The sequence below is a fragment of the Micromonospora sp. NPDC049201 genome (genome assembly GCF_055586805.1).
Map to the genome: position 1 here is coordinate 57,090 of NZ_JBVJHM010000012.1, position 110,936 is coordinate 168,025.

At 73.7% G+C, this 110,936-nt stretch carries 107 protein-coding genes and 3 tRNA genes (1 of these 110 only partly in view); 54 read left to right on the forward strand and 56 right to left on the reverse strand.

The window, feature by feature from the left end; translation table 11 throughout:
- The 4 genes from ACZ6O5_RS24835 to ACZ6O5_RS24850 all read left to right on the forward strand — a co-directional run.
- Nucleotides 1-1,404: the final stretch of a UPF0182 family membrane protein gene (locus ACZ6O5_RS24835; protein ID WP_465980173.1), read on the forward strand. It extends 1,584 nt beyond the left edge of the window; only the last 1,404 of its 2,988 coding nucleotides appear in the window; its start codon lies off the left edge, out of view; it ends in the stop codon at nt 1,402-1,404.
- 126 nt (nt 1,405-1,530) lie between these two features.
- Nucleotides 1,531-1,604, forward strand: a tRNA-Met gene (locus ACZ6O5_RS24840).
- Between the two features lie 176 nt (nt 1,605-1,780).
- Nucleotides 1,781-1,854 (forward strand) — tRNA-Met (locus tag ACZ6O5_RS24845).
- Nucleotides 1,855-1,960: 106 nt separating this feature from the next.
- Nucleotides 1,961-2,212 carry a hypothetical protein gene (locus tag ACZ6O5_RS24850; protein WP_281937804.1) on the forward strand — a complete coding sequence of 84 codons (252 nt, stop codon included), beginning with the start codon at nt 1,961-1,963 and terminating at the stop codon, nt 2,210-2,212.
- Nucleotides 2,213-2,273: 61 nt separating this feature from the next.
- Here ACZ6O5_RS24850 and ACZ6O5_RS24855 read toward each other — a convergent pair whose 3' ends face one another.
- The gene (locus ACZ6O5_RS24855; RefSeq protein WP_465980174.1) at nt 2,274-3,611 is read right to left on the reverse strand and encodes an ABC transporter substrate-binding protein; all 1,338 of its coding nucleotides are present in this window, start codon (nt 3,609-3,611) and stop codon (nt 2,274-2,276) included.
- Nucleotides 3,612-3,731: 120 nt separating this feature from the next.
- On the opposite strand from ACZ6O5_RS24855, the gene ACZ6O5_RS24860 reads away from it, so the two are divergent.
- Nucleotides 3,732-4,565 (forward strand): phosphoribosylaminoimidazolesuccinocarboxamide synthase, encoded by an 834-nt coding sequence (locus ACZ6O5_RS24860; protein WP_465980175.1) that lies wholly within the window; start codon nt 3,732-3,734, stop codon nt 4,563-4,565.
- 70 nt (nt 4,566-4,635) lie between these two features.
- Complete coding sequence (locus ACZ6O5_RS24865) at nt 4,636-5,373, forward strand: VOC family protein (RefSeq protein ID WP_465980176.1); 738 nt, start codon at nt 4,636-4,638, stop codon at nt 5,371-5,373.
- Between the two features lie 104 nt (nt 5,374-5,477).
- On the opposite strand, the gene ACZ6O5_RS24870 is transcribed toward ACZ6O5_RS24865, so the two are convergent.
- Together ACZ6O5_RS24870 and glpK are read right to left on the reverse strand one after the other, a co-directional pair.
- Nucleotides 5,478-5,987 (reverse strand): GNAT family N-acetyltransferase, encoded by a 510-nt coding sequence (locus ACZ6O5_RS24870; RefSeq protein ID WP_465980177.1) that lies wholly within the window; start codon nt 5,985-5,987, stop codon nt 5,478-5,480.
- Nucleotides 5,988-7,472 carry a glycerol kinase GlpK gene (gene glpK / locus ACZ6O5_RS24875; RefSeq protein WP_465980178.1) on the reverse strand — a complete coding sequence of 495 codons (1,485 nt, stop codon included), beginning with the start codon at nt 7,470-7,472 and terminating at the stop codon, nt 5,988-5,990. It abuts the gene before it with no gap.
- Nucleotides 7,473-7,537: 65 nt separating this feature from the next.
- On the opposite strand from glpK, the gene ACZ6O5_RS24880 reads away from it, so the two are divergent.
- Nucleotides 7,538-8,476, forward strand: a complete 939-nt coding sequence (locus ACZ6O5_RS24880) for a ribose-phosphate diphosphokinase (protein WP_396777967.1) — start codon at nt 7,538-7,540, stop codon at nt 8,474-8,476.
- 80 nt (nt 8,477-8,556) lie between these two features.
- Here the strand turns inward: ACZ6O5_RS24880 and ACZ6O5_RS24885 are convergent, their stop codons facing one another.
- On the reverse strand, nt 8,557-9,024 hold the full coding sequence (locus ACZ6O5_RS24885) for an ATP-binding protein (protein ID WP_465980179.1): 468 nt from the start codon (nt 9,022-9,024) through the stop codon (nt 8,557-8,559).
- A 115-nt stretch (nt 9,025-9,139) separates the two neighbouring features.
- Here ACZ6O5_RS24885 and macS point away from each other — a divergent pair, with 115 nt between their 5' ends.
- Nucleotides 9,140-10,264: a MacS family sensor histidine kinase gene (gene macS, locus ACZ6O5_RS24890; protein WP_465980180.1), complete on the forward strand. Its 1,125-nt coding sequence runs from the start codon at nt 9,140-9,142 to the stop codon at nt 10,262-10,264.
- The gene (locus tag ACZ6O5_RS24895) at nt 10,261-10,908 is read left to right on the forward strand and encodes a response regulator (protein ID WP_107161025.1); all 648 of its coding nucleotides are present in this window, start codon (nt 10,261-10,263) and stop codon (nt 10,906-10,908) included. The genes macS and ACZ6O5_RS24895 overlap by 4 nt, the downstream gene beginning before the upstream one ends.
- Nucleotide 10,909: 1 nt before the next feature.
- On the opposite strand, the gene ACZ6O5_RS24900 is transcribed toward ACZ6O5_RS24895, so the two are convergent.
- The 3 genes from ACZ6O5_RS24900 to ACZ6O5_RS24910 form a co-directional block, all read right to left on the reverse strand.
- Nucleotides 10,910-11,482, reverse strand: a complete 573-nt coding sequence (locus ACZ6O5_RS24900) for a DUF5709 domain-containing protein (RefSeq protein WP_281937787.1) — start codon at nt 11,480-11,482, stop codon at nt 10,910-10,912.
- Between the two features lie 80 nt (nt 11,483-11,562).
- Nucleotides 11,563-12,294: an ATP-binding protein gene (locus ACZ6O5_RS24905; RefSeq protein ID WP_465980181.1), complete on the reverse strand. Its 732-nt coding sequence runs from the start codon at nt 12,292-12,294 to the stop codon at nt 11,563-11,565.
- A complete protein-coding gene (locus tag ACZ6O5_RS24910; protein ID WP_465980182.1) occupies nt 12,291-13,292 on the reverse strand; it encodes an SDR family oxidoreductase in 1,002 nt (333 codons plus the stop codon). The genes ACZ6O5_RS24905 and ACZ6O5_RS24910 overlap by 4 nt, the downstream gene beginning before the upstream one ends.
- Before the next feature lie 192 nt (nt 13,293-13,484).
- On the opposite strand from ACZ6O5_RS24910, the gene ACZ6O5_RS24915 reads away from it, so the two are divergent.
- Nucleotides 13,485-14,735: a glycosyltransferase gene (locus tag ACZ6O5_RS24915; RefSeq protein ID WP_107161016.1), complete on the forward strand. Its 1,251-nt coding sequence runs from the start codon at nt 13,485-13,487 to the stop codon at nt 14,733-14,735.
- Here the strand turns inward: ACZ6O5_RS24915 and ACZ6O5_RS24920 are convergent.
- From ACZ6O5_RS24920 to aroA, 4 genes are all read right to left on the reverse strand, one after another.
- Nucleotides 14,636-15,589, reverse strand: a complete 954-nt coding sequence (locus tag ACZ6O5_RS24920; protein ID WP_465980290.1) for a hypothetical protein — start codon at nt 15,587-15,589, stop codon at nt 14,636-14,638. The two genes, ACZ6O5_RS24915 and ACZ6O5_RS24920, sit on opposite strands and share 100 nt — an antisense overlap.
- A gap of 60 nt (nt 15,590-15,649) precedes the next feature.
- Nucleotides 15,650-16,468: a histidinol-phosphatase gene (gene hisN / locus ACZ6O5_RS24925; protein ID WP_281937779.1), complete on the reverse strand. Its 819-nt coding sequence runs from the start codon at nt 16,466-16,468 to the stop codon at nt 15,650-15,652.
- Nucleotides 16,469-16,528: 60 nt separating this feature from the next.
- Nucleotides 16,529-17,416 carry a ribosome small subunit-dependent GTPase A gene (rsgA, locus tag ACZ6O5_RS24930; protein WP_465980291.1) on the reverse strand — a complete coding sequence of 296 codons (888 nt, stop codon included), beginning with the start codon at nt 17,414-17,416 and terminating at the stop codon, nt 16,529-16,531.
- 204 nt (nt 17,417-17,620) lie between these two features.
- Nucleotides 17,621-18,922, reverse strand: a complete 1,302-nt coding sequence (aroA, locus tag ACZ6O5_RS24935) for a 3-phosphoshikimate 1-carboxyvinyltransferase (RefSeq protein WP_465980183.1) — start codon at nt 18,920-18,922, stop codon at nt 17,621-17,623.
- A 102-nt stretch (nt 18,923-19,024) separates the two neighbouring features.
- Between aroA and ACZ6O5_RS24940 the strand changes: the two genes are divergently transcribed.
- The 5 genes from ACZ6O5_RS24940 to rsrA all read left to right on the forward strand — a co-directional run bounded on the left by ACZ6O5_RS24940 (nt 19,025) and on the right by rsrA (nt 22,512).
- Nucleotides 19,025-19,732 carry an SOS response-associated peptidase gene (locus ACZ6O5_RS24940; RefSeq protein WP_465980184.1) on the forward strand — a complete coding sequence of 236 codons (708 nt, stop codon included), beginning with the start codon at nt 19,025-19,027 and terminating at the stop codon, nt 19,730-19,732.
- Between the two features lie 211 nt (nt 19,733-19,943).
- Nucleotides 19,944-20,336, forward strand: coding sequence for a WhiB family transcriptional regulator (locus tag ACZ6O5_RS24945; RefSeq protein ID WP_107161005.1), 393 nt, complete (start codon nt 19,944-19,946; stop codon nt 20,334-20,336).
- Between the two features lie 137 nt (nt 20,337-20,473).
- Complete coding sequence (locus tag ACZ6O5_RS24950) at nt 20,474-21,088, forward strand: alpha/beta hydrolase family protein (protein ID WP_465980185.1); 615 nt, start codon at nt 20,474-20,476, stop codon at nt 21,086-21,088.
- 327 nt (nt 21,089-21,415) lie between these two features.
- A complete protein-coding gene (locus tag ACZ6O5_RS24955; RefSeq protein ID WP_465980186.1) occupies nt 21,416-22,222 on the forward strand; it encodes a sigma-70 family RNA polymerase sigma factor in 807 nt (268 codons plus the stop codon).
- A gap of 2 nt (nt 22,223-22,224) precedes the next feature.
- Nucleotides 22,225-22,512 carry a mycothiol system anti-sigma-R factor gene (rsrA, locus tag ACZ6O5_RS24960; protein ID WP_107161067.1) on the forward strand — a complete coding sequence of 96 codons (288 nt, stop codon included), beginning with the start codon at nt 22,225-22,227 and terminating at the stop codon, nt 22,510-22,512.
- Between the two features lie 113 nt (nt 22,513-22,625).
- Here rsrA and ACZ6O5_RS24965 read toward each other — a convergent pair whose 3' ends face one another.
- Nucleotides 22,626-22,700 (reverse strand): 50S ribosomal protein bL37, encoded by a 75-nt coding sequence (locus tag ACZ6O5_RS24965; RefSeq protein WP_369752275.1) that lies wholly within the window; start codon nt 22,698-22,700, stop codon nt 22,626-22,628.
- Nucleotides 22,701-22,927: 227 nt separating this feature from the next.
- On the opposite strand from ACZ6O5_RS24965, the gene ACZ6O5_RS24970 reads away from it, so the two are divergent.
- Nucleotides 22,928-23,143 carry a biotin/lipoyl-binding carrier protein gene (locus ACZ6O5_RS24970; RefSeq protein ID WP_091068708.1) on the forward strand — a complete coding sequence of 72 codons (216 nt, stop codon included), beginning with the start codon at nt 22,928-22,930 and terminating at the stop codon, nt 23,141-23,143.
- A complete protein-coding gene (locus tag ACZ6O5_RS24975; RefSeq protein ID WP_465980187.1) occupies nt 23,140-23,679 on the forward strand; it encodes a GNAT family N-acetyltransferase in 540 nt (179 codons plus the stop codon). The genes ACZ6O5_RS24970 and ACZ6O5_RS24975 overlap by 4 nt, the downstream gene beginning before the upstream one ends.
- 17 nt (nt 23,680-23,696) lie before the next feature.
- Here ACZ6O5_RS24975 and ACZ6O5_RS24980 read toward each other — a convergent pair whose 3' ends face one another.
- Nucleotides 23,697-24,266, reverse strand: coding sequence for a TetR/AcrR family transcriptional regulator (locus tag ACZ6O5_RS24980; protein ID WP_357302710.1), 570 nt, complete (start codon nt 24,264-24,266; stop codon nt 23,697-23,699).
- Between the two features lie 119 nt (nt 24,267-24,385).
- On the opposite strand from ACZ6O5_RS24980, the gene ACZ6O5_RS24985 reads away from it, so the two are divergent.
- The gene (locus ACZ6O5_RS24985) at nt 24,386-25,975 is read left to right on the forward strand and encodes an MDR family MFS transporter (RefSeq protein WP_465980188.1); all 1,590 of its coding nucleotides are present in this window, start codon (nt 24,386-24,388) and stop codon (nt 25,973-25,975) included.
- Between the two features lie 44 nt (nt 25,976-26,019).
- Here ACZ6O5_RS24985 and ACZ6O5_RS24990 read toward each other — a convergent pair whose 3' ends face one another.
- Nucleotides 26,020-27,633, reverse strand: a complete 1,614-nt coding sequence (locus tag ACZ6O5_RS24990) for a tetratricopeptide repeat protein (RefSeq protein WP_465980189.1) — start codon at nt 27,631-27,633, stop codon at nt 26,020-26,022.
- Between the two features lie 183 nt (nt 27,634-27,816).
- Here ACZ6O5_RS24990 and ACZ6O5_RS24995 point away from each other — a divergent pair, with 183 nt between their 5' ends.
- Together ACZ6O5_RS24995 and ACZ6O5_RS25000 are read left to right on the forward strand one after the other, a co-directional pair.
- On the forward strand, nt 27,817-28,845 hold the full coding sequence (locus ACZ6O5_RS24995; RefSeq protein WP_465980292.1) for an SIS domain-containing protein: 1,029 nt from the start codon (nt 27,817-27,819) through the stop codon (nt 28,843-28,845).
- 24 nt (nt 28,846-28,869) lie between these two features.
- Entirely contained in the window at nt 28,870-30,432 is a 1,563-nt protein-coding gene (locus ACZ6O5_RS25000; protein ID WP_465980190.1) for a histidine kinase N-terminal domain-containing protein, read from the forward strand.
- 16 nt (nt 30,433-30,448) lie between these two features.
- Here ACZ6O5_RS25000 and ACZ6O5_RS25005 read toward each other — a convergent pair whose 3' ends face one another.
- Nucleotides 30,449-32,119, reverse strand: a complete 1,671-nt coding sequence (locus ACZ6O5_RS25005; RefSeq protein WP_465980191.1) for a glycosyltransferase family 39 protein — start codon at nt 32,117-32,119, stop codon at nt 30,449-30,451.
- Nucleotides 32,120-32,674: 555 nt separating this feature from the next.
- Between ACZ6O5_RS25005 and ACZ6O5_RS25010 the strand changes: the two genes are divergently transcribed.
- From ACZ6O5_RS25010 to ACZ6O5_RS25025, 4 genes are read left to right on the forward strand one after another with little or no spacing between them, the layout of a single operon-like run.
- On the forward strand, nt 32,675-34,384 hold the full coding sequence (locus ACZ6O5_RS25010) for a nitrite/sulfite reductase (RefSeq protein WP_465980192.1): 1,710 nt from the start codon (nt 32,675-32,677) through the stop codon (nt 34,382-34,384).
- A complete protein-coding gene (locus ACZ6O5_RS25015; RefSeq protein ID WP_174530537.1) occupies nt 34,381-34,539 on the forward strand; it encodes an IS1 family transposase in 159 nt (52 codons plus the stop codon). Before ACZ6O5_RS25010 ends, ACZ6O5_RS25015 begins: the two co-directional genes overlap by 4 nt.
- Nucleotides 34,536-35,294, forward strand: coding sequence for a phosphoadenylyl-sulfate reductase (locus ACZ6O5_RS25020; RefSeq protein ID WP_281937753.1), 759 nt, complete (start codon nt 34,536-34,538; stop codon nt 35,292-35,294). The genes ACZ6O5_RS25015 and ACZ6O5_RS25020 overlap by 4 nt, the downstream gene beginning before the upstream one ends.
- Entirely contained in the window at nt 35,276-36,013 is a 738-nt protein-coding gene (locus ACZ6O5_RS25025) for a sirohydrochlorin chelatase (protein WP_465980193.1), read from the forward strand. Before ACZ6O5_RS25020 ends, ACZ6O5_RS25025 begins: the two co-directional genes overlap by 19 nt.
- Before the next feature lie 139 nt (nt 36,014-36,152).
- Here ACZ6O5_RS25025 and ACZ6O5_RS25030 read toward each other — a convergent pair whose 3' ends face one another.
- Entirely contained in the window at nt 36,153-36,410 is a 258-nt protein-coding gene (locus ACZ6O5_RS25030) for a WhiB family transcriptional regulator (protein WP_013288358.1), read from the reverse strand.
- 441 nt (nt 36,411-36,851) lie between these two features.
- On the reverse strand, nt 36,852-37,802 hold the full coding sequence (locus ACZ6O5_RS25035; RefSeq protein ID WP_281937750.1) for a diacylglycerol/lipid kinase family protein: 951 nt from the start codon (nt 37,800-37,802) through the stop codon (nt 36,852-36,854).
- Between the two features lie 43 nt (nt 37,803-37,845).
- Here ACZ6O5_RS25035 and ACZ6O5_RS25040 point away from each other — a divergent pair, with 43 nt between their 5' ends.
- On the forward strand, nt 37,846-38,253 hold the full coding sequence (locus tag ACZ6O5_RS25040) for a hypothetical protein (protein WP_465980194.1): 408 nt from the start codon (nt 37,846-37,848) through the stop codon (nt 38,251-38,253).
- Here the strand turns inward: ACZ6O5_RS25040 and ACZ6O5_RS25045 are convergent.
- The 3 genes from ACZ6O5_RS25045 to sodN are packed head-to-tail and all read right to left on the reverse strand — an operon-like array spanning nt 38,247 to nt 39,612.
- Nucleotides 38,247-38,654, reverse strand: a complete 408-nt coding sequence (locus tag ACZ6O5_RS25045; protein ID WP_107160976.1) for an ATP-binding protein — start codon at nt 38,652-38,654, stop codon at nt 38,247-38,249. The genes ACZ6O5_RS25040 and ACZ6O5_RS25045 overlap by 7 nt on opposite strands.
- On the reverse strand, nt 38,651-39,211 hold the full coding sequence (locus tag ACZ6O5_RS25050) for a GNAT family N-acetyltransferase (RefSeq protein ID WP_465980195.1): 561 nt from the start codon (nt 39,209-39,211) through the stop codon (nt 38,651-38,653). The genes ACZ6O5_RS25045 and ACZ6O5_RS25050 overlap by 4 nt, the downstream gene beginning before the upstream one ends.
- The gene (gene sodN, locus ACZ6O5_RS25055) at nt 39,208-39,612 is read right to left on the reverse strand and encodes a superoxide dismutase, Ni (protein WP_107160972.1); all 405 of its coding nucleotides are present in this window, start codon (nt 39,610-39,612) and stop codon (nt 39,208-39,210) included. The genes ACZ6O5_RS25050 and sodN overlap by 4 nt, the downstream gene beginning before the upstream one ends.
- Before the next feature lie 53 nt (nt 39,613-39,665).
- Between sodN and ACZ6O5_RS25060 the strand changes: the two genes are divergently transcribed.
- The 3 genes from ACZ6O5_RS25060 to ACZ6O5_RS25070 all read left to right on the forward strand — a co-directional run bounded on the left by ACZ6O5_RS25060 (nt 39,666) and on the right by ACZ6O5_RS25070 (nt 42,367).
- Nucleotides 39,666-40,001, forward strand: a complete 336-nt coding sequence (locus ACZ6O5_RS25060; RefSeq protein ID WP_107160970.1) for a S24 family peptidase — start codon at nt 39,666-39,668, stop codon at nt 39,999-40,001.
- 151 nt (nt 40,002-40,152) lie between these two features.
- Nucleotides 40,153-41,328 (forward strand): NADP-dependent malic enzyme, encoded by a 1,176-nt coding sequence (locus ACZ6O5_RS25065; RefSeq protein ID WP_396777914.1) that lies wholly within the window; start codon nt 40,153-40,155, stop codon nt 41,326-41,328.
- A 76-nt stretch (nt 41,329-41,404) separates the two neighbouring features.
- On the forward strand, nt 41,405-42,367 hold the full coding sequence (locus tag ACZ6O5_RS25070) for a zinc-binding dehydrogenase (RefSeq protein ID WP_465980196.1): 963 nt from the start codon (nt 41,405-41,407) through the stop codon (nt 42,365-42,367).
- A gap of 59 nt (nt 42,368-42,426) precedes the next feature.
- Here ACZ6O5_RS25070 and ACZ6O5_RS25075 read toward each other — a convergent pair whose 3' ends face one another.
- The 3 genes from ACZ6O5_RS25075 to ACZ6O5_RS25085 form a co-directional block, all read right to left on the reverse strand.
- Nucleotides 42,427-43,392: an alpha/beta hydrolase family protein gene (locus ACZ6O5_RS25075; RefSeq protein WP_465980197.1), complete on the reverse strand. Its 966-nt coding sequence runs from the start codon at nt 43,390-43,392 to the stop codon at nt 42,427-42,429.
- A 124-nt stretch (nt 43,393-43,516) separates the two neighbouring features.
- Nucleotides 43,517-44,050, reverse strand: a complete 534-nt coding sequence (locus ACZ6O5_RS25080; protein ID WP_465980198.1) for a nucleotidyltransferase domain-containing protein — start codon at nt 44,048-44,050, stop codon at nt 43,517-43,519.
- 160 nt (nt 44,051-44,210) lie between these two features.
- Nucleotides 44,211-45,344, reverse strand: a complete 1,134-nt coding sequence (locus ACZ6O5_RS25085; RefSeq protein ID WP_465980199.1) for an alpha/beta hydrolase family protein — start codon at nt 45,342-45,344, stop codon at nt 44,211-44,213.
- A 228-nt stretch (nt 45,345-45,572) separates the two neighbouring features.
- On the opposite strand from ACZ6O5_RS25085, the gene ACZ6O5_RS25090 reads away from it, so the two are divergent.
- The gene (locus ACZ6O5_RS25090) at nt 45,573-45,746 is read left to right on the forward strand and encodes a hypothetical protein (RefSeq protein ID WP_357302680.1); all 174 of its coding nucleotides are present in this window, start codon (nt 45,573-45,575) and stop codon (nt 45,744-45,746) included.
- Nucleotides 45,747-45,936: 190 nt separating this feature from the next.
- Here ACZ6O5_RS25090 and ACZ6O5_RS25095 read toward each other — a convergent pair whose 3' ends face one another.
- The 8 genes from ACZ6O5_RS25095 to ACZ6O5_RS25130 all read right to left on the reverse strand — a co-directional run bounded on the left by ACZ6O5_RS25095 (nt 45,937) and on the right by ACZ6O5_RS25130 (nt 56,900).
- Nucleotides 45,937-47,049, reverse strand: coding sequence for an acetate/propionate family kinase (locus ACZ6O5_RS25095; RefSeq protein ID WP_465980200.1), 1,113 nt, complete (start codon nt 47,047-47,049; stop codon nt 45,937-45,939).
- The gene (pta, locus tag ACZ6O5_RS25100) at nt 47,046-49,115 is read right to left on the reverse strand and encodes a phosphate acetyltransferase (RefSeq protein ID WP_465980201.1); all 2,070 of its coding nucleotides are present in this window, start codon (nt 49,113-49,115) and stop codon (nt 47,046-47,048) included. The genes ACZ6O5_RS25095 and pta overlap by 4 nt, the downstream gene beginning before the upstream one ends.
- 180 nt (nt 49,116-49,295) lie before the next feature.
- The gene (locus tag ACZ6O5_RS25105; protein WP_465980202.1) at nt 49,296-50,030 is read right to left on the reverse strand and encodes a hypothetical protein; all 735 of its coding nucleotides are present in this window, start codon (nt 50,028-50,030) and stop codon (nt 49,296-49,298) included.
- A gap of 47 nt (nt 50,031-50,077) precedes the next feature.
- The gene (locus ACZ6O5_RS25110; RefSeq protein WP_091068787.1) at nt 50,078-50,257 is read right to left on the reverse strand and encodes a DUF6104 family protein; all 180 of its coding nucleotides are present in this window, start codon (nt 50,255-50,257) and stop codon (nt 50,078-50,080) included.
- A 64-nt stretch (nt 50,258-50,321) separates the two neighbouring features.
- On the reverse strand, nt 50,322-54,068 hold the full coding sequence (locus ACZ6O5_RS25115) for a multifunctional oxoglutarate decarboxylase/oxoglutarate dehydrogenase thiamine pyrophosphate-binding subunit/dihydrolipoyllysine-residue succinyltransferase subunit (protein WP_465980203.1): 3,747 nt from the start codon (nt 54,066-54,068) through the stop codon (nt 50,322-50,324).
- Nucleotides 54,069-54,341: 273 nt separating this feature from the next.
- Entirely contained in the window at nt 54,342-55,169 is an 828-nt protein-coding gene (locus ACZ6O5_RS25120) for an ABC transporter permease (protein WP_405091048.1), read from the reverse strand.
- Nucleotides 55,166-56,107 carry an ABC transporter ATP-binding protein gene (locus tag ACZ6O5_RS25125; protein WP_465980204.1) on the reverse strand — a complete coding sequence of 314 codons (942 nt, stop codon included), beginning with the start codon at nt 56,105-56,107 and terminating at the stop codon, nt 55,166-55,168. Before ACZ6O5_RS25125 ends, ACZ6O5_RS25120 begins: the two co-directional genes overlap by 4 nt.
- 136 nt (nt 56,108-56,243) lie before the next feature.
- The gene (locus tag ACZ6O5_RS25130; protein WP_107161053.1) at nt 56,244-56,900 is read right to left on the reverse strand and encodes a hypothetical protein; all 657 of its coding nucleotides are present in this window, start codon (nt 56,898-56,900) and stop codon (nt 56,244-56,246) included.
- Nucleotides 56,901-57,060: 160 nt separating this feature from the next.
- Here ACZ6O5_RS25130 and ACZ6O5_RS25135 point away from each other — a divergent pair, with 160 nt between their 5' ends.
- The 8 genes from ACZ6O5_RS25135 to ACZ6O5_RS25170 all read left to right on the forward strand — a co-directional run bounded on the left by ACZ6O5_RS25135 (nt 57,061) and on the right by ACZ6O5_RS25170 (nt 65,658).
- Nucleotides 57,061-57,840, forward strand: a complete 780-nt coding sequence (locus ACZ6O5_RS25135) for a GNAT family N-acetyltransferase (RefSeq protein ID WP_357302667.1) — start codon at nt 57,061-57,063, stop codon at nt 57,838-57,840.
- Entirely contained in the window at nt 57,837-58,712 is an 876-nt protein-coding gene (locus tag ACZ6O5_RS25140; protein ID WP_465980205.1) for a lysophospholipid acyltransferase family protein, read from the forward strand. Before ACZ6O5_RS25135 ends, ACZ6O5_RS25140 begins: the two co-directional genes overlap by 4 nt.
- A 127-nt stretch (nt 58,713-58,839) precedes the next feature.
- Entirely contained in the window at nt 58,840-59,679 is an 840-nt protein-coding gene (locus tag ACZ6O5_RS25145; RefSeq protein ID WP_465980206.1) for a DUF4097 family beta strand repeat-containing protein, read from the forward strand.
- Complete coding sequence (locus tag ACZ6O5_RS25150; protein ID WP_465980207.1) at nt 59,676-60,296, forward strand: PadR family transcriptional regulator; 621 nt, start codon at nt 59,676-59,678, stop codon at nt 60,294-60,296. Before ACZ6O5_RS25145 ends, ACZ6O5_RS25150 begins: the two co-directional genes overlap by 4 nt.
- A gap of 63 nt (nt 60,297-60,359) precedes the next feature.
- Nucleotides 60,360-61,061: a response regulator transcription factor gene (locus ACZ6O5_RS25155; protein ID WP_107160940.1), complete on the forward strand. Its 702-nt coding sequence runs from the start codon at nt 60,360-60,362 to the stop codon at nt 61,059-61,061.
- The gene (locus ACZ6O5_RS25160; RefSeq protein ID WP_465980208.1) at nt 61,058-62,602 is read left to right on the forward strand and encodes a sensor histidine kinase; all 1,545 of its coding nucleotides are present in this window, start codon (nt 61,058-61,060) and stop codon (nt 62,600-62,602) included. Before ACZ6O5_RS25155 ends, ACZ6O5_RS25160 begins: the two co-directional genes overlap by 4 nt.
- A 62-nt stretch (nt 62,603-62,664) precedes the next feature.
- On the forward strand, nt 62,665-64,329 hold the full coding sequence (locus ACZ6O5_RS25165) for a S1C family serine protease (protein ID WP_465980209.1): 1,665 nt from the start codon (nt 62,665-62,667) through the stop codon (nt 64,327-64,329).
- Between the two features lie 267 nt (nt 64,330-64,596).
- Nucleotides 64,597-65,658 carry a glycosyltransferase family 4 protein gene (locus tag ACZ6O5_RS25170; protein ID WP_465980293.1) on the forward strand — a complete coding sequence of 354 codons (1,062 nt, stop codon included), beginning with the start codon at nt 64,597-64,599 and terminating at the stop codon, nt 65,656-65,658.
- A gap of 4 nt (nt 65,659-65,662) precedes the next feature.
- On the opposite strand, the gene ACZ6O5_RS25175 is transcribed toward ACZ6O5_RS25170, so the two are convergent.
- Nucleotides 65,663-67,171 (reverse strand): serine/threonine-protein kinase, encoded by a 1,509-nt coding sequence (locus tag ACZ6O5_RS25175; protein ID WP_465980210.1) that lies wholly within the window; start codon nt 67,169-67,171, stop codon nt 65,663-65,665.
- 163 nt (nt 67,172-67,334) lie between these two features.
- Between ACZ6O5_RS25175 and ACZ6O5_RS25180 the strand changes: the two genes are divergently transcribed.
- From ACZ6O5_RS25180 to ACZ6O5_RS25205, 6 genes are all read left to right on the forward strand, one after another.
- The gene (locus ACZ6O5_RS25180) at nt 67,335-68,168 is read left to right on the forward strand and encodes a patatin-like phospholipase family protein (RefSeq protein WP_465980211.1); all 834 of its coding nucleotides are present in this window, start codon (nt 67,335-67,337) and stop codon (nt 68,166-68,168) included.
- Nucleotides 68,168-69,190 (forward strand): 1-acyl-sn-glycerol-3-phosphate acyltransferase, encoded by a 1,023-nt coding sequence (locus ACZ6O5_RS25185; protein WP_465980212.1) that lies wholly within the window; start codon nt 68,168-68,170, stop codon nt 69,188-69,190. Before ACZ6O5_RS25180 ends, ACZ6O5_RS25185 begins: the two co-directional genes overlap by 1 nt.
- A gap of 56 nt (nt 69,191-69,246) precedes the next feature.
- A complete protein-coding gene (gene cutA / locus ACZ6O5_RS25190) occupies nt 69,247-69,567 on the forward strand; it encodes a divalent-cation tolerance protein CutA (protein ID WP_107160928.1) in 321 nt (106 codons plus the stop codon).
- A 47-nt stretch (nt 69,568-69,614) separates the two neighbouring features.
- On the forward strand, nt 69,615-73,490 hold the full coding sequence (locus tag ACZ6O5_RS25195; RefSeq protein WP_465980213.1) for an SCO7613 C-terminal domain-containing membrane protein: 3,876 nt from the start codon (nt 69,615-69,617) through the stop codon (nt 73,488-73,490).
- A gap of 139 nt (nt 73,491-73,629) precedes the next feature.
- Complete coding sequence (locus tag ACZ6O5_RS25200) at nt 73,630-74,682, forward strand: fatty acid desaturase family protein (protein ID WP_465980214.1); 1,053 nt, start codon at nt 73,630-73,632, stop codon at nt 74,680-74,682.
- A 210-nt stretch (nt 74,683-74,892) separates the two neighbouring features.
- Nucleotides 74,893-76,044, forward strand: a complete 1,152-nt coding sequence (locus ACZ6O5_RS25205; RefSeq protein ID WP_465980215.1) for an FHA domain-containing protein — start codon at nt 74,893-74,895, stop codon at nt 76,042-76,044.
- Nucleotides 76,045-76,105: 61 nt separating this feature from the next.
- On the opposite strand, the gene rocD is transcribed toward ACZ6O5_RS25205, so the two are convergent.
- The 6 genes from rocD to ACZ6O5_RS25235 form a co-directional block, all read right to left on the reverse strand.
- The gene (rocD, locus tag ACZ6O5_RS25210; RefSeq protein ID WP_465980294.1) at nt 76,106-77,320 is read right to left on the reverse strand and encodes an ornithine--oxo-acid transaminase; all 1,215 of its coding nucleotides are present in this window, start codon (nt 77,318-77,320) and stop codon (nt 76,106-76,108) included.
- A complete protein-coding gene (ddaH, locus tag ACZ6O5_RS25215) occupies nt 77,320-78,135 on the reverse strand; it encodes a dimethylargininase (protein ID WP_281938580.1) in 816 nt (271 codons plus the stop codon). The genes rocD and ddaH overlap by 1 nt, the downstream gene beginning before the upstream one ends.
- 320 nt (nt 78,136-78,455) lie before the next feature.
- On the reverse strand, nt 78,456-79,328 hold the full coding sequence (locus ACZ6O5_RS25220) for a thrombospondin (protein ID WP_465980216.1): 873 nt from the start codon (nt 79,326-79,328) through the stop codon (nt 78,456-78,458).
- A gap of 195 nt (nt 79,329-79,523) precedes the next feature.
- A complete protein-coding gene (locus ACZ6O5_RS25225; RefSeq protein ID WP_465980217.1) occupies nt 79,524-80,975 on the reverse strand; it encodes an RICIN domain-containing protein in 1,452 nt (483 codons plus the stop codon).
- A gap of 5 nt (nt 80,976-80,980) precedes the next feature.
- Nucleotides 80,981-81,718 carry a cellulose binding domain-containing protein gene (locus tag ACZ6O5_RS25230; RefSeq protein ID WP_465980218.1) on the reverse strand — a complete coding sequence of 246 codons (738 nt, stop codon included), beginning with the start codon at nt 81,716-81,718 and terminating at the stop codon, nt 80,981-80,983.
- 267 nt (nt 81,719-81,985) lie between these two features.
- On the reverse strand, nt 81,986-82,276 hold the full coding sequence (locus tag ACZ6O5_RS25235; RefSeq protein WP_465980219.1) for a hypothetical protein: 291 nt from the start codon (nt 82,274-82,276) through the stop codon (nt 81,986-81,988).
- Nucleotides 82,277-82,379: 103 nt separating this feature from the next.
- On the opposite strand from ACZ6O5_RS25235, the gene ACZ6O5_RS25240 reads away from it, so the two are divergent.
- Together ACZ6O5_RS25240 and ACZ6O5_RS25245 are read left to right on the forward strand one after the other, a co-directional pair.
- The gene (locus ACZ6O5_RS25240) at nt 82,380-82,883 is read left to right on the forward strand and encodes a hypothetical protein (RefSeq protein WP_465980220.1); all 504 of its coding nucleotides are present in this window, start codon (nt 82,380-82,382) and stop codon (nt 82,881-82,883) included.
- A 25-nt stretch (nt 82,884-82,908) separates the two neighbouring features.
- Nucleotides 82,909-83,718 (forward strand): Fpg/Nei family DNA glycosylase, encoded by an 810-nt coding sequence (locus tag ACZ6O5_RS25245; protein ID WP_465980221.1) that lies wholly within the window; start codon nt 82,909-82,911, stop codon nt 83,716-83,718.
- Between the two features lie 91 nt (nt 83,719-83,809).
- On the opposite strand, the gene ACZ6O5_RS25250 is transcribed toward ACZ6O5_RS25245, so the two are convergent.
- From ACZ6O5_RS25250 to ACZ6O5_RS25265, 4 genes are all read right to left on the reverse strand, one after another.
- Nucleotides 83,810-84,757 (reverse strand): aminoglycoside phosphotransferase family protein, encoded by a 948-nt coding sequence (locus ACZ6O5_RS25250; RefSeq protein ID WP_465980222.1) that lies wholly within the window; start codon nt 84,755-84,757, stop codon nt 83,810-83,812.
- Nucleotides 84,754-86,175 carry a WGR domain-containing protein gene (locus ACZ6O5_RS25255; RefSeq protein WP_465980223.1) on the reverse strand — a complete coding sequence of 474 codons (1,422 nt, stop codon included), beginning with the start codon at nt 86,173-86,175 and terminating at the stop codon, nt 84,754-84,756. Before ACZ6O5_RS25255 ends, ACZ6O5_RS25250 begins: the two co-directional genes overlap by 4 nt.
- A gap of 120 nt (nt 86,176-86,295) precedes the next feature.
- Nucleotides 86,296-87,669, reverse strand: coding sequence for an FAD-dependent oxidoreductase (locus tag ACZ6O5_RS25260; RefSeq protein ID WP_465980224.1), 1,374 nt, complete (start codon nt 87,667-87,669; stop codon nt 86,296-86,298).
- Nucleotides 87,670-87,710: 41 nt separating this feature from the next.
- A complete protein-coding gene (locus tag ACZ6O5_RS25265; protein WP_465980225.1) occupies nt 87,711-88,859 on the reverse strand; it encodes a carboxylate-amine ligase in 1,149 nt (382 codons plus the stop codon).
- 208 nt (nt 88,860-89,067) lie between these two features.
- Between ACZ6O5_RS25265 and lysX the strand changes: the two genes are divergently transcribed.
- Entirely contained in the window at nt 89,068-92,382 is a 3,315-nt protein-coding gene (gene lysX, locus ACZ6O5_RS25270; RefSeq protein ID WP_465980226.1) for a bifunctional lysylphosphatidylglycerol synthetase/lysine--tRNA ligase LysX, read from the forward strand.
- Between the two features lie 111 nt (nt 92,383-92,493).
- Nucleotides 92,494-93,918, forward strand: a complete 1,425-nt coding sequence (locus tag ACZ6O5_RS25275) for a carbohydrate-binding protein (RefSeq protein WP_465980227.1) — start codon at nt 92,494-92,496, stop codon at nt 93,916-93,918.
- Nucleotides 93,919-93,930: 12 nt separating this feature from the next.
- On the opposite strand, the gene ACZ6O5_RS25280 is transcribed toward ACZ6O5_RS25275, so the two are convergent.
- Complete coding sequence (locus tag ACZ6O5_RS25280) at nt 93,931-94,593, reverse strand: DedA family protein (protein WP_465980228.1); 663 nt, start codon at nt 94,591-94,593, stop codon at nt 93,931-93,933.
- 78 nt (nt 94,594-94,671) lie between these two features.
- Nucleotides 94,672-95,319 (reverse strand): DUF1349 domain-containing protein, encoded by a 648-nt coding sequence (locus ACZ6O5_RS25285; RefSeq protein ID WP_465980229.1) that lies wholly within the window; start codon nt 95,317-95,319, stop codon nt 94,672-94,674.
- 53 nt (nt 95,320-95,372) lie between these two features.
- On the opposite strand from ACZ6O5_RS25285, the gene ACZ6O5_RS25290 reads away from it, so the two are divergent.
- Together ACZ6O5_RS25290 and fabG are read left to right on the forward strand one after the other, a co-directional pair.
- The gene (locus tag ACZ6O5_RS25290; RefSeq protein WP_465980230.1) at nt 95,373-97,025 is read left to right on the forward strand and encodes an alpha-amylase family protein; all 1,653 of its coding nucleotides are present in this window, start codon (nt 95,373-95,375) and stop codon (nt 97,023-97,025) included.
- A gap of 56 nt (nt 97,026-97,081) precedes the next feature.
- The gene (gene fabG / locus ACZ6O5_RS25295; RefSeq protein ID WP_465980231.1) at nt 97,082-97,840 is read left to right on the forward strand and encodes a 3-oxoacyl-ACP reductase FabG; all 759 of its coding nucleotides are present in this window, start codon (nt 97,082-97,084) and stop codon (nt 97,838-97,840) included.
- Nucleotides 97,841-97,931: 91 nt separating this feature from the next.
- Here the strand turns inward: fabG and ACZ6O5_RS25300 are convergent, their stop codons facing one another.
- The gene (locus ACZ6O5_RS25300) at nt 97,932-98,351 is read right to left on the reverse strand and encodes a hypothetical protein (protein ID WP_465980232.1); all 420 of its coding nucleotides are present in this window, start codon (nt 98,349-98,351) and stop codon (nt 97,932-97,934) included.
- On the reverse strand, nt 98,344-98,739 hold the full coding sequence (locus ACZ6O5_RS25305; RefSeq protein WP_465980295.1) for a hypothetical protein: 396 nt from the start codon (nt 98,737-98,739) through the stop codon (nt 98,344-98,346). The genes ACZ6O5_RS25300 and ACZ6O5_RS25305 overlap by 8 nt, the downstream gene beginning before the upstream one ends.
- Nucleotides 98,740-98,888: 149 nt before the next feature.
- On the opposite strand from ACZ6O5_RS25305, the gene ACZ6O5_RS25310 reads away from it, so the two are divergent.
- From ACZ6O5_RS25310 to erm, 3 genes are all read left to right on the forward strand, one after another.
- The gene (locus ACZ6O5_RS25310) at nt 98,889-99,785 is read left to right on the forward strand and encodes a Gfo/Idh/MocA family protein (protein ID WP_465980233.1); all 897 of its coding nucleotides are present in this window, start codon (nt 98,889-98,891) and stop codon (nt 99,783-99,785) included.
- Between the two features lie 45 nt (nt 99,786-99,830).
- Nucleotides 99,831-99,953 (forward strand): hypothetical protein, encoded by a 123-nt coding sequence (locus tag ACZ6O5_RS25315; RefSeq protein WP_281937667.1) that lies wholly within the window; start codon nt 99,831-99,833, stop codon nt 99,951-99,953.
- A 385-nt stretch (nt 99,954-100,338) separates the two neighbouring features.
- The gene (gene erm, locus ACZ6O5_RS25320) at nt 100,339-101,136 is read left to right on the forward strand and encodes an ErmE/ErmH/ErmO/ErmR family 23S rRNA (adenine(2058)-N(6))-methyltransferase (RefSeq protein ID WP_465980234.1); all 798 of its coding nucleotides are present in this window, start codon (nt 100,339-100,341) and stop codon (nt 101,134-101,136) included.
- 65 nt (nt 101,137-101,201) lie between these two features.
- Here the strand turns inward: erm and ACZ6O5_RS25325 are convergent, their stop codons facing one another.
- Nucleotides 101,202-101,396 carry a DUF2795 domain-containing protein gene (locus tag ACZ6O5_RS25325; protein WP_465980235.1) on the reverse strand — a complete coding sequence of 65 codons (195 nt, stop codon included), beginning with the start codon at nt 101,394-101,396 and terminating at the stop codon, nt 101,202-101,204.
- Nucleotides 101,397-101,477: 81 nt separating this feature from the next.
- Here ACZ6O5_RS25325 and ACZ6O5_RS25330 point away from each other — a divergent pair, with 81 nt between their 5' ends.
- Nucleotides 101,478-102,734 carry an erythromycin esterase family protein gene (locus ACZ6O5_RS25330; protein WP_465980236.1) on the forward strand — a complete coding sequence of 419 codons (1,257 nt, stop codon included), beginning with the start codon at nt 101,478-101,480 and terminating at the stop codon, nt 102,732-102,734.
- Nucleotides 102,735-102,794: 60 nt separating this feature from the next.
- Here the strand turns inward: ACZ6O5_RS25330 and ACZ6O5_RS25335 are convergent, their stop codons facing one another.
- Genes ACZ6O5_RS25335 through ACZ6O5_RS25345 form a run of 3 tightly spaced genes read right to left on the reverse strand, consistent with a single transcriptional unit; the run spans nt 102,795 to nt 106,016 of the window.
- Nucleotides 102,795-104,978 carry an MMPL family transporter gene (locus ACZ6O5_RS25335; RefSeq protein ID WP_465980237.1) on the reverse strand — a complete coding sequence of 728 codons (2,184 nt, stop codon included), beginning with the start codon at nt 104,976-104,978 and terminating at the stop codon, nt 102,795-102,797.
- 36 nt (nt 104,979-105,014) lie between these two features.
- Nucleotides 105,015-105,560 (reverse strand): TetR/AcrR family transcriptional regulator, encoded by a 546-nt coding sequence (locus tag ACZ6O5_RS25340; RefSeq protein ID WP_107157101.1) that lies wholly within the window; start codon nt 105,558-105,560, stop codon nt 105,015-105,017.
- Nucleotides 105,561-105,605: 45 nt separating this feature from the next.
- Nucleotides 105,606-106,016: a winged helix-turn-helix transcriptional regulator gene (locus tag ACZ6O5_RS25345; RefSeq protein ID WP_465980238.1), complete on the reverse strand. Its 411-nt coding sequence runs from the start codon at nt 106,014-106,016 to the stop codon at nt 105,606-105,608.
- A gap of 120 nt (nt 106,017-106,136) precedes the next feature.
- Here ACZ6O5_RS25345 and ligD point away from each other — a divergent pair, with 120 nt between their 5' ends.
- On the forward strand, nt 106,137-107,096 hold the full coding sequence (gene ligD, locus ACZ6O5_RS25350; RefSeq protein ID WP_465980239.1) for a non-homologous end-joining DNA ligase: 960 nt from the start codon (nt 106,137-106,139) through the stop codon (nt 107,094-107,096).
- Nucleotides 107,097-107,217: 121 nt separating this feature from the next.
- Here ligD and ACZ6O5_RS25355 read toward each other — a convergent pair whose 3' ends face one another.
- From ACZ6O5_RS25355 to ACZ6O5_RS25380, 6 genes are all read right to left on the reverse strand, one after another.
- Nucleotides 107,218-107,805, reverse strand: coding sequence for a hypothetical protein (locus ACZ6O5_RS25355; protein ID WP_465980240.1), 588 nt, complete (start codon nt 107,803-107,805; stop codon nt 107,218-107,220).
- On the reverse strand, nt 107,798-108,130 hold the full coding sequence (locus tag ACZ6O5_RS25360; protein WP_465980241.1) for a hypothetical protein: 333 nt from the start codon (nt 108,128-108,130) through the stop codon (nt 107,798-107,800). The genes ACZ6O5_RS25355 and ACZ6O5_RS25360 overlap by 8 nt, the downstream gene beginning before the upstream one ends.
- A gap of 224 nt (nt 108,131-108,354) precedes the next feature.
- Nucleotides 108,355-108,429: transfer RNA gene (locus ACZ6O5_RS25365), tRNA-Arg, on the reverse strand.
- A 76-nt stretch (nt 108,430-108,505) separates the two neighbouring features.
- Nucleotides 108,506-109,201, reverse strand: a complete 696-nt coding sequence (locus ACZ6O5_RS25370; RefSeq protein ID WP_465980242.1) for a winged helix-turn-helix domain-containing protein — start codon at nt 109,199-109,201, stop codon at nt 108,506-108,508.
- 154 nt (nt 109,202-109,355) lie between these two features.
- Nucleotides 109,356-110,030: a DUF305 domain-containing protein gene (locus ACZ6O5_RS25375; RefSeq protein ID WP_465980243.1), complete on the reverse strand. Its 675-nt coding sequence runs from the start codon at nt 110,028-110,030 to the stop codon at nt 109,356-109,358.
- 10 nt (nt 110,031-110,040) lie between these two features.
- On the reverse strand, nt 110,041-110,874 hold the full coding sequence (locus ACZ6O5_RS25380; RefSeq protein ID WP_396777818.1) for a DUF3105 domain-containing protein: 834 nt from the start codon (nt 110,872-110,874) through the stop codon (nt 110,041-110,043).
- Nucleotides 110,875-110,936 lie beyond the last annotated feature (62 nt).

The window sequence follows — 110,936 nt, forward strand, 5'->3', positions numbered from 1 at the left end:
ATCGGCTCGTTCCCCCGGCGGCTGCTCTACGCGATCAAGGAGCAGGAGTCGAACTTCCTGCTCTCCGAGGCGGTCAACGAGAACTCGAAGCTGCTCTACGTGCGTAACCCGCGCGACCGGGTGGAGAAGGTCGCGCCGTTCCTCACGCTCGACGGCGACCCGTACCCGGCCGTGGTCAACGGCCGCGTGCTGTGGATCATCGACGGCTACACCACGGCGGCGACCTATCCGTACGCCGAGCGGGTCAACCTCCAGTCGGAGACCGCCGACGAGCTGACCGGCCGGGGCACGTTCCAACTCGCCCGGGAGAACGTCAACTACATCCGCAACTCGGTGAAGGCGACCGTCGACGCGTACGACGGCACGGTCAAGCTCTACTCGTACGACGACACCGACCCGGTGCTGAAGGCGTGGAACAAGGCCTTCGGCGGCGACGTCGTGCTGCCGAAGGGTGACATCCCGCCGGAGCTGGCCGAGCACTTCCGCTACCCGGCCGACCTGTTCAAGGTGCAGCGCAACCTGCTCACCAAGTTCCACGTGACCGACCCGGGCGACTTCTACTCCGGCCAGGACTTCTGGCAGGTGCCGAACGTGCCGGACGCGCCGGACAGTGGGCAGAAGCAGCCGCCCTACTACCTGTTCACGCAGTTCCCCGGGCAGGACAGGCCACGGTTCCAGTTGACCTCCGCGGTCACCCCGAACGGGCGGCAGAACCTGGCCGCGCTGGTCTCCGGCTCGTACGTGGACGGGCAGCCGCGCCTGGAGGTGCTGGAGTTGCCGGACCAGACCCGGATCTCCGGGCCGACCCAGGTCCACCAACAGATGACCAACAACGGCGACATCCGTCAGCAGCTCAACCTGCTCTCCTCCAACCAGGCCCAGGTGCAGTACGGCAACCTGCTGTCGTTGCCGTTCGCCGACGGAATGCTCTACGTCGAGCCGGTCTACGTGAAGAGCAGCAGCCAGGACGCGTACCCGCTGTTGCAGAAGGTGCTGCTCTCGTACGGTGACGGCGGCTCGTACGTGGTGCTCGCCAACAACCTGAGCGACGGCATCAAACAGCTGGTCGAGCAGGGTAAGCGGGCCGGCTCGGGCACCCCGCCGCCGAGCGACGACGGCAACACCCCACCGCCGACCGGCGGCACCAACACCCCGCCGCCGCTCACCGGCGAACTGGCCGACGCGGCCGGCAAGGTGCAGACCGCCATCGCCGAGGTCAAGGCCGCGCAGACGTCGGGTGACTTCGAGCGGTACGGGCGGGCGCTGAAGGCGCTGGACGAGGCGATGACCGCGTTCCAGCAGGCCCAGGCGGCGGCGAAGGGATCCGGCAACCCGGCGCCCTCGGGCAGCGCCTCGCCGTCGGCACCGGCCTCGGCCTCGCCGTCGCCGTCGCCGAGCGGCTGACCTCGCGCGACGACACTCCGGGCCCGTGGTCCGGTGGCCCTGACGGTCACCGGAACCCGGGCCCGGGTCGTGTCGGGCACCCGTTTTGCGCCTCGTCGGGACGGTGCGCTAGGGTTAACGAGCCGACGCGGGGTGGAGCAGCTCGGTAGCTCGCTGGGCTCATAACCCAGAGGTCGCAGGTTCAAATCCTGTCCCCGCTACTCGCAACGAAGGGCCCCGGAGTTCGCTCCGGGGCCCTTCGCCGTTTCCCCGGTGCCGGTGCCGGTGCCGGTGCCGGTGCCGGTGCCCGGGCTCGGCGGTCCGGCGCGGGCTCCGGCGGGATCGGGGACCCGGCTGATCTCCGCGATCCGGATGCGATAGGCTGTACACATACCGACGCGGGGTGGAGCAGCTCGGTAGCTCGCTGGGCTCATAACCCAGAGGTCGCAGGTTCAAATCCTGTCCCCGCTACTCGCAACGCGAAGGCCCCGGAGTTCGCTCCGGGGCCTTCGCCGTATCCGGATCTTTCCGTCCCGTCCGGCGTGCCCCGGTTGCGCGCCTCGGCGAGGATGGGGGCATGGCTGGATGGAACAGATGGTGGGGCCGCCTGAGCGCGGTCATCGGTACGGTCGTGCTCTCGGTCTTCGTACCGGTTGCGGCCTGGGCGTCGACCGGGACCGGTGAGGTCGTGGTGGAGGCCGCACGACGGCGTTCCCGGGGCGGTGGCTTCGGCGTCCTCGGCCTGCTCTGCTGCCTGGTGGTGGTCGGCGGGATCGTGCTGCTGGTGTTCATGTTGATGCGGAACCGGCGGAACCGTCCGCCGCGCTGACGCCGCTCCCGGTGTCAGGCGGGGGCCCTCCTCTAGCGAATGCGTTGAGCGGGGCCCCGCCTTACCCTCCGGCGAGGGCGGCGTTCGCCCGGGCCATGAAGCGTGAGGTCGCGGTGCGGGCCCCGGCCCGCTTGCCCCGGATGCTCTCCGCCGCGTCGATCAGCAGGGTCCGCACCGTGGCGTGCCCCTTCGGCGGCGGCGCGGGCGCCGGGCCGGCCAGCCCGTCCAGCTCCACGCCCAGGGCGGCCACCCGCTTCTCGGCCCGGTCGGTCAGGTCGGCGGCGACGTACGCGCGGACCTGCGTGCCGGGGCTGAGGCCGCGTTCGAAGCCGAGGACCCGGCCGGCCGCCACGTTCGTGGTCAGGAAGTTGAGCACGTCCACCACCACGCCCGGGTGGCGGGTCCCGCGGAAGCCGGCCCAGTACATCGACGCGCGGGGCCACTGCGCGGCCGGCGTGCCGGGAAAGGCGACCGCGCCCAACTCGTCCTGGGTCAGCCGTTGCAGCTCCGGAAACTGGTGCGACCAGGCGAAGGACGCCGCGGCGTGGCCGGTGACCACGAGCTGCCGGGCCAGCTCGCCGCTGTCCGCCTGCTCGACCAGGGCGGCGCTCGGGGTGGCCCGGTCGAAGCGGGCGACCTCCCAGAACTCGAACCAGTCGAGCAGTTCGGCCGAGCTGAAGCCGAGCTGCCGGCCCTGGTACAGCTCGCTGCCCTGCCCGCGCAGCCAGAGCCAGAGCGCCCGGTAGTCGCCGGAGGGATCCATGGTGCCGGCGACCCGGTTGCCGGAGGCCCGGGTGACGCGGGCGGCCCAGCGGGCGTACTCCTCCCAGGACATGCGGGTGCGCGGCTCGGGCTCGTCCAGTCGGCGCAGCAGGTCCCGGTTGAACACCAGCGCCGCGTTGGTCTGCGCGGCGGGCACCGCCACGGTGCGCTCGTCCACCTGGCCGTACCGGGCCAACTGCTCCGGCAGGCCGCGCAGGTCGAGTCGATCGTCGGTGGTGTGGCGGGTGAGGTCGAGCAGGATGTCGCGGCGGTCGTACTCGGTGAGGAGCGTGTCGTCGATCTGGAACAGGTCCGGCACGTTGCCGCCGGTGGCCTGGGTGGCGAGCCGGTCGTAGTAGCCGTTCAGCCCCTGCCAGGTGATCCGGAAGCTGACCCGGGGATTCTGCTGGGTGTAGAGGCGTAACGCCTGCTCGGTGGCCTGGGCCCGGCGGTTGCCGCCCCACCAGAACACCGACAGCTCGATCGGGTCGTCGTCGGCCACCGCCTCGTCCTCCGCCGGGCTGCAACCAGCCAGCCCGCCGCTCAGCCCGCCGGCGAGCAGCGGCAGCCCGACGAGCGCGCCGAGGAACCGCCGCCGGTCGAGGCCGGGACGGGGTACGGACCACTGAGCGCGCACGGTCTCTCCGAAGGTGGGTGGACGGATCATTCCACCGGCCCTGGCCGGGGGTGTCAACGTCGGGCGGGACGGCCGGTGGGCACGCCGGTCGGCGCACTACGCCATGGTGTACTTAGCGCCGTGGAACTTCTGCACTCGGGCAAGGTCCGGGACGTCTACGCCGACGGCGCGGACCTGATCCTGGTCGCCTCCGACCGCGTCTCCATCTACGACGTGGTGCTGCCGACCCCGATCCCGGACAAGGGCCGCCTGCTCACCGCGCTCTCGCTGTGGTGGTTCGAGCAGCTGTCGGATCTGGTGCCGAACCATGTCGTCTCCGCCACCGAGGTGCCCGCGGAGTTCGCCGGCCGGGCGATCCGGTGCCGGCGGCTGGAGATGGTGCCGGTCGAGTGCGTGGCCCGGGGTTACCTGACCGGTGGCGGCCTCGCCGAGTACGAGCGCACCGGCGCGGTCTCCGGCGTGCCGCTGCCCCGAGGACTGGTGGAGGCGTCGATCCTGCCCGAGCCGATCTTCACGCCGTCGACCAAGGCGCCCAAGGGCGAGCACGACGAGCCGATCACCTACGACCAGGTGGTCGACAAGGTGGGACCGGAGACCGCGGAACGGCTGCGGGAGATCACCATCGACGTCTACCGGCGTGGTGCGGAGATCGCCGCCGACCGGGGCATCCTCATCGCGGACACCAAGCTGGAGCTGGGCTGGACGCCGGACGGCACGCTGATGCTCGGCGACGAGTTGCTCACCTCCGACTCGTCCCGGTTCTGGCCGGCCGAGTCCTACCAGCCGGGTCGGGTCCAGTTCTCCTTCGACAAGCAGTACGTGCGGGACTGGGCCGTCGAGAGCGGCTGGGACAAGCTCCCGCCGGCGCCGGAGGTGCCGGCGGAGGTGGTGGAGGCGACCCGCGCCCGTTACGTCGAGGCGTACGAGAAGCTCACCGGCAACCGCTGGGACTGACCGCGACACCGCCATTCGGCCGCCTGGCGGGCCTTCGTCGCCCAGGTGCGGGCGGTCTAGTCTCGTCGGCATGTCGACGAGGCTCGTGCAGATCACCATGAAGGCCCGGGACGACGCCGCGCTGGGCGCGTTCTGGGCGAAGGCGCTCGGCTGGGGGCTCGCCAGCGAAGGGCCGGGCGTGACCAACCTCGAACCCGAGGGCTTCGGCTATCCCGACCCGTCCGCCGTCTGCGTCGACCTCGTCGTCTCGTCCGAGCCCAAGACCGTGAAGAACCGGGTGCACGTCGACCTGGCCACCGCGTCGCCGGAGCATCAGGCGGAGCTGGTCGCGCGCCTGACGGAGCTGGGCGCGACGCCTGTCGACATCGGCCAGGGTGACGTCCCGTGGACGGTGCTGGCCGACCCGGACGGCAACGAGTTCTGCGTGCTGGAGCCGCGCACCGTCTACCGGGACACCGGCCCGATCGCGGCGGTGGTGGTCGACTGCGCCGACCCGCGGGAGATGGCCCGCTTCTGGGGCGAGGCGACGGACTGGACCGTGCGCGAGGTGACCGACCAGCACGCCTCACTGCGTTCGGCCGCAGGCGTCGGCCCCTACCTGGAGTTCGTCCGCAATCCCGACCCGAAGACCGGGTGGAACCGGGTGCACCTCGACGTCCGCCCCTACCCGGGCGCCGACCTGGCGGCCGAGGCGGCCCGCCTGGAGACGCTCGGCGCGACCCGCGTCGACCTCGGCCGTGCCGACATCCCGTGGACGGTCCTGACCGACCCCGAGGGCAACGAGTTCTGCCTCCTCACCCCGGCCTGACCCAGCCCGCCCCCGCCACCCCGCGATCTTGCACTTTCGGCCCGCGACCTGTCCGGAATGGCCGGAAAGTCGGGGCAGCAAGTGCAAGATCGCGGGGAGAAGGGCTAGGGCACGGTCTTGCCGAGGGAGAGGCCGGCGTCGGTGTAGCCGTGTTGGCGGTAGAAGCGCATTGCGGTGGCGTTGCGGTGGTGGATGCCGGCCGACAGGTACGTGACCCCCTGGCTGCGTGCCCACCGTTCGGCCGCCGCCACCAACGCCGTTCCCACCCCGAGCCCTCTGGCGTCGGGCAGCACGACGGTGTGTACCTGCGCCGAAGGTTCCGGACGCAGGATCTGGTGGTCCGGCGGATCGGCGCACCGCAGCACCTCGACCATTCCGACCACCCGGCGGTCGTGGGTCTCGGCGACGAGGACGGCGTCCCGTCCGGCCGCGTCGGCCAGCACGGCCGCGAAGTGGCGCACCACGGCGGCACGCCGTGGAACGCGGTAGGTGCCGGCGTCGAGAGCACGGTGCGCCCGAGCGTTGGCCAGGCGCAACTCCACCAGTGAGGCGACATCCGCCCCGCTCGCCGGCCTGACCGTCAGCCGTGCGCCCGACCTCTCCGGGGCGGACACCTAGTCTTCCCAGTCCAGGGTGCGTTGGACGGCCTTGTGCCACTGGCGCAGCTCGTGGCGGCGGTGGGCCGGGTCCATGGCGGGCTCCCACTGGGCGTCGGAGCGCCACTTGTCCCGCAGCGTGTCCAGGTCGGGCCAGAAGCCGACCGCCAGACCGGCCGCGTACGCGGCGCCGAGGCAGGTGGTCTCCGTGATCCGGGAGCGCACCACCGGCACGTCGAGCACGTCGGCGAGGAACTGCATCAGCAGTTCGTTGCCGGTCATCCCGCCGTCCACCCGCAGCCGGCGCAGCGCCACGTCGGAGTCGGCGTTCATGGCGTCCACCACCTCGCGGGTCTGGAAGGCGGAGGCCTCCAGCACCGCCCGGGCCAGGTGCCCCTTGGTGATGTAGCCGGTCAGGCCCGCGATCACGCCCCGCGCGTCGCTGCGCCAGTGCGGCGCGAACAGGCCGGAGAAGGCCGGCACCACGTAACAGCCGCCGTTGTCGTCGACGGTGCGGGCCAGCTCCTCGACCTCGGGCGCGGTGGAGATCAGGCCGAGGTTGTCGCGCAGCCACTGCACAAGCGAGCCGGTGACCGCGATGGCGCCCTCCAACGCGTACGCGGCCGGCTGGCCCTCGATCCGGTAGGCCACCGTGGTGAGCAGACCGTGCCGCGACGGCACCGGGCTGGCACCGGTGTTGAGCAGCAGGAAACTGCCGGTGCCGTAGGTGCACTTGGCCTCGCCGGGGCGGAAACAGGTCTGCCCGAACAACGCGGCCTGCTGGTCACCGAGCGCGCTGGCCACCGGCACCCCGGCGAGCACCCCCTCGGCGGTGCCGTAGACCTCGGCCGAGGAGCGGATCTCGGGCAGCATCGCGGCCGGGACGCGGAGCGCGTCGAGCAGCTCCGGGGCCCAGTCGAGCGTTTCCAGGTCCATCAGCAGGGTGCGGCTGGCGTTCGTCACGTCGGTGACGTGCCGCCCGGTCAGCTTCCAGATGAGCCAACTGTCCATGGTGCCGAACAGCACCTCGCCGCGTTCGGCCCGCTCGCGCAGCCCGTCGACGTGGTCGAGCAGCCACCGCAGCTTCGGGCCGGCGAAGTACGTGGCCAGCGTCAGGCCGGTGCGGGCGCGCAGTCGCTCCTCGGCGTACGCCTCGGCCAGCTCGCGCAGCAGCGGGCCGGTGCGGGTGTCCTGCCAGACGATGGCGTTGGCCACCGGCCGGCCGGTGGCCCGGTCCCAGACCACAGTGGTCTCCCGCTGGTTGGTGATGCCCACCGCGGCCAGGTGCTCGGGGCCGAGGTCGACGCCGGCCAGCGCCTCCCGGACCACGTGCTCCACGTTCGTCCAGATCTCCTCCGCGTCGTGCTCGACCCAGCCCGGTCGCGGGAAGATCTGCCGGTGTTCGCGCTGGGCCATGGCGACGATCTCGCCGTCGGCGTCGAAGACGATGCACCGCGAGGAGGTGGTGCCCTGGTCGATGGCGGCGACGAACTCTCCGGTCACGCAGGCACCGTACCCGCCGGGTACGTCCCCCGTCTCCCACCGGGCGGCCCGTACGATCACCAGACGTGCGTGACATTGCCGTGTTCAGCGGGACCGCCCACCCGGACCTCGCCGCCGAGATCTGCGCCCACCTCGCCGTTCCGCTGCACCCGGTGCGGGTGTCCCGGTTCGCCAACGACTGCCTTGAGGTGCAGTTGCAGGCGAACTGCCGGGAGCGGGACGTCTTCCTCATCCAGCCGCTGGTGCCGCCGGTGCAGGAGCACCTGGTCGAGCTGCTGCTCATGATCGACGCGGCGCGGGGCGCGTCGGCCGGCCGGATCACCGTGGTGCTGCCGCACTACGCGTACGCCCGGTCGGACAAGAAGGACGCGCCGCGCATCTCCATCGGCGGGCGGCTGGTCGCCGACCTGCTCACCTCGGCCGGCGCGCACCGGGTGCTGGCCATGACGCTGCACTCGCCGCAGGTGCACGGCTTCTTCAGCGTCCCGGTGGACCACCTGCACGCGCTGCGCGAGCTGGCCGCCCACTTCAAGGGGTACGACCTGAGCGACGCGGTGGTGGTCTCGCCGGACCTGGGCAACGCCAAGGAGGCGGCGGCGTTCGCCCGGATGCTCGGCACCCCGGTGGCGGCCGGCGCGAAGCAGCGGTTCAGCGACGACCGGGTGCAGATCAGCACCATCATCGGGGACGTGGCGGACCGGGACGTGATCGTGCTGGACGACGAGATCGCCAAGGGCAGCACCGTGATCGAACTGATCTCGCACCTGCGCGAGCGGCAGGTCCGCTCGATCCGCCTGGCCTGCACGCACGGCCTCTTCTCCAGCGGCGCGTTGGAGCGGCTGAGCGCGCAGGACGGCGTGCTGGAGATCGTCTGCACCAACACGGTGCCGATCCCGGCCGAGAAGCGGGTGCCGAAGCTGGAGGTGCTCTCGGTGGCGCCGGCGCTGGCCGAGGCGATGCGGCGGATCCACAACGGCGAGTCGGTGAGCGCGCTCTTCGGCTGACCGCGCTCTTCGGCTGACCGCGCCGCGGCCGGACGGTAGTCCACCGCCGCTGCGGCGGGCCGGGAAGATCAGCCGGCCGGTCAGCCGTCCAGCGGCCGGGTGGCGGGCTGCCGGGTGCTCAACGCGGCGGTGATCCGGACGACCGTGCCGGCGTCGCCGGTCTCCACCTCCATGGTGTCGCTCAGCTCCCGGGCCAGCCAGAGGCCCCAGCCGCCGGCGGTCTCCGGGGCCGGCCGGTCGCGGTCGTGCAACCGTCGTTCACTGATCCCGTGGCCGTGGTCGGCGACCTCGCAGACCAGGTCGCCGCCGCGACGCCACAGCCGCAGCCGGCCCCGCCCGCCGCCGTGCCGGACCGCGTTGGTGATCAGCTCGTTGACCGCCAGCACGAAGTCGTCCAGCCGCTGGCCGGCGAGCCCGGCGGCGTGCGCGCAGGAGGTGACCGAGTGCCGCAGCTCGGTCACCTGAGCCTGGTCGAAGGCTTCGGCGATCAGAAGGGAAGGTTCGATGGGCACAACCGTACGCGGTGCGGGGAGTTCTGCGTTTGTCATGACCCCGTCCCGGCAGTGCTCCTCGACAACTTTCGCGGCTTTTCCACCGTACGTCAGGGTTTCTCGGCCCGCACCCGGCGGCCCGCGCGTGACCGGCTGTGGCAGGGTGACGCGCATGCCGTCGTCCCCCGGCCTGGTCGGCCCGCTGTGGCGGTCCATCGCGGTGTTCCGCTTCGCCTCGCTGGCGTACGTCGGAGTGCTGGTGCTGCGCGACGGCAGCCAGTACGCGCACCCGGTGGCCGCCGGCGGCGTCCTGCTGGGCATGCTGGCCTGGAGCGGCGTGACCACGGCCGGCTACCGGCGTCCGGCCGGGCGGCGCTGGCCGCTGCTCCTGGCCGACCTCGGCGTGGTGCTGGGGATCATCCTGGCCACGCCGTGGGTGGTCGGCCGCCCGGCGCTCGCCGCCGGCGTGCCGGTCCTGACCTCCGCCTGGCTGGCCGGGCCGGTGCTGGCCTGGGCGGTCGCCGGCGGGCGGCGTCGGGGCACGGTGGCCGCGCTGGTGCTCGGCGGTGCGGACCTGGCCACCCGGGACCCGATCAACCCGTCCGCGTTCACCGGGGCGATCCTGCTGCTGCTGGCCGGCGTGGTGGTCGGGCACGTGGCCCGGCTGGCGGTCCAGGCGGAGGCCCGGTTGCAGCGGGCGGTGGAGCTGGAGGCGGCCACCCGCGAGCGGGAACGGCTGGCCCGCGACATCCACGACTCGGTGCTCCAGGTGCTGGCGCTGGTGCGGCGACGCGGCGCCGACCTGGACGGAGAGGCGGCCGAGCTGGCCCGGCTGGCCGGCGAGCAGGAGGCCGCGCTGCGGGCGCTGATCGGCCGGGTGGACGCGGTGCCGGAGCAGGCCGGCGCCGACCGTGACCTGCGTGACCTGCTCGACCGGTACGCCTCGACCGAGGTCCAGGTGGCCGCGCCGGCCACGCCGGTGCCGCTGCCGGCCCAGGCGGCCGGGGAACTGGCCGCGGCCGTCGGGGCGGCGTTGGACAACGTGACGCGGCACGCCGGCGGGCGGGCCTGGGTGCTGATCGAGGACGAGGAGGAGACGGTGACCGTCTCGGTACGCGACGAGGGGCCGGGGATCCCGGAGGGGCGGCTGGCGGAGGCCGCCGCGCAGGGCCGGCTCGGGGTGGCCCAGTCCATCCGGGGCCGGGTGGCGGACCTGGGCGGCGAGGTGCGGATCGTCTCCGCCCCGGGCACCGGGACCGAGATCGAGCTGACCGTGCCGAGGAGCCGTCGCCGATGAGCATCCGGGTGATGGTGGTGGACGACCACCCGATGTGGCGCGAGGGGGTGGCCCGCGATCTCACCGAGGCCGGCCTGGACGTGGTGGCGACCAGCGGCGAGGGGCGGCAGGCCGTCCGGGTGGCCGCGGCGGCCCGTCCCGACCTGGTCGTGCTCGACCTGCAACTGCCGGACGTCTCCGGGGTGGAGGTGGTCCGGGGGCTGCGCGCCGCGCTGCCCGAGGTGCGGGTGCTCATGCTGTCGGCAAGCGGCGAGCCGCAGAGCGTGCTGGACGCGGTCAAGGCCGGCGCGACCGGCTACCTGGTCAAGTCCGCCGCCCCGGCCGAGTTCCTCGACGCGGTGCGCCGCACCGCGGCCGGCGAGCCGGTGTTCACGCCTGGCCTGGCCGGGCTGGTGCTGGGCGAGTACCGCCGGCTGGCCGCCGCGCCGCCGGCCCCGCACGACGACGCACCCCGGCTCACCGATCGGGAGACCGAGGTGCTGCGGCTGGTCGCCAAGGGGTTGTCCTACAAGCAGATCGCCGAGCGGCTCCGGCTGTCCCACCGGACCGTGCAGAACCACGTGCAGAACACCCTCGGCAAGCTCCAACTGCACAACCGGGTCGAGCTGACCCGGTACGCCATCGAGCGGGGCCTGGACGAGTGACTCAGTGCGCGGGCGGCGGCTGCGTCTCGTGCACCGCCAGCTCCTCCGCGCTCGCCCCGCCGCCGGCCGCGCCGGCGTCGTAGGCGACGTTGTCGGTCTCCTGGTCGGTGTGTGCGCCCTCGTCCGGCTCGACCAGCCGGCCCACCTCGTGGTCGGCCACGGTGCCGAGCTGGCCGTGGTCGTAGACCGAGACCGGGGAGTGCGGGTCGGAGACCGGGCCCGGGTCGATCACGTCCGCGTCGAGCTGGGCCTGCGCGGCGGCCTCCTCGCTGTCCGCCTCGGCCGCGATGGCCGGGTCGACCGGGCCGGCGAGCGGGTCGTCGGCGGGACGCTCGTACTGCTCGCGGTCGAGTTTGTAGTCCAGCGACTCGCCGTCGAGCTGCTCCTCGGCCGTGGTGCCGAACCGGTCCACGGCGACCGGCGTGCGATCGCCGGGGATCTGGGCCGGCTCCGGGCCGTCCGCCTCGCGCCCGGTCAGCACGTCGTCGTTGGCTGTCGAGTCGTCGTCGGCGGTGTCGGGCAGGCCCTCCGCCTCGGGGTCGGAAACGGGGGTGGGGTACTCGTCGTCGCGCATGTCGGTGAACTACCCACTGCCCTTGCCGCATTAACCGCGAGCGGCGGGGTGGATCGGGAGGAACAGGTCGAAACCGCGCCTCAGTTGCGGAAGGCGGCCTCGTCCTCGGCGTACAGCACGCACCACACCACCTTGCCGTCGGGCAGCGCGGTGCTGCCCCAACGGCGGGCCACCGTGTCGATGAGCAGCAGCCCCCGGCCGCCGACGGAGTCGACCGGGGCCGACCCGGCGAACGCGGGGCGCCCGGCGGAGTGGTCGCGGACGGCCACGTGCAGCGCGCCGCCGCGCGGCGCCAGCCGGAGCGTCATCGGCGTCGCGGCGTGCGCGACCACGTTGTTGACCATCTCGGTGACCGCGATGCAGGCGGGCTCCGCCAGCTCCGGCAGGCCCCACCGGACACACCCGTCGGTGACCAGCGCCCGGGCCTGGCGGGCGGACTCCGCCACCGGCGGCAGGTCGGCGTCGAGCAGCTCGGGGGGCTCGGGGCTCGGCGGCCCGGTCGGATCGAGCAGCAGCTCGGCGGCCGGCCAGTCGGCGACCTCGGCGCGGACCCCGTCGAGCACGTCACGGACCCCCGGGTCGGGGATGCGGACCCCGGACAGGTCGACGCGCACCGGGCCCGGTCGCTGCCAGCACCGGGCGAGCAGCGCGCCGCGCACGGCCTCCACGCCGGCCCGGTCGAGCACGCCGGTCAGCCTGACTGTCGCGGAGGACTCGTCGGGCTCCACCAGGCAACGCGCGTCCGTCGGCATGATCGTCCCATTGTGCACGCCGGTCGCCGTACGCGCATCGGTCCGGTCGACGGGACTCATGATCGTTCCGTCCGGGACCGGCGACTGATCGCCGCGACGGTGCCGACCGCGGTGCCGGCGGCGGCCAGCCCGAAGGCTGCCGTCAGCCGCAGCAGTTGGCCGCGCCGGCCGGACCAGCCGTCGGTCCGGGCCCCCGTCGCGTCGGGCGTGAAGAGGTTGCCGTCGGCGTCCCGGCGTACGCCGGGGCCGAACTGGGTGCGCGCGGTGTACCAGCCGAGCGCGCGCTCGGCCAACGCCGGTGCGAGCCGCCACTGGAGGCCCATCAACCGCGCCGCGCCGCCCGCGTACGCCTCGCGTCGTGGCCGCCGCAGCAGCCGGACCACGGTCTCGGCCACCAGCTCCGGCGGGTAGACCGGCGGCGGCGGCGTCAGCTCCCGCCCGGTGTGGTTGGCCGCGTGCCGGAAGAACGGCGTGTCGATGGTGGCCGGCAGCACCGTGCAGAGCGAGATGTGCCCGCGTCCGGTCACCCGCAGCTCCTGCCGCACCGTGTCGGTCAGCCCGCGGATCGCGTGCTTGGTGGCGTTGTACGCGGACTGGTACGGCATGGCCACCTCGGCCAGCACCGACGCGTTGTTCACCAGCACCCCGCCGCCGGCCGCGGCGAGGTGGGGCAGCGCGGCGCGCGTGCCGTGCACGGTGCCGAGCAGGTTCACGTCGACCACCCGGCGGAACTCGGCCACCGGGATCTCGTCGAACAGCCCCACCGTGCCGACGGCCGCGTTGTTGATCCAGGCGTCGATCCGGCCGAACTCGGCCACCGCGCGGGCGGCCAGCCGTTCCACCGCCTCCGCGTCCGTCACGTCGGTGGGCACCACGAGCGCCCGCCCGCCCAGCTCCCGGCAGTGCGCGGCGACGCGCCGCAACGCGTCCTCGGAGCGGGCCGCCAGCACCACGGCGGCGCCCCGCCCGGCCAGCGCGTAGGCGGTGGCCGCGCCGATCCCGCTGGAGGCACCGGTGAGGACGACGGTGGCTTCGGCGAGACTGCGGGTCAACGGCATTCCCGAGCGGTACCCCGCAGCCGGCCGGTCATGCCGACCGGACCGCGCTGATCAGGTTCGGTCGGAACCGGTGTCCCGTCCACGCGACGCCGGCTCGCGGTGCCGATCTGCCAGGTTTGCGGGCACCGGGCCCGGGTTAATGGGACGCTCTGAACGGGAGACCCCGCCAGCTAGAACGCATGGAGGTGCACCATGCGCGTCGGCCTTGTCTGTGCGCACGCCGGCTCGTCCACCGACGGTCCCACCGTCGGGACTCAGGAGCACATTGCGCGCGTGGCGGCGGAACTCGCCGCCCGAGGCCATGAGGTCCGCGTGTACGAACGCCGCGACGCCGCCGCCCAACCGGCCCTGGCCGAGCTGGACGGCTACCGCCTGGAACGCGTCCCGGTCGGCCCGCCCGATCCGCTGCCCACCGTCGAGCTGGTGCCGTACGTGGCCGAGTTCGGCCGCTGGCTGGCCGGCGAGTGGTCCGGCGACTGGACGCCCGAGGTGGTGCACGGGCACTACTGGGTGGGTGGCCTGGCCGCCGCCCACGCGGTCCGCGCGACCGACATCCCGGTTGTGCAGACCTTCCACTCGCTCGGCGTCGAGCAGCTCCGCCACCTCGGCCGGGGCTACGCCGGGCCGGGCCAGCGGATCCCGCTGGAACGGGCGCTGACCCGGGCCGTGGACGTGGCGGTCGCCCAGTGCAACGACGAGGTCGACGAGCTGACCCGGATGGGCCTGCAACGCACCTCGGTGGCGATGGTGCCGACCGGCGTGGACACCGGGTACTTCCATCCGGACGGTGAGGCCGCGCCCCGGGACCAGCGGCCGAGGATCCTCTCCGTCGGCGGGCTCACGCCCGGCCACGGCCAGGACGACCTGATCCGGGCGATGCGGCTGGTCGGCGACGCGGAGCTGGTGATCGCCGGTGGGCCGCCGGCCGAGCGGCTGGCCGGGCACGCGGAGGCGCGCCGGCTACGCCAACTGGCCGAGCGGGCCGGCGTGGCGGAGCGGATCCACCTGGTCGGCGCCGTCCCGCACGACCAGATGGCCACCTGGTACCGCTCCGCGGACGTGGTGGCCTGCACGCCGCACTACTCGTCCGCCGGGCGGGTGTCGCTGGAGGCGATGGCCTGCGGCGTGCCGGTGGTCGGCTACGCCATGGGCGGCATCGCCGACGCGGTGGTCGACGAGGTGACCGGCAAGCTGGTGCCGCCGGGCGACATCCGCACGCTCGGGGTCACCCTGCGTCGGGTGCTCACCGACAACGCCGGGCGGTTCGCGTACGGGCACGCCGCGGTGGACCGGGTGCGGTGCAGCTACACCTGGGAGCGGACGGCGGCGGCGCTGGAGCGGCTCTACGAGCGGGTGATCGGGCGTCGCCGGCCGGCCACCCCGGTGGAGCCGACCCCGCCGGTCGAGGTGGTCGCCGAACGCGGGCCGGTCGAGGCGGCCTGAGCCGGCACCACCCCGACACCGATCATCGCCGGCCCCCGGTCCCGGACGGCCGGGTGGTGGTGCTGCGGCTGGGCGTACCGGGTCAGGCCGACCACGGCGGCCAAGGTGACCAGGAAGCCGAGCCCGGCCAGCCACTCCCGGCCGGGCCAGATCTTGTCGCCGAGCAGCAGCACCCCGATGATCGCCGCGGGCACCGCGCCGGCCGCGTCCATCGCGGCCACCGCCGCGGTGGTCGAACCACGCTGCATGGCCAGACCGAGCAGGAGCTGGCCGACCAGCGAGTGGGCGATCAGCAGGTAGAGCAGCGGATCACGGACGAACGCCTCGGTCGACTCGGCGGAGGCCAGCGGGCGGGCCGCCACCGCGGCGGCGGAGAACGCCATCCCGGCCAGTGACCCGAGCACCACCGACCCGGGCGCGCCGTGCAGCCGGGCGGCGAAGAAACCGGACGCGGCGATCGCGCCGAGCGCCGTCACCAGGCCGACCAGCCCGGCGGTGCCGAGCTGCCGGGACGGCGCCGGCTCGGCCGACAGCACCAGCGCGGTGATCCCGCCGAACAGCAGCACCAGCAGCCCGACCTCGGCGGCCGGCAGCCGCCACTTGAGCACCAGCACGCCGAGCACCGCGGTCACCCCCAGCCCGGCCGCCACACTGGCCTGGACCAGGAACAGCGGCAGGTCCCGGCGGGCCAGGAAGGCCAGCACGAAACCGACGATCTGGCAGGTCAACCCGATGAGGTACGTCCGGTGGCTGGCCAGCCGCAGCAGCAGCCCCGGGTCGAAGGTGTGGTGCACGGTGGTCCGCGCGGCGGCCACCGACTGGAGCAGGTTGGCGAAGCCGTACGCGACGATCATCGCCGCGAGGAAGCACCAACCGGAGGAGACCACCTGGCGAGGATAGAGGCTCGGGCCCGGTCAGCGCTCGGCTGGCCGGCCGAGCCGGTCCAGGATGTCGTCGTGCAGCGGGCCGTTGCTGGCCACGGCGCTGATGTCGGCCGAGTCCGCGCCGGCCGGCGCGGGGCGCCCGGCCAGGTCGGTGAACCGGCCACCGGCCTCGGTGACGATCGGCACCAACGCGGCGACGTCCCACAGCGACAGCTCCGGCTCCACCATCACGTCCAGTGCCCCCTCGGCCAACAGCATGTAGCCGTAGAAGTCGCCGTACGCCCGGCTGCGCCAGGTGTCCCGCATGAGTTGCAGCATCGCGTCCAGCCGCCCGGCCTGTTCCCAACCGGTCAGCGACGAGTAGCAGACGCTCGCGTCGGCCAGCGCCGTGACGCCGGAGACCCGGATCGGGGTGGCCTCCGCCGGGCCGGTACCGGCGAACGCGCCGGCGCCGAGCGCGCCCCACCAGCGCCGGCCCAGCGCCGGCGCGGAGACCAGACCGAGCACCGGCCGGTCGTGCTCCAGCAGCGCGATCAGCGTGGCCCAGACCGGGACCCCCCGGACGAAGTTCTTCGTCCCGTCGATCGGGTCGACCACCCAGCGTCGCCCGTCCGGGCCGGCGGCGGGCTGCTCGCCGTACTCCTCGCCGAGCAGGCCGTCGGCGGGTCGGTGGGCAGCCAGCAGGGCCCGGATCTCCCGCTCCACGGCGGTGTCCGCGTCGGAGACCGGGGTCAGGTCCGGCTTCGACTCCACCCGCAGGTCGAGCGCGCGGAACCGGGCCGCCGAGACGGCGTCCGCGGCGTCCGCGAGCAGGTGGGCGAGGGCGAGGTCGTCGGCGTACCCGGTCATGGTCGACACGGTAGTGCGGCGCGCGCGGCCGGTGCCGGCGGGTGGCCGCCGGCCCGCCGGTCAGGACCCGGCGAGCGGATCACCCGGGTTGCGCTCGGGCTCCCGCACGTCGCCCTCGCCGAGCCGCGAGGCCAGCAGCCGCCGGTACGACGCGAGCCGGCGCGGGTCTGCCTTGCCGGCGGCCACCCAGGCGTCCAGCGCGCAGTCCGCCTCGTCGGTGCCGTGCGGACAGTTGGCCGGGCAGTCCACGGTCGCCTCGACCAGGTCGGCGAAGCCGTGCAGCAGGCTCTCCGCGGACACGTGCGCCAGCCCGAAGCTGCGGACGCCGGGGGTGTCGACGATCCACCCCGGGCCCGCGTCGGGGCCCGCGGGCAGGCGCAGCGCCACCGCGCTGGTCGAGGTGTGCCGGCCCCGGCCGATCGCGCTGACCGTGCCGACCGCCCGTTCCGCCGCCGGGACCAGGCGGTTGACAAGCGTCGACTTGCCCACCCCGGAGTGCCCCACCAGGACCGAGACCCGGCCGGCGAGCAGCGTGCGCAGGTCGGCCAGGTCGGAGCCGGGCCGGATCAGCACGTACGGCAGCTCCAGCTCGGTGTAGTAGCCGACCACCGCCTCCGGGCCGGCCAGGTCGGCCTTGGTGAGGCAGAGCAGCGGCTCGATGCCGGCGTCGTACGCCGCCACCAGGCAGCGGTCGATGAACCCGGTGCGCGGCGGCGGGTCGGCCAGCGCGCTGACGATCACGAGCTGGTCGGCGTTCGCCACCACCACCCGCTCCAGCCGCCCCTCCGCGGTGGACTCGTCGTCGTCGGCGGTACGTCGCAGCACCGAGGTGCGTTCGGCGATGCGCACGATGCGGGCCAGCGCGCCGGGCGCGCCGGTGACGTCACCGACCAGCCACACCCGGTCGCCCACCACCACCGACTTGCGGCCCAGCTCGCGGGCGCGCATGGCGGTGACGACCGGGTCGTCCGGGCCGGCGTCCGGCCGGACGCAGGTGTAGCGCCCCCGGTCGACCGCGATCACGAACCCGTCGACCGCGTCGGCGTGCCGGGGCCGGGTGCGGGTGCGCGGGCGCGACGACCGGCCGGGGCGCACCCGCACGTCGTCCTCGTCGTACTCCCGCCGCTTGGTCGCCAGGGCGTCCCCCCACTGTCAGTTCTTGCCGGTCACCATCCCCGACCATAGTGCCGGGAACTCCGGCATGGTCTTCGAGGTGCACGTCACGTCGTCGACCTCGATGCCGGGGACGGCCAGCCCGGCCACCGCCGCGGCGTGCGCCATCCGGTGGTCGGCGTACGTCCGGAAGGTCCCGCCGCGCAGCGGGCGGGGCCGGATCTCCAGCCCGTCGCGGGTCTCGGTGATGTCGGCGCCGAGCGTGGTGAACTCTGTCGCCAGCGCGGTGACCCGGTCGGTCTCGTGGCCCCGGATGTGGCTGATCCCGGTCAGCCGGGACGGGCCGTCGGCCAGCAGGGTGAGCGCGGTCAGCACCGGGGTCAGCTCGCCGACGTCGGAGAGGTCGGCGTCCAGCCCGCGCACCGTGCCGGTGCCCCGCACGGTCAGCCCGCCGGTGCCCAGCGTCACCTCGGCGCCCATCCGCTGCAACAGCGCGCGCAGCCGCTCGACCGGTTGGAGGCTGCTGCGCGGCCAGCCCTGGAGGGTGACCTCGCCGCCGGTGATCAGCGCGGCGGCGAAGAACGGCGCGGCGCCGGAGAGGTCCGGCTCGATCTCCCAGCCACGGCCGGTGAGCGGGCCCGGCTCGACCACCCAGACGTCGGGGGTGGTGTCGTCCACGGCGGCCCCGGCGGCACGCAGCATCTGCACGGTCATCCGTACGTGTGGCGCGGACGGCACCGGCGGGCCCTGGTGCCGGACCACGACGCCCCGATCGAAGCGGGGCGCGGCCAGCAGCAGCCCGGAGACCAGCTGACTGGACGCGGAGGCGTCGATGACCACCTCGCCGCCGGTCACCCGGCCGGTGCCCAGGACGACGAGCGGCAGGCTGCCGGTCGGCGGCGTGTCGACGCGGACGCCGAGCGCCCGCAGCGCGCCGATCAGCGGCCCGAGCGGGCGGGTGCGGGCGTGCGGGTCGCCGTCGAACGTGACCCGTCCGGCGGCCAGCCCGGCCACCGGGGGCAGGAAGCGCATCACGGTGCCGGCCAGGCCGACGTCGACGTGCGCCGGACCGACCGGCTGGTGCGGCCGGACCAGCCAGCGGTCGTCGTCGGAGACCGACATGTGGGCGCCCAGCGCGCGCAGGCCGCCGGCCATCAGTTCGGTGTCCCGGGCGCGCAGCGGCCGGTCGAGCGTCGACGGCCCGCTGGCCAGCGCCGCGAGCACCAACGCCCGGGCGGTCATCGACTTGGAGCCGGGCAGGCGCAGCGTCGCGGCGACCGGGTCACTCGCGGTCGGCGCGGTCCACGGCTGCGGCGGACGCGTAGCGGTCAGATTCCCCACGCTCACATTCTGCCAAGCCGGCGGCCCGGTGGGACCGGCCCGCGGGCTGGCTCCCGTTGGGCGGGACAGCCGGAACGGCCGGGTGGGGCTAGCGTGGGCGCCATGTGCGGGAGGTACGCGACGACCCGGAGCGCGGGCGACCTGAGCGCGTTGTTCGAGTCCGTCGACTCGACCGGCGAGGTCGAGCCCGACTACAACGTCGCCCCGACCGACCGGGCGCCGCTGGTCCGGCTCGCGCCGGAGGGGCACCGGCTGCTCTCGCTGGGCCGGTGGGGGCTGCTCCCGTCCTGGGCCCGTAGCGCGTCCGGCGCCGCCCGCATGATCAACGCGCGGGCCGAGACGATCGCCACCAGCCGGGCGTACGCGCCGTCCTTCGCCCGCCGCCGCTGCCTGGTGCCGGCCGACGGGTGGTACGAGTGGGTCCGCCGTCCCGACGGCGGCCGGCAGCCCTACTTCATGACCCCGCGGGACGGCTCGGTGCTGGCCCTCGCCGGCATCTGGTCGGTGTGGGAGTCGGCCGGTTCGGCCCGGCTCACGTTCAGCGTGCTGACCACCGCGGCGCTCGGTGAGCTGGCCGAGGTGCACGACCGGATGCCGCTGTTGCTGCCGCGGGAGCGCTGGGCGGCCTGGCTCGGCCCGACCGACGAGCCGGCCGCGTTGCTCGTCCCGCCGGACGCCGGGCAACTCGCCGGGTTGGAGATCCGTCCGGTCTCCCCGGCGGTCGGCGACGTCCGCAACGACGGTCCCGAGCTGATCGCCCGGGTCGTTCCGGAGGGTGCGGAGGCGGACGCCGAGCCGACGCTGTTCTGACCGCGTCCAGCACATTGTCGAGTGCTGATTTGCCGGGGTTGCGCCTGAAACGTCGCCCGGCCGTTTAGTCATGTTTACCGAAGACCCTTGTCCCCGCGTGTACGAATGCGATAGAACACAGCGCCGGTGATGGGTGTCTGTTCGCACGGGGCGAATGACAACCATCGATCTCTGAAAGATCTTCGCCGGTCCCACGGGGGAGGTGGGTGTATTGACACGGGCACGCATGCCACGCCCGCACGAGGTGGCCGCCGCGCGGCGTGATCCGCGACTGCTGCGGGCCTTGCGCGAGCGACGACAGGATGAGGCGTGGCGCACCAGGGGCACCTGCCAGAGCGTCGATCCGGAGACGTTCTTTCCGGCCCCGAACGAACCAGCCGATGCGGCGGTCGCGCTCTGCCGCACCTGCGACGTCCAAGGTTCCTGCCTGGCCTGGGCGTTGGAGGTGGGCGACTGCCACGGCGTCTGGGGCGGCACCACGCCGCGTGAGCGACGAGCCATGCTGGTCGCCTGGCGCAGTGAGGTGCAGCCGGATCCGGACGCGGCCGACGAACCCGGGCCGCCGGTCCGGGACCGCCTGCTCACGCTGGTGCCGTTGAGCTGATGTCGACCGTCGCCCGCGGTCCGGTCCTCCCGGAGCGCGGGCGACGGCACGTGTGCGGCGCCCGCCGACACGCTGTCGTGTCGGCGTCTCGCCCGTCGGGCTCTCGCCGGGCGGACCGGTGTGCGCAGAATGGGCCGGTGCCGCACGACGACGAGATCGACACGCCCCGAGGGCCGGCCCGGGTCCGGCTCGACCCGCCGGCCAGGGTCGGCGGCACCGTGCTGGTGCTGGGCCACGGCGCGGGCGGCGACGTCGACGCGCCCGATCTGGTGGCGGTCCGCGACGCGGTCCGTGCCGCCGGAGCGGGTGTGGTCCTGGTCACCCAGCCGTACCGGGTCGCCGGCCGGCGCGCGCCGGCGCCGGCCGGGCACCTCGACGAGGCGTGGACCGCCGTGCTGACCGAGCTGCGCCGGCGACTGCCGGAAGCCGGCCGCTGGGCGGTGGGTGGTCGGTCCAGTGGCGCCCGGGTGGCCTGCCGGACCGCCCGCGCCGTCCGGGCGGTGGGCGTGGTGGCGTTGGCGTTCCCGTTGCACCCGCCCGGCCGGCCGGACCGGTCGCGGGCCGCCGAGCTGGGCACCGGCCTGCCCACGCTTGTGGTCAACGGCGACCGGGATCCGTTCGGCGTACCCGGTTCCGGGCCCGGCGTGGACGTGGTGATCCGGCCGGGGGAGCGGCACGACCTGCGGACCGACCCGGCCGGCACGGCTGCCGTGGTCCGGGACTGGCTCACCGCCCGGGGTTGGCTGTTCTGAGCGCCGGCCGTGGCGCGTGACCCGGCCCGGCGGTGATCGTTGCACCGGGTGGCGCCGGCCGCCCGACCCGGGCGGCCCGGGGCCACCTCCCAGGCCCTTCCTGGTCCCAGCTCCCGGTCGCGGCCGAAGCTGGGACCAGGAACGGCGACCCACCCCTGTCCCGCCCCCTGTCCCGCCGCGTCGATCATGAAGTTGGCGTGCGCTCAGCGGACGAATCGCCAGGTCAACTCCATGATCACCGCAGCGCTGGGACGGCGGCGGAATGTCGGGGGCGGTGGGTCGCGTTGAGCCCTTTGGAAGACATCGCCAGCGTGAGGGGGGTGACCGGTGCCGATCGAGACACGGAGCCGGAAGCGGGACGAACGGGACGAACGGCAGCTCAGGCGGCTGCTCGACGCGCCGGAGTGGCCCGCGTCGGTGTCGGCCGTGAGCACCGGCACACACTCGGGAAGTGAATCTGCCGCCAGGCGGGTACGCGTATCCTCGGCGGGAAAGCATCCGAGGCGAGGGGATGTGCGGTTGACCACCGAGAAGACGGACGAGCGGAGGGCCCGCTTCGAGCGGGACGCGATGCCCTTCGTCGACCAGCTCTACGCTGCCGGGCTGCGGATGACCCGCAACCCGGCGGATGCCGAGGATCTGGTCCAGGAGACGTACCTGAAGGCGTACGCCGCCTTCCACCAGTTCGAGCAGGGCACGAACCTGAAGGCCTGGTTGTACCGGATCCTGACCAACACCTACATCAACTCCTACCGGAAGCGGCAGCGCCAGCCCGTGCAGGCGCCGACCGACGAGATCACGGACTGGCAGCTCGCCGAGGCGGAGTCGCACACGTCCAGCGGTCTGCGCTCGGCGGAGACCGAGGCGCTCGACCGGCTGCCGGACAGCGACGTCAAGGAGGCCCTCCAGCAGTTGCCGGAGGAGTTCCGCCTGGCGGTCTACCTGACCGACGTCGAGGGCTTCTCCTACAAGGAGGTCGCCGACATCATGGGCACGCCGATCGGCACCGTGATGTCCCGCCTGCACCGTGGCCGACGCAATTTGCGGAAGCTGCTCGAGCGATACGCGGCGGAGCGCGGATTCAGTGCGTCGCCGTCGAAGGGTTCGACCGCTGCCGCCGGCCGGGAGGTGTGACCGTGAGCTGTGGACAACCGCATGAGACGGACTGCCACGAGGTGCTCGCCGAGGTCTACCTCTACCTCGACCTGGAGTGCGCCGAGGAGCGCCGGACGCTGATCCGGCACCACCTCGAGGAGTGCGGGCCGTGCCTGCGCGAGTACGGCATCGAGCAGGAGGTCAAGGCGCTCGTCGCCCGCTGCTGCGGCAACGAGGCCGCGCCGGAGAAGCTGCGCGAGCGGCTGCGGCTGCGGCTGACCGAGCTGGTGGTCTTCGAGACCACCGAGTCCCGCGAGCTGGCCGACTGAGGAGCACGACCGACCACACGCCGGTGGCCCGGGTCCGCACGGACCCGGGCCACCGGTGTGTCCGGCCCACGGGCCGGTTGAGAGCCGATGCGGCCCTCGCGCTGATCGGGTGATCAGGAGTTGGGACGCTTGCCGTGGTTGGCGCTGCTCTTCTTCCGGGCCTTCTTCTTCCGGGCCTTCTTCGCCATGCTCTGCCTCCTAGTGCTGGTCACGGTCCGGCCGCGGGCGAGCGCGGCGGAGGTCGCGTACGGTCCCCGGGTCACCCCGGGTGCCGACCCGGACGATGCTAGTGCCGCCGACCCTGCCCGGGACGGGGTGGGGCGAGTCGGAGCGCCGGTGGTCCGAGATTCGACGTGACCGGCGTCATGATTGGATGACCGTTCGCAGGACTGTCGGGGAGAGGGAGGGCCGGAAGATGGCCGAGGAGATCCGCGCCGAGATGGTGGCGAACGTCTGGAAGGTCGTCGCGTCGGCCGGGGACACCGTGTCCGAGGGCGACACGCTGGTGATCCTGGAGTCGATGAAGATGGAGATCCCGGTGGTGGCCGAGTCCGACGGCGTGGTGCAGCAGTTGGCGGTCAACGAGGGCGACGTGGTGCAGGACGGCGACCTGATCGCGGTGATCGGTTGACCCGCCCGCTCGTGCGCCGCGCCGAGCCGGCGGAGTTCCCGGCGGTGGCCCGCCTGACGGTGGCCGCGTACGAGGCGGACGGCCAGCTCAAGGGCGAGACCGGGTACGCGCCGGTGCTCGCCGACGTGGCCGGCCGGGCGGCGACCGGTGAGGTGCTGGTGGCCGTGGACGGCGGCACCGGCGTGGTGCTCGGCGCGGTGACGTTCGTGCTGCCGGGCACCCCGTACGCGGAACTCGCCGGGCCCGGTGAGGCGGAGTTCCGGATGCTCGCGGTGGATCCGGCCGCGCAGGGCCGGGGCGCCGGCGTGGCGCTGGTCGAGGCGTGCGTGGCGCGTGCCGCCGAGCTGGGCTGCTCGGCGGTGGTGATCTGCGTACGCGCCGGCATGGCGGCGACCGCGTGGCGCCTCTACGACCGGTTCGGGTTCGTCCGCGCGCCGGAGAAGGACTGGGCCCCGCAGCCCGGGATCGAGCTGCTCGGCCTGCGCCGAGTGCTGACCACCCCCGCCGACCGCCGCGCCCTCACCGACGCGCCCTGACCGCCGGGGCGGCGCCGTCAGCCCTTGTCGCCGATCTTGGCGAGCAGTTCCTCGGCCACCTCGAGGGCGATCTTTTTGCGTTCCTCGTCGGTGACGCCCGGTGCGCGCACCGCGAACCAGCTGCTGTGCACCGCGAACAGGGTGAGCGCGGCGCGTAGCTGGGCGGCCGGCGAGTCGTCGCCGCGGCTCAGCTCGCCGGCCAGCCGCATCATCCGGTCCCGCATCTGCTGACCGGCGGCGAGGCTCTTGAGCACGGTCTGGTTCTGTTCGAAGAACCGCATCACCTTGGGCAGCTCGCCGGCGAACATGGCGTCGGCGTACTGGGCGATGAGCGCGCGTCGGGTCGCCAGCGTGGCGGGCTGTTCCGCGGCCCAGGCGATCAGCTCGTCCATCCGGCGCAGCCGGTCGTCGACGAAGCTGGTGACGATCTCGTCCTTGCTCTTGAAGTGGTAGTAGAGCGCGGCCTTGGTCACGTTGAGCCGCTCGGCGATCTCCCGCAGCGAGGTCTTCTCGTAACCCTGCTCGGTGAAGAGCTCCAGCGCGACGGCTTGGATCCGTTGCCGCGTGCCGCCTGTGCTCTCGCTCACCCGACCGACACCTTCCTATCCGCTTGACGTTCGTCCGGTAGGCAGCTTACCGTGCGGCTAGTAAGTTAACTAGCCGGGCGGCAAGTAAGTCGACCACCGATCCGCGGGGGAGCCTACCGATGAGTCAACCAGCCCCGGACATCGCGAGACCCAATGTCCGCGTCGTCCTGTTCGGCCTGATGATCGCGATGATGCTCGCGATGCTCGACAACATGATCGTCAGCACCGCGCTGCCGCGCATCGTGTTCGAGTTCGGCGGCGCCGACCACTTCACCTGGGTGGTCACCGCGTACGTGCTGGGCACCACGGTCTCCACCCCGATCTGGGGCAAGCTCGGTGACCTCTACGGCCGCAAGGCGGTCTTCCTCACCGCGGTGGTCGTCTTCCTGATCGGCTCCGCGCTCTGCGGCATGTCCGGCTCCGGCGTCTTCGGCGGCACCGACAGCGGGATGATGGAGCTGATCGCCTTCCGGGCGGTCCAGGGCCTCGGCGCGGGCGGCCTGATGGTCGGCGTCATGGCGATCATCGGGGACCTGGTCCCGCCGCGTGAGCGGGGTCGCTACCAGGGCATGATCGCCGGCATCATGGCCATCGCCATGGTGGCCGGCCCGCTGGTCGGCGGTTTCATCACCGACCACCTCTCCTGGCGCTGGGCGTTCTACGTCAACCTGCCGCTGGGCGGCGTGGCGCTGCTGCTGCTCGCGACCACCATGCACCTGCCGAAGTACCGCACCGAGCACAAGATCGACTGGCTGGGCGCGGCGCTGCTCTCCGTCGGCATCACCGCGATCGTGCTGGTCACCACCTGGGGCGGCAACGAGTACGACTGGTCCTCGCCGCAGATCCTCGGGCTGGCCGCGCTGGCGGTGGTCGCGCTTGTCGCGTTCGCGCTCGTGGAACGGCGGGTGCCCGAGCCGATCCTGCCGCTGGGCCTGTTCGCCAACCGTAACTTCGCGCTCATCTCGGTGATCGGCTTCCTGCTCGGCTTCGCCATGTTCGGCGCGATGAACTTCCTGCCGCTCTACCAGCAGACCGTGCAGGGCGCCTCGGCCACCAACAGCGGCCTGCTGCTGCTCCCGCTGATGTTCGGCATGCTGGTGGTCTCGCTGGTGGTCGGCCGCACCATCACGAAGACCGGCCGCTACCGGGCCTTCCCGATCGTCGGCGGCGTGGTGATGGCCGTCGGCATGGGGCTGCTCAGCCTGCTCTCCCTGGACACCAGCAAGGCCCAGTCCTCGCTCTACATGGTCGTGCTCGGCGTCGGCATGGGTTTCCTGATGCAGACGTCGATGCTGATCGCGCAGAACAGCGTCGAGCAGAAGGACTTGGGCGCGGCGAGCGGCGCGGCCACGTTCTTCCGGTCCATCGGCGGCTCGTTCGGCGTCTCGCTCTTCGGCGCCGTCTTCGCCAACCGGCTGGCCGACTCGGCCGCCGGTCCGGCCTTCGCCGGTGGCGGCGGCGGTGAGGGCGGTGCGATGAACCTGGAGGCGCTGAAGAAGCTCACCGGCCCGGCCCGGGAACTGGTGCTCGGCGCGCTCTCCGACGCCATCTCGCACGTGTTCCTCTGGGCCGTCTTCATCACCGTGGCGGTCCCGGTGCTCGCCTGGTTCATCAAGGAGGTGCCGCTGCGCGCGACGAACGACACCCCGCCCCCCGGCGCCACCCCCGAGGACGAGGCCGAGATCGCACTCGGCAAGGCCCCGGTGTAAGGAGGGGGCCCCGGTTAACGCCTGGCGATGTGAAGGGGCCCCTCCTAACGCCCCGCGCGGCGGAACAGGCCGGTGAGGCGTCGCCACAACCGGCGCAGCGGGCCGGCGTCGGCGGCGGCGACCAGCGCGTCGGCCGTCGCGCGGGCGGGCGCGTCGAGGGCCGGGGTGGCCCGCGCCAGATGCGCCAGCGCCACCGCCGCCGGGGTGCGACGGACCCGACCGGCCGCCACCCCGGCGAGCCGCCCGGCCACCAGGCCGGCCACGTCGGCGCGTACGGCGGGGTCCACCCAGGCGGCGGTGATCAGGGCGAACAGTGCCGCCTCGGCCACCGCACCCGGCTCGCCCCCGGCCAGGTCCCGCAGTACCCGGCGGCGGGTCGACTCCGCCCACGGCTCGTCGGTCCGGTGGTGCAGCAGGCCGAGACACGCCCAGACCTGCGCGCACCGGGCCCAGAGCGCCGGGTCCTGAGCGCCGAGCACCCGGCCCAGCGCGGTCGGCGGCGCGTCCGGCGGGTACGCCAGCAGGCCGAGCAGATCGGTCAGGTCCAGCGTGGCCAGCCCGACCGCGGCGTCGTACGCGGCCGGGGGATGCGGCCACGCCGGGTGCGCCACCTGCTGGAGCCGCAGCACCGCGTCGTCCGACGGGCGCGTGGCGTCGTCCGGCGCGGGCGGCCGGTCGGCGGGGGCCGGGGTCACCTGGCCGAGCCAGGGGCGTCCACGGCAGCACTCGGCGAGGTCGCCGTGCTCGTGCGTGTCGTCCGGGTGGTCGCGGACGAAGTCGGCGAGCGCCACCAGGTGGTCCACGTTCCCGTCGCGCAGGAAACGCAGCCGGTACGCGGTGTGCACGGCGCAGTCGAACGTCGGGTCCTTGGCCAGCGCCCGGTCGACCCAGCCCAGCGCCGCGTCGAGCCGGCCGTGGTCGGCCAACGTGCCGGCGATGTCGGCGTAGACCGCCAGGTCGTCCGGGTCGAGCGCGACCGCACGTTCCAGCGCGGCCAGCGCGTCGGCGGTCCGGCCGGCGCTGCGGTACGCGTACCCGAGCCACACCTCGCCGAGTTTGGTGGGCTCCGCGCGTACCCCCCGGGTGGCCCAGGTGACCGCGAGGGCGACCTCGCCGAGCCGCCGGGCCAGCGCGGACGCCGCGCCCAGCAGCAGCGGGTGGTCCGGATGCACGGTGATCGCGTTGCGGGCCAGCGTGAGGTACGGCTGGAGCGGCTCGCGCAGCCGGCGCGGGACCGGGTCGGGCGCGGCGGCGCAGACCTGCATGAGGATCCGGGCGGCGCGCTCCGGGTCGAGCCGTTCCGGCAGGTCGGCGGCGGTCACCCAGGGCACGGCGGCCCACGGCGCGCCGGGCGCGTAGCCGGTGGCGGCGGCCAGCAGGTCGAGCCCCTCGGCGGGGCGGCCGGCGGCGGCGAGCAGGTGCGCCCGGGCCACCACGGCGCCGACGAAGGCGTGCTGGCCGAGCGGGAAGAGATCCAGGTCGCCGCCGCTGGCCGCGGCGAGCCGGGCGAGCGTCTCGTGCGCCTCGGGCAGCGTGGGGGAGCGCACCAGCGCGGCGGCCACGTGGTCGGCGGCGTGCCGGAGGTCGCCCTCGCCCAGCGCCAGCCGGGCCAGCGCGAGTTCCTCCTCCGCGGAGAGCGCGGCGTCGTCCTCGGGCACGTCGTCCTCTCGCCGGCGGGTCGGTCAGCCGGGCAAGCCTAGGGGATCTTGTCGACGAGTGGTGATCCACTGCGCACTACTGCTCATTGCTTTGCTGGTTGCGGCGCAAACGTGCAAGACTGAGCATCGAACGCGCGGCAATCGCGCAGAAGGGGGTGTGGGGTGACACGTCCAGGGGCCGGCATGGCCGCCGACATCGACGAGCAGCCGGCCGGCTACGAGCGTCTGCTCACCGCCGAGCACGCGGACGCCATCGCCCGGGTCGCGGCGGCCGTCGCCGAGCGACGACCCCGGCACGTGGTCTTCACCGCCCGGGGCACCTCCGACCACGCGGCGCTCTACGCGGCGTACCTCACCGAGATCCGCCTCGGCCTGCCCGCCGGGCTCGCCTCGCCCAGCGCGATCACCGTCTTCGGCGCCCGCCCCGACCTGTCCGACGCGCTCGTCGTCGGCGTCAGCCAGAGCGGCGGCTCGCCCGACCTCGCCGAGGTGCTCCGGGTGGCCCGCGCCTCCGGCGCGCTCACCCTGGCCGTCACCAACAACCCCGACTCGCCGCTGGTGGAGACCGCCGAGCTGAGCGTCGACGTGGCCGCCGGCCACGAGCGGGCGGTCGCCGCCACCAAGACCTACACCGCCGAGCTGCTCGCGCTGCTCATGCTCATCGAGGGCGTACGCGCCGGCGACGGCGTGCTGCCCGCCGACGAGCGGGCCGCGCTGGCCCGCCTGCCCGAGCTGGCCGCGCGCACGCTCGCCGACGACACCCCGGCCCGGCTCGCCCCGCGCTACCGGTTCGCCGCCCAGCTCGTCACCACCGGCCGGGGCTACGCGTACCCGACCGCCCGGGAGGCGGCGCTCAAACTGATGGAGACGTCGTACCTGCCGGCGCTCGCCTTCTCCGGCGCCGACCTGCTGCACGGCCCGCTCGCCATGACCGACCCGGACGTGCCGGTGCTCGCCGTGGTCGGCTCCGGCCCCGGCGGCACGTCGATGCGGGAGGTGCTGCCCCGGCTGGGCGAACGCCGGGCCGACGTGGTGGTGGTCGGCTCCGCCGACGTCGGGGAGACCCGGATGGCGGTGCCGGAGGTCGACGAGCGGTACGCGCCGCTGCTCGACATCCTGCCGCTGCAACGGCTCGCGCTGGCGCTGGCGCTGACCCGCGGCGAGGACCCGGACGCGCCGCGCGGGTTGAAGAAGGTCACGACCACGATGTGAGCCGGGCGTGGCACGCTGTGGGGCGTGTCCACCCTCCGTGACCTCGCCGAGGAGCACACCACGCTCCGGCCGGCCGACATCGACCACCTCCACCGGATCGCCGGCGACTGGCAGTTGCTGTCCGACCTCTCCTTCGCCGACCTGCTGCTCTGGGTGCCGGTGGACGGCGACGGCACCTTCCTCTGCGTGGCGCAGGTCCGCCCCACCACCGCCCCGACCGCCTACCTCGACGACCAGGTCGGCCGCATCGTCGGCGGGCCCGAGGTGGCGCACCTGGAGGTGGCCCACCGGCAGGGCCGGATCTGGCGGGAGGGCGACCCGGTCTGGTACGGCGACGTGCCGGCCCGGCACGAGGCCATCCCGGTGCGGCTGCGCACCGGCGACGGGGAGAGCGGCGAGGTGGTCGCCGTGGTCGGGCGGGACACCAACCTCTCCACCGCGCGTACCCCGAGCCAGCTCGAACTCAACTACCTGACCACCGCCGACGACCTGGCCCAGATGATCGCCGACGGCACGTTCCCGCCGCCCCGGCACCCGGGCGAGACCACCTCGGCGCCCCGGGTCGGCGACGGGCTGGTGCGGCTCGACGCCAACGGCAAGGTCACCTACGCCAGCCCGAACGCGCAGTCCGCGTACCGCCGGTTGGGCTTCGCCTCCCACCTGGTCGGGGAGGACCTGGCCAAGCTGCACCGCCGCCTGGCCGGCGACCCCCTGGAGGGCACCGACGCCGGCAACGCGGTGCTCGCCGCGCTGCGCGGCGAGGCCCCGCCGCGCCGCGAGATCGACGCCCGGGGCGCCACCATGCTCACCCGGGCGCTGCCGCTGATGCCCGCCGGTGTGCCGATCGGCGCGCTGGTCCTGGTCCGCGACATCACCGAGGTACGCCGCCGCGACCGCGCCCTGATCACCAAGGACGCCACCATCCGGGAGATCCACCACCGGGTGAAGAACAACCTCCAGACCGTCGCCGCGCTGCTGCGCCTCCAGGCTCGCCGGGTGTCCATGCCGGAGGCCCGCGTCGCGCTGGAGGAGTCGGTACGCCGGGTCGCCTCGATCGCGCTGGTGCACGAGACGCTCTCCATGTCCAGCGACGAGGCGGTCGAGTTCGACGGCATCGTGGACCGGGTGGCCAGCGCCGCGACCGAGGTGGCCGCCACCGAGGTGACCGTCGGCATGCGTCGCAGGGGCAGCTTCGGCGTCCTGCCCGCCGAGATCGCCACGTCGCTGGTGATGGTGCTCAACGAGCTGCTGCTCAACGCCGTGGAACACGGCTTCCCGCCGGCCGACGAGGAGGCCGCCCCCGCCCCGGCGGACGCGCCGCGACCCGAGGTGGTGGTCTCGGTGCACCGGCACCGCAAGCAGCTCCACGTCTCGGTCACCGACAACGGTCGCGGCCTGCCCGAGCAGTTCGACGCCGAGCGCGGCGGCAACCTGGGGCTCCAGATCGTCCGGGCGCTCGTCACCGGCGAGCTGCGCGGCACCATCGAGCTGCGCAACGGCACCACCGGGGGCACCGAGGCGGTGCTCGTCGTCCCGCTGGCCCGCGGCACCACCGACCGTCTCACCGGCCGGGCGGGGCCGCCCTGACGCCCGCGCGACCGCCTCACCGGGCGAGCAACGCCACCGTGAGCCCCGGACGGGGCCAGACCTGGCGGACCGGGAAGCCGTCCCGCAACGCCTCGCCCTTCGCGCCGGGCACCGCCGCCAGCGGGTCCGCCCGGCGGCCGGTGACCACCAGCCAGACCCGGTCCACGCCGGCCAGGCAGCGCGCCGGGTCGCCGCACTCGGTGGCCCAGAGGCTCGCGTCCGCCCGCTGGTCGCGGACCACCAGCACGTCGCGGGGCAGCCGCGACCCCAGGTGGTACGCCAGGCCCAGATCCGGGAACAGCCAGCCGTCCCGGGGGGAGTACACGATCGCGTCGCCCGGCCGTGCACCGGCGGCGACGATCCCGGCCGCGCCCGCGTAGTCGACCGGGGCGCTGCGGGGCCACTCGTGGGTACGCCGCAGCGCCGCCTGATCGGGCAGCCCGAGCAGCCCGGCCAGGACGATCACGGCCAGCGCCGCCCCGAGCCCGGTCCCAGGCGGGGCTGCTCCGCCCGGCCTTGTTCCGCGCGGAGCTGTTTCGGGCGGCTCTGACTCGAGTGGTCCCGCCACGGCCGGTCGGCTGCCGGCCGGCGTCGCCGCGGCCAGTGCGGCCCCGGCCAGCAGGCAGCCGAACGGCACGATGAAGAGCAGGTAGCGGGTCACCCAGAGCGGGACCAGCGTGCCGGCGGTGAAGAGCAGCAGCACCGGCAGCAGCGCCGCCGCCCCGGGCAACAGCGCCCGCCGACCGAGCCGAACCGCCCCGAGCGCGGCGAGTCCCAGCAGGAACCCGCCCACCACGCCGCTCTGCGCCAGCCCGCCCGGCAGCGACACCAGGTCCGGCAGGCGGGCCGGATCGACCCAGTCGAGCTGCCGGCCGCGCTGGCCCCGGGCGATCGACGCCAGCGGGGTGACGAGCGCGACGGCCGGGAGCAGCGCCAGCAGCCACCACGCGAGCACCCGCCGGCCGGGCGCCGGTGCCGCCCCGCCGGCCAGGTGCGTCGCCTCCGCTCCCGGGTCGCCGGGCGGGGGCGCGTCGAGGGGGTCGGGTCGGGGTTGGTCGGCCGGGCCGAGGCCGGCGGCGGCCGGGCCGCGGGCGGCGGTCGGCAGCACCGCCACGGCATGCGCGGCGAGCACTGTGAGCGCGATCAGGTGGAGCAGACCGAGGGCGGCGACCGCGACCGCGTACCCGGCCCAGCGCCGCCGGGACGGGCGGCGCAACGCGTCGACCAGCAGCAGCGTGGCGAGCACGGCGAGCAGCGTGGCGAGCGCGTACGGGCGGGCCTCCTGGCCGTAGCGCGAGGTGGCCGGCAGGACGGCGAACAGCAGCCCGGCCAGGAGCCCGGCCCGGTCGCCGGCGAGGCGCGCGCCGAGCCGGGCGGTCAGCGCGGCGGCGGCCCCCATGGCGAGCGCGGAGGGCAGCCGCAGCGCCGTGGGGGAGGTGCCGGCCAACGCGGTCCACCCGTGCATGAGCAGGTAGTACGGCCCGGTGGCGGCGTCGATGGTGCGGGTGAGCCGGACCAGGTCCGGCAGCGGGCGGGTGGCGGTGCTCCAGGTGGCCAACTCGTCCCGCCAGGGCTGCGCGTGCCCGAGCCCGAAAAGCGTGATCGCCAGGGTGACCAACCCGGGGACCGCCCACACCGGCCAACCGGGTCGGGCCCGGCCCGGCGCAGGTTCGGTGAACACGCTCACACTCCGCAGCGTCACACGCCCGCCCGCCCCCGCCGTCCCGCTCCACCGATTCCACCCGGGTCGGGCCACCCACCGAGGGCCCTCGGCTCGTCGATCATGAGGTTGACCGCTCCCGCCGGCCCTTTTGTCGCCGCCAACTTCATGATCGACGGGCCGGGGGCGGCCGGGGCGGCGGCACGGGGTGGGTCGGGGTGGGGAGAAGCGCGGGTTGACGGAAGTGATGCTGGTCACGGGGGGTAAGGGGTGGACGGGTGTCGATTGAGATGGGACGCCCGTGATGTGGGATCAGCGGGTCGGCCGCTAGCCGGTGGTCCGGCGGGTGTGGCAGCATGATGCACATGACCGCCGCTGTCGTCCGCCGCTTCGTGGCCCGTCGCCACGTTGACTACGGCCGCGTGCGCAGCGCGATCTGTCCGGCCCACTGACGACGCCCGACCCATTTGTCTCGGGCGCTCCGCGCCGGCCGTCAGCGACACCGCCGTCCACGGCCCTCCCCAGGGCCGGCCGCCGCGTCCGCGCTCCCAGGCACCGCAGCAGACAACGGAGGACGCCGCGATGGCGGTCAGCAACACCCCCACCCGCTCGGACGCTTCGGCTCCCGTCGCCCGGGCGCCCCGCCGGCCGCGCGGCGAGGGCCAGTGGGCGCTCGGGCACCGTGAGCCGCTCAACCCCAACGAGCGGATCAAGAAGGACGACGACCCGCTGAACGTGCGGGACCGGATCGAGAACATCTACGCCCACCGGGGCTTCGCCTCGATCGACCCGCAGGACCTGCGCGGCCGGTTCCGCTGGTGGGGGCTCTACACCCAGCGCAAGGCCGGCATCGACGGCGGGCGCACCGCCGTGCTGGAGCCGCAGGAGCTGGAGGACGAGTTCTTCATGCTCCGGGTGCGGGTGGACGGCGGTCAGCTCAGCCTCGCCCAGCTCCGGGTGGTCGCGGAGATCTCCCGCGAGTTCGCCCGGGACACCGCCGACATCACCGACCGGCAGAACATCCAGTACCACTGGATCCGGGTCGAGGACATGCCGGAGATCTGGCGTCGGCTGGAGGCGGTCGGCCTCCAGACCACCGAGGCGTGCGGCGACTGCCCCCGGATCGTGCTCGGCAGCCCGGTCGCCGGCGTGGCCCGGGACGAGGTGCTCGACCCGACCCCGGCCATCGACGAGATCGTCCGCCGGTACGTCGGCGACAAGCAGTTCTCCAACCTGCCCCGCAAGTTCAAGACGTCGATCTCCTGGCTGGTCGACACGCCGTACGAGGCGAACGACATCGCGCTCCTCGGGGTCGAGCACCCGGAGCACGGCCCCGGCTTCGACGTCTGGGTCGGCGGCGGGCTCTCCACCAACCCCATGCTGGCCAAGCGGCTCGGCGTCTGGGTGCCGCTGGACGAGGTGCCGGACGTGTGGGCCGGCGTGGTCGGCATCTTCCGTGACTACGGCTACCGCCGGCTGCGCAACCGCGCCCGGTTGAAGTTCCTGGTCGCAGATTGGGGCGTGGAGCACTTCCGCGAGGTGCTGGAGAAGGAGTACCTGGGCCGGGCGCTGCTGGACGGGCCGGCCGCGGAGCTGCCGGCGAAGCCGGTCGACCACATCGGCGTGCACCCGCAGCGCGACGGCGCGAACTACGTCGGCGCGGCCCCGGTGGTGGGCCGGGTGTCCGGCACCCAGCTCGCCGCGCTGGCCGACGTGGTCGAGGCGCACGGCAGCGGCCGGGTGCGGCTCACCCCGTACCAGAAGCTGCTGGTGTTGGACGTCGCGCCGGAGCGGACCGAGGAGCTGGTGACGGCGCTGCGCGGAATCGGTCTGGAGGCCCGGCCGTCGGCCTGGCGGCGCGGCACCATGGCCTGCACCGGCATCGAGTTCTGCAAGTTGGCCATCGTGGAGACCAAGCGGCGCGGTGAGGAGCTGGTGGCCCGGCTGGAGGAGCGGCTGCGGGACTTCGACGCGGACATCTCCATCCACCTGAACGGCTGCCCGAACGCCTGCGCCCGCACCCAGGTCGCGGACATCGGGCTCAAGGGCCAGCTCGTGGTCGGTCCGGACGGGCGGCAGGTCGAGGGCTTCCAGGTGCACCTGGGCGGCGGCCTCGGCATGGCCGCCGGGCAGACCGCCGGCTTCGGCCGCAAGCTGCGCGGCCTGAAGACCACGGCCGACGAGCTTCCGGAGTACGTGGAACGGCTGGCCCGCCGCTACCTGGCCGGCCGGACCGACGGCGAGAGCTTCGCCAACTGGGTCATCAGAGTCGACGAGGAGGAGCTTCGGTGAGTGACGCTCGATCTGCGCCTCTCTACTGCCCGTACTGCGGGGAGGAGGACCTGCGACCGCACGAGGCCGGGCACGGCGCCTGGGAGTGCCACGCCTGCGCGCGGGTCTTCTCGGTGAAGTTCACCGGGCTGTTGGGCCGGGCGGTGGCCCGGTGACCGGCCTGGTCTCCGCCGCCGGTCTGGGTCTGGTCGGCGGCGCCGCTCCGGCCGACCCGGCCCGGCGGGACCCGGCGGAGCTGCGCGCGCTGGCCGAGGAGGCCGGGCGGGAGCTGGCGGACGCGCCCGCGCTGGAGATCGCCCGCTGGGCGGTGCAGACGTTCGGCGAGCGGTTCTGCGTGACCAGCTCGATGGCCGACGGGGTGCTGGCGCACCTGGTCTCCCGGGTCGCGCCCGGCGTCGACGTGGTGTTCCTCGACACCGGGCTGCACTTTCCGGAGACGCTCCGGGTGCGTGACGAGGTGGCCCGGCGGATGCCGGTGCGGGTCCGCTCGATCCGCCCCCGGATGACCGTCGGCCAGCAGGACGGCCAGTACGGGCCCCGCCTGTTCAACAGGTCCCCGGACGACTGCTGCCAGTTGCGCAAGGTGGAGCCGCTGGAACGGGCGCTGGCCGGGTACGACGCCTGGGCCGCCGGGCTGCGCCGGGACGAGTCGCCGACCCGCGCGAACACGCCGGTGGTGGGGTTCGACCCGCGTCGCGGCAAGGTCAAGGTGAACCCGATCGCCGCCTGGACGCAGCGTGAGGTGGACGCGTACGTGGCCCGCCACGACATCCCGGTGAACGAGCTGTTCGCCAAGGGCTACGGCTCGATCGGCTGCTGGCCGTGCACCCGTCGCCTGAAGGCGGGGGAGGACCCGCGGGCCGGGCGCTGGGCGATGTTCGAGAAGACCGAGTGCGGCCTGCACACCTGACCGACGCGTCACCGGTGGTGCTGGTGGCGCATGGCAGCCGTGACCCGCGCGCGGCGGAGGCGACGCGGGCGCTGGCCCGGGCGGTGGGCGTCGGCTGTCCCGGCCGGCCGGTGCTGCCGGCCTGGCTCGACCACACCGATCCCGGGCCGGCCGACGTGCTGCGGCGACTGGCCGCCGACGGGCACTCCCGGGTGGTCCTGGTGCCGTTGCTGCTGACCGCCGCGTACCACCGGAAGGTGGACATCCCGGCGGCGGTCGCGGCGGCCGGCGCGGGCCTCGACGTGCGGGTGACCGAGGTGCTGGGGCCGACCGGCGGCGTGGTCGACGGTCGGCTTCTTTCCGGCCTGCGGCGCCGGCTGGGCGAGGCCGCCGGGACGGACGCGGACGCGGTGGTGCTGGCCGCGGCCGGCACCCGGGATCCCGCCGCGCGGGCCTCGGTGGGCCGGGTCGCCGCGGCGCTCGGCACCGGGCTGGGCGTGCCCTGCCGGGTGTCGTACGCCTCGGCGGCGCCTCCGGAGGTGGGGGGCGCGGTGCGGCGGTTGCGCGCGGCGGGCGCCCGCCGGGTCGCGGTGGCCGCCTACTTCCTGGCGCCGGGCCGGTTCCACGACGGGGTACGCGCGGCGGCCCGCTCGGCCGGCGCGGTGGCGGTCGCCGACCCGCTCACCGACCTCCCGGAGCTTGCCGAACTGGTGTGGCGGCGGGTGACGGCGGCGGCCTGACCGGCACTCGTCGTCGGCGCGCCCGTCGTCGGCGCGCCCGTCGAGCGGCCCGGAGAGCAGCCGCCCCGGCCTGACCGGCTTCTCCGAACAGCAGAACGCCCCGGCCGGGATCCCGGCCGGGGCGTGCGGCGTGAGTGGGTCAGGCGGAGTGAGCGCGCAGCACCCGGAGACCGCCGCGGCGCTTGACCGCGCGGCGCTCCTCCTCGCTCATCCCGCCCCAGACGCCGGCGTCCTGACCGGACTCCAGCGCCCACTGCAGGCACTGGTCGGTCACAGGGCAGCGCCGGCAGACGGCCTTGGCCTGCTCCACCTGCAGGAGAGCCGGGCCGGACGTCCCGATCGGGAAGAACAGCTCCGGGTCCTCGTCGCGGCAGACCGAATCGTGGCGCCAGTCCATGGCGGCAACACTCCTCATTCTTAGTGGTGGCCAGAAAACGCTTCGTTGCTATTCCTATATGCATCCGCATTACCGATCGGTGACGGTCAGCATCCGTCAATTCGGCTCTGCGTGAGCAGGCTGCGGGCCCCTGGACCTGCTGGAACAGCTCAACCTGACGAGCATATCCAGGCAATGTCCCGGTAACACGAGTTCGCTTGTGAATACTTTCACGAACTACAGCGATGTCAAGGGTGACGCTCGGAAAAACTCCGAACAGTGAGCGGCCTCACCACCCGTTTGTCCCGGTTTGCGAGGGCTCTCGTTACCCGGCGTGCCACAGTCGAGGATCAATATAGTACGGTCTGCGTGACGTTGCTGACATTTCCGGCATCCTTCCTCGGCGTGGCGGCCCTCACCCTCGCGGTGCGGTCCGCGTCAACCGACGGGGATACCCGAGGCCTAGCAGATTACTCTCAGTGCGGCGGGTACGGAGGTGAATCTGACTTTTTCCCGCTCGCCGAGGTAGTCCCCGTCCAGTTGGAACGGCAGCGGACGCGCCGTGAGCAGTGTGAACTCCGACAGGTCGTGCAGGCGGAGCACCTGCTTGCCGTGCGGATCGGGTTGCCGGGAGAAGAACTGCGTCACTGTCCGTGCCGTACTGGCCACCTTGAGCTGTCGCAGCGCGAGCACATCCAGCCCGAGGTCGAACGACGCCTCCGGGTTCGGGTTGATCTCCCGGTCGCCGAGGTACGTCCACGGCGCGGTGTTCTGGATGATGGCGGTGGACAGCTCCGTCGCCGGCGCCTCACCCGGACGCTCCAACGTGATCGACGGGTGGCGGCGGTCCGAGCCGACGAAGTACTGGCTCGCCGTGGACCGGAAGTAGAGCGCCGGAGTGGACACCCGGCCCCGTTTGCGGGCCTGCTCCACCCGGCGGATGACCGCCGCGTCCAACCCGAAGCCCGCGCAGAACGTGAAGTAGCGGTCGTCCGCCCGGCCCAGCCCGATCGTGCGGGACCGACCCAGGCGCAACCCCTCCAGGATCATGCTGGTGCCGTCCGGCCACTCCCGCGGCAGCCCGAGCGCGCGGGCGAAGACGTTCGTCGAACCACCCGGCACGGTGGCCAGCGCCGGCAACCGCTCGGCCGAGGTCGGCCCGGTGCGGAACGTCGGCGGCTCCGCCGCCATCAACCCGTTGACCACCTCGTTGACGGTGCCGTCACCGCCGAGCGTGACCACCAGGTCGACGCCCTCCTGGGCGGCCTCCCGGGCCAGATCCATGGCGTGGCCCCGCCGGCGGGTGTAGCGCACCGACAGGTCGACTTCACTGCGCAACGCCCGGACCAGTACGTCCCGGCTGCGCTCACTCGTGGTGGTGGCCTTCGGATTGACCACCAGGACGGCCCGCATGGGCGGCACATTACCGCGACTACCCACCGGTATCGTGGCGGCCGTGACGATCGACTCGGACCCGGTCCCCGGCCCGCTCCGCGCGGCGGTGCTCGTGCTGCGCGTCGAGGCGGTGGCGCTCGGGCTGATCGCGGTGTGGCTGATCTGGTCCGACCTCACCGCCCGCACCACGGACCTCACCTCCGCGCTGCTGATCACGGCGTTCGCGGTGGCCGGGGCCGTCGTGCTCTGGGCGCTCGGCGGCTCGTTGTCCCGGCGTCGGTCCGGTGCCCGCGCACCGGCCATCGTGCTCCAGCTCATGCTGCTGCCGATCGGGTGGTACATGATCTCCGGCGGGCTGGGCTGGCTCGGACTGCCGCTGATGGCGCTCGGGATCGGCATGGTCGCGCTGCTGGTGAGCGGTCCCACCAACCGGGCGCTCGGCTTCGGCGCGCGGCCGGACGCTCAGTAGCCGCCGGCGCGACGGGTCAGCAGCGAGATGGTGGCGCGCCCGTCGACCGCCTTGGCGCCGGCCCCGGTGGTCAGCGCCGTGAGCACCTTCCACGCGAAGGACGACTCGGACGGCAGCGTGGCGCCCCGCACGGTCGGCACGGTCACCTCGACGGTGAGCGCGTCCTCGGTGACCGCGAAGCGGCACTCCAGCTCGGCGTCGCGGGTGGCGATGGCGAGCAGCATGGCGCACGCCTCGTCCACCGCGATGCGCAGATCCTCGATCTCGTCGAGGGCGAACTGGAGCCGGGCCGCGAGCCCGGCCGTGGCGGTGCGGAGCACGCCGAGGTAACCACCGTCGGCGGGCACGGTGAGGTGCACGACGTCGTCGTCCGTCGTCGGCTGCCCGGTCAGTTGAGTCACGCCTCATCCCCCCGGTGCGGGACTCTACCCGGTCGGGCGGCCGGGCGCGTGGGCGCGGGCGTCGCCAGCGCGGCGAGGTCGCGCAACGCGGCCCCGGCCAGCCGGTACGGCGTCCACTCGTCCATCGGGGTGGCCCCGATGGACGCGTAGAAGCGGGCCGCCGGATTCCAGTTGATCATCCACCAGTCGAGTCGCTGGTAGCCGCGCTCCACACAGATCGCCGCCAGCGTGGCCAGCAGTTGCCGGCCGGCGCCGGTGCCCCGGGCGTCCGGGCGGACGTAGAGGTCCTCCAGGTAGACGCCGTGCACACCGGCCCAGGTGGAGAAGTTGAGGAACCAGAGCGCGAAGCCCACCGGTGCGTCCGCCGCGTCCACCGCGACGTGCCCGAACAACGCCGGCGCAGGCGCGAAGAGCGCCGCGTGGAGCTGCTCGACGGTGAGATGGCACTGCTCCGGGGCGCGCTCGTACGCGGCGAGTTCGTGCACCATCGCGACGACGGCCGGTACGTCCTCGGGACGTACCGGCCGGATCGTCGGTGCCGTGCCAGGCGAGGTCACGCCTGCTTGGTCTCCCAGAAGATCTTGGAGATCTCGTCGATCTTCGAGAGCAGCTCGTCGGCCTTGGCCGGGTCGGTGCCGCCCTTGGCGCCGGCCGCGCCGGCCAGCTTGGTGGCCTCGTTGAAGAGCTGGTGCAGGTGCGGGTACTTCTCGAAGTGCGCCGGCTTGAAGTAGTCGGTCCAGAGCACCCACAGGTGGTGCTTGACCAGGTCGGCCCGCTGCTCCTTGATCAGGATGGCGCGGGTCCGGAACTCCGGGTCGGTGTTCGCCTGGTACTTCTCGCAGATCATTTTGACCGATTCGGCCTCGATCCGGGCCTGGGCCGGGTCGTAGACGCCGCAGGGCAGGTCACAGTGGGCACTAGCGGTCACCCGGGGCGTGAGGATGCGGGGAAGGCGCATCAGGGTCCTCCATGGGATGTTTGCGATGATCCAAGACGACATTACTCCTGGAGATGCTTTCCAGCGGGCGGGAGGTGAAACCCGTGCTGCCCGTGCTGATCACCGGCCCGTCCATGTCCCCGACGCTGCGCCACGGCGACGCGGTGCTGGTCCGCACCGGTGGCCGGCCGGTCCGCGCCGGCGACGTGGTGGTCGCGGTCTTCCGCAGCCGGCCGGACCTGCTGGTGGTGAAGCGCGCGGTCGAGCCACGGGACGGTGGCTGGTGGCTGCGCGGCGACAACGACCTGGTCACCGACGACTCCCGGGCGTACGGCGTGGCCGACGTCCAGGGCCGGGTGGTGGCGCGGTGGTGGCCGCGTCCGGGACGGATCAGGGGCCGGCAGGGGTAGCCGTGGATATGACCCCGCTCACATCCTGGGAGCCGGTGCGTGGCTATGCTCGGAACGTGCCCGGGTGACCCCCGCACCGCCGCCCCGCCGGTCGCTGACCACCGCTGACCGCGCCGGCCGGTCCGTCTGCTCGACAGATCCTGGAGTCACCATGTCTGCGTCCACCCCGGACCCCGCTGATCCCGTCTTCCGGCTCCACCTCGGCGGCAAGATGGCCGTCGCCTCCACCGTGCCGCTGACCAGCCGGGAGGACCTCTCCCTCGCGTACACCCCGGGGGTCGCCCGGGTCTGCGAGGCGATCGCCGCCGACCCCGCGCTCGCCGACACCTACACCTGGGTGTCGCACACCGTCGCCGTGGTCACCGACGGTTCCGCCGTGCTCGGCCTGGGCAACATCGGCCCACGCGCCGCGCTGCCCGTGATGGAGGGCAAGGCGGTGCTGTTCAAACAGTTCGGGGGCGTGGACGCGGTACCGGTCTGCCTGGACACCCAGGACGTGGACGAGATCGTGGCGACGGTCAAGGCGCTCGCGCCCTCGTTCGGCGGCATCAACCTGGAGGACATCAGCGCGCCGCGCTGCTTCGAGGTGGAGCGCCGACTGGACGAGGCGCTCGACATCCCGGTCTTCCACGACGACCAGCACGGCACCGCGATCGTGGTGCTGGCCGCGCTGCGTAACGCGGCGACGCTGCTCAACCGTAAGCTCGGTGACCTGCGGGTCGCGGTCAGCGGCGCCGGCGCGGCCGGCGTGGCGGTGACGAAGATGCTGATCGCCGGCGGGGTCGACCCGGCCCGGGTGGTGGTCTGCGACTCGCGCGGCATCATCGGCCGGCACCGCGAGCTGACCGGCACCAAGGCCGAGCTGGCCGAGCTGACCAACGCCGAGGGCCGCCGGGGCGACGTCACCGAGGCGCTGCGCGGCGCGGACGTGCTGGTCGGCGTCTCCGGTGGGCAGATCCCGGAGGCGGCGGTGGCCGGCATGGCCCCCGGCGGCATCGTCTTCGCGCTGGCCAACCCCACGCCGGAGGTGCACCCCGAGGTGGCCGCCCGGCACGTCGCGGTGGTCGCCACCGGGCGCAGCGACTATCCCAACCAGATCAACAACGTGCTCGCCTTCCCCGGCGTGTTCCGGGGCGCGCTGGACGCCGGGGCCACCCGGGTCACCGACGGGATGAAGGTGGCCGCCGCCGACGCCATCGCGGGCGTGGTGGCCGAGTCGCTGACCGCGGACGCGATCGTGCCGTCCCCGCTGGACCCGCGCGTCGCCCCGGCGGTCGCCGACGCGGTCGCCGAAGCCGCGCGCCGCGACGGCGTCGCCCGCCGCTGAGGTGTAAGGAAGGGCCCCTTCTTATCGCATTTCGCATAGGAAGGGCCCCTTCTTAACGCCCGCTCAGCTTGTTACCGTGCCGATCATGCGTGCCGCCTATGCCTCGGCCTTCGACGCCGACAACCCGCTCGCCGCGCTCGCCGTCGGCGACCGTCCCGAGCCGGTCCACCCGCAGGACGACTGGGTCACCGTGCGGGTGCGGGCCAGCTCGCTCAACCACCACGACCTCTGGTCGCTGCGTGGCGTGGGCCTGACCGCGGACCAGCTCCCGATGATCCTCGGCTGCGACGCGGTCGGCACCGACCCGGACGGCAACGAGGTGGTCATCTACCCGGTGGTGCCCACCCCGGGCGACCCGCGCGGCGTCTCCATCCTCTCCGAGCACTTCCCCGGCACGTTCGCCGAGCTGGTCGCCGTACCCCGGATGAACCTGCTGCCGCTGCCCGACGGCCTGGCGGCGACCGACGCGGCGTGCCTGCCCACGGCCTGGCTCACCGCGTGGCGGATGCTCACCACCAAGGGCCGCGTCGCCGACGGCGAGTCGGTGCTGGTCCAGGGCGCCGGCGGGGGCGTGGCCACCGCGGCGGTCGCGCTCGCCGTCGCGCTCGGCAAGCGGGTGTACGCGACCAGCCGCGACGCCGCCAAGCGGGAGCGGATCACCGAGCTGGGCGCCACCGCGCTGGAGCCCGGCGCGCGCCTGCCGGAGCGGGTCGACGTGGTGATCGAGACGGTCGGCGCGGCCACGTTCGACCACTCGCTGAAGTCGGCCGCGCCGATGGCCCGGATCGTGGTCTCCGGCGCGACCGCCGGGCACGAGCCCACTGTCAACCTGCGCCGCGTCTTCGCCATGCAGTTGGAGATCCTCGGCACGTCCATGGGCACCCCGGACGAGCTGACCGAGCTGCTCGCGTTCTGCGCCGAGCACGGGGTCCGGCCGGTGGTGGACCGGGTGGTGCCGTTCAGCGACATCTCCGACGCGTTCACCCGGCTGCACTCCGGCGAGGTCTTCGGCAAGGTGGTCGTCGACCACACGGCGTGATGCCGGCGTGGTGAGAAGGGGCCCCTTCTCTACCGGAGACGTTAAGAAGGGGCCCCTCCTTACAGCCGGTCGTTGAGGGTGGCCAGGTTGCCTCGGGTGGCGTCGGTGGGGAGGCGGTCCTTCGCCGCGGGGTCGCCGTAGAGCGTCCAGCGCAGGAACTCGACTGTGGTGTCGGCGACCACCCGCAGCGTCTTCCCGTCCCCGAGCAGCGCCCGGCCGTGGTCACCCTTCGGCAGGCTGAGCATCGCCTTCGGCCACGGCACCGCGTCGAAGACCGCCTTGCCCGCCGCGTACGACACCACCTCGTCCGCCTCGCCGTGCACGAACAACTGCGGTGCGGCGGCGCCGGCGAACGCGGTGCCCACGCCGAGCGCCGTACCGGCGAAGACGATGCCCGCGTCCAGCCGCTCGTCCCGGCCGGTGGTGAACAGCCCGATGGTGGTCACCCCGCCGGCGCTGTGCCCGGTCGCGGCCACCCGCTCCGGGTCCAGCCGGCCGCGCAGCGGATCGCCCGCCGTCGCGTCGAGCGCGAGCACCCGGGTCAGCACGTACGACACGTCGGCCGGCTGGTTGAGCACGTCGAGCGGGTTGCCGTCGCCGCCCCGCCCGGTGTGCGGGAAGCGCGGCGCGGCCACCACGAACCCGGCCGCCGCCCAGCGCGTCAGCAACACCTGGTAGTCCTCCGGCCGGGCGCCCAGCCCGTGGCTGAACACCACCACCGGGAACCGCCCGGCCGCCGCCGGGCCGGACCGCTTCGCCGCGCCGCCGGCCGGTCCCGCCGCCGGATACCAGAGCGACACCGGCAACGGTCGATCACCGTCGCGGTTCAGCTTCAGTTGGCGTACGCCGACCGCGAAGCTCGTCGCGGGCGCCTTGCCGGCGGGTACGCGGGGGGTCGGGGTGGCACTCTTCGGGGACGTCTCGGGGGCGGGCCGCCCGGTCGGGGCGGTCGGCTCCGAGCAGCCGGCCAGACCGGCACCCAGCAGGGCAACGGCGGTGGCCAAAGCGGCGGTACGACAGCGCATGCCCTCGATTGTGCCTCGCGTCCACCGACGGACTGGCGGGTAAGGAGGGGCCCCCTGTTAACGCCTGCGGTAGAGGAGGGGCCCCCGCTTAACACCTTGGGCGGGCGGCGGGCGGCGGCCTGGGTCAGCCCGCCGGACGGTCGTCGACCGAGGCCCGGAGGCGGGCCAGGTCGGCGGCATCCTTCGCGCGGCGGGGTCGCTCCGGCATCCAGACCGGGAACATCTCCTTGAACTCGATCTGCGCGGTGACACTGATCACCGGTACGGTGAGCGACCCGACCCGGCCGGCCGGCGCGTCGAGCATCCCCGCCGGCAGGGGCGTGCCCGCCCACGGCCCGGCACCGACCACCACCCGGCCCGCGGCGTCCCGTTCCAGGTAGGCGAAGCTCAGCTCGACGTCGCCCCGGAGCAGGTCGAGCTGCTGCGCGGCCGGCATCCGCGGGTCGGCTCGCCAGCCCTGCCCGCCGAGCCGGACGGCCAACCGGTCGGCGTCGCGCCGCCAGCAGTACCAGTCGACGTCGACGTGCGGTCGGCTCACGGCCCCGAGGTGGAAGTCCATCGCCCAGCCGCCGCGCAGCCACACCTCGATGCCGTTCGCGCCGGCCAGCTCGACCACCTCGCCGATCGCGCCCAGTTGCCGCTCCACCAGCCCGTCCACCCGCCCGAACCTACCCCCGCTCCGCCCCTTCCCCTCTGTCCCCGACCGCCTCGCCCCGGTGATCAAGGAGTTGGCGTACGCGATCGCCAGCCCGGGTGACGCCAACTCCTTGGTCAACCGAGAGGTGGTCGGGAGGAGGGGAGGGACGGAGGGAGGGAGGTCAGGTGGGGAGGGCGCGGGTGGTGAACGTGGTGACGCCGGGGGCGGTGGCGTCGGCGGGGAGGCGGCGCAGCGCCGTCCGGTCGGCGTAGAGCGTCCAGCGGAGGAAGTCCGTGGTGGTCGCGAGCACCTCGGTGAAGCCGGGGCGGCCCGGGTTCAGGTACTCGCCGTGGCCCTGACCGGGCAGGCTGAGGAAGGCGGCCGGCCCGAGACAGCGGGCGTACGCGGCCCGGCCGATCGACTCCGGCACGATCCGGTCGGCGGCGCCGTGCACGAACAGCATCGGCGTCGACGGTCGCGCGATGCCGGCGACCGGCCGGCCACCGGCGATCACGATCCCGGCCCGCAGCGGGGACCGTCGCCCGGGGACGAACATGCCGAGCGTGGTGTGGCCACCGGCCGAGTGCCCGGCGGCGGCGAACCGGTCCACGGCCAGGTGCGCGCCGAGCGTGTCGCCGGGGCGGGCGCCCAGGCGGACCAGGTGACGGACCAGTCGCCGGGCGTCGGCCGGCTGGTTGCGGACGTCGTCGCGGGCGAAGGCGCGGGCGCGCAGGCTGGTACGGGGGTAGGTGGGTGCCGCCACCACGAAACCGGCGGCGGCCCAGCGGGTGGTCAGCCGCGCGTGCAGCGCGGGCAGGCTGCGCAGTCCGTGGCTGAAGACGACCACCGGGAACCGCCCGGCGGCCACCGGCGCCCGCGTCCGGACCATCGGCCCGGCCTCCGTACCGGGGCTCGGTGGAACGGCTCCCCGGCCCCGCCCGGAGGGGTCGGGGGAGCGTGCTCCGGAAGAGTCGAGGGAGTGCGGTCCGGGCGAGTGCGGTCCGGGGGAGCGCGGCCTCGGGGTGTCGGCGGGGTGCGGCGTGGCGGGGAGGGCGGTGACCGGCTCGGGGAAGGTGGCCGGCTCGGGGAAGGTGACCGGGTCGGGGAAGGTGGCCGGGTCCACCGGGTACCAGACGGTGACCGGCAGGGGACGAGGGCCGTCCGGGTCGATGGTGAACTGCCGCACCCCCACCGCGTACGGGTGCTCCGGCGCGGTCCGGACGCCGGCCGGGACCGGGCCGGTGGTGGCGACCGCCGACCCGCAGCCGGCCAGCAGCGCCGTCGTCAACACGGCCACCAGCCGCCGCCCCGTCATGCCTGCACGGTAGGCAGCCGAGCGGGCCGACCGCGCCCGCCGTCCGGGCGGCTGCCCCCGCCACCCGGCCGGGCCGCGCCTCCACCACCCGGCCGGGCCACGCCTCCACCACCCGGCCGGGCCACGCCTCCACCACCCGGCCGGGTTTGCCCGTCCCGGCTGCCCGGGCAGGCCGACTCCGGCCCGGCGGGACACGGGTGGGCGGTGGGCTTCGCTAGGGTCACCCGCATGGCTGAGAACTACACCGACCCCAGCGGCAACACCGCGCAGTTCCGCGCCTTCGTGGACACGCCCGAGCCGGCCGCGGCGGCACCCGCGCCGTCCCGGTTGCCGTTGATCGCCGGTCTCGCCGTCGCCGCCGTGGTGGTCGTCGCCCTGGTCGCCTGGGTCGCCCTGGGCTGACCCGGCCCCACAGCCGGTGAGCCGTGGCGCTGGTCCACGCCGGCACGCCGTGGCGCTGACCGCGCCAGGATGCCTGTGCGTGACGCCTGACGCGCAGGGATGCCTGCGTGGCGTCGGACGCGGCGGGAGGTCGGCGTGGGGTCGGACGTGCCGGGACGAGGGCACCTCGGCGCGGTGGCGCCGACCGTGATCAGGCGGCGAGCACCTCGCGGGTCTCCCGGGCGATCTCCCGCTCCTCGTCGGTGCCCACCACGAGCACCGTGACCTCGGCACCGGTCGGCGAGATCAGCCGGTCACCGGTGCCGTCGTTGCGGGCCGGGTCGACGGCTATGCCGAGCCGCTCCAGGCCGGCCAGCGACGCGGCCCGCACGCCGGCGGCGTGCTCGCCGACCCCGGCGGTGAACGCGATCGCGTCGACGCGCCCGAGCAGCGCGTAGTACGCGCCCACGTAGCCGGTGATCCGCCGGCAGTAGACGTCGAACGCCAGCGCCGCGGCCGGGTCGTCGGCGTCCCGGCGGGCCAGCACCTCCCGCATGTCGTTGACACCGGTCAGGCCGAGCAGGCCGCTGCGGTGGTTGAGCAGGTCGTCGATCTCGTCCACGCCCATCCCCGCCTCGCGGCGCAGGTGGAAGATGACTGTCGGGTCGAGGTCGCCGCTGCGGGTGCCCATTACCAGCCCCTCCAGCGGGGACATGCCCATCGAGGTGGCCACGCTGCGACCGCCCCGCACCGCGCACGCGCTCGCCCCGTTGCCCAGGTGCAGCGTGATGGTGTTCAGCTCGGCGTACGGCCGGTCGAGCAGTTCGGCGGCCCGTCGCGACACGTACGCGTGCGAGGTGCCGTGGAAACCGTAGCGGCGCACGTCGTACCGCTCGGCGGTGGCCCGGTCGATCGCGTACGTGGCGGCGGCCTCGGGGAGCGTGTGGTGGAACGCGGTGTCGAAGACGGCCACCTGCGGGGTGTCCGGCAGCGCCTCCCGGGCGACCCGGATGCCGGCCAGGTTGGCCGGGTTGTGCAGCGGGGCCAGCGGGACGAGGTCCTCGATCCCGGCGACGACCGCGTCGTCGATCAGCACCGGGGCGCTGAACCGCTGTCCGCCGTGCACCACCCGGTGCCCGACGCCGGCCAGCCCGCCGAGGTCGAGCCGCTCGATGATCTCCCGGACCGCGCTCTCGTGGTCGGCCGGCCCGCCGCCCGGCTCGCCGACCCGCTCCACGGTGCCCTTGTCGAGCACTTCGTCGCCGTCGTACAGCCGGTACTTGACCGACGAGGATCCGCTGTTGAGGACCAGGATGCGGCTCATTCCGACGCCTCCGTGGCGGCCTGGATGGCGGTGATCGCCACCGTGTTGACGATGTCCGGCACGGTCGCGCCCCGGGACAGGTCGTTGACCGGCCGGCGCAGGCCCTGCATGACCGGGCCGACCGCCACCGCGCCGGCCGAGCGCTGCACCGCCTTGTACGTGTTGTTGCCGGTGTTCAGGTCCGGGAAGATGAACACCGTGGCCCGGCCCGCCACCGGGCTGTCCGGCAGCTTGGTGGCGGCCACCTGCGGGTCGATCGCCGCGTCGTACTGGATCGGCCCCTCGACCAGCAGTTCCGGCCGGCGTTTCCGGACCAGCTCGGTGGCCGCCGCGACCTTCTCCACGTCCGCGCCCGCGCCGGAGCTGCCGGTGGAGTACGACAGCATGGCCACCCGCGGCTCGATGCCGAACCGGGCCGCGGTGTCGGCGGAGGAAATGGCGATGTCGGCGAGCTGGGCGGCGTCCGGGTCGGGGTTGACCGCGCAGTCGCCGTAGACCAGCACGCGGTCGGCGAGCAGCATGAAGAAGACGCTTGACGCGACCGAGACGCCGGGCACGGTCCGGATGATCTCGAAGGCCGGGCGGATGGTGGCGGCCGTGGTGTGGGTGGCGCCGGAGACCATCCCGTCGGCGCGGCCGGCCTGCACCATCATGGTGCCGAAGTAGTTGGGCTGCGCCACGATGTCGTGCGCCAGCTCCGGCGTCATGCCGCGGTGGGCGCGCAGCTTCGCGTACGCGGCGGCGAACTCGTCGCGCCACTCGCTGGTCGCCGGGTCGACGAGCTGCGCGTCACCGACGTCGACGCCCAGCTCGCGGGTCCGCCGGGCGATCTCGTCCGGCCGCCCGAGCAGCGTCAGCTCGGCGACGCCGCGGCGCAGCAGCACCTCCGCCGCGCGCAGGATGCGCTCCTCGGCGCCCTCGGGTAGCACCAACCGGCGGCGTCGGGCCCGCGCCCGGTCGATGAGGTCGTTCTCGAACATCAGCGGGGTGACCCGCGCGGAGCGGGTGACCCGGAGCCGGGCGGCCAGGTCGTCGGTGTCCACGCAGCGCTCGAACGCGCCCAGGGCCGCCTCGACCTTGCGCGGGTTGGCGGTGCTGGGGCGGCCTTCGATCCGGCTGGACGCCTCGACCGTGTCGTAGCTGTCGCTGGTCACCGACAGCACCGCCAGCCCGGTGTTCATCCGCTCGACCAGCCGCATGGCGCGCGGGTCGGGCTGCTCGCCGAGCGTGAGCACCAGCCCGGCCAGCGACACCTGCCCGGCCACGTGGGCGGCGCCGGCGGCGACCAGCAGGTCGGCCCGGTCGCCCGGGGTGATCACCAGCGCGCCGTCGGTGAGGTGGTCCAGCAGCGTCGGCACGTGCGCCGCCCCGACCACGTAGTCGAGCACGTCGCGGTCCAGCGCGGCCCGGTCGCCGGCGAGCCGGGTGGCGCCGAGCGCGGTCGCCACCTCGGCCACCGTCGGGGCGGACACGGTCGGCACCTCCGGGATCGCGTACGCGGGGACCGGCAGCTCGGGCAGCGTCAGCGGGCCGGGCACCCGGTTGGCGACCACCGCCACCACCGTCGCGCCGAGGTCGGCCAGATCGTGGTACGCGCCGCGCATCGCCGCCGCGGTGGCCTCGGGCGGCTGGTCGAACCCGTCCACCACGGGCACCACGACGCTGCCGAACTCGATCGCCAGGCGGGCGTTGAAGGCCAGCTCGCGGGGGCCGGCGCCGTCCCCGTCGGCGAAGTCGCTGCCGACCACCACGACGGCGGGGCAGCGCCGCTCCACCTCGCGGTAGCGGGCCACGATCGCCGAGATCAGCTCCTCCCGCCGGCCGTTCGTGACCAGCGCGGTGGCTTCGGCGTACGTCGCGCCGTGCAGCTCGTCGACGGGCAGTTCCACCCGGTAGCGCTCGGTGAGCAGGGCCAGGATCGGGTCCGGGGTGTCCCCGCCGGCGACCAGCGGCCGGAACGCGCCGATCCGCTCGACCTGCCGGGACAGCAGCTCGGCCAGGCCGAGCGCCACCGTCGACTTTCCTCCGCCGGACCCCACGCCGGTCAGGTACACGCTGCGCGCCACGACCTCACGCTACAAGATCGCCCATCCCCCCGCCCGGGTCCTTGTCCCCCCGTCTCCCCCTCCCGCCGATCTTGCGGTTGCGGCCCCTCGTGCGACCGGAAAGCGGCTTCTGCCGGGGCGGCAACTGCAAGATCGCGTGAGGTGGGGGCGGGGGTGGGGGTGGGGGTCTGTTGTGGCTGGTCAGGGTGGGGGTGGGGGAGAAGATGGGGTCTTTTCGTGTGCCGGCGTGGTCGTTCGGGGCTCGGGGACGTCGGGGCCGCCGGCCGGCTCGGCGGCGCGCAGCAGCGCGTCGCTCTTCGCCACCCAGGCCGCGCCGAAGGCGAAGACGGCGAGCGTCTCGCACCACAGCACCGGTTTGAGCGTGTGTCGGACGTCGGCCGGGAGCCGCGTACTGGCCAGCGCGAGCGCGACGGCGAGCAGGATGAGCCCGCCGCAGGCCCGGTAGAAGACCTGCGCCGCGGGCCGGGGCGGCATCCCGGCCCGGTCCGGGCGGACGAAGAGGACCAGGCAGAAAACCGCGAGCAGGACGAAGAGCCCGGCGGCGGCGACCTGGTGCACCACGCCGGCCGTCCGGTCGACGCCGTCGACAGTGGCGGCCGGCACGCCCGTCGCGGTGGGGAAGAGGGCCACCACGATCGCCAGTACGCCGGCGCAGGTGCCCAGCAGGTCCTCCGGCCGGCGGTACCGGTAGCTGATCAGGAAGACGCCGACGGCGCACATCGCGCCGACGAAGACGTCCCGCATCTCGGAGTGGTAGTACCCGCTGAGCGAGTCCAGCAGGGTGAGGCGCCGGGTGGCGGCGACGTGGCCGACCACCAGCACGACCGGCAGCGCGAGGCCCACCGATCCGATGCCGAGGCGCAGGTGGCGTACGGTCACCGCGTCCTGCGGTGGCCTGCGGTTCCCGGGTTCCATACCTCAACAGTGGACGTCACGCAGCGGCACTAGTCAAACGCGAACCGTCACTCGTCGTCCTCGTCGTCCAGGCGGGCCAGCCAGGTGGCGAACCGCTCGACCGGCGTTTCGAACTCCGGGTTCAGGTCGACGAAGTCGCGCAGGCGCTCGCCCAGCCACTCCAGGCTGACCTGCTCGTCGCCCCGACGCTCGACCAGCTCCTCGATGCCACGGTCGGTGAAGTACACGGTCGTCCTCTCGTCGTACGGCAGCGGCCCGCCCCGGTGGAGGGACGGGCCGCTGCGTCGGGTGTCACGGGCGGGGCAGGGCCGCCTCGATCAGCGCGTTCTGCTCGACCTCGTGCATCTTCGCCGAGCCGACCGCCGGGGCGGCGGCGGACGGCCGGGAGATGCGGCGCAGCCGGACCTCGGGCAGGTGCTCCAGCAGGTTGAGCGCCACGAACGACCAGGCGCCCTGGTTGGCCGGCTCCTCCTGGACCCAGGCGAAGTCCTCCGCGTTCGGGTACTGCGCGAGCGCGGCCCGGACCTCCTCGACCGGCAGCGGGTAGAGCTGCTCCATCCGGAGGATCACGGTGTCGGTGACGCCGCGCTCCTGCCGGGCCTGGAACAGGTCGTAGTAGACCTTGCCCGAGCAGAGCAGCACGCGCTTGACCTGCTCCGGCGCCGGGGCGGCGGTGTCGGCCAGCACGGGCTGGAACGTGCCGGTGGTGAAGTCCTCCACCGGCGACACGCAGAGCTTGTGCCGCAGCAGCGACTTCGGCGTGAACACCACGAGCGGCTTGCGCTTGGGCGACAGCGCCTGCCGGCGCAGCAGGTGGAAGTAGCTCGCCGGGGTGGTCGGGATGGCCACCCGCATGTTGTCCTCGGCGCAGAGCTGGAGGAAGCGCTCCGGGCGGCCGGAGGTGTGGTCCGGCCCCTGGCCCTCGTGGCCGTGCGGCAGCAGCAGGGTGACCGCGGAGCGCTGGCCCCACTTCACCTCGCCGGAGGAGATGAACTCGTCGATCACCGACTGGGCGCCGTTGACGAAGTCACCGAACTGGGCCTCCCAGGCCACCAGCGCGTTGACGTTCTCCACCGAGTAGCCGTACTCGAAGCCCATCGCGGCGTACTCGGAGAGCAGCGAGTCGTGCACGAAGAAGCGGGACCGCTCGCCGTCGGCGGTGAACGTCTTCAGCGGCAGGTAGTCGTCGCCGGTGCGGGCGTCGACGATCGAGGCGTGCCGCTGGACGAACGTGCCGCGACGCGAGTCCTGCCCGGCGAGCCGGACGGTGACGCCGTCGTGCAGCAGCGCGCCGAACGCGATGATCTCGCCGAAGCCCCAGTCGATGTTGCCCTCGACGGACATCTTCCGGCGCCGCTCCAGGAGCTGCTGGATGCGCTTGTGCGGGGTGAAGCCCTCCGGCAGGTTGACGTGCGCCTCGCCGATCGCCTTGACCACGGAGGCGTCGGTCGCGGTGTCGACCTGCGGCTCCGGCTCCTCCTCCCGCTTCGGGCGGCTGAGCTGGCGCGGCGTGGTGGCCGCGTCCCGGGTGGCCTTGAAGACGCGTTCGAGCTGCGCCTGGTAGTCCCGCAGCAGCTCCTCGGCATCCTCCACGGTGATGTCACCGCGCCCGATCAGCTCCTCGGTGTAGAGCTTCCGGACCGACCGCTTCGAGTCAATGATCTTGTACATCTGCGGGTTGGACATCGACGGGTCGTCGCCCTCGTTGTGCCCGCGCCGGCGGTAGCAGACCAGGTCGATCACGACGTCCTTGTTGAACGCCTGCCGGTACTCGAAGGCCAGCCGGGCGACCCGGACCACGGCCTCGGGGTCGTCGCCGTTGACGTGGAAGATCGGCGCCTGGATCATCCGGGCCACGTCGGTGCTGTAGAGGCTGGACCGGCTGTACTCCGGGGCGGTGGTGAAGCCGACCTGGTTGTTGACCACCACGTGCACGGTGCCGCCGGTGCGGTAGCCGCGCAGCTGGGACAGGTTCAGCGTCTCGGCGACCACGCCCTGGCCGGCGAAGGCGGCGTCCCCGTGCACCGCCAGCGGCAGCACGGTGTACCCCTCCAGCTTGAGGTCGATCCGGTCCTGCTTGGCCCGGACGATGCCCTCCAGCACCGGGTCGACGGCCTCCAGGTGCGACGGGTTCGCCACCACCGACACCTTGACCGCGTGGTCGCCGTCCGGCGTGGTGAACTTGCCGTTCTGGCCGAGGTGGTACTTCACGTCGCCGGAGCCCTGCGTGGACCGCGGGTCGAGGTGCCCCTCGAACTCGGAGAAGATCTTCTCGTACGGCTTGCCGACGATGTTGGCCAGCACGTTGAGCCGGCCGCGGTGGGCCATGCCGATGACGACCTCGTCCAGCCCGGCCTCGGCGGAGGACTCCAGCACCTCACCGAGCAGCGGGATCAGCGACTCGCCGCCCTCCAGCGAGAAGCGCTTCTGGCCGACGTACTTCGTCTGGAGGAACGTCTCGAACGCCTCGGCCGCGTTGAGCCGGTTGAGCACGTGCTTCTGCTCGTCGGAGCTGGGCTTCTCGTACTTGCGCTCGACCCGCTCCTGGATCCAGCGCCGCTCCTCCGGGTCCTGGATGTGCATGTACTCGATGCCGACCCGGCGGCAGTAGGAGTCCCGCAGCACGCCGAGGATCGAACGCAGCTTCATCCGCTGCTTGCCGGCGAAACCGTTGACCGGGAAGACGCGGTCCAGGTCCCACAGCGTGAGCCCGTGCTGGAGCACGTCCAGGTCCGGGTGCTTGCGGATCTTGAACTCGAGCGGGTCGGTGTCGGCCATCAGGTGACCGCGCACCCGGTACGCGTGGATCAGCTCGTGCACCCGCGCGGTCTTGTTGATCTGGCCTTCACTGTCGACGGCCACGTCGCGCATCCAGCGCACCGGCTCGTACGGGATGCGCAGCGAGGTGAAGATCTCGTCGTAGAAGCCGTGCTCACCGAGCAGCAGCTCGTGCATCACCTTCAGGAACTCGCCGGACTGTGCGCCCTGGATGATGCGGTGGTCGTACGTGCTGGTCAGCGTGATGACCTTGCTGACCGCGTTCTCGGCCAGGGTGGCCTCGCTCATGCCCTGGTACGGGGCCGGGTACTCCATCGCGCCGACGCCGATGATGGCGCTCTGCCCCTGCATCAGGCGCGGGATCGAGTGCACCGTGCCGATGCCGCCCGGGTTGGTCAGCGAGATGGTGGTGCCGGAGTAGTCCTCCATGGTCAGCTCGTTGCGGCGGGCGCGCCGGACCACGTCCTCGTACGCCTGCCAGAACTGCCGGAAGTCCATCTGCTCGCAGCCCTTGATGGACGGCACCACCAGGTTGCGGGAGCCGTCCGGCTTGGCCAGGTCGATGGCGATGCCCAGGTTGACGTGCTCCGGCCGGAGCATCGCCGGCTTGCCGTCGACCTCGACGAAGGAGTTGTTCATCTCCGGGTGCTCGATCAGCGCCCGGACCATCGCGTACCCGATGAGGTGGGTGAAGCTGACCTTGCCACCGCGGCCACGGGCCAGGTGGTTGTTGATCACGATGCGGTTGTCGACGACCAGCTTCGCCGGGACCGCGCGCACGCTGGTGGCGGTCGGGACGGCGAGCGACGCGTCCATGTTCTGGACGATCTTGGCGGCGACGCCCCGCAGCGGGGTGGTGCCGGCGGCGCTCGCGGCCGGCGCCTTGGCGGCGGCCGGCTTCGCCGGGGCGGCCTTCTTCGCCGGGGCCGGCTCGGGCGCCTTCGCCGCCGGCTTGGCGGCGGGCTTCGCCGGCGCGGGCTCGGCCTTGACGGGGGCCGGCTGCTCGGTGACCGTGGCGACGGCCTCCTGCTGCTCGGCGGGCTCCGGCCGGGCGGCCGGCTTGGCGGCGGGTTTGGCCTGGCCGTCCGGGCGCGGGGTCGCCGCGCCCGGCGCCGGCCGGTAGTCGGCGAAGAAGTCGTGCCAGGCCGAGTCGACGCTCGACGGGTCGGCGAGGTAGCGCTGGTACATCTCCTCGACGATCCACTCGTTCGGGCCGAAACCCGCCAGTGGGTTCTCCTGCGATGTCTGCTGGGTCGACACGGCCGCTAATCGCCTCTTTCACGCGGTTGTGAATGTCACGCGGTGGGGCCCCGTGCCCGGCACTCCGGCGCACAGGGGACGGATCCCAGGCTACGCCGTGCGATTGCCACCGGCATTCTCGCCTCCGGCTGGTGGCCCGTTTCACAGAAGATGCCAGAAGTTCGGCAAACGCTGCGTGTCGTTCCGACTCCTGCTAGACGACGACGGTCCCGGCCGGTGACACGGGGTCACCAGCCGGGGCCGAATCCGAACGACGGGTCAGGAAACGACGGGTCAGGAGATGTCGCGCCGCCGGATGGTCAGCACGCCGATCACGCCGGTCACCACCGCGTACCCGATCAGCACCGCCGCGCCCGCCCACTGCGGCGGGTTGCCCGGGATGTCCGTGTCGCCGCCCACCATCAGGCTGGACGCCAGCGACGGGACCAGAAGCTGAAGCTTGCTGATCCAATCGCCGAACCGCTCCGCCAGCAGGCCGATCGCGATCGCCGCGCCGATGGTGCCGCCCAGGTAGAGCAGGATGCCGGTCACGGTCGCGCCGATCTGGCTGCGGATCAGCACGCCGAGCCCGACGCCGAGCACGGACCACAGCAGGTAGGCCAGCCCGTTGAGCGCGATCGCGCGCCAGACCACGCCGCTGCCGAGTTGCGAGTCGACGTCCACCGCGTTCAGGATCAACGGCGCGAAGATCAGGTTGAGCGCCGTGGTGACGACCCAGAACAGCAGCGCCAGCACGCCGGCCGCGGCCAGCTTGGCCAGCATCACCGCGGTGCGGTGCGGCGCGGTGAGGAACGTGGTGGTCACCGTCTGGTGGAAGAACTCGCTGGTCACCACCACGATGCCGAGCAGCATCACGATGAGCAGCCCGAAGAACTGGCCGTTGGTGTAGAGGTTGGCGGCCAGGTTGTCGGCCGCCCCGGCCGCCTGGAGCTGGTCGGCCTGCTCACCGGCGGTCTCGCCAAAGTTCCCGCTGGTCAAGGCGTCGGTCTGCAGGTAGTTGAAGAACAGCGCGAGCCCCCACAGCGGGAGCGTGATCAACCCGAAGATCCACCAGGTGCTGGTGGTACGGATCTTGAGCAGTTCGGATCGGACCAGCGTCATCGGATCTCCGCCTTTCCGGCCGTCAGCTCCAGGAAGACCCCTTCGAGGTCGGGACGTTCGGTGGTCAGCTCGTGCAGCTCCACCTTCGCGGCCAGCGCGATCCGGCCCACGGTCGGCGCGTCCACGCCGCTGACCAGCAGCGCGCCGTTCGGGTCGGCGTCGACCGTGGCGGACTGCTCGCGCAGCGCCGCGGCCAGCTCGTCCGCCTGCGGGGTGCGCACCCGGATCCGGGCGCCGTGCGTCATCGAGCCCATCACCTGTTCGACCGGACCCTGCCGGACCAGCTTGCCGGCCGCGATGATCACCACGTCGTCGGCGAGGAGCTGCATCTCGGAGAGCAGGTGGCTGGAGACCAGCACCGTGCGGCCCTCGGCGGCCAGGCCCTTGAGGAAGCCCCGCATCCAGCGGATGCCCTCCGGGTCCAGGCCGTTGGCCGGCTCGTCCAGGATCAGCACCTGCGGGTTGCCGAGCATCGCGGCGGCGATCCCGAGCCGCTGCTTCATGCCCAGCGAGTAGCCCTTGAACTTGCGCTTCGCCGCCGGAGAGAGCCCGACCAGGGCCAACGCCTCGTCCGCCCGCGACTTCGGCAGGCCGGCCGCCGCGCAGATCACCCGCAGGTGGTTGATGCCGGTGCGGCCCTTGTGCGCGCTGGACGCCTCCAGCACCGCGCCGACCGTACGCAGCGGGTCGGTCAGGTCGGCGTACCGGTGGCCGCCGATGGTGGCCGTGCCGGCGGTCGGCGTGACCAGGTTGAGCAACATGCGCAGCGTGGTCGTCTTACCGGCGCCGTTCGGGCCGAGGAAGCCGGTGACCCGACCCGCCTCGACCGTGAACGACAGGTTGTCGACCGCGCGGACGTTCTTGTACTGCTTGGTCAAGCCGGACACGATGATCTGGCCGGTCGCGGCACTGGGGCGTGGCTGCCCGTCGGACATCATTCTCCTCTCCTGCCCCGGCGCGCTGGACGCACGCCGGTGGGACGCCGTTGCGGAGGCGCCCCGCTCAGCCTTCCAACCCGGTGCAACCGGGTCAATCAGGCGGGATGTGTACGCGCCGTCCTCCTCAAGGAGGAGATCAGCCGGCCGGGAGCGCGATCCAGGTGGCGCGCGCCCGGCCGAGCAGCGCGCCGTCCGGACCGTACAGGCTGGTGTGCACCTCGGCCTTCCGCCCCTCGCCGCCGACCGCGAGCCCGGTCACCACGCACGCGTCGCCGGGCCGGGGCAGCGCGGTGACCTGCGCGGCGATCCGGCCCAGCACGTACGGGCGGCCGGCGGAGAGCACCGCCCAGCCGCCCGGGCAGTCAAGCGCCGCCCAGACCGTCGCGGGCACCACGTCGGCCGGGGCGCGGAACGGCGCGGCGGTCCGCCCGTCCGGCAGCCGGCCGGGAAAGATCCGCAGGCCGTCCGGGTGGTCCGGGCCGCAGACGTAGCAGCGGGGAAACGGGTGGTCCACCAGACCGGGGTACGCCCGCGCGGCGGCCTCGGCCGTGGCCGGGTCCACCGGCGGCACCACCGCGTCCACCGGCTCGACCCGGCGTACCTCGGCGACCAGCCGGCCCGCCGGGTCGTGGATGCCGCCGTCGGCGGCGGTCAGCGGCGTGTCCAGCGGCGGCGGCCGGCGCAGGGTGACCTGCACCGGCCCCCGGTCGTCGATCAGCGCGGCGAAGATCCCGGCGCTCCAGCCGCCGTTGCCGGAACCGTCCGGGCCGTGGAAACGGGCCTCGACCAGCACGTGCACCTCCGGATGATGGTCCGCCGGCGTCGTCGCCGGTGGTCGCCCGGCAGCCTCGCACACCCGCCGGCCCGGGTCCGCACGCCGCCGCCGACCGGCGTTCACCGGATCGACACCCCTCACCCCGGGTCCGGCAACCCGTAGCCCCTACACAGGACCCATGGCTGTTCTGCACGCCGCTGGCGCACCCATCACGACCAGCGGTTACACCCTGCTGATCGCCGACGACCCGACCCTGGTCGCCGCCGCGCAACGGCTGCGCCACGAGGTGTTCGCCGGCGAACTCGGCGCCACCCTGCCGCCCGACGCGGCCGGGCTCGACACCGACGGGTTCGACGCCCACTGCGACCACCTGGTGGTGCTGCGCGAGGACACCGGCGAGGTGGTCGGCACCTACCGTCTGCTGCCGCCCGGCCGCACGGACCGCCGGTACGCCGACGGCGAGTTCGACCTGACCCCACTGGCCCCGCTGCGCGACGACCTGGTCGAGGCGGGCCGCTCCTGCGTACATCCCGACCACCGCACCGGGGCCGTGATCAACCTGATGTGGGCCGGCATCTGCCGCTACCTGCACCTGCGCGGCTCCCGCTGGCTGGGCGGCTGCGCCTCGGTGCCGGTCGCCGACGGTGGGACCGCCGCCGCCGAGGTGTGGGCGCAGGTCACCGAGCGTCACCTCGCCCCGCCGCCGCTGCGGGTGACCCCGCGCCGGCCCTGGTTCGCCGAGGCGCCGGCGGCACCCGCGCCGGCGGCGCTCACCCCGGCCGAGCGGCGGGCGCTGGTCCCGCCGCTGCTCCGCGGCTACCTGCGGCTCGGTGCCTGGATCGGCGGCGAGCCGGCGTACGACCCGGACTTCGGCTGCGCCGACTTCTACGTGCTCTTCTCGCTGGACCGGATGAACCCGCGTCACCTGCGGCACTTCCTCGGCGAGGTGGCGTCGTGACACCGCTCGGCGGGGACCTGTGGCGCCCCGCGTCCGGCTGCGGGCCGCGGTGCCTGCCCCACGCCGCCCCGGACGTCTCCGCGCTCCGCCGGGTCGGCCGGCTGCTCGGCGTACTCGGCATGCTCGTGGTGGGGGCCGGCCTCGCCGCGCTGCTGCCGCTGCTGCCGGCGGCCGACCGACGGGCCGCGCTGCGCGCCTGGGCCCGTACGACGCTGCGCGCCCTCGGCGTGCGGCTGGTGGTCCGGGGCCGGCCGCCGCGCCGCCGCGCCCTGCTGGTCGCCAACCACGTCTCCTGGCTGGACGTTCTCGCCGTGCTCGCGGTGTCACCGGCCCGGATGCTGGCCAAGCGGGAGGTGCGACGCTGGCCGGTGCTGGGTGCGTTGGCCGCGGCGGCCGGCACGCTCTTCGTGGACCGGTCCCGTCCGCGCGCGTTGCCGGTCACCGTTGCCCGGGTGGCCGACGCGCTGCGCGCCGGGCATCCGGTGGTGGTGTTCCCGGAGGGCACCACCTGGTGCGGCGCGCCGTCCGGCTGCCGCCCGACGCGCGGCTTCCGGCCGGCGATGTTCGAGGCCGCGGTGGTCGCCGGGGCGCCGGTGGTGCCACTGGGCATCGGCTACCGGCACGCCGGTGACGCGAGCACGCTGCCCGCCTTCCTCGGCGCGGAGACGCTCTGGGCGTCGCTGCGGCGGGTGCTGGCGGCCCGGGACCTGACCGTGTCGGTGACCGTGGCCGCCGCGCTGCACCCGGCCGACGGGGCGGACCGGCGGCTGCTGGCCCGCGCCGCCGAGGCCGCCATCCGTCCGGCCCCGCCCCGACGCTCCCCGGTCCCGGTGGTGTCCCCGGTCCCGTCCCTGGTCGGTCTGGCCGCCTGAACAGCCCGTCACCGACCGGCGGATGGGGTCGGGGACGCGACACAGTCTTGTTCAGTCGCGATGTATCGCGTTATGCTTCTCCCGTCACTCGACGTGTCGTCCGGCACGTCGGCGAGGGGAGGACGCCATGGCGAGTTGGACGGTCGACAGTCCGCGCCGGCTCACGCTCGACGAGCCGGTCACCCGGCTGGACGTGCGGCTGGTCAGCGGCCGGCTCAACGTGGTCGCCACCGACGGCCCGGCCCGGGTCGACGTCACCCGGATCAGCCGCCGGCCGATCGTGGTCGAGCTGCGCGACGGTCGGCTGACCGTCCGGCACGAGCGGATGCCCCGCTGGCCGGGCGTGCTCTGGTGGCTCGGTCAGCTCCGCCGCCGGTTCCGCGCCGAGGTGTCGGTCGCCGTGCCGGCCCAGGCGCTCGCCGACCTGCACCTGATCGACGGCGCGCTGGTCGCCTCCGGGCTGCGCCGGGACACCCGGGTCGACGTCACCTCGGGCCAGGTCACCCTGATGGGGCTGCGCGGACGCACCACCGCCAAGGTGGTCTCCGGTCCGGTGGAGGCGCTCGGCATCGGCGGCGAACTCGACCTGGAGACGGTCTCCGGGGAGCTGATCCTGGCCGACAGCGCGCCCGAACGGGTGCGGGCCCACGCGGTCTCCGGCTCGATCACCTGCGACCTGGACAACCCGCGGGGCAGTGAGATCCGGCTCAGCGCCATCTCCGGCAGCATCACCGTCCGGGTCCGCGAGGACAGCGACCTCAGCGTGCACCTGCACACCACCTCCGGCCGGATCACCAGTGGCTTTCCGCAGATCTGCGGCGGCCAGCACGGGTTCGGCGCGGTCAAGGACAGCCACGGCGTGCTGGGCGGGGGCGCGGGTAAGCTCTGGGCGTCCGCGACGTCCGGCAGCATCTCGCTGCTGGCCCGCCCGGTGGCGGATGTCGACGACGTGGAGGACCTGCCGTGACCGCCGTGTTCACCCACGGGCGGCTCCGGCTCTACCTGCTCAAGCTCCTCGACGACGGGCCGAAGCACGGCTACGAGCTGATCCGCCTGCTGGAGGAGCGGTTCCTCGGCCTGTACGCGCCCAGCGCCGGCACCATCTACCCCCGCCTGCAACGGCTGGAGGTGGAGGAGTTGGTCACGCACACCGCGGTGGGCGGGCGCAAGGTCTACGAGATCACCGAGGCGGGCCGCACCGAGCTGCGCCAACGCGCCGACGAGCTGGCCACGCTGGAGGCCGACATCAGCGCCTCCGTCGAGGACCTCTCCGCGCTGGCCGGGGAGATCCGCACCGAGGTACGCGGCTCGGTGCGCGACCTGAAGCGGGAGCTGCGCGAGGTGACCCGGCAGACCCGGCAGGGCCGTTGGACGCCGCCACCGGCCACCCGGCCCGGCGACCACGACGGCGCGGCCCGACCGGCGGAGGCGCCGCTGCTCGTCGAGTTCGACGAGCGGCTGGCCGCGTTCACCGTCGAGGTCGGCGCGCTCGTGCGGGCCGGGCGGCTCAGCGACAACCAGCTCCGGACCGCGATCCGGCTGCTCGACGGCGCGCTCGACGGGCTGCGGCGACTGCTCCGCTGAGCTCACAGGTTGTTTCCAGCCGCCACCCAGCGCGACCGCAGCCGGAGCACGGATGATGGGGCCATGGCGGCTACCCACACCGAGGCTCGACTGCTCGTCGTCGAGGACGATCCCAACATCCTCGAACTGCTCTCCGCGAGCCTGCGCTTCGCGGGCTTCGACGTGGCGACCGCGACCAGCGGCAGCGCGGCGCTGCACGCCGCCAAGGACCACCGGCCCGACCTGGTCGTGCTCGACGTGATGCTGCCCGACCTCGACGGCTTCGAGGTCATCCGGATGCTCCGCGAGGGCGGTACGCGTACCCCGGTGGTGTTCCTGACCGCGCGGGACGCCACCGACGACAAGATCCGCGGGCTGACGCTCGGCGGCGACGACTACGTCACGAAGCCGTTCAGCCTGGAGGAGCTGACCGCCCGCATCCGGGCCGTGCTGCGGCGCACCGCGACCGGCGAGCAGGCGCCGTCCCGGCTCACGTTCGCCGACCTGGAGCTGGACGAGGAGACCCACGAGGTGCACCGGGCCGGCCAGCGGGTGCAGCTCTCGCCGACCGAGTTCAAGCTGCTGCGCTACCTGATGCTCAACGCCAACCGGGTGCTCAGCAAGGCGCAGATCCTCGACCACGTCTGGAACTACGACTTCCGCGGCGACGACAACATCGTCGAGTCGTACATCTCCTACCTGCGCCGCAAGGTCGACAACACCCAGCCCCGGCTGATCCACACGCTGCGTGGGGTGGGGTACGTGCTGCGCAAGCCGGCGGCGTGAGCGCCGTCCACGACGCGAAGGGCTGGCTGCGCGGGATCCCGCTCCGGCTCAAGCTGGTCACCGCCGTGCTCGCGCTGGTCGCCGGCGCCCTGCTCGTGATCAGCGTCTCCACCGCGTACTTCCTGCACAACTATCTGGTGGGCCGGATCGACGGTGAGCTGAACGACCAACTCGACCGTGGTGTGACGGTCAGCCAGGAGAACCTGAACACGCTGCCCACCGACTACATGGTGGCCCAGTGGAACAGCACGTACCAGCGGGTGGCGTTCGCCCGGGACCGGGCGCTGAGCGAGCAGGACCTGCCGGCCGGCATCAAGCAGCAGCGCTGGTACGAGGAGCACGCCAACGGGGAGGCGTTCACCGTCGAGGGAGCGGACCGGCAGGTCCGGTGGCGGATGATGATCCGGCAGGACAGCGAGGACTCGTACCGGGCGATCGGGCAGAACCTCGACGACGTCGACCTCTCCGTGCGGCAGTTGCTCTGGATAGACCTGCTGGTGGGCGGCGCGGTGCTGATCATCCTGGCGTCGGTGGGCGCGGGCATCGTGCGTACCAGTCTCAAGCCGCTTGTGGAGATCGAGCGGACCGCGGGGGCCATCGCCGGCGGCGACCTGACCCGGCGGGTGCCCGACCCGGAGGAGGGGCGGGCCTGCCCCACCTCCGAGCTGGGTCGGCTCTCCCGGGCGTTGAACACGATGCTGGCCCAGATCGAGGCCGCGTTCACCGCGCGGGCCGCCTCCGAGGCGGCGGCGCGCAGCGCCGAGACGGGCGCCCGGGACGCCGCCGCCCTGGCGCAGGCGTCCGAGGCGCGGGCCCGTCGGTCGGAGGAACGGATGCGGCAGTTCATCGCGGACGCCTCGCACGAACTGCGGACACCGCTGACCACCATCCGGGGCTTCGCCGAGCTGTACCGGCAGGGCGCGGCGCGGGCCCCGGAGCAGACCGCCGACCTGCTGCGCCGCATCGAGGACGAGGCGTCCCGGATGGGGCTGCTGGTCGAGGACCTGCTGCTGCTGGCGCGGATGGACCGGGAACGGCCGATCGCGTTGGCCCCGGTGGAGCTGCCGGTGCTGGCCTCGGACGCGGTGGAGGCGGCCCGGGTGGTCGACCCGGAACGGCGGATCGAACTGGAGCTGGAACCGGGCGCGGGCCCGCTGGTGGTGCTCGGTGACGACGCCCGCCTGCGGCAGGTGATCGGCAACCTGATGACCAACGCGCTCACCCACACCCCGCCGGACGCCGCGGTCACGCTGCGGCTGCGGGCCGAGGCGGGGAACGTCGCGGTGGTGGAGGTGGCGGACACCGGCCCCGGCCTGACTCGGGAGCAGGCCGAACGGGTCTTCGAGCGGTTCTACCGGGTGGACGCCGCCCGGACCCGGCGGGCCGCCGGGCCGACCAGCACCGGCCTCGGCCTGGCCATCGTCGCCGCGCTGGTGGCGGCGCACCACGGCACCGTCGAGGCGGTCGCCACGCCGGGCGGCGGGGCCACGTTCCGGGTGAAACTGCCGCTGCTGCCGGAGACGCCGGAGTCGGGCGAGTGACGTACAGAAAACACTCAGGCGGATTCCAGGCTGGTGACAGTGCCACGGGGAAAGCTGTAGGCATGACCGACCACGAGACCGAGCCGCAGCGGTCGCCGGCACCTGCCGACGCCCAGCCGTCGCACCACACCGCCGAGCTGCCCCGCGTCGAGAGCGGGACATCGGACTCCACTCCGGCCGCCGCGTCGGTTCCGGCCGACTCCCCGGCCGCCGGAACCACCGCCCACGCCGACGCGCCAGCCAACCCGCACGCGCCGTCGTCCGACGCGCCGGCCAACCCGTACGCGCCGTCGTCGGACACGCCGGCCAACCCGTACGCGCCGTCGTCGGACACGCCGGCCAACCCGTACGCGCCGTCGTTGGACACGCCGGCCAACCCGTACGCGCCGTCCTCCGCCGCGCCGGCCAACCCGTACGGGCCGGGTGGCGCGTACGCCCAGCCGTCCGGCGGCCCGTACGCCCAGCCCTCCGCGCCGCCGTACCCCGCCTCGGGGCAACCGCAGAACTGGTACGGGTCGCCGCAGCAGGGCGGGTGGGCGCAGCAGGGCGGCTCCGGCTACCCGTCGTCGCACACCGGGGGGCCCGTCCCGACGTACCAGGCGCAGCCGTACCCCCCGCACCAGCCGCACCAGGCCGGGCAGCCGGTCCCGCCGTGGGGCCAGCAGCAGCCGGCGCGGCCCAGTCGGGCCGGCAAGTTCGTCGGCGCCGGCGCGTTGGCGCTGGCCCTGATGCTCGGCTCGGGCGTGGCCGGCGGCGCGTTGGCCCTCGCGCTCGACGACGGCGGCGGCGTCACCCGCACCTACTCCGCCGCTCCGGTGATCAACAGCGCCGACCTGCCCAAGATCGCGGCTGCCGTGCAGGACAGCATCGTCACGATCATGACGGACAGCGGTGAGGGCTCCGGGGTGATCCTCAGCGCTGACGGGTTCGTGCTGACCAACAACCACGTGGTCGCCTCCGCCAGCGGCGACACGGTGAAGGTGGTCTTCGCCAACGGCAAGACCGCCTCGGCGAAGATCGTCGGTACGGATCCGAAGACCGACCTCGCGGTGGTCAAGGCCAGCGGCGTGAGCGACCTGAAGGCGGCGAAGTTCGGCGACAGCGACGGCATGCAGGTCGGTGACCAGGTGCTCGCGCTGGGCAGCCCGCTCGGCCTCCAGGGCTCGGTGACCGCCGGCATCCTCAGCGCCCGCGACCGCACCATCTCCGCCGGTGAGGGCGGCCAGCAGCAGACCCCGCAGCAGGGGGCCAGCTCGATCTCCGGCCTGTTGCAGACCGACGCCCCGATCAACCCGGGCAACTCCGGCGGCGCGCTGGTCAACACCCGGGGCGAGGTGATCGGCATCAACACCGCGATCGCCACCGCCGGACAGGGCAGCAACGGCAACATCGGTGTCGGCTTCGCCATCCCGAGCAACAAGGCCAAGGACGTGGCCGAGAAGCTCCAGCGCGGCGAGAAGATCAGCCACCCGTCGCTCGGGGTCAGCGTGAACGCCGCGGAGGACGGCGGCGCGATGGTCGCCGCGGTCACGCCCGGCAGCGCCGCCGAGAAGGCCGGGATCCAGCGGGGTGACGTGATCACCAAGTTCGGCGACAAGGTGATCAACGATTCCAACGACCTGGTCGGCGCCGTGCAGGCCGGGAAGGTCGGCGACCGGGTCGAACTTCAGTACAAGCGAAACGGATCCGACGAGACGGCAACCGTGACGCTCGCCGAAACGTCATAGTCCGCAGGACCTACCTCCCTCCCGGGGCGGTGGGCGACGGAGCCAAGGGGGTTGGCTTCGTCGCCCACCGCCCCTCTTCGTGTCTCACCCGGTCCGGGTGAGCCCGTCACCGGCCCGGTGACCGGTCCGGGCGCGGATGCCGTTTACCGCGTGCCGCGCCGGGAACCCGCCGCCGATCGGGTACGCCGGGGACCAGCGGGGGAGGGACTCGTGGCCGTCGACCAGCCACCGCCGGACCGGGCGCGGGCCGGGCCGCTCCGGATCGCGATGGTGGTCCCGCCGTGGCTGTCGGTGCCGCCACCCGGCTACGGGGGGTTGGAGACCCTGGTGGCCGGGCTGGTCGACGCGCTCGTCGACCGCGGGCACGCGGTGACGCTGTTCGGCGCGGGCACCGAGCACGGCACCGCCGCCGAGTTCGTCTCCACCTGCGCCGAACTCCAGTTCGACCGGTTGGGTGAGTCGCTGCCCGAGCTGGCCCACCTGGCGCACGTCGACCACTTGGTCGACCCGGCCGACTTCGACCTGGTGCACGACCACAGCACCATCGGCCCGATGGTGGCCGGCCGCCGCCGGGTGCCGACCGTGGCGACCGTGCACGGCAACCCGGTCGGCGAGTACGGCACCGTGCTCAGCAACACCGACCGGGGGGTCGGCCTGATCGCGATCTCGCACGCCCAGCGCCGGGCGAACCCGGGCCTGCCGTGGGTCGGCACGGTGCACAACGCGATGCCGTTGCGGGACTTCCCGCACAAGCGCGCGCCGGGGGCCGGGCCGGTGCTCTGGCTCGCCCGGTTCAGCCCGGACAAGGGCCCCGACGTGGCGATCCGGGCCTGCCGGGCGGCCGGGCTGCCGCTCACCCTGGCCGGCAAGTGCAACGAACCGACCGAGCGCCGCTACCTGGAGCAGGTGGTGGAGCCGTTGCTGGGCGAGGACGTCACGCTTGTGGTGAACGCCGAGCGCGAGGCGGTGCTGCGGCTGCTGCTCGACGCGCGTTGCCTGATCATGCCGATCCAGTGGGCGGAGCCGTTCGGCATGGTGATGGTGGAGGCCATGGCGACCGGTACGCCGGTGGTGGCGCTGCGCCGGGGCGCGGTGCCGGAACTGGTCCGTCCCGGGGTCACCGGGCTGGTGTGCGACGACGCCGACGAGTTGCCGGCGGCGCTGCGCGCGGTCGCCGACCTGGACCCGGCCGACTGCGTCGCGCACGTCGCCGAGAGCTTCTCGGTGGAGCGGATGGCCGCCGGGTACGAGGCGGTGTACCGGGGCTTCCTGGCCGGACAGGCGACGGCGGACGGCCCGCGGGCGGTCGCGCGGCTCGTCACCGGTTGACCGGTCAGGTGCGCCCGACCACGAGCGCCGCCGCCGCGGCGTCGAGTTGCCGCGCGTACCCGGGGGTGATGCTGCCCTCGCGTCGACGCTCGGCGATCTTGCCGCGGAGTCGCTCCACCGCGGCGGTCACCTCGTCCTCGCCGCTCGCGGCCACCGCGTTGCGCAGCAGGTTGCGCAGGTCCACGCCGACGTCGCTGCGGATCTGACCGTTGGTCAGCCCGGCCTCGATCAGCCCGTCCACCCGCTCGGCCGCGTCCGCCGGCTCGTCGGTCGGCGCGGCCGGGATGGTGGCGGCCGGCGCGCGGGTCGGCTCGGACGGCGGCGTGGTGGCCGGATCCTCGCCACCGGTCGGCACGCCGGTGGGTGTCTCCACCGGCCCGGCGGTCGGCAGCACCCGGGGCTCGACCGGCCGGTCCGGCGTCAGTGCCGGCACCAGCAACGCGGCGGCGGCGACCAGCACCACCCCGACCCCCGCCAGCGCGAGGACGCGGCGTCGGCCCGGCCCACCGACCGGCGCGGGTCCGCCCGCCGGGCCGGGTCCGCCCGCCGGGCCGGGCTGGGCCGCCGGGCCGGCCGGCGGGACCGGCACCGGTACCGGTTGGGTCGGCGGGGCCGCCGCCCGGCTCAGCGCGGGCAGCGTCATGGTCGGCGCCAGCATGGTGGCGGCCTGCGGATCGGCGGGGAGCAACTGGTCGCGGAGCACCGCCGCCACCCGGTGCGCGGTGGGTCGGTCCCGCGGATCGCGGGCCAGGCAGCGCAGGCAGATCTCCGCGACCGGCCGGGGGAGCCCGGGTACGCCGTCCAGCGTGGGCGGCGCGTGCTCCGCCAGCGCGGCGCTGAGCTGCTCCCAGGTGTCCGCCGGGTACGGTGGCTGGCCGGTCAGGGTCTCGAAGAGCAGCACGCCCAGCGAGTAGACGTCGGTGGCGGGCTGGGCCGGCGCCCCGTCCAGCCGTTCCGGCGCCACGTACGCCGGGGTGCCGAACGTGCCGCCGTCCTCGTCCTCGTCCGGTGCCCCGACCCGGGTGGCGATGCCGAAGTCGAGCACCTTCGCCCCGACGCCGGTCATCATCACGTTGGCGGGGGTGACGTCCCGGTGCACGATGCCGAGCCGGTGCGCCGCGGCCAGCGCCTCGGCCACCTGCGCGCCCGTCTCCACCGCCGCCGTCCAGGGCAGTGGCCCCTCGGTCAGCCGGTGCTCCAACTCCTCGCCGCTGAGCAGCTCCATCACCACGAACGAGGTGATCGAGCCGTCCGGCGCGACCGTCTCGCCGTAGTCGTGCACGGCGGTGACGTGCGGGTGGTCGAGCTGCGCGGCCGAGCGGGCCTCCTCACGCACCATGTCGCGGAACCGGGCGTCGGCGGCGAGCGAGGGGGCGAGCACCTTCACCGCCACCACCCGGTCGAGCACCTCGTCGCGGGCCCGCCAGATCACCGACATGCCGCCGGCGCCGATCCGGTCGATGAGCCGGTACCGCCGGGCCAGCAGACGGCCGGCTTGGAGTGTCGCCTTCACCTCGCACCTGCCTGGGCTCGGGAGCGCTACCAGGTTGCGGGAATGTGTCCGGCCTGTCAACGGGCGTCCGGAAGCCCGTCACGATCCGCGCGTCGGCCGTGGCGCACGGTGCCCGGCCGGGCACGCCGGGCCGGACCGTGCGACCCGTGCCAGGATGAACGGCATGGCAGGCGGTCCGGTGGCGTTCGTGCTCGGCGGCGGGGGAGTGCTGGGGGCGGTCGAGGTCGGCATGCTGCGCGCCCTGTTCCGCGCCCGGATCCGGCCCGACCTGGTGCTCGGCACCTCGATCGGCGCGGTCAACGGCGCCCTGGTCGCCGCCGACCCGACCGAGGCGGTCACCGACCGGCTGGTCCGGCTCTGGGCCTCCCCGGAGGCGAGCGAGGTGTACGGCGACTCGGTCGCCCGGCAGCTCCGCCGCTTCGCCGCGCGGACCCACCTGCACTCGCCCCGCCCGCTGCGCCGCCTGCTGGAGAGCGAACTGGGTGAGGCGACCACGTTCGCCGACCTGGCCGTGCCGTTCCGGTGCTGCGCGGCGAACATCGAGCGCGCCGCCGAGTACTGGTTCTCCGACGGGCCGGTGGTGCCGGCGGTGCTCGCGTCCGCCTCGGTGCCCGGGCTGCTGCCACCCGCCCAGATCGCCGGCCAGCACTACATCGACGGCGGGGTGGTCAACTCGATCCCGGTCGGCGAGGCGGTGGCGGCCGGTGCGACGCGGATCTTCGTGCTCCAGGTGGGCCGGATCGAGCGCGAGCTGAGCCCGCCGCGTCGGCCCTGGGAGGTCGCCCAGGTCGCGTTCGAGGTGGCCCGCCGGCACCGGTTCGCCAGGGAGATGGCGGCGCTGCCCGACGGCGTCGAGGTGCACGTGCTGCCGACCGGCGGGTTGGAGCCGCGCGACGACAGCCCGTGGGCGTACCGGGACATGGCGGCCGTGGGGCGGCGGATCAGCCGGGCGTACACCGCCTCCCGCCGTTACCTGGACACCGCGCTGGAGCGTTGATGCCGCTGCCACCCCGCTGGCTACGCCGGCTGCTGCTCGGGCCCGGCGTCGTGCTGCTCGCCGTCGCCGTGGTCACCACGCTGCCCGGTTGGGCGCTGCTGGCGTTGGCGGCGTCACCGCTGGTGCCGGGACGGCTGCGCCCGCTGCGGCTGCTCTGGATCGGCACCGTCTACCTTGTCTGGGACGCCGCCGCGCTGCTCACGCTCTTCGTGCTCTGGCTGGCCTCCGGGTTCGGCCGGTACAAGCGGTCGCCGGCGTTCCAGCGGGCCCACTACGTGGTCGCCGGCCGCTTCCTGCGGGTGTTGTTCTGGCAGGCCCGGTGGACGCTGCGGCTGAGCATCGACGTGGTCGGCACCGACCCGGACACCGCGCTGCCCGGCCGTCCCGAGCTGGTCCTCTGCCGGCACGCCGGGCCGGGTGACTCGTTCATCCTGATCCACGCGCTGGTGAACTGGTTCCACCGGGAGCCCCGGATCGTGCTCAAGGAGAGCCTCCAGTGGGACCCGGCGATCGACGTGCTGCTCAACCGGCTGCCCAACCGGTTCATCGCGCCCGGCGCGGACGGCCGGGACTCGGCGGTACGGCAGATCAGCCACCTGGCCACCGGCCTCGACGACGACGACGCCTTCGTGATCTTCCCCGAGGGCGGAAACTTCACCCCGTCGCGTCGACTGCGGGCGATCGCCCGGCTGCGGTCGCTCGGGCTGGAGCGGATGGCGCTGCGGGCCGAGCGGATGCGGCACGTGCTCGCCCCGCAGCCCGGTGGACTGCTCGCCGCGCTGGACGCCGCGCCGGACGCCGGGGTGATCTTCGTGGCGCACACCGGCCTGGACCAGTTGCTCACGGTCGCGGACGTGTGGCGTGAGCTGCCGATGGACAAGCGGATCGTGATGCGGTTCTGGTCCGTGCCGCCGGAGGAGATCCCCGCCGGCAAGCAGGAGCGCATCGACTGGCTGTTCGACTGGTGGGCCCGGATCGACAAGTGGATCGCCGCGACCCGGGACGGCACTGTCGACGCCTGAGTGGCTTTCGTGCCCGGATACGGCGGGACGGCCCGGACGCCGCGTAGGGTGCGCTGGTGGACCAGATCTGCGTGGTGACGACGGTGGTGGACGCCCGCCGGGTGGCGGACGTGTTGGCGGCTGCGGCCGTCGCCGGCCGTCTGGCGGCGTGTGCCCAGGTCGGCGGCCCGGTGGACAGCACCTACTGGTGGCAGTCGGCGATCCAGACCACCGCCGAGTGGTCGGTGCGTTTCAAGACCACGCCGGACCGGGTGGACGCGCTCGTCGACCAGATCCGGGCCAGCCACCCGTACGAGGTGCCGGAGATCCTGGTCGCCCGGGAGGACAGCGGCAACCCGGACTACACCGCCTGGGTACGCGAACACACCCGTCCCTAGGTACCCCTACTCTGTCCGCCCGCCCCGCCACCGGCGAGGCTGACCGGGTGGAGAACACCGGCTACCCCTGCCCCGGGTGCGGCGCACCGGCCGACCTCGTCGCCGGCTGCCGCGCCTGCGGTCGCCCGCCCTACCCGCCCGCCGCCGAGGTGGTCCGGCTGGACCGGGAGATCGCCGCGCTGACCCCGCGGGTGGACGCGGCCCGGGTCGCGTACCAGGAGCTGGCCGGCCGGCTGTCCACGGTCCGGCAGCGACGGGCGGCGCTGGCGGCGCGGATCCGCCTGGAGATCCCCGCGCCCCAGCCGGCCGCCGTCGGGGCGCCGTCGCAGCCGTCGCAGCCGATGCAGCCGTCGCGGCCGATGCAGCCGGTGCGGCCGGCGCCGCCCGTCGCCGGACCGGCCCGCGCCGGTGGCGCGGAGACGTCCGGCCGGGCGGTGCAGGGCCTGCTCTTCGTGCTCGGTGGGCTGCTGCTCGGCACCGCCGCGATCGTCTTCACCGCGGTCGCCTGGGCCGCGTTCGGGGTGGCCGGCCGGGCGCTGATCCTGCTCGCCGTCACCGTGCTGGCGCTCGCCGCGCCGCTGCTGGCCCGGGCGCGCGGGCTGCGCGGCACCGCCGAGACGATCGCCGCGGTGGGGCTGCTGCTGGTGCTCCTGGACGGGTACGCCGCCTGGTCGGTGGACCTGTTCGGGGTGGCCGGCTGGCCGGGCAGCCGGTACGCCGCCCTGGTCGCGGCCGGCGGCGCTGCCGTGGCGGCCGGCTACGGGCGACTCAGCCGGCTGACCGCGCCGTGGTTCGCGGCGTGGCTGGCGGCCCAGCCGGTGCTGCCGCTGGCGGTGGCGGCGGCCCGGCCGGCGGCGGCCGGTTGGGCGCTGGCCCTGACCGTGCTGGCGCTCGGTGACCTGGCGGTGGTGGTCGCCCTGCGCCGCCGGACCGCCCGTGCCGGCGGCGCGCGCCTGGGGGGTGGCGCCGGCACGGGCCCGGCCGGCGGGGCGGTCTGGGCCGGGCAGGTGCTGGGCTGGCTCGGGCACGGCGCGGCGCTGGCCCTGGCCGCCGGCTTCGCGCTGGTGCCGCTGGCGGTCGGCCGCGCGGCCGGCACTGCACTGCTGGCCGGCGGTCCGCTGTTGGTGGTGGCGCTCGCCCTGGTCGCGGGCGCGTACGCGGCCGGTGGCCGGACGTGGCGCGCGGTGGCCGCCGGGCTGCTGGTGCCGGTGCTGGCCGCCGCGCTGGTGCGTCCGGTCGCCGCCGAGCGTCCCGGGCTGCTGCTGCTCGCGGCCGGGCTCACGGTGGCGGTGCTGGCCGGCGCGGTCCGGGCGCTTCCGGCACGGTTGCGGACCGGGCCGCGGATCGGTGCGCTCGCGGTGGCCGCCGGGCTGGGACAGCTCACCGTCGTGCTGACCGGGGTGACGGCCGCGGCGGTCGCGGTCGCCGCGGTCCGGGTCCGGCCGGGCGGTGCCGTGCCGTCCTGGGGCTGGCAGTTGCCGCCCGCGTTGCTGCTCGTCGCCGGCGCGGTGGCGCTGTTGACGCCCCGGGCCGCCCGGCCGCTGGTCGGGGTGGTGACCGCCGGGTTGACCGTCCTCGCCGCGCCGGCCGTGGTGGGCACGCCGTGGCCGGCGGTGCTGGTCGCCGACCTCACGGTGGCTGCCGCGCTGCTGCTGGGCGCCGTGGCCCGGCCGCGCCGGGGCCGGGTCGTCGTCGGAGTCGCCGCGTCGGCCGGCGCGGTGCTGGTCGGGCACGCGCTGCTGGTCGGCTGCGCCGCGCCGGCCGGCGCCGTCGCGGTGCTCGCGGTGACGGCAGTGCTCGGCGTGGCGGTGGCGGCGCTCGGCCGGCGCGGTGCAGGCGCCCAGCCGGTCGTCGCCGGGCTGGCGCTGGCCGTGGCGCTGCTCGCCGTACCGGCGGCGGTGGCCGTCGCGCTGCTCGGCCTGGACGCGCCGACCTGGTGGCAACTGCGGGGCGGGGCGACCGCCGTCGTGGTGCCGGTGGTCGCCGTGCTGGCGGTCCGTCGCCGGTGGCCCGACCTGACCGGGTACGCCTCGACGGCGCTCGCGGTGGCGCTCGCCGCGCTCGGCCTCGGGCCGCTTGTCGTGCCGGGCCGGGAACCGGTGGCGCTCTACGCCGCGGCGGGAGTGCTGCTGGCGCTGGCCGCCGGTGGCGGGACGACCCGGCCGGCGTATGCCCCGCGGGTTGTCGGCGCGGCGCTGGCCGGGCTGGCGGGGCTGGCCGCCGCGCCGGGCGCGCTGGCGGTGCTGGGGGAGCTGCCGGTCCGGCCCTGGTCCGGGGCACCGGCCGGCACGGCGGCTCCGGCGGAGGCGGCCCGGGCCGGGTTGACCCTGCTGCTGCTGGGCGTCGCCGCGGCGGCGTACGCCCGGATCGGGACGCCGGTCGGCCGGCGCGTGCGGGCGGCGCTGCCGTTCGGCGCGGTGGCCCTGCCGGTGCTGCTCGCGGCGGCCGGCGCGCCCTGGCCGGTGGTGCCGGCGGTGGCGTTCGGCACCGGCCTGGCCGCGCTGCTGACCGCCGCCACGGCGGGTCCGGTCCCGGCCGACCCACTGGGCGACGCGTCGACGTCGGCGGCGGGTCCGGTCCCGGCCGTCCCGGTGGGCGACGCTCCAATGTCGGTGGCGGGTCCGGTCCCGGCCGTCCCGGTGGGCGACGCTCCGACGTCGGCGGCGGGCCCGAGGCCGGCCGCTTCGGTGGGCGACCATCCGATGTCGCCGTTTGGTGCCGGCGGCGTCGGACGGCCGGCCGCCCCGGTGGGCGACCGTCCGGTGTCGATGGTGCGTGCCGGCGGCGTCGCCCCGGCGGGGGCGGGTCCGGCGTCGGTGGCGGGCTCGGTGGGGGCGGGTCCGGTGTCGGCCCCGGGTTGGTGGTTGCCGGTGCTGGTGCTGTCGGGGGCGGTGCTCGGCGGGTTCGGGTTCGGCGGGCTGGTCGCCACCCGGGCGGGGACGTTGGCCGGGCTGGGGGCGCTGGTGGTGGCCGGCGTGGTGGTGGGCGTGGCCGGGTGGTCGGGCGCGGCCCGGCTCGTCGGCTGGCTGGGCGCGGTGGCCGCGGCCACCGGCTTCGCGGTCACCGCGCCGCTGGCCGGCGGCCTGCCGCTGCGCGCCGCCGGGTTCGCGGTGCTGGCCGTCGCGGCGGTGACCCTGCACGCCGCGCCAGCGCTGCGGACCACTCCCCGAATCGTCGATCTTGGACTTGTGGTCGTTCGCAAAAGGCGCGATCCCGACATCGTGGGCGCCACAACTCCAAGATCGACGCAGCGGGCGGCGGCGGCGGGGGCGGTGCTGGAGGGGGTGGCGCAGGCGGTGGCGCTGCTCGCGCTGCTGCTCACCGGCGGCGCGCTGCGGTACGCGGCGGCGGTCTGCGCCCTCTGGGGCGTCGTCGTGGCGGTCCGGGTGCTGCGCCGGGGTGAGACGCCGGGCCGGCGCGCCGCTCTCGCGGCGGTCGCGGGCGGCAGCGAGCTGCTCGGCGGCTGGCTGCTGCTGGCGGCCGGCGGGGTGGCGGTGCTGGAGGCGTACACGGTGCCGGCGGCGGCGCTCGCCCTCGGCGCGGGCCTGTTCGCGCTGCGGCACCGGCCCGGGCTGACGAGCTGGCTGGCGCTCGGCCCGGGGCTCGGCGCGGCGCTGCTGCCCAGCCTGGTCTCGGTGCTGGCGGCGCCGGACCCGCAGCCGCTGCGCCGGCTGGCGCTGGGCGCGGTGGCGCTCGGCGCGGTGCTCGGCGGCGCGGTCCGGCGCTGGCAGGCGCCGGTCCTGCTGGGCGCGGCCACGCTGGTGCCGCTGGCGCTGCACGAGCTGGCCCGGAGCTGGGACCTGCTGCCCCGCTGGGTCTTCCTCGCGCTGGGGGGCCTGGCGCTGATCGGTCTGGCCGCCACGTACGAGCGACGCCGCCGCGACCTGGCCCGCCTGCGTGCCGCCGTCACCCGCCTGACCTGACCGGTCCGGTCGGCGGGGTGGGGACAGCACCACCTGAGGTTCGGGGGATGGCGGGATCACCCAGGGCCACGAATTTCGACACACTGGTCACCGAGGGTCATGACTGGGTGTGGCCCATGGCAGGCGGGGGCGATGGCGGATGACGACTTCGACGGTGGCGGCACCGGAGGGCCGGCGGGGCAGCGACTACGCGCGGCTGTCCCGCCGGGTCGCCGAGGCCGGGTTGTTCGACAGGCGGCCGGGCCGGTACGCGGTTCGCATCGCGCTCACCCTGGGCGCGTTCCTGGCCGGCTGGGCGGTGGTGGCGGTCGTCGGCGACTCCTGGTGGCAACTGCCGCTGGCGGCCGTCATGGCGGTGGCCACCACCCAGGTGGCGTTCCTCGGGCACGACGCCGGGCACCGGCAGATGTTCCGCCGGCGCGGGCCCAGCGAGGTGGCCGGCCTGGTCGCCGGCAACCTCGCCGTGGGGCTGAGTTACGGCTGGTGGGTGGACAAGCACAACCGGCACCACGCCAACCCGAACCACGCCGACGAGGACCCGGACGTCGGCGCGGGCGCGTTGGTCTGGACGTACGAGCAGGCGCAGGCGACCCGGGGACTGAGCCGGTGGCTGGCCCGGCGGCAGGCGTGGCTGTTCTTTCCGATGCTGCTGCTGGAGGGGCTGGCGCTGCACGTGGCGAGCGTCCGGGCGCTGGCCGGTCGGCAGCCGGACGGGCGGTGGCGCGTCCCGGTGCGGCACCGGGCCGTGGAGGCGACGCTGCTCGCGGCGCACACCGCCGGCTACGTCGGCCTGCTGCTGGCGGTGATGTCACCGGGCAAGGCGCTGCTCTTCGCCGCCGTGCACCAGGGACTCTGGGGGCTCTACATGGGGTGCGCGTTCGCCCCGAACCACAAGGGCATGCCGATGCCCACCGCCGACGACGACCTCGACTACCTCCGCAAGCAGGTGCTCACCGCCCGCAACGTGCGCGGCGGCCGGTTCGTCGACCTGGCGCTGGGCGGCCTCAACCACCAGATCGAGCACCACCTGTTCCCGAACCTGCCGCGCGCCAACCTGCGCCGGGCCCGCCCGCTGGTCCGGGCGTACTGCGCCGAGCAGGGCATCCCGTACGCGGAGGCCGGGCTGGTCGAGTCGTACCGGCAGGGGTTGGCCCACCTGCACGACGTGGGGCGACCGCTGCGCGCGGGCTGAGCCGGGCGGGCCGGGCGGGGGCGTCGAGGGGTGTCCCCGCCCGGCCCGGCCGGTGGCGTGTGCCGCTTCCGGCGTGCGGGGGAACGCCGCCGTCGGACGCGGCCGGTAGGGTCGTCGCAGTGGTGGGACGGCGCGTCGCCGGGGTGACGCGCGGCCCGGTGGGCGACCGGCCCCGACCGGGTCAAGCGACGACATGGTGCGGAGCGCGGCATGAGATTCGAGATCAGCAAGGTGCTGGACGCCATCGAGGGACGGGTCTGCACCGACCCGTTGCTGGCGCGGGCCGTGGTCGACCTGGCCGAGGTGATCCGCTGGCAGAACCTGGACGGCGGGCGGCCGGCCAGCCTGCTGCGGCTCGGGATGGTGATCGACGCGTTGTCCCGGCAGATCGGCGAGGACAGCGTCCAGGTCTACGCGATCGTGCACCGGGCGCTGCTGTCCGACGCCGACCTGACCTCCAACGAGCGGATGGTGGTCCGCCGCTGGGCCGACGACGGCCTGGTCGAGGTGCTCGACCAGCCCGGCGACCGGATGCTGGAGGTGGCCGACCTGCTCGGCCTGCCGGTGCTCACCCGCGCCCGGCTGGACGGGCTCGTCGGCCGTTACCCGTGGGTCGGCCAGGCCGGCCGGGTGCTCGCGCCGGTGCCCGGCGCCGGCGGGCCGGTCTTCATCGCGCACGTCGGCGGCGGCCAGGACCCGGTCACCGGCACCCGCTCACCGGCCGGCGTCAAGCTGCTCTCCCGGCAGTGGCGCTGCCCCGAGCCGGGCTGCGCGCTGTTCGGCGGCGGCGGGGGCGGCGGCGCCTTCGCCGACCTGGCCGCGATCGACCGGACCCCGTCCGAGCAGCCGCCGCCCACGTTGCGCACCGGCGCGCCTACCTGCCCCCGGCACGGCAGCCGCCTCTCCGACGCCGGGCAGCGCCCGCGCAGCGAGGTGCTGGCGGTGCGGATCGGCGGGCTGGTGCGGAAGCGGTTCGTGCTCACCGAGGCCGAGCCGGTGGCGGTCGGCCGGGCCCCGGACGGCCCCGGCGGCGTGACGCTCGGCCAGTGGCTCAACGACGAGGCCCGCCGCTGGATCAGCCGCAGCCACGTCCGGTTCGACCTGGGACGCGGCGGCGAGGTGGTGGTCACCGACACCAGCACCAACGGCTCCGGCATCCGGCCGGGCGGGTCGATGGTCGAGACGGAGCGGATCCCGCTGCCGCCCCAGCAGTCCCGGGCGTTGGGCGAGGGCGACCTGATCGAGCTGTACCCGGGCGTGCAGATCGGGCGGGCCGCCGAGACGGCCAGCGACGCGACGTACACGCCGAACTCGGTGATGGCCGAGGCGCCGACCATGGCGATGCGGCTGCCGCGTCCCTGACCCACGAGCGCGAAGGGCGCCGGGACCGTCGTGGTCCCGGCGCCCTTTTCCGCGTACGGCGTCAGCCGGCCAGCACGGCGGCGAGCTGCGTCACCGCGTGGTCGATCTCGTCGGCGGTGATCACCAGCGGCGGGGCGAGCCGGATGGTCGAGCCGTGGGTGTCCTTGGCCAGCACCCCGCGCTCCATCAGCCGCTCGCACGCCTGCCGGCCGCTCATCAGCGCCGGGTCGATGTCGACGCCGGCCCAGAGACCGCGCACCCGGACCGCGACCAGACCCTTGCCGAGCAGCGCCTCCAGGCCGGCCTTCAGCCGCTCGCCCAGCTCGGCCGAGCGGCGCTGGAACTCGCCGGTGGCGAGCAGCCGGACCACCTCGGTGGCGACCGCGCAGGCCAGCGGGTTGCCGCCGAACGTGGAGCCGTGCTGACCCGGCTGGAGCACACCCAGCACGTCGGCGTTCGCGGCCACCGCCGAGACCGGCACGATGCCGCCGCCGAGCGCCTTGCCCAGCAGGTACATGTCCGGGACGACGCCCTCCAGGTCGCAGGCGAACGTGGCGCCGGTGCGCCCCAGCCCGGACTGGATCTCGTCGGCGATGAACAGCACGTTCCGCTCGGTGCAGACCTCGCGTACGCCGGGCAGGTAGCCCTCCGGCGGCACCACGACGCCCTGCTCGCCCTGGATCGGCTCCAGCAGCACGGCCACCGTGTTCTCGTCGATCGCCGCGGTCAGCGCGGCCAGGTCGCCGTAGGGGACCACGGTGAAGCCCGGCGTGTACGGCCCGAAGTCGGCCCGCGCGTCCTCGTCGGTGGAGAAGCTGACGATGGTGGTCGTCCGGCCGTGGAAGTTGCCCTCCGCCACCACGATGTTGGCCCGGCCCGGCGTGACGCCCTTGACCTGGTACCCCCACTTGCGGGCGACCTTGATGCCGGTCTCCACCGCCTCGGCGCCGGTGTTCATCGGCAGCACCAGCTCCTTGCCGCAGAGCGCGGCCAGCTCCCGGCAGAAGTCGGCGAACTGGTCGTGGATGAACGCGCGGCTGGTCAGCGTGAGCCGGTCGAGCTGGGCGTGCGCCGCCTCGATCAGCTTCGGGTGCCGGTGGCCGAAGTTCAGCGCCGAGTAGCCGGCCAGGCAGTCCAGGTAGCGGCGGCCGTCCACGTCGGTCAGCCAGGCGCCCTCCGCCGAGGAGATCACCACGGGCAGCGGGTGGTAGTTGTGCGCCGTGTGGCGCTCCGCGTCCCGGACCGCGGAGGGTGTCCGCAGCATGTCGTCGATGATCACTTGATCGCCTTTCCCTGACGGAGTCGCAACGTGCAGCACTTCGGTCCGCCGCCGGCCTTGCGAAGCTCGGACAGGTCGATCCCGATGGTCTCGTAACCCCGGTCGCGCAGCTTCGCGGCCAGGTCGGTGGCCTGCGCCGGCAGCACCACGTGCCGGCCGTCGCTGACCGCGTTCAGGCCCAGCACCTCGGCGTCGGCCATGGTCGCGTGGATCGCGTCCGGGAAGAGCCGGCGCAGCACCGCCTGGCTGCCCGGCGAGAACGCCTCCGGCAGGTACGCCACGGTCCGCTCGTCGAGCACGGTCAGCGCGGTGTCCAGGTGGTAGAAGCGGGCGTCCACCAACTGCATGGTGACCACCGGGTAGCCGAAGACCTCCTGGAGCTGCGCGTGCGACGCGTGCGCGGTGCGGAACCCGGTGCCGGCGAGCAGGTGGTCGCCGACCAGCAGGACGTCGCCCTCGCCCTCGTTGAGGTGCTTCGGGTCGTACATCTCGAAGCCGGCGGCCTCGAACCAGGCCCGGTACGCGGGCGCCTCGTCGGCGCGCTGCGGGTCGCGGAACTGCACCGCCATGGCCTTGTCGTCGATCACGGTGCCGCCGTTGGCCGCGAACACCATGTCCGGCAGGCCGGCGACCGGGTCGATCAGCTCGACCTCGTGGCCCAGGTCGAGGTACGTCTGGTGGAGCTGCTCCCACTGCCGGATCGCCAGGTCGGCGTCGACCGGGGCGGTGGGGTCCATCCACGGGTTGATCGCGTAGTCGACGGCGAAGTACGTCGGCCGGCACATCAGGAAGCGCTGGCGGGTAACGTCCATCGTCATGTGGTGCTCCCAGGGTCGGGCGCGCCCGGCCACGGTCGGCCCACGGGCTGGCGCCGTGGGTCAACCGTATGCGGCCCGGTGCGTCGACTTCCACCGCGAAACCGTGCGTCGAGCAGCTAATCGTTGCGTCTAGCGGTGCTTCATCGACCGATTGTTGCGTCCACGCGCTTCCCGACCATGAAAACACTTCGGGGGGCGGCGAATCGCCGCCCCCCGAAAGGGTGTTGCCCTGCCGGTGAACCACCGGAGCTGCCCGGTGAACCACCGGAGCTTTGTCGGGCTGCCGGTCGCTGCCGGCGATCGAGATAGTGCCCTCAGAATCGATCGACAAACTGTGAATCAAGCCACTCGCGGAACCGGCCCACCCACTCGCCGTCCGTGGTCGGCCAATCGAACTGGCCGGTCATCGCCACGATGCCGAGCACCACGGCGGCCAGGCCGACCATGATGCCGATCAGCGCGTCGGTCTTCCCGGCCACGTGCCGGCGTCGGGTGGCGATCAGACCCAGCACCGCGAGCACCGCGCCGACCGCGCCGAGCCCGATGCCGTAGCCGGCCAGCGTGCCGGAGAGCACGAAGAGCGCGGCGACCACGGACACGATCAGACCGAGCGTGGCGAGCATGCTGGCCCGCGGCTTCTTCGTCAGCTCCGGGTCGAGTCCCCGGTCGGGGCGACCGTCGCCGTCCAGGTCGACGGGACGGTCCGGGCGACCGTCCCGATCCAGGTCGACGGCACGATCCGGCCGACCGTCGCCGTCCACGTCGACGGCACGGTCCGGGCGGCCGTCCCCGTTCAGGTCGACGGTGTGCTCCCGGGTGGGTTCCGGGTCGACGGTCCGCGTGCTCCGACCCGAGGGCCGGCTGGTCACCGCCCGGGCCGAGGCGGCCCGCTGGGCCGCCCGCCGCTCCGCCTCACCGGTGCGGGGCGCGGTCTCGACGCGGGCGGCGTCGGTGACCGGTCCGGGGCCGGTGACCGGTCCGGCGTCGGCGACCGGTCCGGCGTCGGCGACCGGTCCCGCGTCGGCGGCCCGCTCCGCCTCGGTGGCGGTCGCGCCGCTGCGGTACGTGGTCCGCACCGCGTCGCGGTCGGTCACCACCGGCTGGTCGGCTGTTCCGTCGGCGGCCGGGGTCGTCCCGTCGGCGGCCGGGGTCCCGTCGCGGGCGTCCACGACTCCGTCGCCGTTCACATCGGTACTACGCGCCGGAGAGTTCCGGCGGGACAGGATGTTCACGTTGGTACCTCCTGATCCAGGCGCGGAGGCCGCGCATGACAGTGCGGAGGTACCCAGACGTGCGGAAGTCGACACCCGGTGACGGAACCGGGCCCGCCCGGCCGGCGTCCGGCCGGCGGGGACGGGCCCGGCTCCGTCACGTGGGCGTCGTCAGGACTGGGTGCGTGACCACTGCTGGTTGGTGCCCCCGCCGCAGGTGAGCTGCTGGACGTCCGCGCCGTCGCCGGTGGCGGCATTGACCACGTCCAGGCACTTGCCGCTGTGCCGGGCCCGGAGCTGGAACCAACTGCCGACCGCGGCCCACTGCCACTGCTGGTTCGCGCCCCCGCCGCAGGTGTACTGGATGATGTTCGCGCCGTCGGCGGTGGACGCGTCGGCGACGTCGAGACACTTGCCGCTGTTGGCGTTCACCAGGCGGAACCAGCCGCCGCCGGCGTCCTGGAACTCCCACCGCTGGTTCCCGCCGCCGTTCCACGCCCACTGCTTGACCTCGGCGTTGTTCGCCGTGGAGTTGCCGATCACGTCCAGCACCCGACCGCTGTGCCGGGCGGTGACCCGGTACGAGACCGGTGTGTTGCCGGTGACCGTCCCCGCGGCCGTGTCGATGGTGACCGACGGGTACCAGGTCAGGCTCATGCTGGTGCTGGTCGGGAACGAGATCGGCAGCCACACGTACTGCGAGTCGTTGACCGGCCCGCCCCACGCCCCCGCCCACCGGTCACCCAGGTAGAGGTAGCTGGTGGTGGCGGTGCCCTGGACGGGCAGTACGAAGGCGGGCTGGGAGCTGAACGTGGTGCCGTTGCCCACGTCGGTCCAGCCGCTCCACGGACCGGAGATGCTCGGCGCGGTGGCGTACCGGGCCTGGTTCGGGCTCCAGCCCGTCGCGGCGGAGGTCAGCAGGAAGTACGTGCCGCCCCGTTTGAACATCGCGGGCGCCTCGCGGGTCGCGCCGGCCCAGAAGTTGCCCACCAGGCCGGCGACGTTGAGGTAGTCCGAGGTGAGCCGGTAGATGTTCAGGTCGCGGTTCTCGTTGGCGGCCGAGATCATGTACGCGGTGCCGTTGTCGTTGTAGAGCGTGATGTCCCGGGACATGTGCTGCCCGAGCGGCCGGAAGCTGCCGTGGTAGGTGTAGTTGCCGTCCACGGTGGCCGACGACGCGACGGCGGCCCGGGCCTCGGTGTAGTCGGACCCGTTCTCCTTGTGCATCCACATCACGAACCGGCCGGTGCCGGCGTTGTAGATGACCTTCGGCCGTTCGATGTTGGCCCGCTGTAGTTCGGTCGCCGACGCCTGGGTCAGCACGTTGTTGCGGAACTCCCAGGTGCGCAGGTCCGTGGAGCGGTAGACGGAGACCGCCCGGAACGTGTTGTCCGGGTTCCGGTTCTCGCCGAACCAGTAGTAGTAGTTGTCGACCTTGAGGACGCCGCCGCCGTGGGCGTGCACCACCGCGCCGCTCGTGTCGGTGAACTGCGTGCCGTTGGTGACGGTCACCGGCGCCGCCAGCGCGCCTGTGGCCGGCCCGACCATCATCGCGAGGGCCACGACCAGCGCCGTCCCGGCCGCCAGCAGGCGTCCGATCGATCCGTTCGTGGGGGACCGCATGCCGGTCACCGACCGCAGACCGGCGTGAAGCCGCTGGACCAGCCGCTGACGGCCACCATCAGCCCGAACGTCGTCGAGGCGCCCGGCGCCAGCGTCTCGTTCCAGGAGGCGTTACGGACCGTCACGCTCTGGCCGGCGCTCTCGGCCACCCCGCCCCAGATCGACTGGATGCGCTCGTCGCCGGACCACCGCCACGAGACCAACCAGCCGCGCGTCGGCTCGGTCCCGGTGTTGCGCACGGTGACCGTGGCGATGAAGCCGCCGTACCACCTGCTGTCGATGGTGGCCGTCGCGGCGCACGTCGACGTCGGCAGCGTCCGCGCCGGCCCGCCGATGATGTACGGGTCGCGCGTGCCGTGCGCGTCGCTGAACCGGAACCAGTAGTCGGTGTCGGGCGTCAGCCCGTCGACGGTCACTGTCCCGAAGAGTTCTGGCCCGGAGACGGCCTCGGCCACCGGGTTGCGCCAACCGGTGGCGTCCTCGCGGCTGGTGAAGAGCGTGACGACCATCGGCGGGTCGTAACCGCAGGGCGGGCGGAGCAGGATCGAGTACCTGATGGTGAGGCTGGTGGCGGTGGTGCCGGTCACCTGGCCGCTGACCGGTAGCGCCGGCGGGCACGCCACCGTCGGGGTGGGCGCGGGCGTCGTCATGACGGTGGCGGGCGACCCGGCGGCGCCGGTCGAGGCGGCCAGGCCGGTCAGGGTGAGGGCGGCGGCCAGAGCCGCGCCGAGGGTACGAATCATCTGCGCTCCTGAGCTGAGCTACGGGCCCCGCAGCGCGAGCGGCGGTGGTGGCGGCGTTCAACCGCCCCGGTGGCGCAACGGCGGCACGGCGGACTGCCGGAGAGGACTGCCCGGCGCCGGGTGGCACACCACCCCGCGCGTCACTCTCCTGCTGGATCGAGCGGCTCGCCCTGGCTCCCGAGCGCGACCGGAGTCAGTCTGGCATTCGACGAACGTCGATTCAATGGCGTCCCGTGCCGCGGTCACCCGGCTGGCGGGCGACGCGGACTAGTCGGGCGCGATGCCGTGGGAGCGCAGAATCTGGCGTACGCGCTCACGCGTGTAACCGGTGACCCGCACGATGTCGACCTGGCGCATGCCGCCCTGGGACGCCTCCACGATGGCGGTGGCGAGCTGGTCGCGTGCCTCGGTGACCTTCTCCCGATCCTCCGCCGCGCGCTGGGCGGAGGCAGCGGCGGTCGCCTGCGCCATGTGAAACGCGCGCACCGCATCCGCCAGTCGGTTGGCCATGCCACAGATGATCTCATCGGCCAAACGCAGCGTAAATTTCGCGATCATTATTGGCCAACAGTCAACAGGAAGAACCACTTGATAAGGCCAAATGAATACTGGTAGTTTGGCATTGAGTCAGGTGACCTCAGCCACCCACGAGGAGGCGCCCGTGAGCAACCTACCCACGCTGCCCGAGTGCGGAGAACCGGCGACGCTGCGGATCGAGCTGTACACGACGGACTCCCTGGACGCCTGCGCGTACACCTGCGCGGCGCACACCCCGTATGCGATTGCCGCGCTGGGCCGGGCCGGGCTGGACGCGTACCCGATCGGTCTGGGGCCCGGGGTGTCGCGGCCCTGCGGGCACGTGTTCGTCTATCCGACAGGTGCCCTCGCCGCCCCGGACGACCTGGCCCACCCACTGTGGTGCGACCGGGACCGCTGCCGGCTCCGCGGCCGACACTGTTCTCGCGCCCGCCAGGTCGACACCAACCGCTCGGAGTCGTCCGTCGTCGAGATCGGGCTGGTGCGGGCGCTGCATCCCGCCGCCCGGACGATGGTGAGCCTGGGCGGCGCGGCCTCCGCCGTGGTGCTGTCGATCGGGCAGGCGCGGGTGCTGCGGTACCGCCTGGCCCACCTGCTCGACCTGGCGGCGGTCAGCCGGCAGAGGTGAGCGGGGCTGGCTACCCTTGGCACCTGTGCCAGAGGGACACTCCATCCACCGACTCGCCGCCCGCCACGCCGAGTTGTTCGCCGGCGACAAGGTGCACGCCGACAGCCCGCAGGGGCGCTTCGCCGAGGGCGCGGCGCGGCTCACCGGCACCGTTCTGGACGCCACCGAGGCGTACGGCAAGCACCTGCTGCACCACTACGCCGGCGAGTTGACGCTGCACGTGCACCTCGGGCTGTACGGCAGGTTCGCCGACGGGCCGGGGGAGCCGCCGGCCCCGGTCGGCCAGCTCCGGCTGCGCCTGCACAGCGACCGCAACTGGTTGGAGCTGCGCGGCCCCGCCGCCTGCGAGCTGCTCACCCCGCCCGAGGTGGCGGCGCTGCGCGGCCGGCTCGGCCCGGACCCGCTGCGCGCCGACGCCGACCCGGACCGGGCGTACGCGCGGATCCGGCGCAGCCCCACCCCGCTCGCCGCGCTGCTGCTGGACCAGTCCGTGGTGGCCGGCACCGGGTTGATCTTCGTGACCGAGGCGCTGTTCCGCGCCGGGCTGCCGCCGCTGCTGCCCGGACGGGAGCTGACGCCGGCCGGCTGGGCGGAACTCTGGGCGGACCTGGTGATGCTGATGACCCGCGCGGTCGGGCGCGGCCGGATCGACACCGTGCGCGACGCGGACCTGCCGGAGGCCACCGGCCGGGCGCCGCGCGTCGACCGGCACGGCGGCGAGGTGTACGTCTACCGCCGCCCGGGGGAGCCCTGCCACGTCTGCGGCACGCCGGTGAGCCGGGGCACGCTGGCCGGTCGCAACCTCTACTGGTGCCCCACCTGCCAGGCCGGCTGAACTGTCGCACGACGCCGGCTCGCCGCCCCGGCCGGCAGGTGGTGGCTTCCCGGGTGACGTCGCCGGCCCGGCCGGCGGGTGGGTGGGCGTGTCACGTCTCGTCGAGCAACCAGCGGGCCGCCTCGATGTTGCCGGGGAAGACCTCGTCGCCGCCGACGCTCCAGGCCAGCGTCTGGCCGATCGCCCAACCGCGGACCCGGGCCCGGTCCAGGCCCAGCTCGCTGCTGAGCCGGTCGAGCCGGTGCCGCACCGCCGCCGGTGAGTGCCCCAGCTCGGCGCCCCGGACCAGCGGCACGACCGCGAACTCCCGCTCGCCGACAAGCGGCTTCGGGTCGATGACCAGCCACGGCTCGCGGTCGGCCGCCAGCACGTTGCCGGCGTGCAGATCCTGGTTGACAAGCACCTGTTCGCCCTGCTCCGGAGCCAGCTCGGCGAGCAGGCCGAGGGCGGCGTCGAGCAGCCGTCGCTCGTACGGCCGGTTGGTCCGCCGCCAGTTGGCCGGCATCCGCTCGGCCCAGCCGGCCGCCTCCTCGGCGAGCGGCGTGAACGGCGGGCCGGCCGGCACCGCGAGCCGGGGCAGCAGGCCGACCGCGGCGTCGAGCGCCTCGTCGAGCGCCAGCGTGTGCAGCGGCACGCCCGGGTCGCAGCGCTCGACCAGCAGCGCGCGGCGGTCGGCGTCGTGGGCGAGCAGCCGGATCGCGCCCCGGCCCGCCCAGTGCGCCAGCGCGGTGGCCTCGTGGACGCTGTCGTCGTCCGGGTACTGAAGTTTCAGCACCGCCCGCGTGCCGTCCGGCAGCTCGGCCGGCAGGGCCAGCGAGGCGAACGCGTAGGCGAACGGCGGCCCGACGGCCGTCAGCTCCCACTGCGCCACGCACTCCGCCAACCGGTCCGGCAGCTCCGCCAGCCAGGCCCGCCCGAGCGGCGTCCGCTCGGTCCACCGCAACCCGTCCGGGATCTCCCACCGCATCCGGCCATCCTGGCCGAGCGCGGTGACCGGCGCCGCCCCGACCCGGCGCGTCGGGACCGTGGTCGCGGTCACCGCAACCGCCGGATGTCGCCGTACGCCCGGTAGAAGCCACCCCGGCCGGACTCGCGGACCTCGCTGACCAGGTAGCGGGCGCCGGGCTCCCGGATGCCCTTGGGGAACTGGACCGACCAGTCCCGCTGGTAGCCGTCGGAGAGGACGTGGACCCGCAGCCGGCCGCCGTACTCGACGCACTGCACCACCACGCCGTCCCGAGCGTCGGTGGTGACCTCGACCGTGGCCCAGGCGGCCGGCTCGGGCAGCCGGGCCGGCGCCTTGACGTCCACCACCTCGGGCACGTCCCCGGCCTCGGCCGCCCGGATCGCCGCCTCGTCGGCGTCGATGCAGGCCAGGTGGCCGCTGGTGGTCACCACGTAGAGCCGTTGGTCGTGATACTGCATGGAGTACGCCGAGCCGCAGCCGGTGCCGAGCTTCCACAGCCGGTTACCGGCCTCGTCGAAGCAGTAGATCGAGGAGGCGCTGTCTCCGGCGAAGACGTACCGGCCGTCCTCGGCGGTGGCGCAGGAGAAGACCGGGGCGTCACAGCGGTACGTCCGCTCGGCCCGGCCGTCCTTGCGCAGCCGCACCACCTCCCGGGTGCCGGTGCCGGCGAACACCGTGTCGCGCTCCTGCCAACCGAAGAGCACCGCGCCGGTACGGGTGTGCCACAGCTCCCGCCCGGTGCGCCAGTCGTAGCCGGTGACCCCCTGCGAGTGGCCGTGGTAGAGCGCGTCGGCGTCGCAGCGCACCATCCAGGCGGACCGGCCACGCCCGGCCCGGCGCCAGAGGAACTCGTCCTCGTGGTCGAACGCGGCGACGCCGCCCTCGCGGTCGGAGACGCCGAGGACGCCGTCGTGGATGTCCAGCCAGTAGATGTCGATCTCCGGTGCGATCGCGTACGCCGCCCGGGGCACCTTGCCGGACAGGTCGTAGACGTTGCCGTCGTCGCAGCCGGCGTAGACCCAGGCGTCGTCGGCGACGATGCACTTCACGCCGTCGGGGAGCCGGACCTGGTTCACCATCCGGGCGTCGTGGTCCAGCGTGGTGATCACACCGTGCTCGTTGCCGACCATGCAGTGCCGCCCGTCCACGAAGATGCCGAAGGCGGGCGCGCCCGAGGCGTACCGCCAGAGGACCGGGGCGGTGCGGGCGGTGGAGCGAGTGCTCACGATCTCCCGACGGGAGACCGGCCGCTTCGGGCGAACGCCGGGCACCGCGGGGACGTAGCCCTTGCGGACCTTCTCGCCGATCTTCTTCGCCGCGGCGGCCCGGGCGCGGGCGTTGTCCGGGTAGGCGCTGGTCTTCACCTGGCCCTGGTCGCCGATCCGTCCGAAGCGGACGGTCATCGCCGTGTCCTCGACCACCACCTCGTAGAACTTGTGCGCACCACCGTCCACTTCGGACAATTCAAGGTAGGTCGTCTCCTGCGACATGGGGTTACCTCCGAGCGAGTGCCAACCAACAGCGCGCACACGCTAACCCCGCCCCCCGACAGTGCCGGAAGTCAAAAGGGGGGCCTTCCTCTACCGGAGGCGTTAAGAAGGGTCCCTTCCTTACGTCGTGGCGAGGGCGTCGACGGCCTTGCGGGCGGCGATCAGCACCGGGTCCCAGACCGGGGCGTACGGGGGCGCGTAACCGAGGTCGAGCGCGGTCATCTCGTCCACCGTCATGTCGTTCCACAGCGCCACGGCCAGTGCGTCGATTCGCTTGGCCGCCTCGGACCAGCCGACGATCTGCGCCCCGAGCAGCCGTCCGCTGGGCCGTTCGGCGATCAGCTTCACGGTCATCTTCTGCGCGCCCGGGTAGTAGCCGGCCCGGTTCGTCGACTCGGCGGTCACCGTGACGAACTCGAACCCGGACTCGGTGGCGTCCCGCTCGCGCAGCCCGGTGCGCCCGACCTCCAGCTCGCAGACCTTGGTGACGGCGGTGCCGATCACGCCGGGGAACGTGGCGTACCCGCCGCCGATGTTGATCCCGGCGACCCGGCCCTGCTTGTTGGCGTGCGTGCCGAGCGGGATGTGCACCGGCAGGCCGCTGACCCGGTGCAGGGTCTCCACGCAGTCGCCGGCCGCCCAGACGCCGGGCACGCCGGGCACCCGCATCCGGCGGTCCACCCGGATCGCGCCGGACGGCCCGAGCGGCAGGCCGGCGGCCTCGGCGAGCCGGGTGTTGGGGCGTACGCCGAGACCCAGCACCACGACGTCGGCCGGGATCGGCCCCTCGTCGGTGACCACCGCGGCGATCCGGCCGTTCCGTTCCTCCAGGCCGGTGACGGTCAGCCCGGTGCGGATGCCGATGCCGACCCGGCGCATCGCCTCGCCGACCAGCTCGCCCATGTCCGGGTCCACGGTGGCCATCGGCTGCGCGGCCTGCTCGACCAACTGGACCGTGAGCCCGCGCTGCACCAGCGCCTCGGCCATCTCGACGCCGACGTAGCCGCCGCCGACCACCACCGCGTGCCGCGGCCGGGGCTCGCGGTCGAGCCAGTCGAGCAGCGCGGCGCCGTCGTCGAGCGTCTGCACGCCGAACACGCCGGCCACCTCGTCGCGGGCCCACTCCGGCTGCACCGGGGTGGCGCCGGTGGCGTACACCAGGGTGTCGAAGCCGGCGCGGACCTCGCCGCCGCCGTCGAGGTCCCGGGCGACCACCTCGCGGCGGTCCAGGTCGATGGCGGTGACCTCGTGCCGGGTCCGGACGTCGATGTCGAAGTCGTCGCGGAACGCGGCCGGGGTGCGGGCGACGAGTTGGTCGCGTTCCGGCACCAGGCCGCTCACCCAGTACGGGATGCCGCAGGCCGAGTAGGACGTGAAGTGCCCCCGCTCGAACGCGACGATCTCCAGGTCCGCCCGGTCGCGGCGGCGCCGCGCCTGGGAGGCCGCCGACATGCCGGCGGCGTCCCCGCCGACGACGATCATCCGCTCCGCCACGCCGCTCATCCTGTCACGCCCCGACCGGGCCGCGGGGCGGCTCAACCACGGGTCTGCCGGGCCACGTCCGCGACCACGTCGACCAGCTTGCCGGTCTTCGCGAACACCGCCCGCTGCCGGGCCGCGCCGCTGCCGTGCCGGCGCAGCCCGTCCAGCAGCTCGGTCACCCGGTCGAGGTCGCCGTGCCGCTCCAGCTCCGGGCGGATCCGGTCGACGAGTCGATCCAGCAGCTCCCAGGCCGGGCGCAGCTCGCCGTCGGTCAGGTCGACGCCCTCGCCCTCCAGCCCGTCGTGGGCGGCCCGCCAGTGCGCGGCGACCAGCAGGTGATGGTCGGTGTTGACGGCCCGCCGACCGGCCGCGATGTCGGTGAGCGCGGTCGCGACCAGGCCCCGGACCAGCGCGGCCACCAGCACCGCGTCGTCCACCGACGGGCAGACGTCGCCGATCCTGATCTCCACGGTCGGGTACTTGGCGGAGAGCCGGGCGTACCAGTAGAGCATTCCCTCGTCGAGCATCACGCCGCTGGCGATGAGCTGCCGGATCAGCCGCTGGTAGTGCTCGTGCGACTCCAGGTAGGGCGTGGGCGCCACGGACGGCCAGCGTTCCCACTCGATCGAACGCCAGCTCGCGTAGCCGGTGTCCTCGCCGTGCGAGAACGGGGAGTTGGCGGTGACCGCCTGGAGGATCGGCAGCCAGGGCCGGACGTGGTTGAGCACCAGCACGCCGGTGTCCGGGTCCGGCACGCCGACGTGCACGTGCATGCCGTTGTTGCCCGGACCGGGCACCAGCAGCCGGAACCGTTCGATCATCCGGTCGAAGCGCGGCTTGTCCACCACCGCCGGCACCGGCCCGTCGACCGGCCCGGTGCCGATCGCCAGCAGACGTACGCCGGCCCGCTCGGCCGCGTCGGCCAGCTCGGCGCGGAGCATCCCCAGCGAGTGCCGGATCGAGGACAGCTCCAGCCCCGGCGGGCTGCCGATCTCGATCTGGCTGGTCTGGAACTCGCGTTCCACCTGGCCGCGCAGCTCGGCCGGCACCTGCTCCATCACCAGCTCGACGGCGGGCACGGCGGTCCCGGTGTGTGGATCGGCGAGCAGGAACTCCTCCTCCACGCCGACCGTCAGCAGGTCCGTCCCGCCCTCGGCGGCGTGCCGTTCCCGCTCCGCCACTGAGCCGCTCATCGCCACCACCGTCTCTTTCCGACCGGCCGCGACACCGTGCCGCGTGGTCGACGCACTGTTACCCACCGTGTCGATGCCCGGAAACGCGTCGGACGGCGTGTCGGCCCGATTCGCCCGGCCGGTCGTGCGCCGCCGTGCCCCCGGAGGGCCGTCGGGTGACGGGACGCGGGACTACGATGAGCCGGCCCGGCGGGCGGTCGCCGGGCCGGAGGAGGTCGTGGTGACTCCGAACGGCACGTCGCGCACGGTGACCGGCGTTCGCGCCCAGGTTCCGCGCGGCTTCGCGATCCTGCTCGCGGTGATCGCGGCGGTGTGCGCGCTGGCGGCGCTGAGCAGCGCGGTGGCCGCCGACGTCCAACCGGTCCGCACCGCGATCGACGCGCTGCTGGTGCCCGCGCCGGCGAACCTCGCGTACGCGGTCTTCCTCGGCGTCCTGGCCGCTGCCGCGAGACGGCGCAAGCGGCTGGCCTGGTGGGTGCTGCTTGTCTACTTCAGTCTCACGCTGGTGGTCGGCCTGACGGCCGGTGGGCTGCTGCTGATGGTGGGCGCCAACGAGCTGAACCACGCCGCCGGCCAGCGCCTCTTCGGCACGCTGGAGACGATCGGCGTCTGGGTCGGCATCGCGTTCGCCGCCGCCGCGGTGGCGCTGCTGGTGGCCGCGCGGCGGGAGTTCTACGCCCGGGTCCGGTCCGGCAGCACCTGGCGTGCGCTGGGCGTGCTCGCCGGCCTGGCCGCCGTCTTCGTCGGCCTGGGCTATCTGCTGCTCCTGGTCGAGCCGGGCAGCCTGCACACCTGGTCGGACCGGCTGGGCTACGCGGTGGAGAAGGTCTTCGGTGGCGCGATCACGCTGGACCTGACCCGTCGGGGCCAGGCGCCCGGCTGGGTCAACCTGCTGCTCGGCGCGTTCGGCGCGACGGCGTTCCTGGCCGCGCTGTTCACGCTGGTCCGCTCGCAGCGGGCCAACGCGGTGCTGCACGCCGGCGAGGAGGAGCGGATCCGGGAACTGCTGGCCCGGCACGGCGAGCGGGACTCGCTCGGCTACTTCGCCACCCGGCGGGACAAGGCGGCCGTCTTCTCGGCCAGCGGCAAGGCCGCGCTCACCTACCGGGTGATCAACGGCGTCAGCCTGGCCAGCGGCGACCCGGTCGGTGACCCGGAGGCGTGGGGGCCGGCCATCGAGGCGTGGCTGGAGCACTCCCGGGCGTACGCGTGGACGCCGGCGGTGCTCGGCGCCAGCGAGGCCGGCGCGCGGGCGTACCGCCGGCACGGCCTGAAGGTGCTCCAGCTCGGCGACGAGGCGATCCTGCACACCCGGGAGTTCGACCTGGACGGCCGGGACATGCGACCGGTCCGGCAGGCGGTGCACCGGGTCGAGCGGGCCGGCTACACCGCCCGGGTCCGCCGGCACGCCGAGATCCCGCCGGAGGAGCTGGCCGAGGTGGCCGGGCTGGCCACCGCGTGGCGGGACACCGGGCACGAGCGCGGCTTCTCGATGGCGTTGGGCCGGCTCGGTGATCCGGCCGACGGTGACTGCGTGCTGGTCGAGGCGTGTGACGGCGCGGGCCGGGTGCGCGGGCTGCTCTCGTTCAGCCCGTGGGGCACGCACGGCGTCTCGCTGGACCTGATGCGCCGGGACCGCGCCGCCGAGAACGGCGTCACCGAGTTCATGGTGGCCGCGCTGCTGGCCGCCGGCCCGCGCCTCGGCGTCGACCGGGTGTCGCTCAACTTCGCCGCGTTCCGGTCGGTGTTCGAGCAGGGCGCGCGGATCGGCGCCGGTCCGATCATCCGGGCCTGGCGGCACACGCTGCTCTTCTTCTCCCGCTGGTGGCAGCTCGAGTCGCTCTACCTCTCCAACGCGAAGTACCAACCGCACTGGACGCCGCGTTACCTCTGCTTCGCGGAGCGCCGGGAGCTGGCCCGGGTCGGTCTCGCGGCGGTCGCCGCGGAGGGCTTCCTGGCCCTGCCGGGTGGGCGGCCCACACCGCTGCACGGGGTGCCGCCGGCCGGCGGCGGGATCGGCTACGTGCCGCCGGCCGCCGCGGCGGTCCGGGCCGTCCCGCCGGAGCCGCCCGCCGCGCGCCGGCCGGAGCAGATCCGGGTACGCGTGGCGAAGCTCGACCGGCTGCGGGCCGCCGGCGTCGACCCGTACCCGGTGGGCTATCCGCGCACGGCGACCTGCGCGGCGGTGCGGGACCGGCACGCGGGGCTGGCCCCGGACACCGGCGCCGGCGAGACGGTGGCGGTGGCCGGGCGGGTGCTGCTGGTCCGCGACCACGGGCGGGTCCTGTTCGCCACCGTCCGGGACGGCAGCGGCGATCTTCAGGTGATGCTGGAGCACGACCTGGACCGGTGGCGGTCGACTGTCGACATCGGCGACCACGTGGGCGCCACCGGCGAGGTGTACGCGACCCGACGCGGCGAGGTGTCGGTGCGGGTGGCCGGCTGGGAGCTGACCGCCAAGTGCCTGCGCCCGCTGCCGGACAAGCACCACGGGCTGGCCGATCCGGAGGCCCGGGTCCGGCAGCGGTACCTGGACCTGGCGCTGGACCCGGCGGCCCGGGAGATGGTGCGGGCCCGGAGCGCGACGCTGCACAGCCTGCGCGCGGGGCTGGCCGGGCGGGACTTCCTGGAGGTGGAGACGCCGATCCTGCAACGGGTGCACGGTGGCGCGAACGCCCGCCCGTTCGTCACCCACATCAACGCGTACGACCTGCGGTTGAGTCTGCGGATCGCGCCGGAGCTGTATCTGAAGCGGCTCGCCGTGGGCGGCATCGAGCGGGTCTACGAGTTGGGTCGGGCGTTCCGCAACGAGGGCGTGGACGCCACCCACAACCCGGAGTTCACCGTGCTGGAGGCGTACCAGGCGTACGCCGACTACCAGGACATGCGGGTGCTGGCCCGGGAGCTGGTCGTGGCGGCGGCGACCGCGGTGCACGGTGCGCCGGTGGCCCGCCGGCCCGGCGGCGAGCTGGTCGACCTGGGCGGCGAGTGGCGGACGGTCACGGTGCACGAGGCGGTCTCGGCCGCGCTGGGCGAGGAGGTCACCGCCGACACCGAGCTGGCCGCGCTGCGCAAGCTGGCCGACGCGGCCGGGGTGCCGTTCGATCCGCGCTGGTCGGCCGGCGCGGTGCTGCTGGAGCTGTACGAGCGGCTGGTCGAGGCGCGTACCGAGGCGCCCACGTTCTATCTCGACTTCCCGACCGAGGTGTCGCCGTTGACCCGGCAGCACCGGCGTGATCCCCGGTTGGCCGAGCGCTGGGACCTGGTGGCGTACGGGATGGAGCTGGGCACGGCGTACTCCGAGCTGGTCGATCCGACCGAGCAGCGGCGGCGGCTCACCGCGCAGTCGTTGCAGGCGGCCGGCGGCGACCCGGAGGCGATGGAGCTGGACGAGGACTTCCTCACCGCGCTGGAGTACGCGATGCCGCCGACCGGCGGGCTGGGGCTCGGCGTGGACCGCCTGGTGATGCTGCTGACCGGCCGTTCGATCCGGGAGACGTTGCCGTTCCCGCTGGTCCGCGAGTCCTCCTGAGCGTCGCCGCCACCGGCATTCATTGAAGATTGTTGACAAATGCGGGGGCGGGCGCGTACAAATCGCTCTCAGAGAGCGCTCTCCGCCCCGTCCCCGCAGAGAGGCACCCCGATGAACCCGATTCCGGCGGCCCCGGCCGCCCCCACCACCGTGCCCCGGTCCCGCCGCCGGCTCGCCCTGGCCGCGACCGTGGTCGCCGCCACCACCGCGCTCGCCGGCGTCCAGATGACCGCGCAGGCCGCCGTGCCGTCCCCGCCCGCCGGGTGGAACCTGGTGTGGAGCGACGACTTCACCGGCGCGGCCGGCACGCTGCCCTCGTCCGCCAACTGGATCGTCGACACCGGCACCAGCTACCCGGGCGGCCCGGCCAACTGGGGCACCGGCGAGATCCAGACCTACACCTCCAGCACCGCCAACCTGTCCCAGGACGGTGCCGGCAACCTGCGCATCACCCCGCTGAAGGACAGCGCCGGCCGCTGGACGTCGGCCCGGATCGAGACGGTACGCAGCAACTTCAAGCCGTCGAGCGGCGGCGTGCTGGCGATCGAGGGCCGCATCCAGATGCCCAACGTCACCGGCGCGGCGGCGGCCGGCTACTGGCCGGCGTTCTGGGCGCTCGGCTCGCCCTACCGGGGCAACTACCAGAACTGGCCCGGCATCGGCGAGTTCGACGTGATGGAGAACGTCAACGGGATCAACTCGGTCTGGGGCGTGCTGCACTGCGGCGTCGCGCCGGGCGGCCCGTGCGACGAGTTCAACGGCCGGGGCGCGTCCCGCGCCTGCCCGGGCAGCACCTGCCAGTCGGCGTTCCACACCTACCGGTTCGAGTGGGACACCTCGGTGAGCCCCCAGCAACTGCGCTGGTACGTCGACGGCCAGCAGTTCCACACCGTCACCCAGACCCAGGTCGGTGAGCCGTACTGGACCCAGATGACCAGTCACGCCGGCTACTTCCTGCTGCTCAACGTGGCGATGGGCGGCGGCTTCCCGAACGGCGTTGCCGGCTCCGCCACGCCGACCGCGTCGACCGTGTCCGGCCGGCCGATGCTCGTCGACTACGTGGCGGTCTACTCCCGGGGCGGCGGGAGCAACCCGTCGCCGACGCCGACCACGCCGCCGCCGGGCGGGGTGCGGGACGCGTACGCGACCATCCAGGCCGAGTCGTTCAACGCGCAGAACGGCGTGCAGGTGGAGACGTGCGCCGAGGGCGGGCAGGACATCGGCTTCCTGGCCAACGGTGACTGGGCCCGCTACGACAACGTCGACTTCGGCTCCACGCCGCCACGGGACTTCGTGGCCCGGGTCGCGTCCGGCGCGGCGGCCGGGGTGAGCGGCCTGGTGGAGGTGCGGGTGGACAGCCCCACCGCGACGCCGATCGGCAGCTTCGCGGTCGGCAACACCGGCGGCTGGCAGACCTGGACCTCGGTGCCCGGCAACGTGGGCGCGGTGACCGGCCGGCACACCGTCTACCTCACGTTCAGCAGCGGCCAGCCGTCGGACTTCGTCAACGTCAACTGGTTCACGTTCCGCCGCTGATCGGCCCGGCGGTCAGCGCCCGGCGGTCACCGACTGCCGGGCGCGCCGCCGGCGCACCTTCTTCACCGCCCAGCTCACGATCATCACGCCGAAGACCGCGAAGATCGCGTAGTTGAACCACTGGCTGTAGCGGTCGACGTCCTCCCAGCGCGAGCCGAGCAGGAAGCCGGCACCCACGATCAGCGTGTTCCACACCCCGCTGCCGAGCGTGGTGAGCAGGATGAACTCGCCCAGCGGCATACGGTTCGCGCCGGCCGGGATCGACACCAGGCTGCGGACCACCGGCACCACCCGGCCGATCAGCACTGCCCAGCGGCCGTGCCGCTCGAACCAGCGGTCCGCCTTCTCCAGGTCATCCCGGTCGACCAGCGGGATGTGGTCGAGCCACCGCTTGAGCCGGTCCTCGCCGAGCGCCGCGCCGAGCCAGTAGAGCACCAGCGCGCCGAGCAGCGAACCGGCGGTCGCGGCCAGCACGATCACCACCACGTTGAACCGGCCCTCGGCGGACAGGTAGCCCGCCATCGCCAGCACGATCTCGCTCGGGATCGGCGGGATGATGCTCTCCAGCGCCACCAGCAGCGCCACGCCGACCGCGCCCCACGCGTCGATCACGCTCGCCACCCACCCGGTCAGCCCGGTGAACTGGTTCGGATCGACGTTCTGGGCGAGGGCCATGGCGGTCCTTCCACACGGGTGCCGGAGATCCGGGGGTAGTACCCGGGTGAGCTTTGCTCACACCCGCCGGTGACCGGGCTAACCCTCCGGGTGCAGCGCCTCGTCCGCCGGCCCCCGCCGCCAGCCGGTGAAGCGGACCAGCAGGCCGCCGTGGCTGGGCGAGCAGCAGTACGGCCCGGCCGTCGCGGACGCCGCCGGGTCGAGCGGCGCGACCCGTACCAGCCGCCACGGCTCGCCGTCGACCCGGGCGCGGACCGTCAACGCGTCGCCGGTCCGGCTCACCCGGACCGTCACCTCCCGCCCCGACCACTCCGGCACCGGTGCCACCGACCAGTCGGAGAACTCGTCGGTGACCACGGCGCCGACCTGCGGCACGCCGTCGCTCACCTCGACCCCGGCCTTCGTCCACCGCCGCTCGTCCACCCGCACCAGCACGCCGGCCTGGTCGAACTGCGCGGCGTAGTCGAGCTGGAACGACACCTCCACGGCGGTGTCCCCGGCGAACGGCGCGAGCAGCGCCGAACCGTCGTCGTGCACGAAGCCGTAGCTGGTGCGCCGCCAGAAGTCGCTGCCCCCGCGCGGCTCGACAAGCAGCCCGCCGCCGACCGCCTCGGCCCGCTCCGGTGGGTTGAGCCACGTGCCGCCGGACCAGTCGGTGTCCTCGCTCATGCTGTGCTGGCTGGGCATGCCCTCACGGCCCTCGCTCCGCTCGGTGCGTTCGCTCATGCCGGCACCGTACCGGGTTTGCCAGGACGCGCGTTCGGAGAAGTAGAGCCCGCATGGGTGACAGGTGGTATCAGGAGGCGGTCGTCTACTGCCTCGACGTCGACACGTACGCGGACTCCGACGGCGACGGGGTGGGTGACTTCCAGGGGCTGATCGGCCGGCTGGACTACCTGGCCCGGCTGGGGGTGACCTGCATCTGGCTCAACCCGATCCACCCGTCCCCCAACAAGGACGACGGGTACGACGCGACCGACTTCTACAACGTCGACCCGCGGCTCGGGACGCTCGGCGACTTCGCCGAACTGCTGCACCAGGCGCAGAACCGGGGCATCCGGGTGATCATCGACCTGGTGGTCAACCACACCTCGGACCAGCACCCGTGGTTCCAGTCCGCCCGGTCCTCGCCCGACTCGCCGTACCGCGACTGGTACGTCTGGTCCGACCACGAGCCGGACGACCGGCACCAGGGCATGGTGTTCCCGGGCGAGCAGCACGAGACCTGGACCTACGACCGGACCGCCAAGGCGTGGTTCTACCACCGGTTCTACAAGTTCCAGCCGGACCTGAACATCGAGAACCCGAAGGTCCGCGCGGAGATCAAGAAGATCACCTCGTTCTGGCTCCAGCTCGGCGTCTCCGGGTTCCGGATGGACGCCGTGCCGTTCATCATCGAGAAGACCGAGCCGGGCAACCCGAACGCGACCAAGGACTTCGAGTTCATCACCGACCTGCGCCAGCACGTCCAGTGGCGGCGCGGCGACGCGGTGCTGCTGGCCGAGGCGAACGTCGAGCCGGACCAGTTGCCTGTCTACTTCGGCGACGGCAGCGGCTCGGGCAACCGGATCCACATGCTCTTCGACTTCATGATGAACGGCCGGCTGATGCTCGCGTTCGCCCGGGAGGACCCGGAGGCGATCATCGACGCGTTGCGCGACACCCCGAAGCTGCCGACCGGCGGCCAGTGGGCGACGTTCCTGCGCAACCACGACGAGATCGACCTGTCCCGGCTCACCGCCGACCAGCGCAACGACGTGTTGGCGAAGTTCGGCCCGGACGAGAACATGCAGCTCTACGGCCGGGGCATCCGCCGCCGGCTCGCGCCGATGCTCGGCAACGACCGCCGGCACATCGAGCTGGCGTACGCGCTCCAGTTCTCGCTGCGCGGCACGCCGGTGCTGCGCTACGGCGAGGAGATCGGCATGGGGGAGGACCTGACGCTGAAGGGGCGCGACGCGATCCGTACCCCGATGCAGTGGTCCTACAAGGAGAACGCCGGCTTCTCCACCGCCGAGCCGGAGAAGCTGGTCCGCCCGGTGATCGACAAGGGCGAGTACGGCTACCAGCAGGTCAACGTCACCGCCCAGCGTAAGGACCCGCGTTCGCTGCTCGGCTGGTTCGAGCGGATGATCCGGACGCTGCGGGAGGCCCCGGAGGTCGGGTCCGGCAGCACCACCCACATCGACGTGCCGATGCCGGCCGGGGTGCTCGCGCACCGCGCCGACGGGCGGACCGGGACCATGGTCTTCCTGCACAACCTCGGCACCGAGGACGTGGAGGTCGACCTGAGCACCCTGGCGCCGGAGGCGGACCTGCCGATCGACGTGCTGAGCGACCGCAACTACGACGAGGTGGGCAAGCTCGACCGGCTGAAGCTGAACGGCCACGGCTACCGCTGGATCCGGCTCTGCCGGGGTGGGGCCCTCTGATCGACGCGACGGCGGGTTAGGCTCCTCCGATCGAGCCAAGTTACCGGGAGGTAATCATGTCGGAGGAGCCCCGCGTCGCCATCGTGACCGGAGCCGCACGCGGCATCGGCGCGGCCACCGCCCGCCGGCTGGCCGCCGACGGTATGGCCGTCGCCGTGGTCGACATCGAGGAGTCGGCCACCGCGGAGACCGTCGACGGTATCGTCGCCGCCGGTGGTCGGGCGCTCGGCGTCGGCGCGGACGTGGCCGACCGGGCCCAGGTGGAGACCGCCGTCGAGCGGGTCGCCGCCGAGCTGGGCGCACCGACCGTGCTGGTCAACAACGCCGGCGTGCTCCGCGACAACCTGCTGTTCAAGATGACCGACGCCGACTGGGACACGGTCCTGGGCGTGCACCTGCGCGGCGCGTTCCTGTTCAGCCAGGCCACCCAGAAGCACATGGTCGAGCGGAAGTGGGGCCGGATCGTCAACCTGTCCAGCACCTCCGCGCTGGGCAACCGCGGCCAGGCGAACTACGCCGCCGCCAAGGCCGGCATGCAGGGCTTCACCAAGACGCTCGCCATCGAGCTGGGCCCGTTCGGGGTGACCGCCAACGCGGTCGCGCCGGGCTTCATCGTCACCGACATGACCGCGGCCACCGCGGCCCGGATGAAGGTCGAGTTCGCCGCGCTCCAGGAGCACGCCGCCGCCGAGATTCCGGTCCGCCGCACCGGCCGCCCGGAGGACGTCGCGCACACCATCTCGTTCCTGGCCAGCGAGGGCGCGTCCTTCGTCTCCGGCCAGGTCATCTACGTCGCCGGCGGCCCCAAGGACTGACCCACTCCACCCCCCACGACGAATGGCCACGCTTTCTCGGAAAGCGTGGCCATTCCGCGCTCCATGGCCACGCTTTCCGAGAAAGCGCGCCTCAGGGGGAGGGCGTGGTGCGGGTGCGGTAGAGCCAGAGGAGGCCGAGTGCGGGCAGCACCAGCGGGATGTAGCCGTAGCCGCTGCCGAAGTCGGACCAGACCGTCTCGTCCGGGAACAGCTCCGGGTCGGCGATGCTCAGCACACCCACCGCGAGCACCCCGACCAGCTCCACCGAACAACAGGCCAGCGCCACCCGGCGGCCGGCGTGCCCGGCCCGGGCCAGCCCGACCGCCGCCACGATGTAGATCAGCGCGGCCAGCGCGGAGAGCAGGTACGCCACCGGCGCCTCGTCGAACTTCGTGGCGATCTGGAGCCCGGCCCGCGACGTCGCGGCGATGGCGAACAGGATGTAGACCGCGATCAGCAGCCGCCCCGGCCCGCGGTTGGTGGCGCGTCCGGGTGCCCGGGAATCAACCACCGACGACCTCCCAGGTCTGCTGCAACCGCACCACCACGACCGGCGTGACCAGGCAGATCGCGCAGACGATCGCCGAGCCCCAGCGGGTCGGCTCCATCCGGGCCAGCACCCAGGCCAGCGGCGGCAGGCAGACCAGCGTCACCAGGTAGCCGAAGAATGCCCCCGGCTCGCCCGGCCGGTCCCCGCCGCCGAGGGCGACGAGCGCCACCACGGTCAGCGCCAGCAGCGCCACCTCCACCACGGCCAGGCCGGCGAACTGGACCCGGTCCGGCGGCTGCTGGCGTACGGCGGCCACCAGGGCCCAGACCGCGACCGCCAGCGACAGCACGATCGCGATCGTGGGGAGGAACCCGTCCACCGGCGAGCCCGCCGCCGCGGCGCTGGTCATCGACGCAGTGTCGTTCACCGGCCCAGCCTACTAAGTCGTGTAGTAGCCAGCCCCCGCGCGGGTCGGGGCGCGCCGGCCGGGCCGGACGACTAGCGTGGATCACGGTCCCGGCGTACGCCGGTGGCCCACGACGACGGCAGGGGGCAGGGGTGCGCTTCGGATTGTTCGGCACCGGTCACTGGGCGGCGGAGACGCACGCCGCCGCCATCGACGCCCACCCCCGGGCCCGACTGGCCGGCGTCTGGGGGCGCAACCCGGCGAAGGCGGAGGCGCTGGCCACCCGGCACGGCGTGCCGGCCTTCACCGACGCCGACGCGCTGCTCGACGCCGTCGACGCGGTCGCCGTGGCGCTCCCGCCCGACGTGCAGGCCGACATCGCGGTCCGGGCCGCCACCGCCGGGCGGCACCTGCTGCTGGACAAGCCGCTGGCGCTGAGCCTCACCGATGCCGACCGGGTGGTCGCCGCCGCCGAGGCGTCCGGGGTGGCCTCGGTGGTCTTCTTCACCCAGCGCTTCCACCCCAACGTCACCGGCGTCCTCGCCTCGGCCGCCGCGGCCGGCGGTTGGCAGCACGCCCGGGGGACCATGTTCGCCTCGATCTACCAGCCCGGGAACCCGTACGGCGACTCGCGGTGGCGGCGCGACCGGGGCGCGCTGTGGGACATCGGCCCGCACGCGTTGTCACTGATCCTGCCGGTGCTCGGCCGGGTCACCCGGGTCGCCGCGATGGACGGGCCGAGCGGCTTGGTGCACCTGCTGCTCACCCACGACGGCGGCGCGACGAGCACGCTCTCCCTCACCCTCGACGCGCCGGCCGAGGCGGTCACCCGTGACTTCGTCCTGTTCGGCGCGAACGGCACCGAGAGCATCCCGCCCGGTGACGGCAGCGCGCTCCAGGCGTTCGGCGCCGCGCTCGACCAGTTGCTGGCGGAGGTGGACGCCGGCACCCGCGACCACCGCTGCGACGTGCGGTTCGGCCGCGAGGTGGTGGCGGTGCTCGACGCCGCCGAGATCGCCCGGGCGCGGGGGCGCACGGTCGACCTGTGAGAAAACCCGTCGCGGAGCGGCGGGCCGGCCGCTAGCGTCGCGCGCATGTTCACGCATGCCCTGATCGACGTGGCCGTCGCGCCGGCCGCGTCCGGGCTCCTTCTGGTCGCCCGCCCGCGGGTCCGGCGCCCGGCCCTGACCGGCCGGGACGCGGACCGCCGCGCCTGACCCGACCACCGCCCCGAGCCCGACTGGCCGACCCGCCACGTCACCGGGCTGACGGCGTCCGGCCGGGCCTGATCCCGCCGTTTCGCCGCGGTGGCGCTGGCAGTCGCGCTGATCCCACCACGTCGCCGAGAGGTGGCGCGGTGGTTCGCGCGGTGAGCGTCCCGACCGATCCAGGGTCGTCCGAGCCCCGATCCGCTCGGACCGCCCGCCCCGTCCGTGCCACGCCGACCCGGCGAGCCGACCCGGCCCGTCGCGGCTGCCGACCCGTCCCGCCCGGCGGTGCCCGCCCGCGGGGTCGGTCGCCCGCCCCGGGCCCGAGGGCGGCGTGGAACACCTGCGCAGCGGTCCGTACCCGTCGCCGTCCGGCGACAGACAGGACGAACCCGTGGCGCCCCGCCGACTCCGCACCACCGCACGCGACCGGTCCCGTCGCGTACTGTCCCAGAACTTCCTCGCCGATCCGGCCGCCGTCGCACGGATCGTCCGGGCGGCCCGCCCCGGCCCGGCCGACCTGCTGCTGGAGGTGGGGGCCGGACGCGGCCAGCTCACCCGCCCGCTCGCCGCGCGGTGCGGGCGGCTGATCGCGTACGAGGTGGACCCGGCCGTGTTGCCGGAGCTGACCGCGACCTGCGCGCCGCTGCCGCACGTCGAGGTCCGGGCGGCCGACTTCCTCTCCGCGCCGCCGCCCGAGGAGCCGTTCTCGGTGGCCGGCAACATCCCCTGGTCGCTGACCGCGGCCGTGGTCCGCTGGTGCCTCGCCGCGCCCGAGCTGCGCGCGGCCACGCTGCTCACCCAGCTCGACTACGCCCGCAAACGCGCCGGCGACCACGGCCGGTGGAGCCGGCTCACGGTGCTCACCTGGCCGGAACACCACTGGCGGCTGGCCGGCCGGGTGCCCCGGGGCGCGTTCCGGCCGGTGCCCGCGGTGGACGGCGGCATCCTGCGCCTGGAGCGCCGGACCGTGCCGCTGCTGGCGCCGGGCGTGCTGCCCGCGTACCGGAGGATGGTGGAGCTGGGCTTCGGCGGGGTCGGCGGCTCGCTCGCGGCCTCGCTGCGCGCCGCCCACCCGCGCCGCCGGGTCGACGGCGCGTTACGGGCCGCCCGGATCGCGCCAGACACCCCGGTCGGGCTGGTCTGGCCCGAGCAGTGGCTGGTGCTGTTCCGCCTCCTGCACGCGCGCTGACGGAAGGCCGGGCCCCCTGTTAACGCCTCCGGTAGAGGCGGGCGCCCCGCTTGGCATCAGGTGGCCTAACCGGTGTACGGGGCCAGCGCCTCGCCCAACTCGGCGGGGGTGTCGAACTCCTCGGCCGGCAACGTCCGGAGCATCTGGAGCGTCTCGGTGCTGGCGCCGTTCTCCTGAGCCCAGCGGACCAGGTCCTCCCGGGAGACCGGGTAGTCGAGTCCGGTGGCGAACTCCTGCAACTGCGCGCCGCTGACGGTCATGTCGCGCGGCTACCCGCTGGGCGGCGCGGCATGCCGGTCCGGACGACGGTTTGCCCCGGCGGGACCCGGGTAGCCGCGGACATGCTGGTTCAGCGGCTCGGCGCACCGAGCGACTTCGACCCGCTGCTGGAGCGCGTCCGCGACGCCCGCATCGTGATGATCGGCGAGGCGACGCACGGCAGCTACGACTACTACCGCCTGCGCGAGCAGTTGACCCGACGGCTCATCGCTGAGCAGGGGTTCGACTTCGTCGCGGTGGAGGGGGACTGGCCGGACTGCGACCGGGTGCACCGCTCGGTGGTGGGCGCACCGGGCGGACTGGCCGATCCGATGGTCGCGTTGGAGCGGTTCGAACGCTGGCCCACCTGGATGTGGGCGAACGCGGAGGTGGCCCGGTTCTGCCGGTGGCTGCGCGCCTGGAACCTGGAGCGGCCGGAGGGGGAGCGGGCGGGCTTCCACGGCCTCGACGTCTACTCGCTCTGGGAGTCGATGCAGGCCATCTTCGACTACCTGGGCGAGGAGGACCCGGCGTCGCTGGAGGCGGCCCAGGAGGCGTACCGCTGCTTCGAGCCGTACGGCAAAAAGGTCGAGGAGTACGGCCTGGCCAGCCGGTTCGTCTCCGCCCGGTGCGAGGAGGAGGTGGTCCGGTTGTTGGCGCGTACCCGGGAACAGGCCGCCGCGGACGGCCCGGACCGCTTCTCGGCCTGGCAGAACGCGGAGGTGGTGGCCGGTGCGGAACGGTACTACCGGGCCATGATCGGCGGCGGTCCGGAGTCGTGGAACGTCCGCGACATCCACATGGCGGACACGCTGGACCGGCTGCTCGACCGCTACGGGCCGGACGCGCGCGGCGTCGTGTGGGCGCACAACACGCACGTCGGCGACGCGCGGGCCACCGAGATGGCGGCGGACGGCATGGTGAACATCGGTCAGCTCGGCCGGGAACGGCACGGCCGGGACGCGGTGGCGCTGATCGGCTTCGGCAGTTGGCGGGGCAGCGTGATCGCCGCCCCGCGCTGGGGCTCCCCGGCCGAGACGATGGTGGTGCCGCCGGCCCGGGAGGGGTCGGTGGAGCACCTGTTGCACGAGTTGATGCCGGACCGGGCGGTGCTGGTCTTCGGCGGCCCGGACGAGCCGGAGTGGGTGACCGGGGAGGCGGACCACCGGGCCGTCGGCGTGGTGTACGACCCGAGCTTCGAGTCGTGGGGCAACTATGTGCCGACCCGGCTGGGGGAGCGGTACGACGCGTTCGTCTGGTGCGACGAGACGACCGCCCTGCATCCCCTGCCGGCGTTGGTGACACCGGGCGAGATGGAGACGTATCCCGCTGGCGTGTGAGGTGGGGTGTTAGGAGGGGCCCCCTGTTATGCACGAGGCGTTAACAGGGGGCCCCTCCTTTCACTTCACCGGGGTGGGCTCGCGTTCGGCGAGGTGGGCGCGCAGGCCCTCGCCCTCGACGTCCACGTTGGGCAGCAGCTTGTTCAGCCAGCGCGGCAGCCACCAGGCGGCGTTGTTCAGCAGCGACATCACCGCCGGGACGATGGTCATCCGGACCACGAACGCGTCGATGGCGACACCGATCGCGAGTGCGAAGCCCATCGACTTGATGATCGGATCGTCCAGGAAGACGAAGCCGCCGAACACCGACATCATGATGAGCGCCGCGGCGGTGACCACCCGGGCGCCGTGCCCCATGCCGTTGATGGTGGCCTGGCGGGCGGTGTCCCCGTGCACGAAGTCCTCGCGCATCCGGGAGACCAGGAAGACCTCGTAGTCCATGGCCAGGCCGAACAGGATGCCGATGAGCAGGATCGGCAGGAAGCTGACCAGCGGCGCCGGCGTGTCGACGCCGAGCAGCCCGGCCAGGTGGCCCTGCTGGAACACCGCGACCGTGATGCCGAACGTGGCCGCCACGGTGAGCAGGAACCCGAGCGCCGCCTTCACCGGCACCAGGATCGACCGGAACACCAGCATCAGCAGCAGCACGGACAGGCCCACCACCAGCAGCAGGTAGACCGGGAGCGCGTCGGAGAGCTTCTCCGACACGTCGATGCCGATCGCGGTGACGCCGGTGAGCAGCACCTCGGCGTTGCCGATGCCGCCGACCTGCCGGCGGATGTCGTGCACCAGCTCCTCGGTCTTCTCGTCGGTCGGCCCGGTCTTCGGGATCACGCCGAGCAGCGCGGTGCGGCCGGACGGGTCGAGCTGCGGCGGGGCCACCGCCAGCACCCCGTCGGTCTTCTGGATCAGCGACGCGACCTGCGGCACGGCGGCCTGGGTGGCCTGCGGCGAGTCGGCGGTGACCACGACCGCGAGCCGGCCGGTGAAACCGGGGCCGAAGCCCTCCCGGATCAGGTCGTTGCTGACCCGGGCCGGGGTGCCCTCGGCGGCGGTGGAGGCGTCCGGCAGCGCCAGGCGCATGTCCTGCGACGGGATCGCCAGCAGGCCGAGGCCGAGCAGGCCGACCAGGATCACCGGGATGCGGAACCGGGTCACCCAGTTCGCCCAGCGGAACCCGAAGCCGGAGCGGTCCTCCGAGCCGGTGCCCGGGTCCGCGACCGCCTCGCGGTTGCGGAGCTTGCGCGGCAGCACCTTGCGGCCGGCGAAGCCGAGCAGTGCCGGGGCCAACGTGATCGCCACCAGCACGGCCACGGTGACGGTGCCGGCGGCGGCCAGACCCATCACGGTGAGGAACGGGATGCCCACCACGGCCAGGCCGGCCAGCGCCACGACCACTGTCGCGCCGGCGAACACCACGGCGGAGCCGGCGGTGCCGACCGCGCGGCCGACCGCCTCCTCGGGGGAGAGCCCGTCGAGCAGGTTCTGCCGGTGCCGGGAGGTGATGAACAGCGAGTAGTCGATGCCGACCGCCAGGCCGAGCATCAGCGCCAGGATCGGTGCGGTGCTGGTCAGCTCGACCGCGCCGCTGAGCGCGAACAGGCCGGCCATGCCGACACCGACGCCGATCAGCGCGTTCAGCATGGTCATCCCGGCCGCCACCAGCGAGCCGAACGTGATGACCAGGACGATCGCCGCGACCAGCACACCGAGCGCCTCGGTCGAGCCGACCTCCGGCTCGCCGTTGAGCACCTCGCCGCCGGGGGCGATCTGCCAGCCCTGCGCCTCGGCCTGCTGGCCGACCTTCTCGTACGCGTCGCGCTGCTCGGTGGTCACGTCGTCCGCACGACCGGCGAACTGCACCTGGATCAGCGCGTACCGGCCGTCCGGCGTGAGCGCCTGCCCCTGGTAGGGGTCGATCGCGCCGACCACGCCGGGCAGCGTGGCCGCCTCCTGGGTGACCTGCTTGACCACCGCCTGGCCGGCCGGCGAGGTGAGCGCGCCGTCCTGCGGCGCCTTGACGGCGATGGTGCCGGTGGCGCCGCTGGCCGCCGGGAACCGGTCGGCGAGCAGGTCGATGGCCTGCTGCGACTCGGTGCCGGGCATGGTGAAGTTGCTCGCCGTCGGGCCCCGCAGCGTGGCCGCGGCCAGGCCGAGGCCGACGAGTACGACGAGCCAGACGACGGCGACGAGTCGCCGTCGGCGTAGGGATGCCCGGCCGAGCCGGTACAGCAGGGTCGCCATGGACCTTCCTTCGTCCTCGGGTGCGAACTGGTGGGATCAGGTGGTGGGTTCGAGCGCGCGGTGCGCCACGGCGAGCAGCGCGGGTCGCAGCTCCTCGTCGGGGATGTCCAGGAACTCGCCGCAGGTCTCGGCGATGCCGGCCAGCACGACAAGCGCGGCGACGCGGGCCACCGGCCGGTCGGAGAAGCCGGCGAACGCGGCGATCAGCCGTTCGGAGATCTGCTGGATGTGCGCGAACGCCGGCTGCTGGAGCAGGTCCGGGAACTCGCCCCGGAGCAGCGCGATCTCGCGGCGGAAGCGGACCGCCAGGTCGACGAAGCCCTCGGCGGCGGCCCGCTGGGCCGGCGCGCCGGTGAGGTCGGCGAGCCGGGCGTCGAGTGCCTCCAGCATCGCGATGGCCGGGGCCATCAGCTCGCAGAGCAGGGCGTCCTTGCTGGCGAAGTGGTAGAGCACGGTGGCCTTGGAACAGCCCACCTCACGGGCGATGTCCTGGAGCGAGGTGCCCTTGTAGCCGGTGACGGCGAACCGACGGGCCGCGGCGGTGAGCAGCTCGTCGTGGGTGGCCGGGGTAGCGCGTGCCATGCTCTCCAGCATGCCTGACCGATCGGTCAGCACCTGACCGATCGGTCAGACGGATCGCGTGGGCTTCGCCACAGGATGCTTCCGGTCGTACGCGGCCCGGGCCGCGCTGATCGACTCGCGGTGCCGCTCCGCCCAGCGGGTGAGCGCGACAAGCGACTCGTACAGCTCCCGGGCCATCGGGGTGGCGGTGTACTCCACCCTCGGCGGCACCGTCGGATGCACGTGCCGGACCAGCAGCCCGTCGCGCTCCAGGTTGCGCAACGTCAGCGTGAGCATCCGCCGGCTGATGCCCTCCACCCGCCGTTCCAACTCGGTGAAGCGCACCGGGCCGGTCGAGGCGGCGATCAGGATGCCGATGCTCCACTTGCCGCCGACCCGGTCCAGCGCCTCCCGCACCGTGCAGGCCCGCGCCTGCCCCAGCGGGTCGGACGCACCGCAGTTCTGCTGAGCAGTCACCGCGTCCACCTCCGCTCACCCCGTGGTCACCGACCGTGGCCCGGAGACACATCATGCGCCAATGACCCCGGTCACCGTGTCGGGGTTGCCGAGCCGCCGCCGGGCCGGGAAGGTGGTCGGATGGGCGCCCCTGACGAGACCCGGGACGGGATCTCGCTGACCAACCTGGACCAGCCGCTGTTCGACTCCGCCGGTGCGACCAAGCGTGACCTGGTCGACTACCTGGACGCGCTGCACGGGCGGATCCTGCCGGAGCTGCGGGACCGGCCGCTGTCGGTGTTGCGGGTCCGGCCCGGCCAGGAGCCGTTCATGCAGAAGAACCTGCCGAAGTACACGCCGGAGTGGGTGCGCCGCACCGAGGTCTGGGCGGAGGCGTCGCACCGGCGCATCTCGTACGCGCTCTGCGACGACCGGCGGACGCTGCTCTGGTTCGCCAACCAGCGGGCGGTGGAGTACCACCCCACGCTGGCCCGCGCCGGGGCGCCCGAGCACGCCACCCACCTGGTGCTCGACCTGGACCCGCCGGCGGGGGAGACGTTCGGCGCGGCGGTACGCGTCGCGCTGCTGGTGCGGCAGGCGCTCGACGACGCCGGGCTGGCCGGTGCGGTCAAGACCAGCGGCGCGAAGGGCCTGCACGTGATCGTGCCGGTGACACCGGAGACCACGGCCGAGGAGGCCGCCGCCGCGACCCGGGCGCTCGCGGCCCACACCGAACGGCTCGACCCGGCGCTCGCCACCACCGCGTTCATCGTGGCCGACCGCGGGGGCCGGGTCTTCGTGGACTCGACCCGCGCGCACGGGGCGACGGTGGTGGCCGCGTACAGCCCGCGGATCCGGCCCGGCGCGCCGGTGTCGTACCCGATCGGTTGGGCCGACCTGGAGTCGGCGACGCCGGCCGACTTCACCGTGAAGACCGTGCCCGCGCTGCTCGGCGACCGCGACCCGTGGGCCGAGGCGCTGCCCGCGCCGCAGTCGCTGCCGGCGGAGCTGGTCGCCGAGGGACGGACCATCCCGGTGGCCCGGGTGCAGGCGATGCACGAGGGCAAGCGGCGGGCCCGGGCTCGCCGGGAGGCCGGCTGACCAGCAACGCGAAAGCCCGGGCACGATGGCCCGGGCTTCGAGATCTTTTGGTGCCTCGGCGGGGCGCATCGCAGAGCTGGGCAAGGGATCCCCGGTAGCCGGGCGGCAGGCGCATCTGCAACTAGCGGGCAAGATCCAACATGCAGATCAGACCCAGCGTGGCCAAGATGGCAAAGGTCGCAATGAGGTAGTACCGCTCGCGCTGATCCTCCTTACGCTCGAACTCCTTCTTCACCTGCAGGTATCGAGCGTCTGCGGGACTCGTATCAGGGGGGAGTTTTCCGGAACGGAGGATGCGCCGATGGTGATGCCCCGGCATCTTGCCGCCTTTTCTGCGAGCACTCCGGCGTCGTTGCTCGGCCTGTCTTTCCTGAGGGGAGAGGCTCTCCAGCCACCTGTTCCTGTCCCGGGTGTAGTGCCGGTAACCGTAGATCTTGAGGTCATCCTCCTCCCGCATGCGCCGGGCTTGTTCAGTACTGACCCCGGCAGCACGATCACGTTGGAATTGGGCCGAGCTCTCTCTTTCTCTCTGCCCGCGCGCACGGTCCAGCCTCAGCCCTTCGGCAATGTCATCCGGAGAGATTGACCCGCTGATGTTGATTTGGTCGGCGTTGTACTGGGGACCGTTGACCTGCTGACCCTGCTGGTTGAAGTTCGTTCCCCGGCCTCCGTTGGTGCCCCGGCGGTCCCCGTTGCGTGGGTTACCCACCGAGGAACACCCTCACGGCACCGGCAAGGTTGTTCGCAATCTCGGCGACCGAACCACCCATGGTCAACAGCCCGGCCAGGCGGCCTTGTGCGGCGCTGGGGTTCCCGGCCTCCAACTCGCCGCGCGCTGCGGTCAACGTGGCGGTCACCCGCTCCCGGGCGGCGGCGGAAAGCTCCAGATCCTGCACCGCGGCCAGCGCCCGGTCGAACTCCCTTACCACCGTCCGGGCATCGATGGGGCTGTGCTCTCCGTGAGTGACATTGACGGTGTCACCCATGTACTGGTTGCCATACACCGCCTGGCCATTTTGGTTGAACGTCGCCATACCAGCATGATGCCTCAATGTTTACGCTGTGCACAGGGGCTGTCACAGGACCCTCGGCTGACTCGCCTCGGTGCCCGCGACTGTCGCTCAGCCCGGGCGTTCCGTGGCACGTATTTGGCACAGACGCCGCCACGGGCCGGTGACGACCGGACACAGCCGGACACACGATGAAAGCCCCCGACCGGGTTTCGCCTGGTCAGGGGCCTTCTCGTGCTGGTCAGCTCTGGTGCCCCCGGCAGGATTCGAACCTGCGCCCCCGCCTCCGGAGGGCGGTGCTCTATCCCCTGAGCTACGGGGGCTCAGCGACCCGAGAAGAGTAGCAAACCCCTTCCCGGATCACCGAATCGGTATCGCCCGCGAGTCGATCTTGGTTGGTCAGGCGGCGGCGACGGTGCGACCGCAGCTCGGCAGCGGGTGCAGCGCGATGCGGCGGGGCAGTCGTCGGGGCCACTCGTTGCGCGGCCAGGAGCCGTCCACGATCAGGTGCACGGGGCGTTGGTCGGCGCCGCTGAGCCGCAGGACGAAGTCCCGGGGCAGCGGCGGGTCCACCGACGGCGTGGTGACCATGAACCGCACCCGCCCCCGCGAGGAGACCGCGGAGACCACGTCGGCGGCGGGCATGGTGCCGCGCAGCCGGACCCGGCCGAGCCAGTAGATCTCCGCCGCGTGCTCCTGGGCCGCCCGGGTGATCGCCGGGTACTCGCTGCGTACCCACCGCTCGACCGCGCTCACGCAGAGCCCGCAGGCCCGCTCGCGCGGCTCGCGGGGGCCCAGGCCCCAGGCCCGGAGGTACGCCCCGACGGTGCCGGCGTCCATGGCCAGCGCGAACCGGCGTTCGATGAGCGTGGTCAGGCTCTGCCGCGTCCACAGCTCCTCGTCGAGGTCGAACTCGTCCGGGTGGACGCCCCGCAGCACGTCGATCAGTTCGAGTTCCTGTTCGCGGCTGAGCGTTCCTGGCTCGCCCTGCCGCAGTCCGCGACGGGCGGCTGCCACCGCTCCGTCACCGCCGATGGTGTGGCGTCGGCACCAGCTGGTCACCGACCGCCCTGCGTCTCTGAGTGCAACCCCCACGCCCTGCGCAACGACCCCGAATCACAACTGGTCACGATATGTGGGTAGAAAAAGTCTATGAACCGACATAACGGGCAAAGTTGCTGTGCCCGGACATGTCGGAGCCCGCGTCACGGGCGCGACGCGGGCTCCGGTGTGCGGAGGGGCGGGACCGTCAGGGCGTGCCACCCAGGCGCTTGAGCGCCGCGGTGAGGTTGGCCAGGTCGTTCTGCTGGGTGTTCTTCATGACCTGGGCGACCGCCAGCACGTCGTCGTCATGCCCCTCGGCGAGGATGCCGTCGATCATGTGGACCCCGCCGATGTGGTGCTGGATCATCATCTTCAGGAACATCACGTCGAACTCGCGACCGCTCGCCGACCGCAGCTTCGCCATCTCCTCGGGCGTGGCCATGCCCGGCATCAGGCCGTTCCTGACCAGCCCGGCGCCGTCCGGCATCCACGCCATCGGGGCCTGGTCGCCGGTCGGGTCCAGCTTCCAGGAGCGCAGCCAGGTCTGCATGGTGCCGATCTCACCCTGCTGCCCGGTGGCGATGTCCACCCCGACCTGGCGGACCTCCGCGTCCTGCCCCTGGCGGAACGCCAGCAGACCCATGGCCACCGCCTGGTTGTGGTGGGCGGTCATGTCCCGGGCGAAACCGGCCTCGGCCGAGTTCTGGCCCGGGCGGGTGAGCGTCGGGGTGAGCAGGCCGCCGGCGTACCCGAGGAGCAGCCCGACCACGACGGCGGCGGCCACGGCCAGCAGGCCGTAGCGGCGTGCCGCCGGCCGGCCGCCCTCGTCGGCGGCCGGGGCCTCGTCCAGCTCGCTGTCGGCGGTCACCGGGGCGGTCATCGCGGCGTCCTCACTGGGTGGGCTGCTCGGGCATGTTCTGCTGGAGGTTGTCACGCGGGGTCGTGCCGGTGGCGGTCACGCCCTGGTCGCAGAGGGCGTTCGGGCCCTCGATCGAGGCGTTCACCCGCAGCGTCTTGATGAACTCGTCGATCCGGCCGTCGTCGGCGTTGTCGACCTTGAGCTGGAAGCCCCAGGCCTGGAGCGAGATCGGCTTGTCCAGCCCCTCGTACGGGCTGAGCATCAGCTTCTCCTTGCCCTGCACCTTGCTCTTGAGCTTCGCCACCTGGTCGGCCGGCAGGTCCGGGCGGTAGGTGATCCAGACCGTGCCGTGCTCCAGGCTGTGCACCGCGTGCTCGTTGGCGATCGGGGCGTCGTAGACGTCGCCCATGCAGTTCTGCCACGCCTGGTTGTGCGGGCCGGCGACCGGCGGGGAGACGTCGTACTTGATCGTGCCGGGCTGGTGGTTCCCGCCCTTGACCAGGTCCTTGTCCTTCTTGCGGAAGTCGACCATGCCGTCGATCGCGTCGGCCCGCTTCTGCCAGGGCTGGGCGCCCTGGTAGACCGCCCAGGCGCCGATGCCGATGATGCCGACGGCCAGCACGCCGACCGCGACGAAGAGGGCGATCGGGCCCCACGAGCGACCCTGGCTCACCTTGACCGGGGTGACCGGCTTGCGGCCCTTGCCCCCGGCGCCCGCCCGTGGGCCCTTGCCGCCGCCGGGCTTGGTCGCGCCGGCCTTGGCGGCGGGCTTCTCGGCAGCCGCGGGCCGGCCGGCGGCCGGCTTCTTGCCGGTGCTGACCACGGTGGGACGGCGTTCCGGGCCGCCCGGGGTGCTGATGCTCATCGTGCCTCGTCAGGTCGGTCGGTCAGGGGAGCGCGGGGCCTGTTCACATGCTGGGTCGCCGC

What these genes read in the sequence shown, in the direction of transcription:
- ACZ6O5_RS24850 (WP_281937804.1), top strand. Translation starts at nt 1,961, where the DNA reads ATGGCTGGATGGAACAGATGGTGGGGCCGCCTGAGCGCGGTCATCGGT.
- ACZ6O5_RS24915 (WP_107161016.1), top strand. Translation starts at nt 13,485, where the DNA reads ATGCGCGTCGGCCTTGTCTGTGCGCACGCCGGCTCGTCCACCGACGGT.
- ACZ6O5_RS24985 (WP_465980188.1), top strand. Translation starts at nt 24,386, where the DNA reads ATGAGTCAACCAGCCCCGGACATCGCGAGACCCAATGTCCGCGTCGTC.
- ACZ6O5_RS25230 (WP_465980218.1), bottom strand. Translation starts at nt 81,718, where the DNA reads ATGATTCGTACCCTCGGCGCGGCTCTGGCCGCCGCCCTCACCCTGACC.
- ACZ6O5_RS25330 (WP_465980236.1), top strand. Translation starts at nt 101,478, where the DNA reads ATGCTGGTTCAGCGGCTCGGCGCACCGAGCGACTTCGACCCGCTGCTG.
- ACZ6O5_RS25375 (WP_465980243.1), bottom strand. Translation starts at nt 110,030, where the DNA reads ATGACCGCCCCGGTGACCGCCGACAGCGAGCTGGACGAGGCCCCGGCC.
- ACZ6O5_RS25325 (WP_465980235.1), bottom strand. Translation starts at nt 101,396, where the DNA reads ATGACCGTCAGCGGCGCGCAGTTGCAGGAGTTCGCCACCGGACTCGAC.
- ACZ6O5_RS25380 (WP_396777818.1), bottom strand. Translation starts at nt 110,874, where the DNA reads ATGAGCATCAGCACCCCGGGCGGCCCGGAACGCCGTCCCACCGTGGTC.
- ACZ6O5_RS25075 (WP_465980197.1), bottom strand. Translation starts at nt 43,392, where the DNA reads ATGCGCTGTCGTACCGCCGCTTTGGCCACCGCCGTTGCCCTGCTGGGT.
- ACZ6O5_RS24905 (WP_465980181.1), bottom strand. Translation starts at nt 12,294, where the DNA reads ATGAGTCCCGTCGACCGGACCGATGCGCGTACGGCGACCGGCGTGCAC.
- ACZ6O5_RS25255 (WP_465980223.1), bottom strand. Translation starts at nt 86,175, where the DNA reads ATGTCGCAGGAGACGACCTACCTTGAATTGTCCGAAGTGGACGGTGGT.
- ACZ6O5_RS25285 (WP_465980229.1), bottom strand. Translation starts at nt 95,319, where the DNA reads ATGAGCGAACGCACCGAGCGGAGCGAGGGCCGTGAGGGCATGCCCAGC.
- sodN (WP_107160972.1), bottom strand. Translation starts at nt 39,612, where the DNA reads ATGCGCCTTCCCCGCATCCTCACGCCCCGGGTGACCGCTAGTGCCCAC.
- ACZ6O5_RS25010 (WP_465980192.1), top strand. Translation starts at nt 32,675, where the DNA reads ATGGCGGTCAGCAACACCCCCACCCGCTCGGACGCTTCGGCTCCCGTC.
- fabG (WP_465980231.1), top strand. Translation starts at nt 97,082, where the DNA reads ATGTCGGAGGAGCCCCGCGTCGCCATCGTGACCGGAGCCGCACGCGGC.
- ACZ6O5_RS24920 (WP_465980290.1), bottom strand. Translation starts at nt 15,589, where the DNA reads ATGATCGTCGCGTACGGCTTCGCCAACCTGCTCCAGTCGGTGGCCGCC.
- ACZ6O5_RS24970 (WP_091068708.1), top strand. Translation starts at nt 22,928, where the DNA reads ATGGCCGAGGAGATCCGCGCCGAGATGGTGGCGAACGTCTGGAAGGTC.
- ACZ6O5_RS25030 (WP_013288358.1), bottom strand. Translation starts at nt 36,410, where the DNA reads ATGGACTGGCGCCACGATTCGGTCTGCCGCGACGAGGACCCGGAGCTG.
- ligD (WP_465980239.1), top strand. Translation starts at nt 106,137, where the DNA reads ATGGGCGCCCCTGACGAGACCCGGGACGGGATCTCGCTGACCAACCTG.
- rsgA (WP_465980291.1), bottom strand. Translation starts at nt 17,416, where the DNA reads ATGCGCGCCCGCGAGCTGGGCCGCAAGTCGGTGGTGGTGGGCGACCGG.
- ACZ6O5_RS25060 (WP_107160970.1), top strand. Translation starts at nt 39,666, where the DNA reads ATGCTTTCCAGCGGGCGGGAGGTGAAACCCGTGCTGCCCGTGCTGATC.
- ACZ6O5_RS25335 (WP_465980237.1), bottom strand. Translation starts at nt 104,978, where the DNA reads ATGGCGACCCTGCTGTACCGGCTCGGCCGGGCATCCCTACGCCGACGG.
- ACZ6O5_RS25090 (WP_357302680.1), top strand. Translation starts at nt 45,573, where the DNA reads ATGGCTGAGAACTACACCGACCCCAGCGGCAACACCGCGCAGTTCCGC.
- ACZ6O5_RS24900 (WP_281937787.1), bottom strand. Translation starts at nt 11,482, where the DNA reads ATGCGCGACGACGAGTACCCCACCCCCGTTTCCGACCCCGAGGCGGAG.
- ACZ6O5_RS24895 (WP_107161025.1), top strand. Translation starts at nt 10,261, where the DNA reads ATGAGCATCCGGGTGATGGTGGTGGACGACCACCCGATGTGGCGCGAG.
- ACZ6O5_RS25225 (WP_465980217.1), bottom strand. Translation starts at nt 80,975, where the DNA reads ATGCGGTCCCCCACGAACGGATCGATCGGACGCCTGCTGGCGGCCGGG.
- ACZ6O5_RS25200 (WP_465980214.1), top strand. Translation starts at nt 73,630, where the DNA reads ATGACGACTTCGACGGTGGCGGCACCGGAGGGCCGGCGGGGCAGCGAC.
- ACZ6O5_RS25205 (WP_465980215.1), top strand. Translation starts at nt 74,893, where the DNA reads ATGAGATTCGAGATCAGCAAGGTGCTGGACGCCATCGAGGGACGGGTC.
- ACZ6O5_RS25105 (WP_465980202.1), bottom strand. Translation starts at nt 50,030, where the DNA reads ATGGAACCCGGGAACCGCAGGCCACCGCAGGACGCGGTGACCGTACGC.
- ACZ6O5_RS25235 (WP_465980219.1), bottom strand. Translation starts at nt 82,276, where the DNA reads ATGATCGCGAAATTTACGCTGCGTTTGGCCGATGAGATCATCTGTGGC.
- ACZ6O5_RS25185 (WP_465980212.1), top strand. Translation starts at nt 68,168, where the DNA reads ATGCCGCTGCCACCCCGCTGGCTACGCCGGCTGCTGCTCGGGCCCGGC.
- ACZ6O5_RS25290 (WP_465980230.1), top strand. Translation starts at nt 95,373, where the DNA reads ATGGGTGACAGGTGGTATCAGGAGGCGGTCGTCTACTGCCTCGACGTC.
- macS (WP_465980180.1), top strand. Translation starts at nt 9,140, where the DNA reads ATGCCGTCGTCCCCCGGCCTGGTCGGCCCGCTGTGGCGGTCCATCGCG.
- ACZ6O5_RS24995 (WP_465980292.1), top strand. Translation starts at nt 27,817, where the DNA reads ATGGCCGCCGACATCGACGAGCAGCCGGCCGGCTACGAGCGTCTGCTC.
- ACZ6O5_RS25340 (WP_107157101.1), bottom strand. Translation starts at nt 105,560, where the DNA reads ATGGCACGCGCTACCCCGGCCACCCACGACGAGCTGCTCACCGCCGCG.
- ACZ6O5_RS24885 (WP_465980179.1), bottom strand. Translation starts at nt 9,024, where the DNA reads ATGACAAACGCAGAACTCCCCGCACCGCGTACGGTTGTGCCCATCGAA.
- ACZ6O5_RS25280 (WP_465980228.1), bottom strand. Translation starts at nt 94,593, where the DNA reads ATGGCCCTCGCCCAGAACGTCGATCCGAACCAGTTCACCGGGCTGACC.
- ACZ6O5_RS25095 (WP_465980200.1), bottom strand. Translation starts at nt 47,049, where the DNA reads ATGAGCCGCATCCTGGTCCTCAACAGCGGATCCTCGTCGGTCAAGTAC.
- ACZ6O5_RS25170 (WP_465980293.1), top strand. Translation starts at nt 64,597, where the DNA reads ATGGTGGTCCCGCCGTGGCTGTCGGTGCCGCCACCCGGCTACGGGGGG.
- ACZ6O5_RS25315 (WP_281937667.1), top strand. Translation starts at nt 99,831, where the DNA reads ATGTTCACGCATGCCCTGATCGACGTGGCCGTCGCGCCGGCCGCGTCC.
- ACZ6O5_RS25085 (WP_465980199.1), bottom strand. Translation starts at nt 45,344, where the DNA reads ATGACGGGGCGGCGGCTGGTGGCCGTGTTGACGACGGCGCTGCTGGCC.
- ACZ6O5_RS25145 (WP_465980206.1), top strand. Translation starts at nt 58,840, where the DNA reads ATGGCGAGTTGGACGGTCGACAGTCCGCGCCGGCTCACGCTCGACGAG.
- ACZ6O5_RS24910 (WP_465980182.1), bottom strand. Translation starts at nt 13,292, where the DNA reads ATGCCGTTGACCCGCAGTCTCGCCGAAGCCACCGTCGTCCTCACCGGT.
- ddaH (WP_281938580.1), bottom strand. Translation starts at nt 78,135, where the DNA reads ATGGACGTTACCCGCCAGCGCTTCCTGATGTGCCGGCCGACGTACTTC.
- ACZ6O5_RS25155 (WP_107160940.1), top strand. Translation starts at nt 60,360, where the DNA reads ATGGCGGCTACCCACACCGAGGCTCGACTGCTCGTCGTCGAGGACGAT.
- ACZ6O5_RS25180 (WP_465980211.1), top strand. Translation starts at nt 67,335, where the DNA reads ATGGCAGGCGGTCCGGTGGCGTTCGTGCTCGGCGGCGGGGGAGTGCTG.
- ACZ6O5_RS25120 (WP_405091048.1), bottom strand. Translation starts at nt 55,169, where the DNA reads ATGACGCTGGTCCGATCCGAACTGCTCAAGATCCGTACCACCAGCACC.
- ACZ6O5_RS24940 (WP_465980184.1), top strand. Translation starts at nt 19,025, where the DNA reads ATGTGCGGGAGGTACGCGACGACCCGGAGCGCGGGCGACCTGAGCGCG.
- ACZ6O5_RS25065 (WP_396777914.1), top strand. Translation starts at nt 40,153, where the DNA reads ATGTCTGCGTCCACCCCGGACCCCGCTGATCCCGTCTTCCGGCTCCAC.
- ACZ6O5_RS25135 (WP_357302667.1), top strand. Translation starts at nt 57,061, where the DNA reads ATGGCTGTTCTGCACGCCGCTGGCGCACCCATCACGACCAGCGGTTAC.
- ACZ6O5_RS25275 (WP_465980227.1), top strand. Translation starts at nt 92,494, where the DNA reads ATGAACCCGATTCCGGCGGCCCCGGCCGCCCCCACCACCGTGCCCCGG.
- ACZ6O5_RS25360 (WP_465980241.1), bottom strand. Translation starts at nt 108,130, where the DNA reads ATGGCGACGTTCAACCAAAATGGCCAGGCGGTGTATGGCAACCAGTAC.
- ACZ6O5_RS24865 (WP_465980176.1), top strand. Translation starts at nt 4,636, where the DNA reads ATGTCGACGAGGCTCGTGCAGATCACCATGAAGGCCCGGGACGACGCC.
- ACZ6O5_RS25125 (WP_465980204.1), bottom strand. Translation starts at nt 56,107, where the DNA reads ATGATGTCCGACGGGCAGCCACGCCCCAGTGCCGCGACCGGCCAGATC.
- ACZ6O5_RS25305 (WP_465980295.1), bottom strand. Translation starts at nt 98,739, where the DNA reads ATGACCAGCGCCGCGGCGGCGGGCTCGCCGGTGGACGGGTTCCTCCCC.
- ACZ6O5_RS25035 (WP_281937750.1), bottom strand. Translation starts at nt 37,802, where the DNA reads ATGCGGGCCGTCCTGGTGGTCAATCCGAAGGCCACCACCACGAGTGAG.
- hisN (WP_281937779.1), bottom strand. Translation starts at nt 16,468, where the DNA reads ATGACCGGGTACGCCGACGACCTCGCCCTCGCCCACCTGCTCGCGGAC.
- ACZ6O5_RS25165 (WP_465980209.1), top strand. Translation starts at nt 62,665, where the DNA reads ATGACCGACCACGAGACCGAGCCGCAGCGGTCGCCGGCACCTGCCGAC.